Source organism: Pseudoxanthomonas daejeonensis (genome assembly GCF_010093205.1).
GTDB classification, from domain to species: domain Bacteria; phylum Pseudomonadota; class Gammaproteobacteria; order Xanthomonadales; family Xanthomonadaceae; genus Pseudoxanthomonas; species Pseudoxanthomonas daejeonensis.
In genome coordinates, this window is sequence record NZ_PDWN01000002.1 from 287,389 (window position 1) to 370,084 (window position 82,696).

The following is an 82,696-nucleotide window of genomic DNA, read 5'->3' on the forward strand; positions in this document are numbered from 1 at the left end:
GCCAAGCCGTGGCAGGACGCCAAGCTGCTGGGCACGGTCAACAACCTGCTGGAACTGGCCGACGCACGCCGCGAACTGGACCAGCGCCGCGACGGCGAACGCCGGCGCCGCGACGACCTGGCCCGTCGCTACGACCTGTGCGGCGCGGTGTTCGCCGACCCGGCCAGCGAGCGCGTCGTCGCCCTGGCCTGCCAGGTCGCGCGTTCGGACCTGCCGGTACTGGTCACCGGTCCCAACGGCAGCGGCAAGGAGAAGATCGCCGAGATCATCCAGGCCAATTCGCCGGCCAAGGGCGGTCCGTTCGTCACCCTCAACTGCGGCGCACTGCCGGCCGACCTGATCGAGGCCGAACTGTTCGGCGCCGAGGCCGGTGCCTACACCGGCGCCAACAAGGCGCGCGAAGGCAAGTTCGAGGCCGCCGACGGCGGCACCCTGTTCCTGGACGAAATCGGCAACCTGCCGCCGGCCGGGCAGATGAAGCTGCTGCGCGTGCTCGAAACCGGGCGCTTCGCGCGGCTCGGCTCCAACCGCGAGCGCCAAGTCAAGGTGCGCGTGGTCAGCGCGACCAACGCCGACCTGCCGACGATGATCCGCGAAGGCACGTTCCGCGAAGACCTCTACTACCGGCTCAACACCATCGAGCTGGCGATGCCGCCGCTGGCCGAGCGCCCCGGCGACATCCTGCCACTGGCCGAGCGCTTCCTCGATGGCGGCAAGCCGCTGTCGGCTGCCGCCGTCACCGCGCTGCAGCGCCATCCATGGCCGGGCAACGTGCGCGAGCTGCGCAACGTGATCCAGCGCGCGCAGCTGCTCGCCACCGGGGCGCGGATCGAGGTCGCCGACCTGGGCCTGCCGCGCGCGCCCGCGCTGCGTGGCGGGCCGGCGCAGGAGCCCGAGCGCGAGCAGCTCGAGGCGGCGCTGCAACGCGCCGGCGGCGTGATCGCCCAGGCGGCCGCCGAACTGGGCATGAGCCGGCAGGCGCTGTACCGGCGCATGGAGCGCCACGGGCTCAAGCCCGCATGACCCCCACCCACGCCAGCGCCCCCGCGTGAGCCGCCCCGGATGATCCGTCGCACCCTCACCCTTCGCCTGTTCCTGCGCCTGCTGCCGGTGCTGGCCCTGGCCGCGGCGCTGCCCTGGGCATTCGGCTACTGGATCGACCGGGGCTGGCTGCTGGCCGTGCTTTCGGTGCTGATCCTGCTCGGGTTGATGTGGTGGAGCCTTTACCGGGCGCTGGCACCGCTGCGCGCCCTGTTCCGCGCGCTGGCCGGCAGCGTCAACACCTACCGCGACGGCGAATTCAACTTCGGCGTGCACTGGCGCAGCGACGACGAGCTGGGCGAGCTGGTCCGCGCGCACGGCGAACTCGGCGAGGTGCTGCGCGAGCAGCGCCTGGAACTGGTCCAGCGCGAGCTGCTGCTGGACACCATGGTCCAGAACACCCCGGTGGCGATGCTGCTGTCGGCCGACGGTGGCGACGGCGTGCGCCGCGTGGTCTACGCCAACGTGGCTTCGCGCAAGCTGCTCAACGACGGGCGCAAGCTCGAGGGCCAGCGCATCGGCGAACTGGTCGACGGCCTGCCGGTGGAGCTGCGCGAGGCGCTCGCCCGCGGCGCCGACAGCCTGTTCGCCGTGCCGGCCGAGGAAGGCGACGAGGAAGAGGTCTACCACCTGTCGCGCCGCAATTTCAGCCTCAACGGCCGCCGCCACGAGCTGATGCTGATCCGCCTGATGACCCCGGAGCTGCGCCGCCAGGAAGTGCAGACCTGGAAGAAGGTGATCCGGGTGATCAGCCATGAACTGAACAACTCGCTGGCCCCGATCGCCTCGCTGGCGCACTCCGGCGCCGAACTGGTCCGGCGCGAGCGTTACGAGCGGCTCGGCGAGGTGTTCTCCACGGTCGAGGACCGCGCGCGCCACCTGGAAGGCTTCATCCGCGGTTACGCGCGCTTCGCCAAGCTGCCGCAACCGCAGCTGCAGCCGGTGGTCTGGCGCGACTTCCTCGGTCGCCTGCAGCGGCAGATCGGCTTCGAGCTGGAAGGCGCGAGCGCGGAACTGCAGGCGCGGGTCGATCCGGCGCAGATGGAACAGGCCTTGCTGAACCTGCTCAAGAACGCGCACGAGGCCGGTGGCGACGCTTCGCCGCCCAGCGACGAGGTGCGCGTGCGCCTGCTGCGCCTGCCCGGGTGGACCCGGATCGAAGTGCTGGACCGCGGCGCCGGCATGAACGACGCGGTGCTGCAGAACGCGCTGCTGCCGTTCTATTCGACCAAGCGCAATGGCACCGGCCTGGGGCTGGCGCTGACCCGCGAGATCATCGAAGCGCACGGCGGGCGCCTGTCGCTGCAGAACCGCAGCGATGGCGGCCTGTGCGTGGCGGTGATGCTGCCGGAGAGCTGAGCCGTTCGCGGGCCGGTATGTGGCCCGGGCCGTGCTGCAGCAGCATGCCCGCTCCTACAAAAAACACAAGCCAGCGCGTGGAGCTCAGTCCTTCGGCTTCTTCTGCGGCCGCTTCCAGCCTTCCAGCGTGCCCTGACGCGCGCGCGCGACCGTCAGCTCGCCAGCGGGCGCGTTGCGGGTGATCACCGAACCGGCGCCGATGGTCGCGCCGGCGCCGATCTCCACCGGCGCCACCAGCGCCGAGTTCGAGCCGATGAAGGCGCCGTCGCCGATGGTCGTGGTCGACTTGTTCACGCCGTCGTAGTTGCAGGTGATGGTACCGGCACCGATGTTCACGCCCGCGCCGATATTCGCGTCGCCCAGGTAGGTGAGGTGGTTGGCCTTGCTGCCCACGCCAAGCACCACCTTCTTGGTCTCGACGAAGTTGCCGACGTGCACGCCGTCGGCCAGCACCGTGCCCGGTCGCAACCGCGCGTAGGGACCGATCTGCGCCGCCCCCTCGCTGACCACGCCATCGAGGTCGCAGTGCGCGCGCACCACGGTCCCCGCTCCCAGCCGCACGTCCTTGAGCCGGGTGAACGGGCCGATGCGCACGCCATCACCCAGTTCGACTTCGCCTTCGAGCACCACGTTGGCATCGATCTCGACGTCGCGGCCGACGCGCACGCTGCCGCGCTGGTCCAGGCGTGCCGGGTCGAGCAGGCGTGCGCCTTGCGCGCACAAGGCCTTCGCGCGGCGCAGCTGGAATGCGCGCTCGAGCTGGGCCAGCTGCCACGGATCGTTGGCGCCCTCGGCCTCCAGCGGGTCGGCGACCAGGACAAGTTCGGCCGGGTTGTATTCCTCGGCGGCCATCGCGAACACGTCGGTCAGGTAGTACTCGCCCTGGCTGTTGCCGTTGGAAAGCCGCGCCAGCCAGCGCTTCAGCGGATCGGCCTCGGCGGCGATGATGCCGGTGTTGATGGTGCGGATCCGGCGCTGCTCCTCGTCGGCATCGCGATGTTCGACGATCGCCGCCACCCGCCCCTGCGGATCGCGCACGATGCGTCCGTAGCCGCTCGGATCCTGCGGCTCGGCCACCAGCACGCGCAGCAGGCCGGGGGCATCGAGCAGCCGGCGCAAGGTGTCGGGCGCGGTCAGCGGCACGTCGCCGTACAGCACCAGCACGTCCACCGCCTCGGGAATGGCCGGCATCGCCTGCTGCACCGCATGGCCGGTGCCCAGCTGCTGCGCCTGCACCGCCCAGTGCAGGTCGTCCTGGCCGGCGAAGGCCGTGCGCACCGCATCGCCGCCATGGCCGTAGACCACGTGGATGCCGGCCGGCTGCAACGCGCGCGCGGTGTCGATCACGTGCGCCAGCATCGGGCGTCCGCCGATGGGCTGCAGCACCTTGGGCAGGGCCGACTTCATCCGCTTGCCCTCGCCGGCGGCGAGGATGACCACGTGCAATGGCTGGCTCATCTGGAACCCGATCCTGGAAGTGGCTCGATTCTACGCCGGGCCTTGTCTTTCATTGCAGGCCAGGACCCTACAATGCGCTTTCGCGATGCCCGTCGTCGCCAGGAAACCACACGATGCCGCTCCTTCGCCAAGGCAGCCATTACCTCGCATTCGGCATCCTGCAACTGGTGCTGGACTGGTCGCTGTTCGTGGCGTTCACCACGTTCGGCATGGCCGCCGCACCGGCCAACCTGGCCAGCCGCACCGCGTCCGCCGTGCTGGGTTTCTGGCTCAACGGGCGCTACACCTTCGCCGACAGCCAAGGCAGCCGCCTGGGGTGGCGCCGCTTCGTTCGCTTCTGGGCGCTGTGGATCGTGATGACCGTGCTCAGCACGGTGCTGGTGGCTTCGGTCGAAGCCCACCTCGGCCTGCGTTGGGCATGGCTTGCCAAGCCGGTAGTCGAGGTCGGCCTGGCGGCGGCCAATTTCTTCCTGCTGCGCCGGCTGGTGTACCGCTGAGGCGCCCCGGGCATCGATCGCCCACGGCATGACCTGGATCAGGGCGCGGGTGCGCCGCTGGCCGCAGGCTGGCGTTCCCGACCAGGAAGCCGCCATGACCGCCCAGGCCGAAAGCCCCGACTACACCGCCCATCCCTTCGACGCGCGCGGCATCGCCCGGCGTTTCCGCCATTCGGCCATCTTCGGTGCCCTGGCCGCGCTGGAGCCGGGCGAAGCGATGCGCTTCGTCAACGACCACGACCCGCTCCCGTTGCTGGACCAGATCGGCACCCGCTTCGGCGATCGCGTCGAGATCGCCTACCGCCAGCAGCAACCCGGCGCGGTGGTGATCGATTTCATCGTGCGGGCCTGAAAGCGGCGCACGCGGACGCAGCGCACCACCTCAGCGTTCGAGGAAGTTCTTCAGCAGCGCGTGGCCGTGCTCGGTCAGGATCGACTCGGGGTGGAACTGCACGCCCTCGACCGGATGCTCGCGATGGCGCAGGCCCATGATCTCCTCGAACGACCCGTCGGCGTTCTCGGTCCAGGCGGTGATCTCCAGCGCCTCCGGCAGCGAAGCGCGCTCCACCACCAGCGAGTGGTAGCGCGTGGCTTCGTACGCGTCCGGCAGCCCGGCGAAAACGCCGCGTCCCTCATGCCGGATGCGCGAGGTCTTGCCGTGCATGATGTTGCCCGCGCGCACCACCTTGCCGCCGTACGCCTGGCCGATACCCTGGTGGCCGAGGCACACGCCCAGGATCGGGGTGTTCGCGCCCAGCCGGCGGATCACCTCCAGCGACACCCCCGCCTCGTTCGGCGTGCACGGCCCGGGCGAGATCACGATGCGCTCCGGCGCCAGCCCCGCGATCTCCTCGACGGTCATCGCATCGTTGCGCACCACCTTCACCTCGGCCCCCAGCGACTGCAGGTACTGGACGAGGTTGAAGGTGAAGCTGTCGTAGTTGTCGATCATCAGCAGCATGGTTTTCCCCTTACAGCCCCTTCGCCGCCTGCGCCACCGCGCGGAACAACGCGCGACCCTTGTTCATCGTCTCGTCCCATTCCTTCTGCGGGTCGGAGTCGTAGACGATGCCGGCCCCGGCCTGCACGTGCAGGCGGCCGTCCTTGATCACCGCGGTGCGGATGGCGATCGCAGTGTCGGCGTCGCCGTGCCAGCCGATGTAACCGATGCTGCCGGCATAGACATTGCGCTTGATCGGCTCAAGTTCGCGGATCACTTCCAGCGCGCGGATCTTCGGCGCGCCGCTGACCGTGCCGGCCGGGAACGTCGCGCGCAGCACGTCGGCATAGCTCAGGCCCGGCAGCAGTTTTCCGGTGACTTCGCTGACGATGTGCATGACATGGCTGTAGCGTTCGATCACGAAGCGCTCGCCGACCTCGACGCTGCCGGCCTCCGAGACGCGACCGACGTCGTTGCGGCCCAGGTCGATCAGCATCAGGTGCTCGGCGCGCTCCTTCGGATCGGCGAGCAGGTCCTGCTCCAGCGCCAGGTCCTCGGCCGGGGTGGCGCCGCGCGGGCGGGTGCCGGCGATCGGGCGCACGGTCACTTCCTCGCCCTGCTGGCGGACCAGGATCTCCGGCGAGGAGCCCACCACCTGCACCTCGCCGGTATCGAGGAAGTACATGTAGGGCGACGGGTTCAGCGCGCGCAGCGCGCGGTACACGTCCACCGGCCGGGCGTTGAACGGCACGCTCAGGCGCTGGCTCAGCACCACCTGGAACACGTCGCCGGAACGGATGTATTCCTTCGACTTCTCCACCGCCTCGATGAAGCCTTCGCGGGTGAAGCCGGAGACGAAGTGGCTCTCGTCGAGCACGTCGCGGCTGAGCGGCACCGGATAGCTGCCCGGCTGGCGCAGCTTGTCGACCAGACCGTCCAGTCGCGCCTGCGCGCCATCCCAGGACCCTTCCTCGCGCGGGTCGGCATGCACCACCAGGTACAGCCGGCCCTTGAGGTTGTCGAACACGGCCAGCTCTTCGGACAGCATCAGGTAGATGTCCGGCGTGCCCAGTTCGTCGCGCTTGTCGCCGCCGGCCAGGCGCGGCTCGATGTAGCCGATGCACTCGAAGCCGAACCAGCCCACCAGGCCGCCGGTGAAACCGGGCAGGCCTTCCAGCTTCGGAACCGAGTACGACGCACGCAGCGCCTCGACCTCGGCGAACGGATCGGCGACTTCGCGCGATTCCACGACCTGGCCGTGCTCGCGCACCTCCATCGTGTGTCCGCGAAAAGCGATCGTGCGTTTCGCCGGCAGTCCGATGATCGAATAGCGGCCGAAGCGCTCGCCACCTTCCACCGATTCGAGCAGGTAGGTATGCGGGGCGTCGGCGAGCTTCAGGTAGACCGACAGCGGCGTGTCCAGGTCGGACAGCACCTCGCGGGTGACGGGGATGCGCACGTTGGCGCCGGGCGAATCGATGCCGGGCGCGTGGCCGTCAGCGGCGTACTGCTTGAAGTGTTCGGGCGTGACCAAGGCGGGCTTCCTTCCGGCGGATCGGGGCATGGCTATCGACGGCAACAGGCCGCCATCGCCAGCACCCGGGCGCGGAGGAAAGGTGGAGCCTGATCGTCTGGCCGAACATGCCGCCAACTTTAACCGCATCGGCCTGCGCATGCAGCCGTTGCAGCGGGAACCTGTGCGCGCGCGGCGACGCCGCGCCGGTCAGGCCGGCGGCGAAAGCAGCGGGCAGTCGGCCGGCAGGTGCATGCGCACGCGCGCCGGCATGCACTCGACGCGGAAGCGGCGGGCTTCCACCGGTTCCCCATCCAGGTTCAGGGTCATCGTCCCCTGCAGCGATTCCACCTCCACCCATGGCAGGCGCGCGCGCTCGGCACTGCGTTCCAGCGCGGCGTTCTGGCCATCCTTGACCAGGGTGCCCAGCGTGGCCAGCAGTTCTCCCGACAGCTCCGGGATCACGGTCACGTCGAGCAGGCCGTCGTCCGCCAGCGCTTCCGGGCACAGGGGCTGGCCACCGCCGGCCTGGCGCCCGTTGCCCAGGCCCAGTGCGATCAGCCCGCCCTCCCATGCGAAGCCCGGCCCGCGCAGCCGCACCGGCAGCGGCTCGATGCGGCCCACTTTCGAGATCCCGGTGAGCACGTAGGCCAGGCCGCCGAGCAGCTTCTTCAGGCCTTCGTCGGTCTCGACGGTGACCTGCGTGCCGAAGCCGCCACTGGCCAGGTTGGCGCACCAGTGTTCTTCGCCGTCCGCCTCGATCCGGAGCAGGTCGAGCGCCTGCGCCGGTTCGGCCGCCACCAGTTCCAGCGCCTCCAGCGGCGCGGAAGGCAGGCCGGCGGCGGTCGCGAAATCGTTGGCCGTTCCCAGCGGCAGCAGGCCCAGGGTCGGCAGCGTGTTGGCGGGCTGGCCGCGCCGGGCCAGGGCCGCTGCGACCTCGCTGAGGGTGCCATCGCCACCGGCGGCCACCAAGGTCGCGGCACCGGCGGCGAGCGCGTCATCGACCCAGCGCGCGGCGTCGCCGTTTTCCCAGGTCACCCGCACCTGCAGGGGCAGGCCGCGCATGCGCTGCGTTGCAACCGCCTCACGCACCGCGTCATCGCCAGCGGACTTGCCGTTGAGGATCAGCCATGTGGAAGCTGCGGCATCAGGAGTCGGCGGCATGCGGGCGGGCTCGTGGGAGGGGAGATGCATCGGCGGCTCACGCTAGCAATCGCCACGGCGGTCCCGCGTGAACCGCATCGGAGCCGATCCGGCAACCGATCGGACTCCCCCTCGCGGACCGCTCCGTGCCACGGATGCGGTCACCACCCTGTCATCGTGTCCCACCAGCATCGAAGGCCATGGCAGGGACGACGGGCGGAGGCGGGATTGCCTCCAGGGCGGCAGGGGCCGGTCGCGCGTGGAGGCGCTCCGGCCAGCGGCCAGCAAGGCCGAACCGCCGGATCAGCCGCGCGTGGCGGCCACCGCCGCCTTCATCCGGCCGACCATCCCGGCGTAGTTCTCGCGGGTGCGCGGCGCGGTGAAGATCGCCGAGCCGGCGACGAAGGTGTCGGCACCCGCGGCCGCGATCTCGGCGATGTTGTCGGCCTTGACCCCGCCGTCGATCTCCAGCCGGATCGGCTTGCCGGTCTTGTCGATCATCGCCCGCACCGCGCGCAGCTTGTCCAGCGTCGACGGGATGAACGCCTGCCCGCCGAAGCCCGGGTTGACCGACATCAGCAGGACCAGGTCCAGGTCGTCCAGCACCCAGTCCAGCACTTCGACCGGCGTGGCCGGGTTGAGCACGAGCCCGGCCTGGCAGCCGTGCGACTTGATCAGCTGGACGGTGCGATGCACGTGCCGGCTGGCCTCGGGGTGGAAGCTGATGATCGTCGCCCCGGCTTCGGCAAAGTCGGGGACGATCCGGTCCACCGGCTCGACCATCAGGTGCACGTCGATCGGCGCGGTGACGCCATGCTTGCGCAACGCCTGGCAGACCATCGGGCCGATCGTCAGGTTCGGCACGTAGTGGTTGTCCATCACGTCGAAGTGGACCCAGTCGGCGCCGGCCGCCAGCACATTGTCCACTTCCTCGCCCAGGCGGGCGAAGTCGGCCGAGAGGATCGAGGGGGCGATGACGGTGGGCTGCATGGTCGGCTCGCGGAGTTGCGGAATCTGGCGACGGGAACTCTGACGACGGGAACTAAGGGTCCGCCTCAGCGACGGCGCAACACGCGGATCCGGTCGTAGGCGGCGTTGATCGCACGCGCGCGCTTCTCGGCCTGCTCGCGCAGCTCCGGCGCCGCGCCGGCGACCTTGTCGGGGTGGTACTGCGACATCAGGCGGCGGTAGGCCTGGTCGATCTCCGCGTCGCTGGCGTCGGAGGTGAGGTCCAGTTCGGCGTAGGGATTCTCGCGCGCACGCAGGCGGAACCAGTCGCGGTCGAAGGCATGGCCGATCAGCAGTCCGACCACCGCGCCGAACAGCGGATTGGGGCGGAACAGCAGCGCGCCGGCGATCAGGCCCAGCAGTTTTCCGTACCAGCGGTTCATCCGGTGGGTGTGCCCAGGGCCAATACATGCGGAGCGGCAATTCTACGGCACAGCGAACCCCGCTCGCCGTACACTGTGCGGCCGGTTGTCGCCCGGCGCGGCCGGGACGCCCCAAGCCACTGTGCCCGCCCCGGAGACCGCGTTGTCCACGACCCTGCTCCAGTCCGACCTGCCCGGCCTGCCGCTGCGCCATCGCGGCAAGGTGCGCGACGTCTTCGACCTGCCCCGCGAAGCCATTCCCGAAGCGGCGCTGGCCGCTGCCGGCCAGGATGGCAGCTCGCCCGACGGCTACCTGCTGATGGTCGCCACCGACCGGCTGTCCGCGTTCGACGTGGTCCTGCCCGACCCGATCCCCGGCAAGGGCGAGATGCTGTGCCAGATCTCCAACTTCTGGTTCGGCAAGACCGCGCACCTGATGCCCAACCACCTGACCGGCATCGACGTGGCTTCGGTCCTGCCCGCCGGCGTGGACGCCGGGCTGTACGCCAGGCGCGCAGTGGTCTCGAAGAAGCTCAAGCCCGTGCCGGTGGAGGCGATCGCCCGCGGCTACCTCATCGGCAGCGGCTGGAAGGATTACCAGCGCACCGGCCAGGTCAGCGGTATTGCCCTGCCCGACGGCCTGCGCCAGGCCGAGCAGCTGCCCGAGCCGATCTTCACACCCTCGACCAAGGCCGCCGTCGGCGACCACGACGAGAACATCGACTTCGACGCGATGGTGCGCGTGGTCGGTGGCGAACTGGCCGAGCGCGTGCGCGACGCGACCCTGCGCCTGTACCGCTACGCCGCCGCCTACGCGGCCGAGCGCGGCATCCTGCTGGCCGACACCAAGTTCGAGTTCGGCACCGACGTCGATGGCCGCCTGTACATCATGGACGAGATGCTGACCCCGGATTCCTCGCGCTACTGGCCGGCCGACGAGTACCGGGTCGGCACCAGCCCGCCCAGCTACGACAAGCAGATCGTCCGCGACCACCTGGAGACGCTGGACTGGGACAAGACCCCACCGGGCCCGAAGCTGCCGGCCGAGGTGATCGAGCGCACCCGCGCGCGCTACGCCGAGGCTTTGCAGAAGCTGGCGGGCATCAGCGTCGACTGAGTCCAGGCCCGGGGCCCACCGGGTCCGTTCCCCGCGGCGCCGCGTCCGTGCCGGAAAAGGCGACCGCGCGCCGGCGCCGTGGCATGGATGTCCTCGCGGGGGGCCGGGGGTTATCCTCACCCGAATCCTGGGAGGGAACCGATGAACGCGACAATGCCGATGCGGCCGATCGACCGCTATTTCGCCAGTTACTCCGACGACCATCGCAATGTGCTCAACCAGCGCATCCATGTGGTCGCCGTGCCGGCGATCCTGTGGTCGGTCGTGGCGCTGATCTGGTGCATCCCGACCTTCGGCACGTGGATGAAGACCGGGATCTGGGCCGCGCTGGCGATGTTCTTCGCCTGGATGTTCTATTACCGGATGTCGCGCCCGCTCGGGCTGGGCATGTTGGCGGTGTTCTTCTTCTGCGGCTGCCTGTGCCGCCTGGTCGAGATGCGCTTCGGCCTGGCCGCGCTGCTGTGGTCGGCGGTGACCGTGTTCGTCGTCGCCTGGATCGCCCAGTTCATCGGCCACAAGTTCGAAGGCCGCAAGCCGAGCTTCCTGACCGACCTGGTCTACCTGCTGGTCGGACCGGCCTGGGTGCTGGCCAAGCTGTACCGCGTCCTCGGCTGGAAGTACTGAGGGCGCGCGCCCTTCCGCCGGTGCAGGAGCCGGATCCAGCCGGCGACACGGGTATCGGAATGGCGGGCGTCGCCAGTGCGAAGGCGTCAGGCCGCCGGCTGAAATCGGCCCCTACGAAGGCGGGGCGAACATGTCCGCGGTGGGGTTGAAGCCCCGCGGGGTGTAATCCAGCTCGCGCCGCGCCAGCGCCGCGTCGAATACGAGATCTTCCCGCAGCCGGGCCAATACCGCCGGGCCCGCGTCGTGCACGCCCAGCCGGCGCGCCAGGCGCGCCGCCAAGGCGAACATCGGCCCCGGCAGCAGCAGCAAGCGTGCCCGAGGCTGCGAGGTCGCCAGCACCCGCGCGACCATGTCGCGATAGGCCAGCGTCTCGCCACCTGGCAGGTCGTAGGCGCGCATGCCGTCGTCGATCCGCGCCAGCGCCGCCACGGCCGCGGCCGCCAGGTCGTCGACGTGCACCGGCTGGCGCAGGCCCCGGGCATCCCGGGGCAGCGCGAAGAAGCCGCGGCGACGCGCCAGCGACGCGATGCGGCTCAGGTTGCGATCGCTGCCGGCACCGTAGACCAGCGTCGGGCGCAGCAGCGTGGCGGCCGCGCCACGTGCGATGGCGTTGTCGGCCACCCGCTGTTCGCCCTCGCGCAGGCGCGCGGCGAGGTCGCGTTCGGCCGCATCCGGCGAATCCCCCTTGACGTGCACGCTGGTCGAGCCGAATGCGACCACCCGGGCCTGCCCGGTCGACGCACGCGCGTACCAGTGCGAGAACAGGTCCAGTGGCCCGCAGCTGAGGATCGCGTCGAAGCCCGCGCCGCTGCCGGCTTCGTTCGGCAAGGTGCCGTGCCGCCATTCCACGCCGTGCTGCGAGGGCCTGGTGTCGCGCGACAGCGCCACCACCTGCCAGCCCCGCGCCACCAGCAGCGCCACGACACGCCGGCCGATCTGCCCGCTGGCACCGAACAGCAGCGCGCGCGGCGGCGCGGCGCCGGGTTCGGGAGGGTTGGCTGCGGAGATCATGGGCTACAGGATAGCCACCCGCGTCCTCGCTGGAGGATGGGACGCCAGTCATGGCTCCATCGATCACGGTCCCCGCACGCGCGATATGCCGGCATGCGTGAGCCTCGCGCGCATGCCGCATCGCACGCCGATGCATCTTTTGGATGACGCAACTTCACATTTCCGCGGTTCCGGCGGCGTGGAACCGGCTGTTACACTCCAACCTGTTCCACGCAGATCGATCCTGTTCGGATGATCCCCTTCCTGGAAATCCTGCTCGCCCTGCCGTTCGTGGCGGCCGTGGCGATGGTCTTCATGCGCTCCCGCTCGCGCGGGCAGGTGGCATGGGTGGCCGCGGCCGCGCCATTGCTGGGGCTGCTGGTGCTGGCCTGGGCGACGCCTTCGGTGCTGCAGGGCTGGATCCTGCGCGCCGACCACGACTGGATCCCCCAGATCGGCCTGGATTTCCAGCTGCGCCTGGACGGCCTTGCGTGGATGTTCGCCGGCCTGGTGCTGGCGATCGGCGCGCTGGTGGTGATGTACGCGCACTACTACCTGGCCGAGGAGGACAGTGCGCCGCGCTTCTTCGGCTGCCTGCTGTTCTTCATGGGCTCGATGCTGGGCGTGGTGATCGCCGGCAACCTGCTCCTGCTGCTGGTGTTCTGGGAACTGACCAGCCTCAGCTCGTTCCTGCTGATCGGATTCTGGTACCGGCGCCAGGATGCGCGCGAAGGCGCGCGCATGGCGCTGGCGATCACCGGCGGCGGCGGCCTGGCGCTGCTGGGCGGCGTGCTGCTGATCGGGCGCATCGTCGGCAGCTACGACCTGGACACGGTGCTCGCTTCCGGCGACCTGATCCGCGGCAGCGAACTGTATCCGTGGGTGCTGGGCCTGGTCCTGGCCGGGATATTCACCAAGAGCGCGCAGTTCCCGCTGCATTTCTGGCTGCCGCATGCGATGGCCGCGCCAACCCCGGTCTCGGCCTACCTGCATTCGGCGACGATGGTGAAGGCCGGCGTGTTCCTGCTGGCGCGGCTGCATCCGGCGCTGGCCGGCACCGACCTGTTCTTCTACGTGGTCAGCGGCATCGGCGCGATCACCCTGCTGCTGGGCGCGTGGTACGCGATCTTCCAGCACGACCTCAAGGGCCTGCTCGCGTATTCGACGATCTCGCACCTGGGCCTGATCACCCTGCTGTTCGGCCTGTCCACGCCGATGGCGGTGGTCGCCGGCGTGTTCCACATCATCAACCACGCCACGTTCAAGGCCTCGCTGTTCATGGCCGCGGGCATCATCGACCACGAGACCGGCACCCGCGACATGCGCCGGCTGGGCAACCTGCGCCGCTACATGCCGTGGACCAGCGCGCTGGCGATCACCGCGACGCTGGCGATGGCCGGCATCCCGCTGCTCAACGGCTTCCTGTCCAAGGAGATGTTCTTCACCGAGGCGCTGGACATCGATGGCGACCGCAGCATGGCCATTGCGATCAGCGGGGCCGCGCTGCTGTACGCGGTGTTCGGCGTGGCCTACAGCCTGCGCTTCGTCCACGAGACCTTCTTCGGCGACGGCCCCCACGACCTGGACCGGGTGCCGCACGAGCCTCCGCGCTGGATGAAGATCCCGGTCGAGGTGCTGGTGCTGCTGTGCGTGGCAGTGGGCGTGTTCCCGGCCTGGACCGTGGCGCCGGTGCTGCATGCGGGTGCCTCGGCGATCCTGGGCAACGACATGCCGTCCTACAGCCTGGCCATCTGGCATGGCTTCAATGCCCCGTTGATGATGAGCATGGCCGGCACCGCGGGCGGCATCGCGTTGTACCTGGGGTTGCGCCGGCTGCTGGACCTGCACGCGATCGCGCGCCTGTCGTTCGGCCGCCGCCTGTTCCGCTGGAACATGGACGTGCTGCATGCGCTGGCCGAGCGCTTCACCTCGCGCATCGCCAACGGCAGCCTGCAGCGCAGCCTGGTGTGGCTGGTGCTGGCGGCGCTGGCCGCGGGCGCGGCGCCATTCCTGTCCGGTACGCATGCACCGCTGACGCTGCGCGCACCGCAGCCGATGCCTTTGCTGGGCTGGCTGTTGTGGCTGGTGCTGGTCGCCTGCGCGCTGTACACGGTCCGCACGTACCGGCAAAGGCTGCTGGCGCTGATCGTGCTCGGTGGCGCGGGACTGATGGTCAGCCTGGTGTTCGTGTTCCTGTCCGCACCCGACCTGGCCCTGACCCAGCTGCTGGTGGAAATGGTCAGCCTGGCCCTGCTGCTGCTCGGCCTGCACTACCTGCCACCGCGCTCGCCACCCGAACGCGCGCCACGCCGGCGCGCGCGCGACGTCGCCGTCGCCTTGGCCGCCGGACTGGGTATCGGCCTGCTGTCCTACGCGGTGATGACCCGTCCCCTCGGCGAGCCGGCAAGCCTGGAGATGCTGGCCCGCGCGCTGCCCGAAGCGTACGGCCGCAACGTGGTCAACGTGATCCTGGTCGACTTCCGCGGCTTCGATACCTTCGGCGAGATCACCGTGTTCGGCATCGCCGCGCTGATCGTGCACGCGCTGCTGCGGCGCGCGCGGCTGGCGCCGGAAAAGGTGATGTCGGGCCCGCCGATCAAGCTTCCCGTACCGGCCGACCTGGCCCAGCTGATGTTCCCGCTGACCCTGACCGTGTCGGTGTTCCTGTTCCTGCGCGGGCACAACGCGCCCGGCGGCGGCTTCATCGCCGGCCTGGTCCTGGCGGTGCCGCTGCTGATCCAGTACGTGATCCAGGGCGCGGCGTCGGTCGAATCGCGCTTCGGCTTCGACTACATCCGCTGCATTGGCGTCGGCCTGGTGGTGGCCGGGATCAGCGGCGCGGCCTCGATCCTGTTCGAAGTGGAGTTCCTCACCAGCGGCCACGTGGACCTTGACGTTCCCCTGGTCGGCGAGGTGCCGCTGGCCAGCGCGATCGGTTTTGACACCGGCGTGTACCTGGTGGTGTTCGGCGGGGCGATGCTGATCCTGTCGATGCTGGGCACGATCAAGCCTTCGCGCACGCTCGTGGCGCACCTGGGCGTGATGGAGACGGGCGACCGCTCCACCCGCACCGGGGAGTTGCGCCAATGAGCAAGCCCATGGAGGTGCCCTGATGGAACTGGCGATGGCGAGTGCGATCGGCATCCTCACCGCCGCGGGCGTGTACCTGCTGCTGCGGGCGCGCAGCTTCGACGTGATCCTGGGCCTGACCCTGCTCTCGTACGCGACCAACCTGCTGATCTTCGCCGGCGGCCGGCTGGTGGCCGGCAAGCCACCGGTGCTGCGCGATGGCGTCGCCCCGGATCTGGCCCACTACACCGACCCGTTGCCCCAGGCGCTGGTGCTGACCGCGATCGTGATCGCCTTCGCGATGACCGCGGTGAGTATTGTCATCGCCATCCGCAGCCGCGCCGACAACGACAGCGACCACGTCGACGGCAGCCGCGCCCAGCGCGAGTTCCAGCGCAACGAGTTGCGCAGGCACCAGCAGGCGCGTGGCCAGGCGCCCGATTCCCGCCATGGCGAGGGCGCCGGCACCCGCGACGCCGACGCACAGGACGACGACGCATGAGCCACCTGCCCGTCCTCGCGATCCTGGTCCCGCTGTTCGCCGCGGCCAGCGTGCTGTTCTTCGAGAACCGCCGCTTCGGCGTGCCCGTGCAGCGCATCGTGGCCTGGGCGTCGCTGGCGGCGATGCTCGTCGTGTCGGTGCTGCTGTTGATCGAGGCGTCCAGCGGACGCATCCCGGTGTACCTGGTCGGCGACTGGCCCGCACGGCTGGGCATCGCGCTGATGGTCGACCGGCTGTCGGCACTGATGTTGCTGGTGGGCCAGCTGCTCGCCGCGGCCTGCCTGCTGCACGCCTGCGCCGGATGGGACCGGCGCGCGCCCCACTTCCATGCGTTCTTCCAGTTCCAGCTGATGGGACTCAATGGTGCGTTCCTGACCGGCGACGCCTTCAACCTGTTCGTGTTCTTCGAAGTCCTGCTGATCGCCTCCTACGGGCTGATGCTCAGCGGCGGCCGCGGCGAACGCATGCGCGCGGGCCTGCACTACGTGGCCTTCAACGTCGCCGCCTCGACCCTGTTCCTGATGGCCCTGGGCCTGCTGTACGGCTTGCTGGGTACGCTCAACATGGCCGAAATGGCGGTGCGCGTGGCCCAGGCCCCGCCGGAGGACCTGGTCCTCATCCAGTCCGCGGCAGGATTGCTGCTGGTCGTGTTCTGCGCCAAGGCTGCCCTGCTGCCGCTCTATTTCTGGTTGCCACAGACCTATACCCACGCGCCCGCCGCGGTCGCCGCACTGTTCGCGGTGATGACCAAGGTCGGCCTCTACGCGGTGCTGCGCTTCGGCACGCTGAGTTTCGGTGCGGCCGGTCCACTGGCCGGGTTCGCATGGCCTGCGTTGCTCGTGCTGGGCGGCGCCACGCTGGCGCTGGCCGCGCTGGGCGTGCTGGCGTCGCGTCGGCTGCGCTCGCTGGCCGCCTACCTGGTGCTGGGCTCGGCAGCCACGCTGTTCATCGCGTTCGCGCTGGCCACCTCCGGCACGATCGCCGCCGGCCTCTACTACCTGGTGCACAGCACCTTCGCCGGGGCCGCCCTGTTCCTGCTCGCCGACCTGATCCGCCGGCGTCGCGGCAGCGCCGGTGATCGCAAGGACCTGGTCTCGGCCCTGCCGGGACGCATGGTGCCCGGCGTGCTGTTCCTGTTCGCCGCGGTGTCGCTGGCCGGGCTGCCGCCGCTGTCGGGCTTCCTCGGCAAACTGATGCTGCTCGAAGCGGTGCCCGCCGGCGCCACCACCGCCTGGGTCTGGGCGCTCGTGCTGGGCAGCAGCTTCCTGATGCTGGTGGGCCTGGCGCGCGCGGGCACCCGCCTGTTCTGGCGCGTGGAGCCGTGGCCGGATGCGCCCCCGGAACGGATGGCCGCCTACACACCGCTCGACGCGATGCCCGCGGTGCCGAGCCGGCCACTGGAGACGGCGGCGACGATCCTGCTGCTGGGCTACGGCATCGCCCTGGTGGTGGCGGCCGCGCCGTTGCTGGACTACACCCGCGCCACCGCCGCGCAGCTGCAGTCGCCTGGCGACTACGTGCAGCAGGTGCGCGCGGCCAAGCCGGCGATGAGGCAGCCATGATCACGTCACCCCGCTTCCGCCGATGGCGCCGGCGCTGGCTGCCCTCGTTGCCGCTGGCCACGATGGTGTTCTGCTTCTGGCTGCTGCTGAACGACCAGGTCACCACCGGCCACGTCCTCATGGCGCTGGTGCTGGCGCTGCTGATCCCGCCGTTCGCCGCGCGCCTGGACCGCGAGTTCGCCCGCATCGGCAGCCTGCGTGGCGTGCCGCGGATGTTCGGGATCCTGCTGCTGGACATCGTCCGTTCCAACATCACCGTGGCCCTGCAGGTGCTTGGCCCGGAAGAGAGGATCACCCCGGGTTTCATCTGGGTGCCGCTGGACATCGCCAACATCCACGGGATCGCGGCGCTCACCAGCATCATCACCCTCACCCCCGGCACGGTGTCCGCGGCGCTGTCGGACGATCGCCGTTACCTGCTGGTGCACGTGCTCCACCTGGAGGATGCGGACGAGGTGGTGCGCCAGATCAAGAGCCGCTACGAGGGACCGCTGATGGAGATCTTCCCGTGACCCCGCAGTCGCTGGTGGCCTTCGCCATCGTCGGTTCGATGCACGTGGTCGGCCTGGCCATGCTGCTGGCGCTGTACCGGCTGCTGAAGGGACCCAGCGTGCCGGACCGGATCCTGGCCCTGGACACGTTGTTCGTGGCCGCGATCGCGCAACTGGTGCTGTTCGGCATGCACCTGGGCACGGCGGTCTACTTCGAGGCGGCGCTGGTCATCGCCATGCTCGGCTTCGTCGGCACCGTGGTGATGAGCAAGTACGTGCTGCGCCGGGACATCGTCGAATGAGCTGGCTGTTCGCCATCGTGCTGGTGATGCTTCTGGCGGCCAGCTGCTTCTTCATCCTGGTCGGCTCGCTGAGCCTGGTGAGGCTGTCGGAGTTCTTCAAGCGCCTGCATGGCCCGACCAAGGCCAGCACGCTGGGCGTGGGCTGCGTGCTGCTGGCGTCGGTCGGCTACCACGCGCTCAGCGGCACCGACCCGCAGCCGCGCGAGCTGCTGATCACCGCGTTCCTGTTCATCACCGCGCCGATCAGCGCGCACCTGATGGCCAAGGCCGCGTTGTCCTTGCACATGGCCGAACGGCCGCCGCAGCCGGGTACCGACGAGACGGACGGCGACACCCCGCCGCGTGACGCGTAGGGAGCCGGCCCCCCGGCTCTCCTACAGGAACAGCAGCAGCTCCAGCGCGATCCAGGCCAAGAACACCAGGCACAGGATGCCGCCTTCCTGCTGCGTGATCCGGCGTCCGCTGCGCAGCAGCGGATACACCAGCAGGGTAAGCACCAGCACGGCGGGCAGCTCGAATTTCACGAACGAGGCCGGCAACGCCAGCGGACGGAACACCGCCATGCCACCGACGATCGCCAGCAGGTTGAACAGGCTCGAGCCGATCACGTGGCCGGCGACCATGTCGCCCTGCCCGCGCCGCGCCGCCGCGATCGCCGCGGCGATCTCGGGCAGCGCGGTGCCGATGGCGACCGGCAGCAGGCCGACCATCAGCGGCGACAGGCTCCAGGCTTCGCCCAGGCCCAGGCCACCGGCAACGACCCAGCGCGCGCCGAAATACAGCAGCCCGATGGCGATCGCCAGGCGGACCAGGTTCAGGCCCAGCCCGGGCCGGGTGGTGGCGAAGCCGGTGATCTCCGCGCGCACCTCGTCGGCTTCGCGCTGTCCCCGGCGCAGGAGGAACGCGGTGGTGGCGAAGAAGCCCAGCAGCAGCACCGCGCCTTCGATCCGGCCGACGTAGCCATCGAGGCCGAACACCATCAGCGCGAAGGTGGCTACCGCCAGCAGTACCAGCAGCGGCACCAGCATCCGCGCCCGCAGCAACAGCGGGGCGGCAAGCGCGGCCAGGCCCAGGGTCAGGCCGAGGTTGGTCACGTTGCTGCCTACCGCATTACCCAGCGCCAGGTGCGTCTGGCCCTCCCATACCGCGCGGAGGTTGACCGCGAGCTCGGGAATCGAAGTGCCGAAGGCGACCAGCAGCAGGCCGGCCACGAACGGTCGCAGCCCCAGGTGCTGGGCCAGGCCCGACACGCCCTTGATCACCGAGTCCCCGCCCAGGGCCAGCAGCAGCAGACCCAGCGCGAACAGTCCCAACGCTTCCGCCATCGCCGCATCCTCCCAGGGCCAGCCGTGATTCTATGCCGCGTTCCGTGCCCGCAGTCGTCCTGATACGTCCGACCCGGCTCGGGGCAGGCGCCCGGGCGATCACACGTCAGCCGCAGCGCTCTACGTAGTCCACCTGCGGCGGCAGGCCGATGCGCCACTCCTGCACCCGGCCCTGCGCATCGGCCTCGAACAGCAGCACGGCGTCGCTGCCATCGCGGGTCACGCGCAGGGACTGCGCTCCTTCCACGTACTTGTGCGGGCTGGCGCTGAGGCCGGGGTACAGTGCAGCGACCTCGTCCACGGACATGCCGATGCGGCCGCCACCGGGGGCCGTGGTAGCCGGATCATCGGTATCCACGCGCACGAAGCGGCGACCCTCGATCATGAAAGTGGTGCCCTGGCCCTGCTCCGGTCGCGGCTGCGGGAACAGGTAGTGGCAGGCATCGGGCGACTCCGTCGCGCCTTCCTCCAGGGATCCGCCCAGGGCCCGCTTGAGTGCCTGCGCTTCGGCACCGAAAGGCACCGGTCCGAAACCCGTGAAGTCCGGCGTCGTTGCGGCGGGCGCGATGGCCGGCGGCACCTCCTCGGAGGGCTCGTCCAGGGCGGGATCGGAAGCGGTGGCGCCCTCGGCCGCGGCGTCGCCACTTCCGGTTGCGTTGTCACCGGGCGCCTGTGTGCAGGACGCAAGGACCAGCGCCAGGCTCAACAGGCAGGCATCAAGCATCCTGGACGACATTGCATTCCCCTGTGCATTCGATGCGCGAAGGCTGACAAAGCCCCTGTCAACGGCAGGCGAAGGGACACGCCTCCGGTCCCGCGGGCCGCATGCGCCTACCGGGCCCCTACCCGATCAGCGGATCGGCTTCCGGAACCGGCACGCGTACGGCCCGCCGGAGCGTGCCGGCCCGGTCAGGCCGGCGCGACGAAATTGCGCTTCAGCCCCGCCCAGCAGCGCTGGTAGTCGCGCTGCCGGTGCGACGCCTCATGGGCCTGCGCCGTCGGCCGCAGCACTGCGCGGGTCTCGAACATGAAGGCCATGGTGTCGGCGATCACGTCCGGCCCGGAAAGGTCGGCGTGCGAGGCTTTCTCGAAAGTCGCCGCATCCGGGCCGTGCCCGCTCATGCAGTTGTGCAGGGAGGCACCGCCGGGCATGAAGCCCTCGGCCTTGGCGTCGTAGGCACCCTGCACCAGGCCCATGAACTCGCTGGCCACGTTGCGGTGGAACCACGGTGGACGGAACGTGTGCTGCGCCACCAGCCAGCGCGGCGGGAAGATCGCGAAGTCCACGTTGGCCGTCCCCGGCGTGTCGCTGGGCGCGGTGAGCACGGTGAAGATCGACGGATCGGGATGGTCGAAGCTGATCGAGCCGATGGTGTTGAAGCGGCGCAGGTCGTAGCGGTAAGGCGCGCAGTTGCCGTGCCAGCCGACCACGTCCAGGGGGCTGTGGCCGATGTCCGCGCGCCACAGGTGGCCCTGGAACTTGGCGACCAGTTCGAAGTCGCCTTCGACGTCTTCGTACGCGGCCACCGGGGTCTCGAAGTCGCGCGGGTTGGCCAGGCCGTTGGAACCGATCGGACCCAGGTCGGGCAAGCGCAGCGGCGCGCCGAAATTCTCCAGCACGTACCCGCGCGACGGGCCATCGGGCAGCTCGACCCGGAAACGCACGCCGCGCGGCACCACCGCGACCTGTTGCGGCTCCACGTCCAGCACGCCCAGTTCGGTGGCGATGCGCAGGCGGCCCAGTTGCGGCACCAGCATCAGCTCGCCGTCGGCGTCGTAGAAGAAACGACCGTCCATGTCGCGGTCGGCGGCGTACAGGTGGATCGCCACGCCCTGCTGGGCAGCCGGCGATCCGTTGCCGGCCATCGTGTACAGGCCTTCAAGGAAGTCGTTCGGCGTCGACGGCAGTGGCAGCGGATCCCAGCGCAACTGGTCGGGCGTGACCGGACCATCGCCGAAGTCGTTGTGGAAACGCGGTACGCCGGCGTGCGCGCTGAACGGCGCGAACGTGCCATGCATCGCCGCCGGCCGGATCCGGTACAGCCAGCTGCGCCGGTTCTGCCCGCGCGGCGCGGTGAATGCGCTGGCCGACAGCTGCTCTGCATACAGCCCGTGCGCGACGCGCTGCGGCGAGTTCTGTCCGACCGGCAACGTGCCGGGCACCGCTTCGGTCGCGAACTCGTTGCCGAAGCCGGTCATGTACGCGGAGCGGGGGTTGGCCATGTCTGCCTCGTTGCGGGTCGACGTGTCGCGATCAGAGCACGCCGCGGCGCATCTGGTCGCGTTCGATGCTCTCGAACAGGGCCTGGAAGTTGCCCTCGCCGAAACCCTCGTTGCCCTTGCGCTGGATGATCTCGAAGAAGATCGGACCCACCGCGTTCTGGGTGAAGATCTGCAGAAGCTTGCGCTGCTTGGTCTCGACGTCGGCGTCGATCAGGATCTTGTTCCGGCGCAGGCGTTCCACGTCCTCGCCATTGTCGGGGATGCGCTGGTCGATCACGTCGAAGTAGGTATCGGGCGTATCGAGGAACTCCACGCCGACTTCGCGCATCTTCTCCACCGTCGCGTAGATGTCGTCGGTGAAGCAGGCGATGTGCTGGATGCCCTCGCCCTGGTAAGCGTCCAGGTATTCGTTGATCTGCGACTTGGGGTCGGACGACTCGTTGAGCGGGATGCGGACCATGCCGTCGGGCGCGGTCATCGCCTTGGAAAGCAGGCCGGTCTTGGCGCCCTTGATGTCGAAGTAGCGGATCTCGCGGAAGTTGAACAGCCGCTCGTAGTAGTCGGCCCACTTGGCCATGTTGCCGTGGTACAGGTTGTGGGTCAGGTGGTCGATGAAGGTCAGGCCGAAGCCCGCGGGCATCAGGTCGACGCCCGGCAGGTATTCGTAGTCCGGGTCGTGGATGGTGCCCTTCTCGTCGTAGCGGTCGACGATGTAGAGCATGCAATCGCCGATGCCCTTGATCACCGGCGCGGCGACCGCCTTGCTCAGTTCGTCGCGCGCGTCGAGCGCCTCGGCGCCGTTCCTCAGCGCCTGGGTACGCGCCCAGTCGGCCAGTTTCTTCACCCGGATCGCGAAGCCGCAGGCGCTGGGGCCGTGCTGGGCGGCGAAGCGGCCGGCGAAGGAGTCCGGATCCTCGTTGATCAGGAAGGTACAGTCGCCCTGGCGGTAGGTGCTGATCGGGCGGGTCTTGTGGCGCGCGACCTGGACGAAGCCGAGCCTGCGGAAGTAGTCGTGCAGTTGCTGCGCCTGCCCGGCCGGGGCGGCGAACTCGACGAATTCGAAGCCGTCGATCCCCATCGGGTTGTCGAACTGGCTCGCGGCGACGCCGGCGTTTGGGGTCGATGTGGCGGAGAGGACTTGCGAATGCGCGCTCATGATGGCTTCCTGAACACCCCGTCGGGGAGCGGTCTGATCGAATCCCCTTTTATAGTTACTTCTGCAACCACTAGCAAGGTGCCCTGCCGCAATGTCAGTTCCGAACGCTCCTGAAGCCTCCGGCACCGCGCCTTCCGCGGATGCCGCCCGCCACGCCCAGCTCGAGCTGGAAAACTTCCTGCCCTATCGCCTCAGCGTGCTCTCCAACCGGGTCAGCCAGACCATCGCCGACATCTACCAGAAGCGGTTCGGGCTGGCGATCACCGAATGGCGGGTGATGGCGGTCCTGGGCCGCTTCCCCGACCTGTCCGCCAACGAGGTCGCCGACCGCACCGCGATGGACAAGGTCGCCGTCAGCCGCGCCGTCGCGCGCCTGCTCGAGCGCAGCCTGATCAAACGCGAGATCCACAGCGACGATCGCCGCCGTTCCGTGCTGGCGCTGTCGGAGGTCGGTTACACCGTGTACGACGAGATCGCGCCGATGGCACTGGGCTGCGAGCAGCGGCTGATCGCCACGCTCGACGAGGAGGAACGGGCCATGCTCGACCGGTTGCTGGTCAAGCTCGCCGGCCCGGGCCTGATCGCGTTGCGCGACGGCGGCTGAGCCGCGTAGCCCTCACCCACCGGGCCGCCGAAGGCGGGCGCATTGCCATGCGCCCGCTTCCTCGATGCCACCGGGTTGTCCTTGCCCTCGGTCCGGCGTGACCGGCGGGGAATTTCAGGGCGCTGCCGGCGGCGGCGCCCACTGCTCCCGGAACTCGCGGCTCCGGCGACGATCCGGCTTGCCCTTGCGCAACAGCTCGTGCCCCGACTGCGCGTGCAGCACCTGCGCATCGGCATCGAGCACCAGCAGGTGCGGCGCCGGTGCTTCCGTGCTGCCCGGATAAGCGGCCAGGAACGGCGCGTTCCCCGGCGCGCTGCGGTCGATCTTCACCCAGACGAAGCCCGCGTCGCGCAGGTGCCGCAAGGGCGTCTCGCCTTCGATGCGCTGGTCCAGCGCCGCGCATTCGCCGCAGGCCGCATCGCCCAGTTCCAGCACGATGCGCTTGCTGCCGCGCTTGGCTTCGACCTTGGCCGTTTCCAGGTCGTTGGCGGCGCTGCGGTTGGGATCGAACGACGCGCCGAGTGCCGCGATCGCGGCGATGTCGGCCGCCGCGGGCGTGTTGCCCGAAGCGACCCGCTCGCTGGTGTCGGCCACGACCGGCTTCTGTGGCGTGGTGTCCACCGGCAGCGGCGGTCCCGACGGCGGCGGCGCCTCCTGCCCGCCACAGGCGGACAGGAGCATTGCGACCAGGAGCAGGGGCAGCACCATGACCGGCGGACGACCGCGATCGGCCATCCTCACTTGACCCCGTGCATCAGCTTCTGGATGAGCGGCGCGATCAGGAACAGCAGCAGGCCGCTGCCCATCAGGATCCAGAACCCGATGGTGTAGCCGGCGAAGGCCGATTCCACCGTCATGCCGGTCTCGCCGCTCACATGGCTGGCGAAGATGCCCGACAGGTTGTTGCCGATCGCCGTGGACAGGAACCAGCCGCCCATGCCGAAACCGACCAGGCGCACCGGCGCGAGCTTGGTCACCATCGACAGGCCGATCGGCGACAGGCACAGCTCGCCCACCGACTGGATGACGTAGACCATGAACAGCGTCCAGAACGGGATCTTCAGCGTCTGCGGATCGACCATGCTCGACAGGGCGACCATCAACAGCAGGAACGCGACGCCGTTGAAGATGATGCCGAAGCCGAACTTGCGCGGGATCGACGGATTGAGCGACCCGGCCGTGTTGCCCAGGTCGATCCGGGTCGCCCACAGGCCCAGCACGACGATCAGCGCGGCGATCACGAAGAACGCCCAGCCCGGCATGACGCCCAGCCCGCTCAGGCGGTACATCGCCAGCACCGAGAACACGGTGGCGACGACGCCCACCAGCACGCGCACCAGGCGCATCGCCCCGAGGTTGGGCTCGACCTTGCTCAGCCTGACCCACAGCCAGGCCAGCACCGGCGCCAGCGTGATGATCGCCAGCGAGTTGACCGACTGGAACCAGCCGACCGGGAAGATCCAGCCGCTGAAATCACGGTTGACGATGTTCTGCGCGAGGAAGTTGAACGAGCTGCCGGCCTGCTCGAAGAAACACCAGAACAGGACGTTGAACACGAAGATGATCAGCATGGCGATGGCCATGTCGCGCCTGACCGGGCCGTCGCGGAACCCTTCGCGCAGGATCAGCACGCACAGCGCGACGAACAGCGCGGTCAGGATCCACTGCAGCGCGCCTGCGCCGATCGACAGCAGGAAGTAGATCAGCGGAATGGAGGCGAGCGCGCAGATCGCGGTGACCAGCACCCGGAAACCGCTTTCGGCGCCGGCGATCGGCTCGCCGATGCCCTTGAGCTGGCGGCGACCGAACCAGAACCAGACCAGGCTGATCAGCATGCCGATGCCCGACACCAGGAACACCACCTTGTAGGTGGGCATTTCCGATGTTCCGCCCATGACCCGTTCGGCAAGCAGGCCGGTCAGCCACGGCGCGATCATCGCGCCCAGGTTGATGCCCATGTAGAACAGGGTGAAGCCCGAATCCCGCCGCTCGTCGCCGGTCGAGTAGAGCTTGCCGACCATCGTGGAGATGTTCGGCTTGAACAGGCCGTTGCCGACGATGACGGTGGCCAGGCCCAGCTTGAAGACCTGTTCGTTGGGCAACATGATCATGAACAGGCCGGCGGCCATGATCGCCGCGCCGAGCAGGATCGAGCGCTGGTAGCCAATGATCCGGTCGGCGACATATCCGCCGAACAGCGCGGCCGCGTACACCAGGGCCAGGTACGCGCCGTACAGCTTGCTGGCCGGCGCCTCGCCGGTGCTGTCGCCGCCGTAGAACTGGGCGACGATGTACAGGGCCAGGGCCCAGCGCATGCCGTAGAAGGCGAAGCGCTCCCAGAATTCGGTCATGAACAGCATCCACAGCGGCTTGGGATGGCCGAGGATCTGGCTGAAATCCGGGGGAACGGGCGGCTGCGGCGGCGGGGCTGCGACCTTGGGCTCGACGACGTCGGCGCTCATGGAATTCCTTGCTTACTGAATGGGATACACAGGGGCGTCGCCCCGCGGAGTGGGCCGAGAATCACCGAGGACGGCGCCGGGCGTCAATGCGAACGCACCGGGCCGCATCCCCGCAAAAGTGCACTTTCCCCTTGGCCGGCGGCCACTTGCAGGCGCAACGAACTTTCCCGGCATGCTCCGGGAGGCCCCCGCAGGGACGCCGGCGCAGCGGCTTGCGGGCCCCGGGGGCGGCCCTCCCGCCCGGCTCAGCCCGGACCGATGCTGGTCCGGACCTCGAACAGCTCCGGGAAGAACGTCAGCTCCAGCGCCTCGCGCAGGAAGCCTACGCCGCTGGAGCCGCCGGTCCCGCGCTTGAAACCGATGATCCGCATCACCGTGCGCATGTGCCGGAAGCGCCAGAGCTGGAACTGGGTCTCCAGGTCGACCATGTCCTCGCACAGCGAGTACTCGCGCCAGTAGCGGTCGGTGTCCTCGTAGATGCGCTCGAACACCGGCAGCAGCGCCGGGTCGGTGACGTGGGCGGCGGACCAGTCGCGGCCCGCATCGAGATAGGCCGCCGGTACCGCGTGGCCGAAGCGGGTCAGGTAGCGCAGGAACTCCTCATACAGGCTCGGCAGCTGCAGCTCGGCGCCCAGGGCCGCCTGGCCCTCCGGGTCATGGGCGAAGACCCGGACCATGCCGGCGTTCTTGTTGCCCAGCAGGAACTCCACCGCCCGGTACTGCAGCGACTGGAAGCCCGAGGACGGGCCCAGCAGGTGGCGGAAGCCCATGTATTCGGACGGAGTCAGCGTCTCCAGTACCGACCACTGCTCGGTCAGCTGGCGCAGCACCTGCTTGCTGCGGGCCAGCACCTTGCGGCACTGCCAGACCTGGTCGTCCTTGAGGAACTCGCGGGCCGCCTGCAGTTCGTGCATGAGCAGCTTCAGCCACAGCTCCGAGACCTGGTGCTGGACGATGAACAGCATCTCGTCGTGGTGCGCCGGGTTGGACAACGGCTGCTGGGCCGAGAGAAGGCGGTCCAGGTGCAGGTAGCCGGCATAGGTCATCCGGCCCTGCAGGTCGGTGTGGATGCCCGGTTCGAGCGGACGCTGGTTCTTGTCGAGGGTCATCGGCGGCAGTGGCGCACAGGGGCGGAAAGGGTAACCCACGGCGTTGCAGGCCGGATCTGGCCACCGCTGTCATGCAAGCGGGCCAGCTGAACGGGCCGGTGCAAGTCCGTGGAATACAAGCGTTGTTGCGCTGCACGGCGGGTTTTCAGGGACGCTTCCGTACCATGTGCAACTTTCCCGTATCGCAATCCAGCCTCGCTGGCGCACGCCCATGACCCTCGCAGCAAGCTTCCAGATCGATTACCTGCAATACCTTGGCGCGGACGGCCAGCCGGTCCGCGAGTTCCCGCCTGCCCTGCGCGATCCGGCCGTGCTGCTGCCCCTGTTCAAGCAGATGCTGTACGTGCGCGCCTTCGATACCAAGGCCATCGCCCTGCAGCGCACCGGCAAGCTGGGCACCTACGCGCCGTGCCTGGGCCACGAGGCCACCCACGTGGGCATCGGCGCGGCCATGGCCGAGGGCGACGTGTACGCGCCCAGCTACCGCGAATACGGCGTGCTGTTCATGCGCGGCGTGCGTCCGCGCGAAGTGCTGCTGTACTGGGGCGGCGACGAGCGCGGCAACGACTTCCAGGAAGGCGCCGCCCGCCACGACTTCCCGTTCTGCGTGCCGATCTCCACCCAGTGCCTGCATGCGGCCGGCGCGGCGCTGGCGTTCAAGATGCGCGGCGAACCGCACCTGGCCGTGGCCACCTGCGGCGACGGCGGCACCTCCAAGACCGACTTCTATGCCGCGCTCAACTCCGCCGGCGCCTACGAGCTGCCGCTGATCCTGGGCGTGGTCAACAACGGCTGGGCGATCTCGGTCCCGCGCTCGGCCCAGACCGGTGCGCAGACCCTGGCACAGAAGGGCCTGGCCGGTGGCCTGTTCTGCCTGCAGGTGGACGGCAACGACCTGGTCGCCGTGCTCGAGGCGATGCGCATCGCCAGCGAGCGTGCGCGTTCGGGCCAGGGCGGCAGCGTGATCGAATTCATGACCTATCGCCTGTCCGACCACACAACCGCCGACGACGCGCGCCGCTACCGCGACGACGCCGAGGTCAAGGCCGCGTGGGAACGCGAGCCGATGACCCGCCTGCGTACCTGGCTGACCGCGCAGGGCGCCTGGAGCGAAGCAGAGGAAGCGTCGTGGAAGGAAGAATGCGAGCGCCTGGTCAACATCGAGGTGGACGCGTACCTGGCCACGCCGGTGCAGCCGGTGGAGGCGATGTTCGACTACCTCTATGCCGATCCACCGCCCGAGCTGCTGGCCCAGCGCGCGGCCGTCATCGCCATGGAACAGCGTCCGCAGGAGCATCGCCATGGATGACATCCGCAGCAATGCCGCCAATCCCGCCCGTTCGGCGGGCGATGCCGCCGCCCACCATGCCGCCATCAGCGGAGGACAGCCGATGACCGCGACCCCGATCACGCTCATCGAAGCCATCACCCAGGCCCTGGCCTGGGAGCTCGAACACGACCCGTCGGTGCTGGTGCTGGGCGAGGACGTGGGCATCAACGGCGGCGTGTTCCGCGCCACCGCCGGCCTGCAGCAGCGTTTCGGTGCGCAGCGCGTGCTCGACACCCCGCTGGACGAGACCACGATCGCGGGCCTGTCGGTCGGCCTGGCCGCGCAGGGCATGAGGCCGGTCGCCGAAGCGCAGTTCGACGGCTTCGTCTACCCGATGGTCGACCATCTCATCTGCCATGCCGCGCGCCTGCGCAACCGCACCCGCGGCCGCCTGCACTGCCCGATGGTGCTGCGCGTGCCGTGGGGCGGCGGGATCCGTGCGCCCGAGCACCACAGCGAGGCCAACGAGGCGATCTTCACCAACGTGCCGGGCCTGCGCGTGGTCATGCCGTCTTCGCCGCAGCGCGCCTACGGCCTGCTGCTGGCGGCGATCCGCGAAGAAGACCCGGTCATCTACATGGAGCCCAAGCGGCTCTATCGCCAGTACAAGGAAGTGGTCGCCAACGACGGCGAGGCGCTGCCCCTGGACGTGTGCTTCGTGCTGCGCGAAGGCACCGACGTGACCCTGGTCGCGTGGGGCGCGCAGGTGAAGGAAGCGCTGGAAGCGGCCGACGCGCTGGCGAAGGAAGGCATCAGCGCCGAGGTCATCGACGTGGCCACCCTGCGCCCGCTCGACTTCGACACGATCGCCGAGTCGGTATCGCGCACCGGTCGCTGCGTGATCGTGCAGGAAGCCCCGCGCACCGCGGGCTTCGGCGCCGAGATCGCCGCGCGCCTGGCCGAGCACTCGATGTACGACCTGCTCGCCCCGGTCGAGCGCGTTACCGGCTACGACACGCATATCCCGCTGTTCCGGCTGGAGATGAAGTACCTGCCGAGCGTGGAGCGTATCGTCAGCGCAGCCAGGCGCGCCGCCGCGCACGGCTGAGGCAAGGGCGCCGCGCCTAGACCGCGGCGCCGCCTTCCACCTATTCCCGGCACGACGCACGCCGTCGTGCCCGCCAAGACCTGCCAGGAACATCCGCATGAGCGAGAGCAAGACTTTCCACCTTCCCGACCTGGGCGAAGGCCTGCCGGACGCGACCATCGTCGAGTGGTTCGTGAAGGAAGGCGACACCATCCGTCTGGACGAACCACTGGTCTCGATGGAGACCGCCAAGGCGGTGGTCGAGGTGCCCTCGCCGGTATCGGGCAAGGTGCTGAAGCTGGCCGGCGCCGCGGGCGACGTCATCGTCACCGGCGCCATGCTGGCCATGTTCGAGCCCGACGCCTCGTTGCCGCAGCGCGCCGAAGGCCAGGACACCGGCCACCACCACGGTGGCGGCCACGCCGCACCGGCAAAGGTCGTGGCCAGCGATGACGGCGACGAACTGCCGGCGCAGCCTGCACCCTCGGAAGCTCGCGGCGGCGATGCAGGCACGGTGGTCGGCGCGATGCAGAGTTCCGATGCGGTGCATGCCGAACAGGCGATTTCCGTGGGCGGAGTGAAAGCGATGCCCGCCGTGCGTGCGCTGGCCAGGAAGCTCGGCGTGGACCTGGCCCGCGTGCGCGCCAGCGGTCCCGACGGCACCGTCAGCCTCGCCGACGTGAAGCAGGCCGCCGCCAGCGGGACGGCCGCCGTGGGCACGGCGCCGCGCCCAGCGGCCGCACCCTCCGCCGCCGCCGCGCCACAGCCGCCGGCACAACGCACGCCGATGTCGGCAGCGGGCAAGCCCATGCGGACCCGGCCGCCGGGCGCCGAATCCGCAACCGCCAGCGGCCAGCCCGAGCAGCTCAAGGGCGTGCGCCGCAACATGGCCCGGGTGATGGCCGACGCGCACAGCAAGGTCGTGCCGACCACGCTGGTCGACGACGCCGACCTGCACGGCTGGATCGGCAAGCAGGACATCACCGTGCGCCTGGTCCGCGCGATCACCGTCGCGTGCAGGACCGTACCGGCGCTCAACGCCTGGTTCGACGGCGACGCGCTCACCGTCACCCGCCATCCGCACGTGGACGTGGGCATTGCCGTGGATACGGACGACGGCCTGTTCGTGCCGGCGCTGCGCAATGCCGACATGCTCGACGCGCGCGGCGTGCGCGAAGGCATCAACCGCTTGCGCGCGCAGGTCGAGGAACGCAGCCTTCCGGCCAGCGAGCTGTCGGGCTACACCATCTCGCTGTCCAACTTCGGCATGTTCGCCGGCCGCTACGCCACCCCGGTGGTGGTGCCGCCGTGCGTGGCGATCATCGGTGCCGGCAAGCTCAGCCACGACGTGGTTGCGGTGATCGGCGGCATCGAGGTGCACCGCCGCCTGCCGATCTCGCTGACCTTCGACCATCGCGCCGCCACCGGCGGCGAGGCCGCGCGCTTCCTCAAGGCGCTGCTGGACGACATGGCGCTGCCGCAGTAGCGCCCCGCGCGCCGTCGTCGCGCACCCTGCGACGACGGCGCGTATCTTGGCGGCTCCCCTCGATGGAGCACGCCCATGCCGCACCGCAGCCGCCTGAGCAACCTGGTCCTGGACTGCAAGGTCGCCGACCTCGCGGAAGCCACCGAGTTCTGGAGCAAGGCCCTGGGCAAACCGGTGGCCAGCCTGGACCAGGACGGCGACGGCAGGTACGCCGAACTGGAAACCGCGGCCGGCGAGCCGCAGATCCTGCTGCAGAAGGTCGAGCACGATTCGCGCGTGCACCTGGACATCGAGACCGACGACGTCGACGCCGAGGCCGATCGCCTGGTCGCGCTGGGCGCGAAGAAGGTCGCCTTCGTCCACACCTGGTGGGTGATGGAAGCGCCCAGCGGCCATCGCTTCTGCGTGGTGCGCCAGCAGCGCAAGCCGTTCGGACCGCACGCCAACCGCTGGAACTGACGCGGCGCGCGCCGTGCCCCCCCACTTGTGCAGGAGCGGGCATGACCGCGGCACGGGCGCCGGAAGCATGCGGGGGTCGCCCGTGCCAATGGATGGGGTCGCGGTCGCCCGCGCCTACGACAGCCGCGCGCGCTCCAGCCAGACTTCCAGTCCCTGCGCGTTGAGTTCGATGTCCATGCCGAGCAGGCCCAGCACCGAGGCGTCATCCAGCGTGCAGCCGTGCGCCTGGGCCCGTTCAAGGTAGTACCCGGCCAGGGCCGCGACGAGGGCGCGATGGCGCTCGGGGCGTCCGTCGCAGGCCTGCGCCAGCGAGACCATCGCATCGATCTGCTCGTGCAGCTCGGCGGCCAGCCGCTCCACCTCCTCCACCCGCCCGAAGTGGGTCAGGTACATCGCGCGGGGCGATTCGGCGAGCATCCGCGCGATCGAGCCCTGCATCGCCTCCGGCTCGAACTGCACCGGGGAGGAGGTCGGCAGGATGAACGGACCGCGCGCGCTGTCGAGCTCACGGTAGGACAGGCCGAAGGTGTCGCCGGTGAACCAGCTGCGGCTGCGCGCGTCCCAGACGCACAGGTGGTGGCGCGCGTGGCCGGGGGTGTCGATGCAGCGCAGCGGCCGGCCGGCGAGCTCGACGACGTGTCCGTCCGCGGCCACGACGACGCGCTCAGCCGGCACCGGCACCAGTTCGCCGTAGTGGCGCGCGAACTCGGCCTCGCCGTAGACCGCGGTCGCGCCGGCGACCAGCCGGGCCGGATCGACCATGTGCGGCGCGGCGCGCGGATGCGCGACCAGGCGCGCATGGGGCAGGTGCCGCATCAGCGTGCCCGCGCCACCGGCATGGTCCAGGTGGGCGTGGGTCAGGATCAGCCAGTCGACGTCCGCCGCCGCCAGGCCCGCCTGCGCCAGCGCATCGAGCAGGACCGGAATGGTGTGGTTGGTGCCGCAGTCGATGAACGCCGCGCGTCCCTGCTCCACCACCAGGTAGGCCGCATCGAAGCGAGGCCGCACGTACCCTGTATCGATGGTGTGGATGCCATGTTCCGGCATGTGTCGCCCTTTCCTTTCCCGCATCTCCTGTCGCCCACCCATGTTAGTCAGGCGGGTGCGGCGCGGCGATCCGGCTTTGGTCGTAGGGGTGAAGGCCATTCGCGCGCGGCTTGTCGCGCACGATCCGCGGCTACGCGATCACGCGCTGCGTGCGCGCCAGCGAACCATCAGCCGCATGCGCAGCGGGATGGCCAGCGACAGCACCGCCAGGAACGCGCCGTAGGCATAGAGCACGGCCAGCACCTGGCGCCAGATCGGGCCGCTCCCGGTGTCGGCCACGCCTTCGGCATAGCCCCAGAGCATGCCGGCGATGCTCAGCGCCAGCGCAAGCACCAGCACCAGCGCATCGAACGCGCGGCGCGCGAAAGGCCGCGGTTGCCGCGGATAGAACCAGTAGAGCGCACCGAGCAGCGCGAACCAGGGCAGGAACAGCAGCAGCGACAACCAGGCCATCAGGTTCGCTCCTTCACGCTTCGGCCTCGACCAGCTGGCGCAGCGCCTGGAGGACCTCGTCCACGCCGGCCAGGTCCTCGCCAAGCGTACCGATCTTCTCGCCGAGCAGACCGACCGTGTGCTGTTCCATCTCGTGCAATGCGTCCAGGCCCTCGCGCTTGAGCCGCGCGATCACCTGCCCGGCCTCGCGCGGCGACTGGTGACCGTCGCCCTGCAGCAGCACGCGGCCATCGCCGTCGACCAGCTTGAAATGGAAACGCCCGTCGACTTCGCGGTACTGCTTGATCTGCGGCAGCTTCGCGGCGGCGACGCGGGTTCGATCAGTCGCGGCCTTGGCCACGGTGAACGTTCCCAGCCCGACCGCGCGCTGCAGCCCGTCCAGCAGCGGCACGGTGACGTCGCGCGCCTTGTGTGCGCCTTCCTGCAGGATCTCCTCCAGCTGCGCCGGCTTGGCGATCAGCTGCGCGTACTGCTCGCGCATCGGCGCCACCGCTTCGTCGACCTGCGCGAACAGGCGCTGCTTGGCGTCGCCCCAGCCGATCCCGTCGGCGAAGGCATGGCGCATTTCCTCGGCCTGGTGCGGGGTGGCGAAGGCCTGGTAGAGCTGGAACAGGGCCGAACCCTCGGTGTCCTTCGGCTCGCCCGGCGCACGCGAGTCGGTGACGATCGACATCACCAGCTTCTTCAGTTCGGCCGGCGGCGCGAACAGCGGGATGGTGTTGTCGTAGCTCTTGGACATCTTGCGCCCGTCCAGGCCGGGCAGCGTGGCCACGCTTTCGTCGATCTGGACCTCCGGCAGCACCAGCGGCTCGCCACTGGCGCCGGTCGCCGTGCGCCAGGCATCGCCGTAGAGGTGGTTGAAGCGCTGGCCGATGTCGCGCGCCATCTCGATGTGCTGGATCTGGTCGCGGCCCACCGGCACCTTGTGTGCGCCGAAGGCCAGGATGTCGGCGGCCATCAGTACCGGATACATGTACAGACCGGCGTTGATGCCGGCATCCGGGTCTTCGCCGGCGGCGGTGTTCTTGTCGACGGCCGCCTTGTAGGCGTGCGCACGGTTGAGCAGGCCCTTGGCCGCCACGCAGGTCAGCAGCCAGGTCAGCTGCGGGATCTCGACGATGTCCGACTGCCGGTAGAAGGTCACCTTCTGCGGGTCCAGGCCGCAGGCCAGCCAGGTCGCGGCGATCTCCAGCCTTGAGCGCGCCACGCGCTGCGGATCATCGGCCTTGATCAGCGCGTGGTAGTCGGCGAGGAAGAAGAAGCTTTCCACGCCCGGGGCGCGACTGGCGGCGATGGCCGGACGGATCGCGCCGGCGTAGTTGCCCAGGTGCGGGGTACCGGTGGTGGTGATGCCGGTGAGGACTCGGACGGTCATGTCGGACACAGCGGGAAAGACCGCCTGATTCTACCTTGTGCGGCATGGCGGTCCGGTGGGCGTGTTCCTTGCCGGGACCCGGCTTGCCCGCCCGGACCCCATGCCGCCTGGTCGGGCGTTCTCTACGCCACCCTCGCACAGGACTGCCGTGATGACCCCCTCCACGCCGACGAAAACACTCCAGCGCACCTCGATCCACCGGCGCGCGCCCATGCTCGCATTGCTGCTTTTGCTGCTGCTGGCTGGCCTTCCCCGTGCGGAAGCCGGCCAGTTGTGGCGCTCCAAGTCACCGGTCGAACTGGAGATCGTCGATCGCGATGGCGGGCAGGTGCTGCCGCGATACCCCCATCGCGGACAGTCATGGGTACCCGGCGAACCGGGCCAGGCCTATGCCGTCCGCCTGCGCAACCGCAGCAGCGCGCGCGTGCTCGCGGTGCTGTCGGTGGATGGCATCAATGCGGTGGACGGCCGCACCGCCGGCGTCCACCAGGCCGGCTACGTGCTCGGCCCCTGGCAGGACCTGGAAGTCGCAGGCTGGCGCAAGTCGCTGGATGCGGTCGCGCAGTTCGTCTTCGTCGACCCGGCCGCCAGTTACGCCGCGCGCACCGGGCGCCCGTCCAATCTCGGCGTGATCGGGATCGCCGTGTTTCGCGAGAGACTCTCCGACCCCGCCCCGTCGGCAGGCATCGCCCGCGAAGCGCAGGACACGGACGCCGCATCCGGCAAGGCCCGAGCCTCCACCTCCTCGGGCACTGCCCCGGCATCCGCGGGCGAAAATGCCCGCAGCGAAGGCAGTTCCCGGGCCATGCCAATTCCCTACCCGCAGGCCAGCCTAGGAACCGGGCACGGCGAGATCGAGGGCTCGCGGGCGTACTACGCGAGCTTCAGGCGCCATGCCGCTCCAGTGCAGGTCAGCGAATTGCGCTACGACACGCCGGGGGCATTGCTGGCGCGGGGCATCGATGTCCGGCCGCATTACCCACAGCACCCCTACGCAAGCGACCGGCCCCGGGCGTTTCCAGGCGACTTCGTACCCGACCCGCGATGACCGCATGCGCGGTTGCCCAGATGCGAACGGCGGCAGATCCTGTCCGCCGCCGTTCGTGCAACTGCCCCCTGTCGTGCATGTGAGGCACGGCAGGGACTACGCGCCCTTAATGGCGATAGCGATCATCCAGGGAGCTCTCGAACTCGCGCACTTCCTTCTCGGCGCGATCCTTCTCCCAACCGTAACGTTCCTGCAGCTTGCCACTGAGGTACTGGGCATTGCCCTCCGCAACGTCGAAAACGTCGTCGGTCAGGTCACCCCACTTGGCCTGGATCTGGCCCTTCAGCTGCTTCCAGTTGCCGCCGATGATGTCGCGATTCATATCCTGCTCCTGCGTTGGGAAAGAGCGCCTCGCTGATGGCGAAACGTGCAGCCAGTGTGGCGTCCACCGCGTTCGCCGCGGGTCCAGTGCACGTCAACACGAAGTTAGGCGGCTGAATCTCCGGTTCATGCGCCGTGACCGGTGCGCTGCGACTCATGGGTCCTGGCGCGCGCGCCGCGGGAGCACGCGTAGCGTTGTCCAGGAAAAACGAACAGGCGTAGCGATCACCCGAAAAAAAGAGGCCGGGAAACCCGGCCTCTTCCCTGCAGCACTGGCAGCAGGATCAGCACTTGCCATCCTTGCAGTCCTGCGCCTTGTCGTCGATCTTGTCGCCGGCCGCCTCGATGTCCTTGCCTGCGCCGGACACGGTGTTGCAGGCCGACAGCATGGAAACGGAGAACAGGCTAAGCAGGGTCAGTGCGATGATTCGCTTCATGTCGGGTCCTCGTGACGGTTGACCGCACTCCGGTGCGGGTTGGGCGTCAATCTGGCGACCCCGCCGTGGAACCGGCGTGAATGCGCCGGGACATGTTCAGTCACGCATCAGGGTCGATTTGCCGAACAGGCTTTCCACCAGGTCCACCGCAAGTTCTGCGGTGAGGTTGTGGTCGTCGAGCACGGGGTTGAGTTCGACGATATCCAGCGACCCCATCCGCCCGGTGTCGGCGATCATCTCCATCACCAGTTGCGCCTCGCGGTAGTTCGGCCCGCCGGGCACGGTGGTGCCCACGCCCGGGGCGATGCCCGGATCGAGGAAGTCCACGTCGAAGCTGACGTGCAGGTGGGTATCGGCGTCGATGCCGTCCAGCGCCTGCGCCATCACCCGCTTCATGCCGACTTCGTCGATGTAGCGCATGTCGTAGATATCCAGCCGGTGCTGCTTGACCAGGCGCTTCTCCTCCGGGTCCACGGACCGGATCCCGATCTGGCGGACCTGCTGCGGCTGCAGCACCGGTGCATCGCCGCCGAGCCGGGTCAACGCCTCCGGGCCGAGCCCGCACAGGCACGCGACCGGCATGCCATGCACGTTGCCCGACGGGGTCACCGCACTGGTGTTGAAGTCGGCATGGGCATCAAGCCACAGCACGCGAAGTTTCTTGCCGGTTTCGCGGCAATGCCTGGCCACGGCGGTGATTGAACCGATCGCCAGGCAATGGTCGCCGCCCAGCATCACCGGCATGCGCCCGGCCCGCAGTTCGCGCAGGCTGGCCTCCATCAGCGCGCCGTTCCATGCCACCACCTGCTCGAGATGGCGGTAACCCTCCTCCGGTGGCTGCCACGGATTGGCCGGGCCGGCCAGGTTGCCGCAGTCGCGCACCTCGACGCCGCGTCCGGCCAGTGCCTCGGCGATGCCGGCGATGCGCAGGGCTTCCGGCCCCAGCGAGGCGCCGCGATGGCCGGCGCCGATGTCGGTGGGAACGCCGATCAGTGAAACAGGGGGAAAGCTGCGAGCCATGGGCAGGCCTGTGCGGTTCGATGGACTGCAGTCTAGCCATGGATGCACGTGCAGACCCGCCGCAATGCAGCGATTCGCGTGGTGATGGGTCGGCCATGCGCCGCGAACAGGCGAGGAAGTGACGATGCGCGCTGTGCGGATGGTGCCGCCTATCCGAATCGAACGGATGACCTACCGCTTACAAGGCGGTTGCTCTACCAGCTGAGCTAAGGCGGCGATGCGCGGTGGATTCTAGCGCAGCCGGTGCTACGGCTGCGGCGCGCAGTCGCGCTCCTGCGCGGCCGGGAAGGTGGTACGCACCGCGACGACATCCGGACTGCTGCCATCGAGCCACCAGCGCGACGCGCCCGACGCACCCTGCGCCCGGAGCTCGGCGGGGAAACCGGCTGCGCGCAGCGCATCGGCGCGACGCTGCGCGGTTTCACGCCCGCGGTAGGCGCCCAGCGCGATGCCATTGGCTTCGGCACCCTGGTTGAGCACGAAGAAATCCTCGAAACCCGCAGCGGCAACACGCTCGGCCATCGCCTGCGCCTGGGCGCGGTCCGGCGCGGGCGGAAGCACGACCCGATAGCCGGCGGCGTCGCCTGGTTCCTCATGGATCGCCGAGTCGCGCAGCAGCACGCCCAGGCCCGCCTGCGCGACCTCGGCAGCACCCCGGTCATTGAACGGCCCCACGCGCAGGCAGTTTTCCGGCGACGCGACGGCAACCGGCTCGGCAGCGGCGACAGCGTTGGCAGGTACGTCCTGGGCCATGTCGGCCGGCGCGGGCAGCAAGCGCAGCTCCGCGCCTCCCTTGTCCGACACCAGCGGCGGTGGTGCCGGTGGCGCCGGCTGCAGCAGCCACCACGCCGCAACCCCGAGGTTGAGCGCGACGAGGACGACGATCAGGGCGCGTGCGAGCATGGGAGGCGATTCTAGCCGAGCCTGTTCAGCCACGAACGGGTGCATCGGCAGCGTGGCGCTCGCGCGCCCAGGCCGCCAGCCCTTCGAGCACCAGCGCCGGACGCAGGGCGGCCTGTGGCAGGAGGCGCAGCAGCGGCTCGGCACCACCGCCGTGCAACAGCAGGGCCGGGATCCTGCCCAGTAATCCGGCCGCCTGCTGCAGCGAGCGCTCGACCAGGGCCACGGCCGCCCCATCGCAGCCGGAGGCCAGTGCATCGTCGGTGTCGTCGGCGAACTCGCGGTAATGCCCGCCGGCGGCCGGCAGCTGCACGGCGCGCTGGTGCAGCGCCTGGCGCATGACCGTGGGCGAGGCCGCGATACGCCCGCCGTGATGGCGTCCATCGACATCGAGCAGGTCGATGGTCAGCGCGGTGCCCACGCCCGCCACCAGCACGTCACCTCCGCCGGCGTGTGCACCGAGCAGGGCCAGGAAGCGGTCCACGCCCAGCCGCGCCGGCTGCGCATAGGCGACCCGCACGCCGGCGCATTCGGCCAGGGTGTGGGCCACATGCACCTGCTCGAAGCGTTCGCGCAGCAGCGCCAGGACCTGCGTGGTCAGCGCCGGCGCGGCGACGCTGGCCAGCCAGGCACGGCGACCGCGAGGCAGCGGCCCATGGCTGGCATCGCCGGCCACGAGCGCATCGGCACCGTGCGGCCAGGCCAGCACTTCACCGATGCCACCATCGCTGCGCCACGACGCGGCCTTGAAACGCGAATTGCCCAGGTCGAACAGCCAGTCGCTCATTGCGGCCTCACGCTCACTTCGCCGGCATGGAAAATCCGTTCTTCACCCGTGGCGGCGCGCACGCGCAGGCCGCCATCCGCCGCCAGTCCGGCGGCAACGCCGTCGATCGCGCCAGGCCCTGCCAGCACCCTCACCTGCCGGCCGGCCAGGGCATCGAGTGCGGCGTAGCGTGGCAGGAACGGCGCGAGGCCGTCACGGTCGAACGCGTCCAGCGCCGGCAGCAGCGCGGCGAGCACCGCCGCGGCCAACGCGGTCCGTGAAGGAACGCCGGCGTCGCCGGCCAGTCGTGCGAGGTCGGTCCAGGGCTGGTCGATCGTCGCGCCTGCCGCCTCCGGCAGGCGCACGTTGATGCCGATGCCGATCACAGCCTGCACCGGCCCGGCATGTTCGCCGCCGCCCTCGACCAGCAGGCCGGCCAACTTGCGTTCGCCGACGACCAGGTCATTCGGCCACTTCAGCCCGACCTGGGGGAATCCCTGCGCACGCAGCGCCTCGGCCACCGCCACGCCGGCCACCAGGCTCAAGCCGCCCAGCCGCGCCAGTCCGCCCTCGAAGCCGCGCCGCACCGACAGGCATACCTGCGCACCCAGCGGTGAACTCCAGCGCCGTCCCAGGCGCCCGCGGCCGGCCGTCTGCCGCTCCGCCAGCAATACCGCGGTGGCGGCCGCCGGTGGCCGGCGCAACAGCTCGCTGTTGGTCGAATCCAGGCTCCAGGCCACCTCCAGCGATCCGACCGCGGCCGCCACCGTCGCCGGCAGGGCTGCGCGCAGGGCGGCCGCGTCCAGCAGGTCCGGGGCCTGGGCCAGGGCATAGCCGTGCCCGGGGCGCGCCTCGATGCCCACGCCGGCGGCCCGCAGCGCCTGGATCCGCTTCCAGATGGCGGCGCGGGTCACCCCGGCTTCGCGCGCCAGCGCATCGCCGGATATCCCGCCGGCACCCAGCCGGAGCAGCAGCTCGCGATCGTCCACGTGAACTCCCCGACCGACCGGCCAGTCAACCGCCCGGATTATCGCCTGCCGTGGCGGGCCGGGCACATGCCCACGGCCCGCCGGCGCGCTATAGTCGGGCCTTCCCGCCCCCGGTCGATGGGTCCGCCGATGCGCCGCCTGCTCCCGCTGCTGCTGCTCGCCGTCCCGGCGCTGTGCTGGGCGGCGGCCTCATCCGAGTCCGAAACCGCGCCCAAGAACGGGGCCTGCGTCTACGCGCGCCCGGCGGTAACGGCGACGGTGGCCGAGGCCGATGCACCGCAGGCGCGCCCAGCCATCCCACCCGCCGCGCGCAGCACGCCCAAGCCGGCCGCGACCGGTGGCGGTGGTGGCGATGGCGACGCCGTCGTGCCGCGCGGACGTGGCAATCGCTGGCACAGCTTCCTGCCGGGCATGTTCCGCTGATCAGAGCGCTGTCGCGCTGGCTGCGGCCACGCCCCCCGACACTCGACGACACGCACTGGCAGGACGCCTGCGCGCGCCTGCCATGGGTCGCGGCACTCGAACCGGAACGCCGCGAACGGCTGCGCGCGCTGGCAGCGCGATTCCTGCACGAGAAGACCATCACCCCGCTCGCCGGGCTGCAGCTGGACGAGTCCCAGCGCATGCTGCTGGCGGCACTGTGCTGCCTGCCCCTGCTCGAATTCGGCGAGGCCGGACTGCGCGGCTGGTCGCAGCTGCTGGTGTATCCGGACGCGTTCCGGGTGCGCCGCAGCCACGTCGACGCCGCCGGCGTGCTGCACGAGTGGGACGACGAACTCGTCGGCGAAGCCTGGGACCACGGCCCGCTGATCCTGTCCTGGGCCGACCTGCAGGCCGACATCGCCGAGCCCGATGCGGGCTTCTGCGTGGCCGTGCACGAAATGGCGCACAAGCTCGACGTGCTCGATGGCGAACTGGACGGCACGCCGCCGCTGCCACCGCGCTGGCAGCGCGAATGGGCGCGCGATTTCCAGCGCGCGTACGACGCGTTCTGCGCGCAGGTGGACGCCGGCCATGAAACCGCGATCGATCCCTACGCGGCCGAGGCACCGGAAGAGTTCTTCGCCGTGGTCACCGAGTACCACTTCTCGGCACCGCAGCTGCTGGTCGACGAGATGCCGGAGGTGGCCGCGCACCTGGGGCGTTTCTACGGGCCGCCGCCCCGGCTCCTGTAGCAACCTGCAACTGGCGAGGTCAGAGGCCCGGCGGCAGGATGACTTCGAAGCGCGCACCGCCCAGCTCGGGCGAGCGGGATACGTGCAGTTCGCCGCGATAGTCGCGGACCAGGTCCTGCACGATCGACAGGCCGATGCCATGCCCCTGCACGCGCTCGTCGCCACGCACGCCGCGCTGCAGGACCCTGGCCACGTCGTCGGGAGCGATACCCGGGCCATCGTCGTCGACCGACAGGTGCAGGCCGGCGCGCCTGTTTGGCGCCGAAGCACCCGGTCGCGCAGTCAGCAGCACCCGGTGCCGCGCCCACTTGAAGGCGTTCTCGAGGAGGTTGCCCAGCAGCTCCTGCAGGTCGCCGGCCTCGCCGTAGAACTGCACGCCGGGGGCGACGTCGAATTCGCAGAGCACGTTCTTGGTCGCGTAGACCTTCTCCAGCCCGCGCACGATCTCCTCGGCGCTGGATTCGATCGGTACCGGCGCGGAGAACAGCTTGTGGCCGCCGGACGCGGCCCGCGCCAGCTGGTAGGACACCAGGTCGCTCATGCGCTTGACCTGGGTGTCCACCTCGTGGCGCAGCACGGCCTCGCGCGGTCCCTGCGGGTCGCCGCCGGCATCGAGCTGGGTACGCAGTACCGCCAGAGGCGTCTTCAGGCTGTGGGCCAGGTCGGCCAGCGTGTTGCGCTGGCGGTCCAGGTGCTCGCGCTCGCTGTCGATCAGCGCATTGATGCTCTCGGTCAGCGGCTCGAGCTCGCGCGGGTGGCGCTCGCTCATGCGCTGCAGCTGGCCGCGCTGCACGCGGACCAGCTCGGCGATCACGCGCTTCAGCGGGCGCAGGCTCCAGTTGAGGATCACCACCTGCAGCAGCAGCAGGATCAGCCCGGCGCCACCCAGGTAGACCCACAGCGCGGCGCGGAACACGCGCACCTGCGCGGCCAGGGTCTGGGCGTCCTCCATCACGAAGATGGTGTACGGGAACTCGTTGTCGGGGCCGCGCTCGCCCCAGACCAGGCCGATGCCGTAGCGATAGACCTCGCCCTGGCTGCCATCGATCTGGGTCATCGCCAGCGGGCCGTCGAAACGCTCCTGGCGCGCCTCCAGCTGGCCGGCGACCTCGGGCAGCAGCGGTCCCTCGGCGGACAGCGAGGCCCAGTGCGCGTTCGGCATCACCACTTCGGCATAGAGGCCGCTGCCAGGCCGGTGGAAGCGCGGGTCGGGACCCAGCTCGGGCGTGTACAGCGACCCATCGCGGCCGAAGTCGATGTTGTCCGCGTACGCCATGGCGTAGCTCTTCAGCCGCTGGCGCAGGTTGTTCTCGGCCGTTTCGGCAAAGGCGCGGTCCAAGGCGAAGCCGGCCAGCATCAGGAACGCGACCAGGCTCAGGCTGGCGGCGGTGAGCTGGCGCGCCTTGAGCGAGCGCGGCCGCCAAGGCCGGAATCCGAACCGGTTTCGCTCCTCCACGGGCACCCCTGGTCCCTTGCCCGCCTGCCGCGGATCAGCCGTCGGTGCGGGCGATCGCGAAGCGATAGCCGCGACCGCGGACGGTCTCGATCGGCTTCAACTCGCCGTCCGGATCCAGCTTCTTGCGCAGGCGGCCGATGAAGACCTCCAGCACGTTGGAATCGCGGTCGAAGTCCTGCTGGTAGATGTGCTCGGTCAGGTCGGCCTTCGAGACCAGCTCGCCGGCGTGCATCATCAGGTACTCCAGCACTTTGTACTCGTAACTGGTCAGGTCGACGTTGCTGCCCGACACGCTGACCGTCTGCGCGGCCAGGTCCAGCGCGACCGGACCGCACTCGAGCACCGGTTTGCTCCAGCCGGCGGCGCGGCGGACCAGCGCGTTGAGCCGCGCCAGCAGCTCCTCCACGTGGAAGGGCTTGACCAGGTAATCGTCGGCGCCCTGCTTGAGGCCCTCGACCTTGTCCTGCCAGCTCGAGCGCGCGGTCAGGATCAGGACCGGGAAATTCTTGCCCTCGTCGCGCAGCGCCTTGACCAGCTCCATGCCCGACATCTTCGGCAGGCCCAGGTCGATGATGGCCACGTCGAACGGGACTTCACGCCCCATGTACAGGCCTTCCTCGCCGTCCTGCGCGGCGTCGACCGCAAAGCCCTCGCGCTTCAGGCGCGCGGCCAGCGTTTCCCGCAGCGGAGCTTCGTCTTCGACCAGAAGGATACGCATGCACTCTCCCTGAGTTGCGATTTCTTGCGATTTCGTGCGGATTCTTGGGGACTTCCCGACCGGCATCCAGGGCCGGCCGCTGCAGTGTCTATTGCTCGCCGTTATCGGCGCGTCGCGGCGGCTTGCGATCAGCCGCGCCCGGATCATCCATATAACGGACCCGGCCGCGATCGTCCATGTATTTGACCCGGGTAATGTTGCGACCCTCGAACGGTACCTGTTCGGCCCCCAGGATCTGGCCGCCGGTGGAGCGCTGGACGCGACGCACGGCATCGGACATCGAGTGGCCTTCGCGCGCCTGCGGTTCCGGTGCGGCCTGCCCACGCTGCATCGGCTCGCGACGGCGCTGCATCAGCGATTCGCGCGCCCGGACCTCGCGCGGACCGTTGTTGTCCGGGCCGGCGCTGTGACGCGGCGGCGGCGGCTCCTGCGCACCCACGGCCGCCGCGCCGAGCGCGAGCGGCAACATGACGATGGCGAGGCGGAACAGGCGAGGCATTACGACTTCCTAACGGACTTTGGCGGCGATGGCAATTCCGCTGCCACGGTGGCTGGGGAGGATGTTCGTTAGAAAGCGGTGAATCCGATCTGAACTTATCCACATCCCGCGCCCATGCCGTTCAGCCGGGGATCCCCTTTCCGAACACATCCGGCACGCAGGCGCCCCCGATCCGACGGTCATGCCGCCGCGCGCCGCGGCGCAACGGTCGCGGCCAGCGCCTGCTCGACCAGGGTCCAGTCGGCGCCTTCGCGGTGCGCGCCCTCGCTGAGGACCTGGCGGAACGCGCGTCCGCCCGGCTGCCCGTGGAACAGGCCGAGCACGTGGCGGGTGATGTGCTTGAGCGCCACGCCCTGCCCCATCTGCGCCTCCACGTACGGGCGCAGCGCGCGCAGCAGTGCGGCACGGTCGCGCGACTCGCCGCCGTACAGGTCCGCGTCGAGGCGGTGCAGCAGATACGGGTCGTGGTAGGCGGCCCGACCGAGCATGACGCCGTCGACATGCCCGAGCTGCGCCTGCACGTCCCCGGCCGCGGCCATGCCGCCGTTGAGCAGCACCTCCAGGTCCGGGCGCTCGCGCTTGAGCTGCCAGGCCCATTCGTAGCGCAACGGCGGGATCTCGCGGTTCTCCTTCGGCGACAGGCCCTTCAGCCACGCATTGCGCGCGTGGACGATGAAGGTCGCGCAGCCCGCCGCGGCCACGGTATCGACGAACGCACGGAACCGCTCGTAGTCCTGGTCGTCGTCCACGCCCAGGCGGCACTTCACCGTCACCGGAACGCGCACCGCCGCCGCCATCGCAGCGACGCTGTCGGCCACCAGCGCCGGCTCCTTCATCAGGCAGGCACCGAAGCGCCCGGCCTGGACCCGGTCCGAAGGGCAGCCGCAGTTGAGGTTGATCTCGTCGTAGCCCCAATCGGCGCCGATGCGCGCGGCCTGCGCCAGCAGGGCCGGCTCGCTGCCTCCCAGCTGCAGCGCCAGCGGCTGCTCGACCGGATCGAATCCAAGCAGGCGCGTACGATCGCCCAGGACCACGGCATTGGCGTGGACCATCTCGGTGTACAGCCGCGCATGCGGCGCCAGCAGGCGATGGAAGACCCTGCAGTGGCGATCGGTCCAGTCCATCATCGGGGCGACCGACAGCCGCGCGGAGGCCGCGTAGCGGGTGGATGGGGGGCGATCGGGGAAAGCGGGTGCATTCATGGCAGCGGAACCGGGTGGCCCGGCGTGGCGGGCTCGGTGGGCGCGCACATGCTACAGACTTGCCGCGCCCGCCGGACGGCATCGGCGCCGCGTGCCGGCGTGCGCGGCAGCGGGGGTACAGCCAGGCGGTACGCGTATCAGCCGCCCAGCGCGATGGTCAGGACCGCCAGCACCACGCCGAGGGCGGCCATGCCCAGGCCCACGCGCAGTGCCGGCCGACCGATGCTGCGTGCGTAGACCACGCCGGCCAGGAACAGCATGACCAGGGCGATCGCATTGGACAGGCGCATGGCCGGGCCGACGTGGTCCAGGAGCAGGAACGGCAACGCCAGCGGAAAGGTGGTGAACACCACCAGCAGGCCTACCGCGAGCGCCCCCAGCCAGTCGCGCCGGGTCAGGCGCCCATGGTCGGGCGGCTCGGGGACCGCGGCCAGCCGCTCGCGCAGCGCCTCCACTTCGTCCTCGCGGATGAGCCCGGCTAGCAGGGGCGGCATTGCGGCGGCGATGGCCGCGCGAGCCTGCCCCGGGTCGCGCGCATCGCGCACCGCCCGGAACGTCCGCAGCTCTTCGCTGCGTTCGGCCCGGCAGGCCATCAGGTAGATGATCCCGTCGATGAGGCCCCAGGCGATGTTGCAGCCGAGCGCGCCGATGAACATGACCCGCACGTCGTCGCGCCCGGCCTCGGCGACGCTCAGGGTGCCGGTGAACGTCATGGTCATGATCACGCCGAACAGGATCTCGGCCGCGCGCTCGGCCGGATCCAGGATGCGGCGCGACTCGGGCAGGATGGCGCGCAAGGGCTGCGGGTCGGGCGCCGCGCTCAGCCGCTGACGGGCTCGTGCGCGGCCGGCGGAGATGCGGCGGGTGTCGCGCCGGCATCGCCCGCGCCAGCCCCGGTCCGCTCCATGAAACGCACCAGGTCCACCAGCGAACGGATGCCCAGCTTGTGCAGGATGCGCGAACGATGGACCTTGATGGTCTTCTCGGCGATGCCCAGGTCCGCGGCGATCTGCTTGTTCAGGCGCCCGGTCATCAGCCTCGGCACCAGCTCGCGTTCGCGCGGGGTCAGCGTCGCGAGCAGCGCGCATGCGTCCTCGCGGTCGTGGTCGCGGTGGCGCGTGGCGTCATCCATCGACACGCCGCGCTTGACCGCTTCCAGCAGCGCTTCCACGTCGACGGGCTTGGTCAGGAAATCGATCGCCCCGGCCTTCATCGCGCGGACGCTGCTGGCGATGTCGCCGCAGCCGGTCAGGAAGATCACCGGCTGGCTGACGCCCTGCCGGGCCAGCATCGCCTGCAGTTCCAATCCGTCCGTGCCCGGCATCGACAGGTCCAGGACGATGCAGCCGGTCGTAGCCGGGTCGTAGGCCTCTAGGAATTCCCGGGTCGAACCACTCAATGCGACCTCGAAGCCGTCGCTGGCCAGCAACCGGGCCAGCGCCTTCAGGACATCGGGATCGTCGTCGACGATGTGGACCAAGGCGGACATGGTTACCCCTGTACCGGCAGATCGAAGGATACGCGCGCACCCTGCGGCCTCACGTTCTCGGCCCAGATGCGTCCTCCATGGGCACGCACAATCGTACGGCACACGGCCAGCCCCATGCCCATGCCGGTGGCCTTGGTGGTCTCGAACGGAGTGAAGATGCGTTCGAGCATGTCCTCCGGGATACCACTGCCGGTATCCACCACTTCGGCGCGGACCCCGGTCTCGGTGCGATGCGTGCGGATGCGGATGATGCGGTTCGCCGGGTCGTCGGGCAGCGCGTCGCAGGCGTTGCGCATCAGGTTCATCAGCACCTGCTGCAGCTGGATCGGATCGCCCGGGCAGTCCGGCAGGCCCGGCATCAGGTTCATCCGGCAGGACACGCGGCGATTGAGCAGGTCGTTGCGCATCAGGCGCACGCAGTCCTGGACCACCTCGTTGATTTCCAGCGGGGCGAACTCACGGGCCTCGCGGCGGAGCATGCTGCGCAGGCGGCTGATCACCTGCCCGGCACGGCGATCGGTTTCCACGATGTCGGCGAGGATCTCCTGCACCTGGTCGAGGTCGGAGGGATCGCGATTGAGGATGCGCTGCGCGGCCTGCGCGTTGCTGAGGATCGCCGCCAGCGGCTGGTTGAGTTCGTGCGCGAGCGAGCCGGACAGTTCCCCCAGCATGGTGACGCGGGCAAGGTGGGCCACGCTCTCGCGCTCCATCGCCATCTCGTACTCGACTTTCTTGCGCGCACTCAGGTCCGTCACCGCGACCATGATCCGGGTGCGATCCTCCAGCACCACGCGGCACAGGCGCACCTCGATCGGGAACGGTTCGCCGCCCCTGCGCTGGCCGTGCAGGTCGTGCGCACCACCCATCTCGTTGCGCGCGCTGTCCACGAACTGCCGCCACAGCAGCAGGTCCTGCGTGCGCGCCTCCTCGGCGATCAACGCGGCCACCTCCATCCCGGCCATCTCCTCCTGCGAGTACCCGAACGTGCTCGCGGCGGCGACGTTGGCGTAGCGCACCGAACCCGATTCGTCGAACATCAGCAACGCGCTCGGCGCGGCCTCGAGGAGGGTACGCAACAGGTCGGCCTCCTCCTTGCGCCGGGTCACGTCCAGGGTCACGCCGCGCACCACCAGCGGCGCGCCACGCACATCGTGCTCGACGTTGCCGCGCAAGAGGATCCAGCGCCGGACGCCATCGGGTCGCTGGATGCGGTACTCGAACTCGTACGCAGGCTGGCGGATGGCCTCGCGGAACGCACGCTCCTCCTCGCGCCCGAGTTCGGCATTGTCGAACAGGTCGCGCGTGGCCACGCCGCTGGTGGCGGCATGGCCGAGCAGGACGTGGTTGGTTTCGTTCTGGGCGAACCCGCCTTCGGCCACGTCCCACTGCCACAGGCCCAGGTTGGCCGCGTTGGCGGCGACCTCGAGGTCGCGCTGGGCCTTCAGGTTGCGCAGTTCGCTCGCCTGGAGCAGTTCGTCGGTGCGCCGCGCGCGCAGCAGGTCGCGCACCAGCAGCGCGCTGAGCATCACGATCATGACCACGAAACTGGGTGAAGTCCCCAGCGGCAGGCGCGGCTGGCCCTTCACCATCGACAGCGCCGAGGCGACCATGGTGCCGCTCAGCAGCAGCCACCCCCCGCAGAGCAGCAAGGCACTGTTCCAGGCCGGCGAACGACGCGGCACCCGGTAGAGGGTCTGCACGAGGTAGCCGACCAGCAGCACGTTGCTCGCCTGGCCCAGGATCATCCAGGGGTTGGTCTCGCCGACCGGGAACGCCACCTGCGCGCCGAGCCAGGTGGCGTGTCCGATGCGGTCCACGGACAGGAAATTCAGGTTGACCCCGGTCGCGAAGTTCAGCAGCAAGGCCAGCAGTCGCAGCACCACCGCGGACTTGCCCAGCAGGGGCGAGCCGAACCCGAACATCGAATGCACGACGTAGACGATCGAGCACACCAGCAGCGCGATCGGCACGTGCCAGCCACGGATGATGGAGGCCATCTGACCGGGGGTCTCGGCACGGAAGCTGGCCAGTTCGAACAGCGCGATGGACCCCACCGACATCGCCGCCACCGCCAGCGCGAGGTGGATGCGCTCGTCGAGCCGGTTTATCCAGAGCGCAGCATGGACCAGCCCGAGCACGAAGCTCGCGGCGGCCAGCATGGGCCATACCAGGTCGACCCAATCCATAGTCCGGTTCCCTGACGACGTCCGCTTGGAAAATGCGGGGCAGACACGATCGCCGCGGACTTCCTGCCGCTGCCCGATGGCGCATTCCTTGTCGATCTGCCCGCCGGGACCCCTGCACCCGGCTTGCCTGCATCCTCGCACAGGCATGTGACGGACATAAGGCCCCCGCATGGGGCCAACGGCCAATTGCCGCCCCCCGGTACCCGGGCGATGGTGCGGCCATGTCGGGAAAGGCCCCCATCATTGCCGTGGTCGACGACGAGGATGACGTGCGGCATTCGCTGCAACGCCTGCTTCGCGCCGCCGGATTCGAGGTCCTGGTCTACGGATCGGGCACCGAGTTCCTGCGCCACGTGACCGACAGCGCGCCCGATTGCGTAGTCCTGGACATGCACATGCCGCGCCTGACCGGGCTGGATGTCCAGGCGGCGCTCCGCGAGCGCGCCCTGGTCTTACCGGTGGTCATCCTGACCGGCAACGAGACCGACGAGATGCGCACCGCCGCCTTCGCGGCCGGGGTCGACGACTACCTGGCCAAGCCCGTCGACGACGACGTGCTGATCGGCGCGATCGTGGCCGCCATGCACCACCACGGCCGCCCGCGCGGTCCCGGCACCAGCGAACCGGATACCCGCAGGGGAACGCCATGACCATGCCACGCCGCGCCGCCCGCCCGCCCGCCGCCTGCGCGGCGATCCCGGTCCTCGCCACCCTCATGCCGGGACCGGCGCACGCCTCGCTGCTGAGCGGCGAAGCGCTGGACACCATGGCCGACGTGATCGCATGGATCGCCCTGATCATCGTGCCGATCGTGCTGATCAGCGTGTTCTGGATCGTGCACATCCTGCCGGAGAAGATCGCGCACAAGCGGCGCCACCCGCAGCTGGCGGCGATCAAGACCCTATGCCTGCTGTCGCTGTTCTTCGGCGGCCTGCTGTGGCCGCTGGCCTGGTTGTGGGCCTATACCAAGCCGGTGCTGCACAAGCTCGCCTATGGCACCGACCAGGACGACCACGACGACCATGATGCGGCGATAACGCCGTTCAAGGATGCCAAGGGCGAGGCCGACCCGCTGGTCGAGCAGACCCCCGTGCCTGCAATCGGCGCCAGTGCGGCCTCCGCTCCCGTCATTGCATCGACCGCACCCCACGCGGAGCTGGAGGAGCTGCGCCGGCGACTGCGCGCGCTGGAAATGGCGGTGGCGATGTCTCCCGGGCCTGGCCGCGCATCCCCGCCTACCGGCGGCGGTACGGGCGGTGCCGGCGGCGGCAAAGGGACCTGAGGCGAGGACACCATGGAAATCATCCTGCTGCTGATCTATTCGTTCTTCGTCTGGCTGATCTTCTTCAAGTTCAAGTGGCTGCCCTGGAACTTCATTTCCCAGATCATCGTCATCTCGCTGCCGATCTTCGCGATGACCGCGCTGATCCTGTTCCTCAACATCGTGGCGCCCTCCTCGGCCGACGTGCGCGTGATCAACTACGTGGTGCAGGTCGTGCCGCGCGTGGCGGGCCGGGTGATCGAGGTACCGGTGGAAGCCAACCGGCCGGTGAAGAAGGGCGACGTCCTGTTCCGCATCGACCCGGTGCCGTTCCAGCAGGAACTGCGCGCGCTGGAAGCGAAACTGCCGGAAATGGAAGCCAAGCTGGACACCGCGCAGGCGTACCAGCGTGAACTCGACGAACAACTGAAATCGGCCCGCGCCGGCCGCGTCGCCGTGGCCTCGCGCCTGGCCCTGGCCGAGCGGCGCCAGCGGCAGACCACCGAGCTGGCCGAGACCGGCGCCGGATCGGTGTACGACCGCGAGCAGGCCGAGACCGAAGCGGCCAGCCTGCGCGCGGAACTGGCCTCGACCAATGCCACCGTCTCCCAGGTCGAACAGAAACTCTCGGCACAGACCGACGAAGGCCAGCTGTCGGAAGTGGCGCAGGCCCACGCGGCGATCGAACAGCTGCGCGCGCAGATCGTCGAGGCCACCTGGCAGCTTGAACAGACCACGGTCTACGCACCCGCCAACGGCAGCGTCATCAACCTGCAGCTGCGCGTGGGCTCGTATGCCGCCAACCTGCCGATGGCGCCGGTGATGAGCTTCGTGGAAGAGGAGCAATGGGTGCTGGCGATGTACGCGCAGAACGAGCTGCGCTACGTGGCGCCGGGCAACGAGGCCGAGATCGCACTCAAGGTCATGCCCAACCGGATCATCAAGTGCGAGGTCGACTCGGTGGTGTGGGCGTCCAGTACCGGCCAGCTGCCGATCGGCGGCATGCTTCCGGGCCAGAACGTCACCCAGCCGGTGCCGCCGGGCAAGATCGCGGTGCGCCTGCGCCCGGTCGGCGACGACCAGACCACGTTCCTGGCGATGGGCGCGCAGGGCCAGGGCGCGATCTACACCGAGCATGGCGCGCTGATCCACATCATCCGCAAGGTGATCCTGCGGGTCGGCACCAAGCTCGACTGGCTCGTCCTCAAGCTGCACTGACCGCCATGCACACGCACATCGCCCCTTCCGTCTTCCCCGGCGCACTGCGCGTGGCGGCTGTGACGTTCGTGCTGAGCCTGGCGACGGGCTGCGCGGTGCTGCCCGAGCCCACCGCCAGCGAAGTGCAGGCGCAGGCGCTGGGCAAGGTCGTCGTCCCGCCGAACTGGTCGGCCGAGGCCAGCGCCGCCCAGGTCGACGAAGGCTGGCTCGCCAGCTTCAACGACCCCGAGCTCTCGCGCCTGGTCCACGAAGCGCTGGAGAACAACCCGGACCTGTGGGTGGCGTCGGCGCGACTGGAAATGGCCAACGCGCAGGTCGACATCGCCGAGGCCCAGCTCAAGCCCGCCATCGGCGTGCTCGGCCGCGCCGGCAACAAGCCGGTCGCCGACCTGGTCGCACTGCTGAGCGGCGTGATGCTGCGCATGTCATGGGAGATCGACCTCTGGGGCCGCATGCGCTACGCGCGCAACGCAGCCCGCGCCTCGCGCGATGCCACCAGCGCCGACTACCGCTACGCCCAGCAATCGCTGGCCGCGTCGGTCGCACGGGCCTGGTTCGTGGTCAGCGAAACGCGCCTGCAGCAGCAACTGGCCACGGAGATGGTGGATTCGGGCGGCAACCTGCTGCAGATGAGCGAACAGCGGCGCAAGGTCGGCGTGGGCACCGACGCGGAGATCATGGCCGCACGCGCCAACCTGGCCAGCTACGCCGATGCGCAGCAGCAGGTGGGCCTGGCCCATCGCCAGGCCCTGCGCGCGCTGGAACTCCTGCTCGGCCGCTACCCGGGCGCGACCCTGGCCGCACGCGAGGACCTCACCGCGTTCCCGGGCCCGGTCCCCGCCGGCATTCCGGCCGACGTGCTCAACCGCCGCCCGGACATGGTCGCCGCCGAACGGCGCGTGGCCAGCGCGTTCGACCGGATCGGCGGAGCCAAGGCCTCGATGCTGCCCAGCCTGTCGCTGTCGGCCGGCTACGGCCGGATCAGCAACGAGGCGGTGCAGATGCGCGACGACCTCGAGCAGACCACGGGCAGCACCGCGGCCACCGCGATGGTCCCGCTCTATACCGGCGGCGCCCTGACCGCACAGGTGGCGGTACGCACCGCCGAGCAGAAAGTCGCGGTGGCCGACTACGCCCGTCGCGCACTGGTCGCGCTGGGTGAAGTCGAGGATGCCCTGAACGCCGAAGCCGTCCTGGCCGAGCGCGAACGCATCCTCGGCGACGCTGCCGCCGCCGGTCGCCAAGCCACGCGCCTGGAACAGGACGCGTACCGCGTCGGCAAGTCCGACCTGCGTGCGGTGAACCAGCGCCAGCTGGCCCAGTGGGCCGCGGAAGTGGCGCTGCTCAACGTGCGTCGGGAACGCCTGGTCCGTCGCATCGACCTGCACCTGGCCCTGGGCGGCAGTTTCGGCGATGCGCCGCTGGCCGCCGATACCGGAATGCCCGCAGCCGATACCTCCTCCAACAACTGACGCGACCGCCAAGGGAGCCGCCATGAAGCCCCGCCTGATTGCCACCGCCACCGCCGCCCTCCTCGCCACCACGGCGCTCGATTGCCACGCACTCGAGCCGCTGGATACCTTCAGTGCCCGCGTCGGCGGCTACGTCACCGAGTTCGACACCAAGATGCGCGCCGACGGCCAGGCCGACGACGGCACCCGGATCGACCTGGAGCGTGACCTGGGCATCGACCAGAACAACGTTCTCGCCATCATCGGCGCGACCTGGCGTCCCTGGGAAAAGCACGAGTTCGGCCTGTCCTATTACCAGGATGATGGTGACGCCACCCGCCAGATCGACCGCGATATCGAATTCGACGGCGTCGTCTACCCGGTCTCGAGCACGCTGCGCGCGAACCTGAACCTGGATGCCTACGAGGCCTCCTACGTGTACTGGGCCATGGACCGCGACAGCTGGGTCCTGGGTCCGCGCCTGGGCCTGATCTGGTACAGCATCGGGCTGGGGCTGTCGCTGGAAGTCGACGCCAATGGCAACCCCGTCGGCAGTGGCGGCATCAGCAACAGCGTGAGCGCCGACCTGCCGGCGCCGTCCATCGGCGGCAGCTGGCGCTGGGTGCCGGGCAACAGCGACTGGCGCCTGTCCGCCGACGTGGGCTACTTCACCGCCAACATCGACAACGTCGATGCGGACGTCACCACCGGCCGCTTCGGCGTGGAGTGGTTCCCCTGGGAGAACTGGGGCGCCTCGCTTGACTACACGATGCGCAGGATCGAGGCCGATGCCCAGGGCAACAGCTTCGACGGGAACTTCCGCTTCATCGACAGCGGCTTGAGGCTGGGCGTGGTGTACCGGTTCTGACCGGCGCAGAGGCGGAAGCTCCGCTTCCGCCGGCCTGCTTCCCGCCCACGGCTCCACTTTCGGCTCCGCCATGACCGGCGGGGAGAACCTGCACGCCCGCCGGATAATGCGCAGTCATCCATCGTCCGGCATCGGAAGCGACCTGCACGCGCGCCGCGCCACGCTCGTTTCCCATGTCCTGGAACCCGCTGGATGGTTCATCTGCGCGTAGTGCCAAGAGCCAATACACGGCCTTCACATCCAGTCCTAGCTTAGGCGACTGGGCCACGCCGCACTCCCCCGGGACCGCTCGCGGTACCGGCGGCGGGGCCTTCTCACCCCTCCCTGGAGCACAGGCCATGAGTTCGGATCCCACCCTTTCCAACGTGCTGGTCGCCGCGTCGCTGCGCAGCGACCAGTGGCGCCAGCTCAATGCAGCCGCCCGTGCCTGGGCCGGCGCGGGCGAGTCGTCGCGGGGCGCCGCACGCGATGCCTGCGCGAAGCTGTTCGCCACGGCCATCCGGCTCGAGTACTGCTGGGCCTATCCGGGCGAGCGCCTGCTCGGGGCATTGCGCGAGGCGCTGGACGGCTCGGATGCAGGCCTGTTCGCGCGGCTGCTGCAGAAGGTGTCAGGTGCATTGCTGTCGGGCGACTACCGGCGCGACGAAGCGACCTGGAACACGGCCGACGCCGCCGACCGCTCGATCCTCGATGCGCTGCCGCCCGATGTCACCGGCGTCGCGGAAAAGCCCTACTTCGAAGTGCTGGTCGTGACGCCGAGCGACCCCTCGCAATGGGCGCGCGCCAAGGAAGAGATGCGCCGCATGCAGCGCGCGGACGATGCCTTCCAGTACTCCGCCGTGCACGTGGGCAGCCTGGAAGACGCCTTGCTGGCGGTGATGGTCAACTTCGACCTGCAGGCGGTAGTGCTGGTCGACGGTTTCGGCTACGCCTCGCGCCACGACGTGCCCGACCTCAAGGCCTTCCTCGCGCGTCACTTCGAGGCCCGCCAGGACAGCCTGGACCCCGGCGCGCTGGCCACCGCGCTGGCCGGCAAGATCAAGGAATACCGGCCGGAACTGGACCTGTACCTGCTCTCGGACCGCGCGCCCGAGCAGCTGGCCGGCAGCGAGGACGCCGCCCCGATCCGGCGCATGTTCCACCACGTCGAAGAGCCGATGGAGATCCACCTGGCCCTGCTCGACGGGGTCAAGGACCGCTACGAGACACCGTACTTCGACAACCTCAAGAAGTACGCGCTGCGCCCGATCGGCACCTTCCACGCGCTGCCGATCGCACGCGGCAAGTCGATCTTCGGATCCAACTGGATCCGCGACATGGGCGAGTTCTACGGGACCAACATCCTGTTCGCCGAATCCTCCGCCACCACCGGCGGCCTGGACAGCCTGCTGGAGCCCACCGGCACCATCAAGCGCGCGCAGGAAGCCATCGCCCGCGCGTTCGGCGCCAAGCGCGCCTACCTGGGCACCAACGGCACCTCGACCTCGAACAAGATCATCGTCCAGGCGGTGTGCAAGCCAGGCGACATCGTCATCGTCGACCGCAACTGCCACAAGTCGCACCACTACGGCTTCGTGCTCAGCGGCGCGCAGCCCTACTACGTCGAAGCGTTCCCGCTGACCGAGTATTCGATGTACGGCGCGGTGCCGCTGCGCACGATCAAGCAGGCCCTGCTGGACTGCGCGGCCGCCGGCACGCTGGCGCGGGTCAAGGCGATCGACATGACCAACTGCACCTTCGACGGGCACATGTACAACCCGCGCAAGGTCATGGAGGAATGCCTGGCGATCAAGCCGGACCTGGTGTTCCTGTGGGACGAGGCCTGGTTCGGCTTCGCCCGCTTCAACCCGCTGCACCGCCGCCGCACCGCGATGGGCGCGGCCGCCGCGCTGACCAAGCGCTATCGCAGCGCGGCCTACCGCGCCGAGTACGAGGCCTGGGCCAAGGATGCGCCGGCGCTGGACCCCAAGGACCCGGCGGCACTCGACGCCCACCGCCTGCCCGACCCGGACAAGGTGCGCATCCGCGTCTACCAGACCAACTCCACCCACAAGTCGATGTCCGCGTTCCGCCAGGGCTCGATGATGCTGGTGTGGGACGACGACTTCCACAAGGTGCAGGGACCTTTCCAGGAAGCCTTCCTGGCGCACACCTCGACCTCGCCGAACCTGCAGCTGATCGCCTCGCTGGACCTGGCGCGGCGGCAGATGGAGCTGGAAGGTTATGCGCTGACCCTGAAGATGACCGACCTGGCGCTGCGCATCCGCCAGTCGATCAACAACCACCCGCTGATCTCGAAGTACTTCCGCGTGGCCACGCCCGAGGAAATGATCCCCGCCGAGTTCCGTCCTTCGGGACTCAAGGACTACGGCCCGCCGAACGCGACCTGGGCGCAGACCGCCGAAGCCTGGGACGAGGACGAGTTCGCGCTGGATCCGACGCGCCTGACCGTGATCTGCGGCGCGGCCGGCTTCGACGGCACCCAGTTCAAGGGCATGCTCGCCGAGCGCTTCGACATCCAGATCAACAAGACCTCGCGCAACAGCATCCTGGTCCAGACCAACATCAACAACACGCACAGCGATGCGGCGCTGCTGATCAAGGCGCTGGCCGACCTGTCGCGCGAGATCGACACGCGGCTGTCGCAGGAAAGTCCGGCCGGCAAGCAGGTGTTCGCCGACCGCGTGAAGTCGCTGATGACCGACGTGCCGGACCTGCCCAACTTCAGCCGCTTCCACGACGCGTTCCGCGACGACCCTGCCGCGCCGAGCAACGAGGGCCACATGCGGCCGGCGTTCTTCATGGCCTATGACGAGGACACCTGCGAGTACGTCAAGCTGCACAGCGCCGACGTCGACGCGCGCCTGCGCGACGGACCGGAAATGGTCTCGGCCAATTTCGTCATTCCCTATCCGCCCGGCTTCCCGATCATGGTGCCCGGCCAGATCATCACCGCCGACACGATCACCTACATGCGCAAGCTCGATGTGAAGGAGATCCACGGCTACAACGCCGCGCAGGGCATCAAGTTGATCAAGCCGACCGCGCTCGCCGGCCGTCGCGCCAATTCCCAGCAGTAACCACGCCTGACTTCCGGAGACGCTGTCATGCAGGCTTTCTTCCAGTTCCTGGCCGACAACCCGTACATCCTGCTGTTCTTCACGGTGGGCATGGCGGTGGTCGTCGGCAAATTCGCGGTCAAGGGTTACGGGCTGGGCATGGTCGCCGCGGCGATCGTGGTCGGCGCGGGCCTGGCCACCTGGGCGTCGGTGTACGGCGTCAAGATGCAGCTCGACAACTTCGCCAAGTCGCTCTTCTATTACCTGTTCATGTACGGCGTCGGCCTGCGCGTGGGTCCGGCGTTCTTCAACGCACTGAAGAAAGACGGCATCACCTTCACCATCCTGGCGGTGATCTGCTCGTTCCTCGGCCTTGGCCTGGTGGTGCTGATGTCCGGCTGGCTGGACCTGCCCGCCGGCGCTGCCGGTGGCGTGCTGGCCGGTTCGCAGACCATGTCCGCGGCAATCGGCACGGCGGAGATGGCCGTCAGCCAGGGCGCCTACAAGCTGCCCGAGGGAACCACCGCCGAGCAGGTGTCGGGCATGATCGCGCTGGGTTACGGCGTGACCTACATCTGGGGCACGATCGGCATCATCCTCGTCTGCAAGTACCTGCCGCGCTGGTGGGGCGTGGATGCGCGCAAGGCGGCCAGGGAGTACGAGCTGGAACACGGCGTCAAGAACGTCGATGACGCCGCGCTGACCGGCTATCGCGGCGGTGGCCTGCGTGCCTACCGGCTCGAGAACACCGCGACCGCCGGGCAGAGCATCGCCCAGTTCCGCAGCAAGTATCCGCAGTACCGCATCGTCAACGTCCGTCGCGGCGAGGAATCGCTGGGCGCTGATCCGGGACTGCTGCTGCAGACCGGTGACGTGCTCGCACTGGGCGGCAAGCTGGGCGACCTGACCGAGAACCTGGGCCTGATCGGCACCGAGGTCGACGATCCCAAGGCCCTGTCGGTCCCGCTGGACCAGGCCGAGATCGTGGTGACCGAGAAGGACGCGGTCGGCAAGCCGCTGAGCGCGCTGGCCGCCGAAGACTTCGCCGGCCAGCTGCAGGTCACCCGCATGGAGCGTTCGGGCGAACCCTTCCCGGTCGGCCGTGACACCGAGCTCAAGCGGTTCGACGTGCTCCACGTGACCGGCCTCAAGGGTGCGGTGGACAAGGCCGCCGGCCTGCTCGGCAAGATCGCGCGGCCGAGCACGTCCACCGACCTGCTGACCCTGTCCGGGGGCATGGTGCTGGGCCTGCTGATCGGCAAGATCAACGTGCCGGTGGGCGACTTCAGCGTGGGCCTGGGCAACGCCGGTGGCCTGCTGCTGTCGGGCATCTTCGTGTCCTCGCTGGTGTCGCGGCTGCGCTTCTTCGGCAGCACGCCGAATGCGGCGCGCAACATCCTCGAGGACCTGGGCCTGGTGACCTTCATCGCCATCGTCGGCATCAACGCCGGCGCCACCCTGCTCGACCAGCTCACCGGCTCGATCGCGCTGAAGATCTTCCTGGCCGGCTTCGTCGCCAGCACGGTGCCGCCCTTCGTCACCTGGGCGGTCGGTTACCACATCTTCAAGATCAATCCTGCGGTGCTGATGGGCGGCGTGGCGGGTTCGCGTTCGCACTCCGGGCCGGCACGCGAGGCATCCAAGGAGATCGACAGCAGCGTGCCATGGGTCGGCTTCCCGGTCGGCTACGCCATCTCCGGCGTGCTGTACACGGTGTTCGGCTACTTCGCGATGGTGCTCTCGCAGTAGGCGCTGCGAGACGAGGAGAACGACATGGACATCAGGCTGAGCCCGAAACGGCGCCACAGGGGATCGGCGTTCCTCGTCACCACGGCCGGTTGCCTGCTTGCAGGCAGCCTGGCCGCACCGGGCCTGGCATTCGCCCAGGCTGCGCCGCAGGAACCGGTCCGCGAGGAACTCGAAGCGCTCGACGACATGGACCTGGCGCCGAGCTCGGTCGAGCAGGGCCAGACACCGCTGGACCAGAGCTTCGGCCCCTCGCGCCAGGAATGGATCCGCGAAACCCGGCGCAAGGCCTTCGAGGACACCAAGTTCGACGTGCAGGCGCGCACCTTCTACCTGGACCGCGACAAGTACGACAACAGCGAGATGGAAGCCTGGGCGCTGGGCGGATCGGCCGGCCTGAAGACCGGCTATTTCCGCGAGATCTTCGCGTTCGGCGCCACCGGCTACACCTCGCAGAGGCTGTACGGCCCCGACGACAAGGACGGCACCGGCCTGCTCGCCCCCGGGCAGGAGGGCTACACGGTGCTGGGCGAGGTCTACGGCGAGTTCCTGCTCAACCAGGACACGCGCCTGACCCTGGGCCGGCGCGCGTTCGACACGCCGTACATCAACAAGAACGACGCGCGGATGACGCCCAACACCTTCCAGGCTGCCGTTGTGCAGGGCCTGTACGGCGACAAGGACAGCGGGGAATGGCGGGTCGGCGGCGGCTACGTTGACAAGATCAAGGAACGCACCTCCGAGGACTTCGTGTCCATGGCCAAGGATGCCGGCGCGCCGGCCGGGGTCGAGCGCGGCGTCTATACGGCAGGTGCGAACTACGCGCTGGGTGACCTCTCTGTCGGTGCGATCGGCTACTACAGCGACGACATCATCGGCATCTTCTACACCGAGGCCAAGTACGCCTTCGCCCTGTCCGACGACTGGAAGCTGCGCACCGCCCTGCAGTACAGCGACCAGTCCAGCAACGGCGACCAGCTGCTCAAGGGAAGGAGCTTCGACTCCAACCAGTGGGGCGCCAAGGCCGAAGTGGTCAACGGCGGCGCGCTGTTCACCGTGGCCTACACCGATGCCGGCGGCAACGCCAACATGCAGAACCCCTGGAGCGGCTACCCCGGCTACACCAGCGTGCAGGTGGAGGATTTCAACCGCGATGGCGAGTCGGCATGGATGGTGCGCGCCGGCTACGACTTCGCCTCGGTCAAGGGGCTGGGCGTCTACGCCCTGTACGTGGACGGAAGCGACCCGGCTTCGCCGACCGACTACGCGCGCGAGGAAGCCGACTTCAACGTGCAGTGGAAAGCGTCGGAAGGCGTGCTGAAGGGGTTGATGGTCCGCCTGCGCTACGCCCAGGTTTCGCAGGCCGATCCGGCCAGCGACGACCTGAAGGACCTGCGCATCATGGTCTTCTACGACCCGCCATCGCTCTGACCACGCCGGGGAGGCGCACATGGAGTGGATGACCGCGCTGCTGTCGCGCAACCCGGAGCTGGGCGTGTACCTGGCGCTGGCGCTCGGCTACTGGGTCGGTGCGCGCAGGATCTTCGGCTTCACCCTCGGCGGCGTCACCGGCTCCTTGCTGGCCGGCATGGTGCTGGGCATCCTGTTCGAGGTGCCGGTCTCGTCCACCGCCAAGTCGGTGGTGTTCCTGCTGTTCCTGTTCGGAATCGGCTACGAGGTCGGTCCACGGTTCGTCTCGGCGATGAAAGGCGACGGCTGGCGTTTCGCCGCGCTGGGCGTGTTCATGCCTGTCGTCGGCCTGCTGGCCGCCTGGGCGGTCGCCAGCGCGCTGGGACTCAACCCGGGGCTGGCCGCGGGCATGCTCTCGGGTGCACTGACCGAATCGCCGGCGATGGGCACGGCGGCCGAGGCGATCCGCGCCCTGCCGCTGGACGAGGCCACCCGGCAGATGTACGAGGCGCACATCGGCGTAGCCGACGCGCTGTGCTACGTGACCGGGGCGCTCGGGGTGATCCTCACCTGCACCGTGATCGGTCCGGCGCTGTTGCGCGTGGACCTGGCCAAGGAAGCGCTGGAACTCGAGGCGCAGTACGGAATCGTGCGCGTGCGCAGCGGCGTCGCATCGGCCTGGCAACCGTTCGAGACCCGCGCCTACCGGGTGGGTACCAGCGCGGCGATCGTCGGTCGCAGCGTCGCCCAGGCCGAGGGCCTCGCTGAAGGCATGCGCCTGTTCATCCACCGGATCAGGCGCCAGGGCGAACTGGTCGAGCCGACGTCGGACACGCTGATCGAGGCCGATGACCTGCTCGCGATCAGTGGCCGCCGCGAGGTGCTGGTCGCCTATGTCGGCGAGCGCGCCGACGAGATCGACGACCAGCCGCTGCTCGACGTGGCGACGGCTGTGCACGAAGTGTTCGTCAGCCGATCCGACTGGATCGACCGCCCGCTGGAGGAGATCGCCGCCGACGACGATGCGCGCGCGGTGTTCCTGGGCCGGATCATGCGTCGCGGCCAGCAGATCCCGATCGGCACGCGCACCACGCTGGAACGGGGCGATGTCGTGCAGCTCACCGGGCCCGAGCCCGCGGTCCAGCGCGCCGCCGCGCGCCTGGGCGAGATCCTGCATCCCACCGACGCCACCGACTTCGTCACCGTCGGCTTCGCGATCTTCGCCGGCGCCCTGTTCGGCGTGCTCGCCGCGGTTCCGGTGGGCGACATCAAGGTCACCATCGGCACCAGCGTGGGCACGCTGCTGGCGGGCATCGTCACCGGCCACCTGCGCGCGCGGCGGCCGCTGTTCGGCCGCGTGCCCGACAGCGCGGTCAAGTTCATGCAGTCGTTTGGCCTCGCCGGATTCGTGGCGATGGTCGGGCTTGGAGCCGGACCGCACTTCGTCCCGGCGGTGAAGGAGTCGGGCATCGGCCTGCTGCTGGGCGGCGCGGTGGTGACGATGGCGCCTTTGCTGGCCGGGCTCTGGTTCGGCCGCAAGGTCCTGAAGATCCATCCGATCCTGCTGCTGGGCGCGATCTCCGGCGCGCAGACGTTCACCGCCGCACTGGCCGCCTTGCAGGAGAAGAGCGGCAGCTCGATCGCGGTGATCGGCTACTCCGGATCGGTCGCCATCGCGCACGTGTTCCTCACCACCTGGGGCACGGTGATCGTGCTGTTGATGGTCTAGCCGCACGCCGCGCGGGAGCCTCCCGCCGCTGGCTCGTCCTTCCCGCCCCATGACGCACGCGAAGCCGGCGCGCTCCTGTTGACGCCGCGACCACGGCCACGCGTGGCAGGCTGGGCAGCCAGACACTGCATCGCGAACGCCATGATCGATGCCATCGGATGGGCCGCCTCCATCATCCTGCTCGCCACCCTGGTGCGGCAGATCGTCAAGCAGGCCGGCAACAGCGACGGCGAAGGCGTCTCGACCTGGCTGTTCCTCGGACAGGCCACCGCTTCGGCGCTGTTCGTGGTCTACGCGGTGCTGCTGGGCAACTGGGTCTTCATCGTGACCAACAGCTGCCTGCTGCTGACTGCCCTGGCCGGGCAGTGGATCAGCTTCCGGCGTCGCAGGCAGGGCACGCATGCGCACGGATCCTCGCGGAGCACGACATGACACCTCTGGACAAACCCCTGCGGCGCGAGCTCGAGATCGGCGGCCAGCTGTACACGCTGGTCGTGGATCCCGAGCAACTCAGCCTGGTCAGGAAGGGTCATCGCAAGGGGCTGGTACTGCGATGGGCGGAGCTGGTGAGTGGCGATGCCGCGCTGGCGACCGCGCTGCAGGCCTCGCTGGACCACCCCTGACGCGACTGCCGACTCCGGGACGACGCTGCGATGCGCAAGGTGCTCGTGGGATGCGCGGGATGGTCGATTCCGGCCCCGTACCGCGACCGGTTCGCCGATGGGGAAAGCGTGCTGGCGCGCTACGCCTCCCGCTTTTCCGTGGTGGAGATCAACTCCTCGTTCTATCGTCCGCACCAGCCTTCGACCTATGCCCGCTGGGCGGCCAGCGTCCCGCGCGGCTTCCGCTTCTCGGTGAAGATGCCGAAGGAGATTTCGCACGAACTCGCGCTTCGTCGCTGCGGCCCGGCGCTCGATGCGTTCCTGGCGCAGTCGGGGGCGCTGGGTTCGAAGCTGGGGGGCTACCTGCTTCAGCTGCCCCCGGGGCAGGTGTTCGAGATGCGCACCGCATCGACCTTCTTCCGCATGTTCCGTCGTCGCACCGATGCCCCGCTGGCGTGCGAAGCCAGGAACCTGAGCTGGTTCTCGCCGGCCGCCAGCGAACTTTTCGCCCTGCATGCCGTCGGGCGGGTCGACGCGGACCCTCGGGTGGGCGACAACGACCATGAGATGGATACCCGCTCCGCATGGCCGTACTGGCGATGGCACGGGGCGCCGCGGATCTACTACAGCGCGTATTCCGACGAACAGCTGCAGGCCCTGGCCGCATCCCTGCGCGCCCTCCCCGATGCACGCAGGCCAGCCTGGGTGATCTTCGACAACACCGCCCATGGTTTCGCGACGGCCAACGCCCTCAGGCTGCAGGCGCTGCTCGAGGGACCGTGAGCGGGCGGGCCGTAAGCGGGACGAGCCGTGAGCGGGACGACAGCCGCGTCCCGCACGGGGAACCCCGACTGCGACCTACCCGCCCGTGGCCGCCCGCAAGGCTTCCGCCTGTTTCAGGTGGTTGGCGACGTGCTCGCGGGCAACTACGAGGTGCGCCTTCACTTCCGGCCGCGTGGCCGACGGGATCAGCCTGGAATCGAGCACGTCGAGCGCTTCGGCATGCCCTTTCACCATGGCGTCGACGTAGGCCTTCGCATAGCCGTCGCCGGCCACGCGGTCGAGCGCCGCCAGCTCCTGCTCGCCCTTGCTCCGCTGCGCCACGGCTTCCGGCGCGTTCTCGTCCGGACCCAGCGCAGTCGTCTTGCTCCTGTTCTCGCCGTGCTGGTCGATCATCATCTGCGCGTAGGCGGCGACGTCCCCCTTCACGCCCTTGGCGAGCGCCTGCTGGCCGGCGGCGATCTCGTGGCTGTTGATGGCGTTGAGCACCGCCAACGCCGCGCCTTCGTCGGACGTGGCGGCACCTGGTCCCGCGGCGTCGCCCGCGGAGTCCGCAGGAGCCGGTTCCGGCTGGGTCGAGGCGGCTCTTTCGGCCCCGGTCAGGCGGTCGTCATCCCGCTGGCAGCCGACAAGGCCTGATGTCCCCAGTGCGATGACGGCCAGAGCAAGCAGATTCGATTTCATGGCGCTCTCCTCGAAAAGGCCGGAGCACCCATGCCATGGCAGCCATCGGGACACAAAGGCCAGATCTTCTGTATGCCCACGGAACGGGGCACGCGCCACGCTAGGCCCTTCGCTGTTGGCAGCGTGTCCAACCGCGATGAAATCGGTGTTCAGGCCCTCGGCGCTGCAACGGTGCGCATCATTGCAGGGACAAGGACATGTGACGCCCTGCAAGGCGCGTCCGGCAACACGCCGCTTCGAACTGATCGGCTAACGTCCGGCCTTGGTTTCGGCCTCGGCCCGCTTGCGCAGCGCGCGGGTCAACGCCGGGTCCGGTTGCAGTGGGCGCGACCAGCGCCGGTAACTGTCGGCGAGCGACAAACGCAGCTGGCCATAAGCGGGCGAACCCGGGCGTGCATCGAACTCCGCGGCCACCGCCTCCCACGTCGTCTCCGCGCCGGCGCGGGTTCGCGCCCGCACGACACTGCGGCAGGTCGCTTCGGTGGCGTGGGCCAGGAAACAGGCGAACCAGGCGTCGCCGCCGTGCCATCCCGGCTGCGCGAGCAGGCCGGACACGTAGGCGCGCGGCACCCCGGCATAGCGCTCGAGTTCGGCGGCGAAGGCGTCCGGGTAGCGCTCGGCGTAAAGATCGATGTCGGCCAGGCGGCCATCGAGCCAGGCATCACCGGTGGCGTGGACGCGCTGCGCACCGGCCGCACCCGCATCGGGTGCGGGTGCGGTCGGCCCGGCAACTGCGTCGGCTGCCAGCACGACGACGAGGATGCACAAACAACGGCCTAGCAGGGCGCACGCGCGGTTCATGCGACGATTCTGCCGCAGCGAACCGCGGATGTCAGGTCGGCTCTGCTGCTGCCATCTTCTTCCCCGGCGGGTCGGGCGAGGCCCCCAGGCTTCCAGATACGACGAAGCCGGCCCTTCACCGGGACCGGCCCGTCGATTCTTCCAGTGCGAAGCGGCCAAGCCGGGCGATCAGTCGTCCCAGCCGCGCCCGCGATGCTTGTCGTGGCCATGGCCCTTCTTGCCCTTGCCACGGTTGTCGTAGTGGCGGCGGTCGTAGTCGCGGCGGTCATATCCGCGGCGATCGTCGTAGCTGACGCGGTACTGCGGCGGCGGCGCGTGGTGGTGGTGGCGCGGGGGCGCGTAGTAGCGCGGCGGCGCGGGGCGATAGACCACGACCGGACGCGGCGGCGGGCCGTAGCGGTAGTAGACCGGCCGGCGCCAGCGGTCGTACTCGACCACGACCGGCTGGTAATAGCCCTCGTCGTAGTAGTACGGGCGACCACTGCGGAAGATGAGGTCGGCGACGTCTACCAGCACGCGCACCTGCACGTCGGCGGCCTGCGCCTGGCGCGCGGGCAGCAGGGTGGCCGCACCGGCGAGGGCGGCGGCCAGCAAAGCGCCGCGCATCCAGGCGGAGCGGTTGGAGCGGGCGGTGGAGATAACGGCATTCATGGCAGCGCTCCTGTGTGGGTGACGTTGCGATGACGTTGCGATTTTCGTGGTGAACCGCGATTTAACCCGGACGCATGAAAACGTTACCGGCGGATCACGGCACGGCCGACATTCAGGTGCCGTTTCGCACAGCCGTCACGATTTCGCGGACGGCCTGCGGCAAATGCGCCGCCGATTCGACCGATCGGACGCGTGGATGCGCCTCGGCCAGGCCATGTTCGGCCTCGTGCGCCCAGGTCAGCGCGTAGGGCACATGCACGCCCCAGCCTCCCAGCCTGACCACCGGCTCGATATCCGAGCGCAACGAGTTGCCGACCATGATGAACTGCGAGGCGTCGATGCCGAACTCGCCCAGCACGCGCGCGTAGGTCGGCGGATCCTTCTCCGAGACGATCTCGATGCGCGGGAACAGGTCGGCCAGGCCGGAGCTGGCGATCTTGGATTCCTGGTGGAACAGGTCGCCCTTGGTGACCAGCACCACCGGCAGTTCGGCGGCGATCGCCGTCACCGCCTCGCGGATGCCTTCGATCAGTTCGACCGGATGCTGGAGCGTGGCGCGCCCGATCTCCACGACCTGCTGCAGGTCGCGCGCGGCGATGCGGCCATCGGTCAGCTCGATCGCCGCCTCGATCATCGACAGGGTCATGCCCTTCACCCCGTAGCCGAAAATCCTCAGGTTGCGGCGTTCGACTTCGAGAAGGTGGCGCAGCGTGCGCGCGTCGTGCAGGTCGATGTAGCGGCCAATGATCTCTTCGTACTGCTTCTCGGCGGTGCGGTAGTAGTCCTCGCTGCGCCAGAGGGTGTCGTCGCCGTCGAAGCCGACCAGGCGGATGTCGTGCATGTGGGAGGCCTTGTGGGCAAGCGGAGCGGCAGGATAGCAGCGCTGCGCTGGCGTGCCGCACAAGGCGGGAGCGGACCCGAAGGCCCGCTCCCGGTGCAACCGCCAGGCAGGCGTCGCGGCGGTTCGGCAGCGCCGTAGTTACTCCTTGGCCGCTTCGCTCTGCTGCTTCTGGACGAAGCCTCGATACTCGTCGGCCGTGAGTTCGCCATTGCCGTCGACGTCGGCCTGGGCGAAGACGTTGCTCAGGCCGGCGTGACGCTGCGATTCCGATTTGCTGAGGTTGCCGTTGCCATCGGCATCCAGGTCGGCCCAGCTCAGGCCCTGCCCCGCGGCGGAGGATCGTGCCGGCTGCTGTTCGGCAGCGCCGGTGGCTGGCGGCGCGCTGGTCGGCTCCTGCGATGTGGGCGGTGCCCGCTCAGTGGTGGGCGTGGCCTGCGCGAAGGCCAGCGGCGTGGCCGCCATGCCCAGGACGAGGAGGCCGGTAACGAGGTGGCGTGCGTTCTTCATGGTGTGCTCCTGCGGGGTGGAGTGTCGGTGAGTTGCACGCTGCATTCCGCCGCGGCAGTTCACGACACCGACCCTGCATCCCTGCGCATGAACCATCGATGCGCCTCGCACGGAGCTTGCACAGGCTCTTAACCACATCGCCGACGAATGCAGTTACCGCAACAGTTATCGATGCGTCAGCACGGAGTTATCCGCCGGTTCAAACGGAACCTGTATCCGGTTCCAGTGGCACTCAGTTCCCGCGGTCGGCGTGATGCGTGGCAAGACGCCCGCTGAACAACCACCAGCCCAGCACCGTTCCGGTCAGCGCGCCGATGATCTGCAACAGCACGCGGACGCCCAGGAAGTCCGGATCGTGGATACCGGCCAGCGCCAGCCGCGCATACAGCGGGGACTCGAGCCTGGAGATGCCCAGGTAGAACAGGTGCCAGCTGTCGATGCCTGCTGCGACAGCCACCGAGATCGCCGCACCCCAACCCACCGCATGGGCGATCGTGAGTCCGGCGCGGCGACACACCCAGGCCCACAGCGCGTACACCAGCACGCCGATCGCCAGGGCGATCAGTCCCGCTTCAAGGGCGCCGAGCAGGCCGGTATGCAATGACAGGTTCATCGGTCTGCGCCAGGAATCGAAGGCGACAGTCTAAACGGACAGCGGATGCGAACCCCCGCGACCCGGCCCAGGCTCAGGCTTCGTCCTCGCGCCGGGCCACCACGCGCGGCTCGTCCTCCGGACCGTCCACGCTGACGCTGATCGCGATCGGCCGGCAGCAGACCTGGCAGTCCTCGATGTAGTCCTGGTCGCCGGCGCTGTCGTCGACCGCCACGTCGATGCGCTCGCCGCAGTAGGGACACCGCAGCTCCCGCCAGCGCGTCATCAGCGCACCGGGAAGTCGTAGGCGGTGCCCGGATCGGGCTCCGGCTGCAGGGTGTAATGCCACCATTCCATCGGATGGTTGCGAAAGCCCTCCGCCGTCATCGCGTCGCGCAGGCGATGGCGGTCGGCGCGCTGCGCGCTGGTCGTGCCTGCCGCATCCGTATGCGCGGCCGGATCGAAGAAGTCGTAAGGCGTGCCCATGTCCAGTGGGGTGCAGCCCGCGGCGTCGCAGCGTTCCAGGGTCAGGTCCACCGTGGCCCCGCGGCTGTGCCCGGAGGTCTTGCCGATATAGCCCTGGGTCAACGCGGACTTGTCCACGTTCGGATACCAGCGCGCCTTCAGTGCGGGATCGTCGGGGGCGTCGATCCAGCGCATGAAGCTGGTCACCGAATGCGCGGGGCGGTAGCAGTCATAGATACGCAGGCCCAGTCCCTCGGCGTGCAGCGTCGCCTGCACGCGGGCCAGGGCTTCGGCGACCGGCTGCAGCAGGTAGCAGTGGCCGGCTTCGTAACCCGGAACCACCGCGCCAGTGAAATTGTCGGTCCCGGCGTAGCGCATCTCCACGCTGATGCCGGGGGCCGCTTCGCGTATTTCGACCATGCCGGCCTGCGCGGCATCGGCGGCAGGCGACAGCACCGGAACCGCAGCCAGCGCGGGAATGGAGGTGAAGGCCAGTGCCAGCAGGCAACCGGCGCGCAGCCCGCGTCGACGGGGATCCGGCGCCGGGCGCCGCAACTCAGGGACAGTCACGCTGGCGGGTGAAGGCGAGATCGGCATAGTCGTAGCTGAAGTCCGCATCCGGATCGACGTGGGACAGGGTCAGGGTAGCGCCCTTGCCGGCGTCGCGGGAAGGCGGCTGCAGCCAGGCCTCCGCATCGACGCCGTCGTCGTCCCAGTCCACCAGCCAGCGCGCGCCGACCCGCATCAACCGGCCGCGCATCAACGGCGAACGCGCCGACGCAAAAGCGATTCCATCCGCACGCGGGCAGATCTCCACCTCGCCGAACCACGGGTCGCGCCAGACGCCGGCCAGCGCGGCAGCTTCTTCCGCGGTTGCGGGACGGCGCGCGGAGGTATCGGGCAGCGGCTGCGCTGCCGCGCGACCGGCACGCTCCTGGTCGAGCAGCGTGGCGTAGTGGGCCACGTCGTGGCCTGCATTCGCGCCGATGGCCTGCTCCACCAGCACCTGGCCCAGCGCGGTGCGCGCGGCTTCGCCTTCGCCGTTGATCAGCATCACGATGCCGGTGCGCCGATCAGGCAGCAGGATCACCGACGAGTACATGCCCGACAGCGTGCCGGTGTGCGCGACCTTCCATTCGCCCTGCACGTCGGACAGTCGCCAGCCGTAGCCATAGGCGGAGAAGTGGCTGTTGTCCCACTGGCGCATGCGCTCGCTCACCGGCATCGGCATGTGCGCGGTCCACACCGCGCGGCGTTGCGCCGGCGACAGCCAGGGGTGCTTGGGATCGAGCCACATGCCGACCCACTTGAGCATGTCGTCCACGCCGCAGCGGATACCGCCTGCGGCCATCGAGGTGATGTCGGGTACGACCTCGCCGTCCTCGCGCACGGGGACATTGCGCCCGTCCACGCGGCGATGTGGCTGGGCGACGCTGCCGGCCTCGTCCAGGCGCCATTGGCCGACGCGGCAACCGTCCATGTCGAGCGGCTCGAACAGTTCGCGCCGGACCACCTCGTCGAACGGCATGCCCGCGGCCGCCGCGGCGACTTCGCCTGCGACCACGTACAGCAGGTTGTCGTACGCATAGCCGGAACGGAAACTGGTTACCGGCTTGAGATGCTGCAGGCCGGTGATGATATCGGCGCGGGTGAAGCTGTTGGGTTCCGGCCACAGCATCAGGTCGCCCGCGCCCAGGCCCAGGCCGCTGTTGTGGACCAGCAGGTCGCGCACCTGCATGTTCGCGGTGACCCACGGGTCGTGCATCCGGAACTGCGGCAGGTGCTTCGTCACCGGGTCGTCCCAGCGCAGCTTGCCCTGGTCGACCAGCCGCGCCAGCACGCCGGCGGTCATCGCCTTGGTGTTGGACGCGATCTTGAAAAGCGTGTCGGGAGCGACGGCCTGCCCGCTGCCGGCGGCCAGTTCGCCGCGTGTCTCGATGGCGACGATCCGGCCATCCTCGATCACGCCCACCGCGATCCCCGGCAGTCCATAGCGCTGCACGGCGTCGTCGACGGCGCGGGCGACCCGGGTGCGGTCGTCTGGCCCAGCGGCGTCCGCGTTCACGGGCGCCAAAAGAAATGCGGCCGACAGGGCGGCCGCCAATGGGAGGGTACAACGCATGGTCAGGCTCCCCCGGCCGGAACCGTGCGCCGCGCGCCGGGCCGAGGCCCGTGCGCGCGACGCACGATGCGGCGTCAGGTCAGAAGTTCCAGGTCAACACCAGCTGCGCATAGCGCGGCGACTGCCAGCGCGTGCCGGTGCCGAACAATCCGCGGGTGACGCCCGGACCCTTTTCGTAACGAGCCCGCTGATTGATCACTTCCTGCTCGTTGAGCAGGTTGTAGACCGAGAAGCGGATCCTCAAGTCGGTTTCCGGTGCCGGCAGGGTCCAGGTCACGCTGGCACCCCAGTCGTAGGTCCAGGGCATGCGGCCGAAGTCACCGCGGCCGGAGTACTCGAACACCCGCTGGCTCCAGTTGCCCGAGCAGTTCTGCACGCAATGCCAGAACGAGCCGCCGCCGGAGCCCTCGGTCACGAAGCTCGCCGCACCCAGGCTGTCGTTGGGCCACGCCACGCCCAGCGCGGTGATCGGGCCGCCGGACTGGGCGGTCAGGGTCGATCCGAACGACCACATCTCGTTGAGCTTGTAGGCGCCGCGCAACTTGATCTGGTGGCGGCGATCGTTGAACAGCGGGCCGTAATCCTCGTTGTTGGCCGGGTGGTCCCAGTGCTGGACCATGCCGGTGTCTCCGTAGTTGGTGTCCGAGTTCACCGGGCCCTCGTGATTGCCCTCCGACTTGGACCACAGATACGACGCGTTGAACGCCCACTTGTCGTCCCACGCCCGATCGATCTGGAACTCGACCGCGGTATAGGTGCGCTTGGGATCGGAATAGCCGATTACCTCACCACTGCCGCCCTTGATGTAGCCATCGCTTGAGGTATCGATGGTGATCCATCCGTCCTGGGCGCAGCCCATGGCGGTGGTACCCCAGATGGTCAGCGGATCACCCGGGTTTCCGATCGGCCAAAGCGTGGAGGTCGGCCCGCACGGCGTGTGGTTGATGCGGATGTCGTCCATCGCATTGGGCATCCGCCGGTAGGTGGCGTTGACGCCCCACGACCATGCCTGGTTGATCATCTGCTGGAAGCCAAGGATCAGCTCGTCCTGGTACACCGCATCCATGTCGCGATCCACGCTCTGCCTCAGGTCGTCCACCGGCAGGTTGAAGGAATCGTCCACCGGGCCGATCTGCGCGCCCAGCACCGGCTGCATGTAGCTGGCACCGGTGATCGGGTTGGTGGAAGGATTCCAGCCACTGAGCGCATAGAAGGTGCGCTCGTCGATCAGGCCGCCGGCGAAGTTGTAGTTGATGATGTTGGTGACCGGCAGGTAGTAGCGGCCCAGATTGCCGAATACCTTGGTGGTGCCATCATCCTTCATGTCCCAAGAGAAGCCGACGCGCGGCGACACCAGGTTGTCCATCTTGATGAAGCTTTCGCCCGAGGCCGTCTTGTTGTCGAAGTTGTCCACGCGCAGCCCCAGGTTCAGCACCAGGCTGGGCGTCACGTTCCAGATGTCCTCGAGGTAGTACGCATTCGCGGTGGTCTCGAACACGCCGCCGTCGATGCGCCGGCGACCCATCACGATGGCGTCGACGCCGGCCGGGACGGTGGCACCGTTGTCCAGGATCGCCCCGGGCGTGGCACCGAACACCGTGTAGCGCATCATGGGCTCGCCCGGATAGCGCGTGGTGCGGTCGGTGGTCATCTCCTCGCTGTCGACGCCGAAGCGCAAGAGGTGGTCGCCGAGCGCCCACTCGAAGTCCAGTCGCCCGACCTTACGCTCGTCGTGGTGGTCCACCACCGAACTCGAAGTGCTCGGGTGGCAGCTGACCGCCGGCCGGCCCATCGCGACCCAGCGCGCGTTGTAGGTGCTGTCGACCAGAACCTGCGAGCACAGCTCGTCGGCCGGGGAGAACGCCAGGCCGCGGGTGCGGTTGATGCCGTACATGGCCTTGGCGGTGAAGTTCTCGCCGAAACGGCCAATGTAGGTCGCCGAACCGTTGGTGCCGCCGGACTGCGAGGTGGTCTCGCCGGTGAGGACGCCCTTCTGGCGAGTGGCGAAGTCGTAGGTCTGGACGGCGGTGTTGGTTTCGGCCTCGTCGGAGAAGGCGAGCAGCTCAAGACGGTGGTCGTCGTTGATGTTCCAGTCCAGCTTCGCGCCCCAGAAGCCGTCGCTGGATTCGCCATCGGACCAGCTGCTGCCGGCGGAGTTGGTGAAGCCGGCGTCGTTCTGCCGCTGCTCGTACATCGCGAACAGGAACAGGCGGTCCTTGATCAGAGGACCGGACGCCCAGGCGTTGGCCTTGATGAAGCTCGCGCGGTCGTGGCTGCCGCGGTAGGTGGCTGAGACGGGCACGCCGTCGCCATCGACCGCGTTGAAATAGTGGTCTTCCTTGGTGGATGCCAAGGCCGAGGGTTCGAACGTGAACTCCAGGCCACCCCGCAGCTCGTTGCTGCCCGAGCGCGTCACCGCGTTGATGACGCCGCCGGTGCTGCGGCCGAACTCGACCGAGTAGCCACCGGTCTTGACCTGGAACTCCTCGAAGAAGGCGAACGGCGCGGTCGAGAAGGACTGGCGGCGGTAGAAGTCGGTGACGTTCAGGCCGTTAATGAACACCGAGTTCTCGGCGACCGAGGAGCCGCCAAAGGACATGCCACCGAACGACGAGTTGCCTCCCACCACGCCGGGGGCCAGCATCGCCACTGCCGACAGGCTCTGTTCGACCGGCAGGCGCGCCAGCTCCTCGCGGTTGATGTTGGTCGCGACCTCGGTGGAGAACACGTCCACGCGATTGATCACGCGCGAACCGACGACCTCGATCGTGTCGAGGTTGACCAGGCCGCCCTCGGCACCCAGGTTGACGCCGGTGGTGCCGCCCAGGGCGACGTTGACCGTGACTCCCTCGCCCACCGGCTGGCCATCACGAACCACCTGCAGGCGGTAGTCGCCCACCGGAAGCTGGGCCAGTCGATAGCTTCCGTTCGTCCCTACCGTGACCGTGCGGGTCGCGCCCGTGGCCGTGTTGGTGAGGGTGATCTGGTCACCGGCGCTCGCGCGACCGGCGACCGCACCGGTGGCGCTCTGTGCCATGGCCAACGGCGCCATCGCGCCGATACATGCACCCAGCGCCACGCAGAGCGCTGCCTTCCTGAAAGTCCTGCTGTTCATCCCCGTGTCTCTCCCACAGTGGTGTTGTTGTCGTTATCGCCCGCGCTGGTGGCGTCATTGCCTGTTGGCAGCATCTGCCATTCGAACCGGTAGTCCCATTGGTCGAAATAGAGGTTCCCGCCACGCCATTCCGCTTCGCCGCGCTGTGAATCCACGGTCTCCGAGCGGAAGTGCTGCTTGGCCGGAACGAAGTCCCGCGAATAATCGTCGTTGAAGGCGATCCGGTACGCGTCCAGGCCGCCCAGGTAGAACCAGCGCAGCGCCGGGTCGTCGCTGGCGAGCTGGCCGGTGGTCACGTCCATCGGCACCCAGCCGTAGGGGGCCAGGTACAGCCAGCCCCAGTCGTGCATGTTGTCGTAGCCGACGGCGTCGTCCGAGTAGACCCAGCCGGACTGCCAGCGCGCCGGGATGCCGTTGAGCCGCAGCAAGGCCATCAGCAGCAGGGTCTGCTGGCCGCAGTCGGCGTGGCCGGCGTGCAGCGCGTAGTCGCTGATGTTGGTGATCGTCGAGTACTCGCGCGCGCCGGCCCACGGGATCCGGTCCACCGCTTCGAACAGCTTGCGCGAGACCCGGTACGGGTTGGTCTCCTCGCCGACGACCTTGGCCGAGAACGCGCGCAGTTCAGGGCTGAACACGATGTGCGGCGCCTGCTCGCGCAGGTACGGCGCCAGCGCCGGGTCATCGGGCGTGGCCCGCACGCGCTGCGGGTCGATGGCGAAATGGCGGCCGTACACGGTCAGCTCGTAGCTGACCGAGAATTCGGTGGGCTGGCCGGCGACGGCGCTGCGCTCCATGTAGGCGGTGCGCTGCAGCGTGTCGGCCGGCGCGACCTGGCCACCGGCCGGCACGGTACCGAGCAGGCCGATGTCCTGTTGCTGTCCTTCGATCGCGCGCGGATACGGGATCCAGGCGCGCACGGTCTCGCCGGCCGGTACCGCATCGGCGTCGACCACCAGCGACTGGGTCACCCGCAGGCGGCGCGGCGCCACGCTGGTGGCGCCGTCCCTGGCCGCAGCGACGACCTCGGCGTGATGCGCGTTGAGCTGTTCGTTCGGGCCTTCGCTGAAAGGCTTCACCGGCGGCGCGCGGCGCGCGGCGGCGTCAGGACTCAGCCGGTACAGGTTGGAGACCGCGCGCTTGAAATAGCGCGGCTGGCCGTCGATATCCATGCGCTCGACCAGGCCGGCGCGATCCCAGGCATCGAATTCGGCGTCGCGCAGGTCGGGGATGGATTTGCGCACCTGTGCCAGGGCCGCGGCGCGATCCAGGGTGAAATCCAGGTGGATGCGACGCATGCGCTCGCGCTCGAACCGCAAGGCCTGCTGCTGTTCGACGGTCAGGTCAGCGGCGGCCAGCGCGGTGGCGATCGCGGATTCCGCACCACCGAAGTCGCCCCGGTCGACCTTCGAGGTCACCGCGTCCACGGCGTCAGCCGCCTTCGTGCCCGCGTGCGCGGTGGCCGCCATGCCCATCGCGAACAGGCAGAGCGCCGACCACGCGACACGCCGGCCCGGACATGCAAGGCGCGGCGGCAGGCGAAGTACTGGAGGCTGGCAACTGCGGACATCCACAACGACACTTCCCGGGTGCGGTGGTAACGCTGATGTAACACGCGCCCGGCAGCGGGTCAATAATTTATTCTTGACGCCGCGAATATTCGGAATAACTATTCTTCGCCATGCCTGCTGGGGAGGACCGGCGACCATGAACGCCGTGAACGCACTACCGATCGCTCCATCCCGTACGGCCCACCGCCGCCGGGCAGCCGCCTGGTGGGCGGCATCGCTGCTTGCGCTGGCGATGCCGGCGCTGCCGGCGTTCGCGTCCGATGGCGATGCGCCGACCTCGGTCATCGAGGTGCGCCAGGCCGACCTGCTGCCGGAGCACTGGCTCGCACAGTTGCCTGCCCCTGACCGGGTGATCCTGGACCGTGCCGGCATCGCCGCGCAGAACGCGCGCATGCGCGCCGAAGACAAGTCGATCCACGACATCGCCGCCCTGCCCGACCCGCTGCCGCGTGCCCTCGTGCGCAGCCAGGTCGAGGCGCTCTCCGCGCCGCCGACCCGCGCGCTGTTCGACGTGCACGGCAAGCCGGTCGCGAAGAAGGAACTTGATGCACTGCAGCGCGCGCTTGCGCTGGAGGCGATCCCGGCCACGCAGCCGCTGCGCTACGGCCTGGTCGTGCACCGCGCCGCGCTGCGCGCCTTCCCCACCCGCCTGCGTGCGTTCAGCAGCGCCGGCGACACCGACATCGACCGCTTCCAGGAGTCGGCACTGTTCCCCGGCGATGCGGTCGCGGTGCTGCACCGCAGCCGCGACGGCCAGTGGCTGTTCGTCGCCAGCGAGCGCTACGCCGCCTGGATCGAAGCGGCGCACGTGGCGGTGGGCGACCGCGGCACCGTCCTGGGCTATGCGCAGCGCGCGCCCTATGTGGTCGTCACCGGCGCCACCGTACGCACCACCTACACGCCCGAGGAGCCGCGCGTGTCGGCGCTGCAGCTGGACATGGGCGTGCGCCTGCCGCTGCGCGCGGACTGGCCGCCGATGCAGGCGGTCAACGGCCAGCATCCCTATGCCTCGCATGTCGTCGACCTGCCGGTCCGCGAAGCCGACGGCCGCCTGGCGCTGGTGCCTGCGCTGATCCCGCGCTCGGCCGACGTATCCGACGACTACCTGCCGCTGACGGCCGCCAACCTGGTCCGCCAGTCGTTCAAGTTCCTCGGCGAGCGCTACGGCTGGGGCCACAGCTACGACGCCCGCGACTGCAGCGGCTTCGTCTCGGAGGTCTACCGCAGCTTCGGCGTCCTGGTCCCGCGCAATACCCGCGACCAGGCGACCAGCCCGGCGCTGGACCGGGTCGCCTTCGACGCCGGCGACAGCCGCGACCAGCGCATGGCCGCCGTCCGCGACCTCCAGATCGGCGACCTGGTCTACATCCCGGGCCACGTGATGATGGCCCTGGGCCACCAGCGCGGACTGGCCTTCATGATCCACGACACCAACGGCGGCAGCTGGCGCGGTGCCGATGGCACCCGCGTGCGCGCCGGGCTCAATGGCGTATCGGTCACCCCGCTCGAGCCGATGCTGTTCGGCGAGACCGAAACCTACGTCGACCGCATCACCAGCATCCAGAGGATCCGGCCGCGAGCCACCCCATGAAGATCACGGACATCGAACTCGGCATGCTGCGCGTGCCGCTGAAGACCCCGTTCAAGACCGCGCTGCGTACCGTCGACACGGTCGAGGACATCGTGGTGCTGGTGCGCACCGACACCGGCCATACCGGCCATGGCGAGGCGCCGGCCACCGCGGTGATCACCGGCGACACCCACGGCTCGATCATCGAAGCGATCGAGCGCTTCATCAAGCCGCGCCTGATCGGCCAGGAAATCGCCAACCTCAACCACATCTGCGGGCTGATCCAGGGTTCGATGGAGCGCAACACCAGCGCCAAGGCGGCCGTGGAGATCGCCGTCTACGACCTGTGGGCCCAGCTCTACGGCGCACCGCTTTACAAGATGCTCGGCGGCGGCGACCCGGTGATCACCACCGACATCACGATTAGCGTCGACCACATCGACAAGATGGTGGCCGATTCGATCGCCGCGGTCGAACGCGGCTTCGACTCGCTCAAGATCAAGGTCGGCAAGGACATCGGCCTGGACATCGAGCGGGTCAAGGCGATCCATGCCGCGGTCGAAGGGCGCGCCCTGCTGCGCCTGGATGCCAACCAGGGCTGGACGCCGAAGCAGGCCGTCTTCGCCATGCATGCGCTGGAACAGGCGGGCGTGCTGCTCGAACTGCTCGAACAGCCGGTCAAGGCCGCCGACATCGAGGGACTCAAGTACGTCACCGAGCGCGTGCATACGCCGGTCATGGCCGACGAGAGCGTGTTCGGCCCGGCCCAGGTGTTCGACCTGATCGAGCGCCGCGCCGCGGACATCATCAACATCAAGCTGATGAAGACCGGCGGCCTGTCCAACGCGATCCGGATCGCCGACATCGCCTCGCTGTACGGCGTGCAGTGCATGATCGGCTGCATGATCGAGTCGGCCATCTCGGTGGCCGCCGCCGTGCACCTGGCCGTGGCCAAGGCCGACACCATCACCAAGGTCGACCTGGACGGCCCGTCGCTGGGCCAGTTCAACCCGGTCGAGGGCGGGGTGATCTTCAACGAGTCGGAAATCACCATCACCGACGCGCCCGGGCTGGGGATCCGCGAGATCCGTGGCCTGGAGATGCTGGCGCGCTGACCCGCGCCGGTTGCCAGGTGCGCCCCGCCCGGATGAAGATCGCACCCATGCCGCCGCTGGTGAAAATCCGCTCCGAGCGTGACCACATGTCGGCGATCGAACGCCGCATCGCCGATTTCATACTCGAAAACGCCCACCTGCTGCGCGACTACTCCTCGCAGCAGCTGGCCAGCGCGCTGGGGATCAGCCAGTCCAGCGTGGTCAAGTTCAGCCAGAAGTTCGGCTTCCGCGGCTACCCCGACCTGAAGTTCAGCATCGTCCAGGCGGTGGCGCGCAACGGCGCCGACGCACCGGCGCTGGCGACCCCGGCCAGCGATGGCGACGAGTACACCCGGCTGGAAGAGGCCCTGCGCCGCAGCAAGGCCGCCGCCGAGGAAGAGACGCGCCTGCTCAATCCGCGCGAAGGCATCGAGCGGATCGTCGGACTGGTCGATGGCGCCGGCAAGGTGTTCGTCTGCGGCCTGGGCGACGACGGCCTGTTCGCACGCGAGTTCGGCATGCGCCTGTCCCTGCTGGGCGTGCTCACCGTGCACCACAACGATCCGATCCTGATGATGGCCAACCTGTCGGCGGCCGGCCCGGGCGACGTGCTGCTGCTGTTCTCCGAGTACGGCCAGCTGCCGCCGCTGTCGCAGATCAGCCGCCAGTTCCAGGCCTGCGAGGGCAAGGTGATCTCGATCACCCGGCACACCGCCAACCCGCTGCGCGCCCACGCCGATGCCGCGCTGGTCGTCTCGGCGCACGATCCCTCGCCGCACGTGGAAGCCTTGCTGTACCGTTCCTCGCTGCAGTACCTGCTCGACTTCCTGTTCGTGCTGCTGTGCCAGGCCAACCCGGACCGGCACCGCCAGCTCGGCATCAACCTCGAGCGCATCCGGCACCTGCTCGATACCTGACCCGAACGCTCCCGCGAGACCCGAATGCCCGCGACGCACGACGCGCCACCCCGCATTTCCCGCTTCGCCTGGCCCTTGCTGGCCACGCTCGGGCTGGCCTGCGCCATCGCCGCCCTGGCCGGGGAGTCCACCGGTGCGGCGACGCCGGACCCGCTGCGCGGCGCGCAGCAGCTGGTCCTGGTCACCACCGGCGACTGGGACGACAACGAAGGAACGCTGCGCCGCTTCGAACGCTCCAGCGACCAGGCGGCCTGGCAAGAAGTGGCGTCCTTCGACGTAAGCATCGGCCGCGCCGGCAGCGCCTGGGGTACCGGCCTGCATGCCGGGGCCGACGAGGACGACGGTCCGCGCAAGCGCGAAGGTGACGGACGCAGCCCGGCCGGCGTGTTCACCCTGGGCACCGCCTTCGGCTACGCGGGCGACGTCGCCACCGGACTGCCCTACCAGGCGATGGAAGGCAGCAGCTGGTGCATGGACGTCCCCGCCTCACCCCACTACAACCGGATCGTCGATGCACGCCAGGTCGGCGAGGCGGCCGTGCAGGGGTCCACCGAACCGATGCGGCTGGACCTGCACAAGAGCGGCGATCCGCGTTACCGCCTGGGCTTCGTGATCGGGCACAACCCCGACAACGTGCCGCAGGGCGGCAGCTGCATCTTCGCCCACCTGTGGCGCACACCCGGCGAGCCCACCGCCGGCTGCACCGCGATGGCCGACGCCGACATGGAAGCGATGCTGGAGTGGCTGGACGCCGACAAGGCGCCCCGTTTCGTCCTGCTGCCCGATGCGCAGTACGAGCGCCTGGCCGAACGCTGGCACTGGCCGGCATTGCCAGCCACGTCGAACGGCGCGGAGCCGGTCCGATGAGGTGGCCCGGCGCGACCGCGCGCGTACTGCTGGCCCTGGTCGCCGGCGCGATCGTCGGCCTGGCGCTGGCGCACTGGAATCCCGATGCGGCGGCCACCACCGCCGGCATCGCCCAGCCGATCGGCAAGCTGTGGCTGAGCGCCTTGCAGATGACCGTGGTCCCGCTGGTGCTGGCGCTGGTGATCCTCGGCGTGGCGACCGCATCCGACGCCGCCGCGTCCGGGCGCGTGGCACGGCGGGCGATGGTCGTGTTCATCGCGATGCTTTCGTTCTTCGCCGGCTACGCGGCGCTGGTCGCGCCGGCGCTGCTGTCGCTGGTACCGCGCAGCGACGCGCTCACCGCCACGCTGCAGGCTTCGGCCACCGTGGCCGAGACCGGTGCCGCGCCGACGCTGGCGCAGTGGATCGGCAATGTCATCCCGTCGAACGCGATCATGGCCGCCGCGCAAGGCGCGATGCTGCCGCTGGTGGTGTTCGCGCTGTTCTTCGGATTCGCCCTCACCCGCGTCGACGGCGAGCGCCGCGCGCAGGTGATCGGCCTGTGCCAGGGCATCGCCGACACGATGATCGTGATCGTGCACTGGGTCCTCCTGGCCGCGCCGGTGGGCGTGTTCGCGCTGATGCTGGCGGTATGCGCGCAGGCGGGGCTGGGCGTGGTCGGCGCGCTCGCCGGCTACATCATCCTGCAGTGCGCGATGTACCTCGGCGCGATCGCGATCTGCTACGCCCTGATCGCGGTGTTCGCGCGCCGTTCGCCGGCCGCGTTCGCCAGCGGCATCCTGCCGGCGCAGGTGGTGGCCGCCAGTACCCAGTCCTCGCTCGCCTCGCTGCCGGCGATGCTGGAGAGCGCGCGCGAGCGCCTGGGCCTGCCGCGCGCGGTCGCCGCGCTGGTCCTGCCGATGGCAGTGACCCTGTTCCGCATCACCAGCCCGATCCAGTACATGGTCGCCGCCTCGTTCGTGGCCTGGGCCTACGGCATCGAACTGAGCGCGGTGCAGCTGGCCGCCGGCGCCGCGCTGTCGGTGGTGATCAGCCTGGGTTCGGTCGGCCTTCCCGGGCAGGTCAGCTTCATGGCGACGGTCATGCCGGTGACCCAGTCGATGGGCCTGCCGGTGGAACCGCTGGGCCTGCTGCTGGCGGTGGACACCATCCCCGACGTGTTCGCCACCACCGGCAACGTCACCGGCGACCTCACCGCGACCGCGATCGTGGCCCGGCGCAGCCCGGAAGCGACCGATCCGCCGACCGCCGCCTGATCCTCCGCAGCTGGGCAACCCGGTGTCCGCCCGCGCCTGAATCCCCCCGCGCTGCGCTCACGTCCGGATCACCGCGCGCGCAGGACAGTGGCCGCCCCACAGTGACGGCCGCAGGCCGCTGGAGCGCGCGATGAAGACCCGACGCATCTACGCCACGCCCAACCTGGCGGCCGCGCACGCCGCGCTCGCGGCGGCGCGCGACACCGGCATCGAGCCCGACTCGCTTTCGCTGATCGCCCGCTCGGACATCGAGATGGACGCGGTCCCCGACGAGCTGCGCGAAGCACACACCGATATCGTGCCGGCTGCGTTGCGGGGCGCCGCGGGCGGCGGCGCCGTGGGACTGGTCGCGGGCCTGGTCGCGGTCGCGGTTCCGCCGCTGGGAATCACCCTGGCCGGCGCCGGAGTGATGGCTGCGGTGGGCGCACTGGTCGGCAGCTGGTCGTCCGCACTGGTCGGCGCCAGCGTGCCCGATCCGGTCCGTCGCCAGTTCGAGGAAACGATCGAGACCGGGCAGATCCTGCTGGTCATCGATGCCGAGGACGACGCCCTGCATCGCGCCGAGGCAGCCGTCCTGCGGGCAGGCGCCTCGCCACTTCCCTACGAAGCGGCCACGGCGGTCAGCTGACAGCCTGGCGCACGGACCGTGAACGCACGCGCGCGCATAACTTCGGGCTCACGCGTTCGCCCGATGGGGTTAACCGCGCCATCGCTACGGTGATTTCTCCACTGACACAGGAGAACCACCATGAGCTCACAGCCCGGATACCAGATCCCCGGACGCGCCCCGGTCGAGCCGTTCCCGGATTCCGGCTACTGGAACCAGCAGTTCACCCGCGAGCCGTATTTCCTCGAGGGCGACAGCTACGACGACTACGACCCCGCCTATCGCCTCGGCTATGGTGCGCGCCACCAGCATCCCGGGCGCGACTTCAGCAGCCTGGAAGCCGACATGCAACGCGAATGGGAGACCAGCAAGGGCCTGTCGCGACTGGACTGGAATCGCGCGCGGCAGGCGGCGTTGCGGGCCTGGCAGCGGAGCGAGCCGCGCGGAACCTGAGGCGGTTGGGCGCGCAAGCGCGGCTCCGTGGCCTGCGACAGACATGACTTACGGAAGCAGGCTTCCGCCGGCGACGTGATCACCGAGGAGCATTCCCTGTGGATCTCATCGATATCCGCTTCGCCGGCCGAAGCCCGCGGCGGTTCAGCGCGGCAGCAGTTCGAACCTGGCCGGGACACCGGCCATCGCCGACGGCGCGATCCAGACGTCGAACCCACCCGGCTCCGACCCGTGCGTGCCATCGGCGCGGGTGAACGCGAGCTGCGCGGGTGCCAGCCGGAAGACCACTTCCTGGCTTTCGCCGGGTTGCAGCATCAGCTTGCGGAAGCCCTTCAGTTCGCGCACCGGCCGCACCCGGCTGGCAACCCGGTCGTGCACGTACAGCTGTACGACTTCTTCGACCGCGCGCGTGCCGTGGTTGCGCAGCGTCGCCCGCACCGTGAGCACGTCGGATACCGGCAGCTTCGCCATGTCCACCGTGGTGGCGCCGTATTCGATACGCCCGTAGCCCAGGCCATGGCCGAAGGGATACAGCGCGGTGTTCGGATGTTCGCGCCAGCGCGCCTTGAACTCCGACATCTCCGGCGTTTCCGGACGACCGGTACGCGGGTGGTTGTAGAAGAACGGCTGCTGCCCGGAATCGTGCGGGAAGCTCACCGGCAGGCGTCCTGAAGGGCTGTAGTCGCCGAACACCACGTCGGCCACGGCATGCCCGGTCTGGCTGCCGAGGAACCAGGTCACCACGATCGCCCGGGCATCGCGCACCGCACCTTCCAGCGCGAGCGCGCGGCCGTTGCGCAGCAGGACCACCACCGGCGTACCGGTCGCGGACACCGCTTCGGCCAGCACCTGTTGCGCGGCCGGCAGCACGATCCGGGTGCGCGACTGCGCTTCGCCGCTGTAACGCTGCGGCTCGCCCAGGGCCAGCACCACGACCTCGGCGCGCCGGGCCGCGGCTACCGCAGCCTCGATGCCGCCTTCGAGTGGCGATTCCAGACCGCAGCCGTCGACGATCTCGAGCGATCCCGCGTGCGGCAGGGCAGCGCGGAATCCCTCTTCCAGGCTGATGTAGCGCGATTTGTCGCCGAACAGGGTCCAGCAGCCTTCGATGTTGTCGCGGTCGCGGGCGAAGGGCCCGACCAGGGCGATGCGCGCATCGCGTCGCAACGGCAGGACGTCGGACTCGTTCTTCAGCAGCACGATCGAACGCCTTCCGGCATCGCGGGCCAGTGTTTCATGCGCCTCGAGCCGCGAGATGTCGTCCTCGCGGGAGGGATCCAGCGAGCGGTAGGGATCATCGAGCAGGCCGATCGCCGCTTTCAGCGACAACACCCGCCGCACCGATGCGTCCAGCAGTGCCATCGGCACCTCGCCCGACTCGACCAGCCCCGGCAGGTGCGCGGCGTAGAAGCCGCTCTGCATGCTCATGTCCATGCCGGCGGTGAACGCCCGGCGCGTGGCGTCGCGCTCGTCCTCGGCATAGCCGTGCGCGATCAGTTCCATGTCGGCGGTGTAGTCCGACACCACCAGGCCCGGGAAGTCCCAGTGCCCGCGCAGCAGGCCGGTCAGCAACGCATGGTTGGCGCTGGCCGGCACGCCGTTGATGTCGTTGAAGGCGGTCATCACCGTCAGCGCGCCGGCATCGAAGGCGGCCTTGAACGGAGGCAGGTGCACGTCCTGCAGCGTGCCCTCGGAAATTTCGACGTAGTTGTAGTCCATGCCCGCCGCCACTGCGCCGTAGGCGGCGAAGTGCTTGGGCGTGGCCAGCAGCGAATCGGCCGCGCGCAGGTCAGGACCCTGGAAACCGCGCACGCGCGCTTCGGCGAAGGCGCACCCCAGGACGGTGTCCTCGCCCGCGCCTTCCGCGCCGCGGCCCCAGCGCTGGTCGCGAGCGATGTCCACGGCCGGGGCGAAGGTCCAGTGCAGCCCGGCCGCGGTCGCCTCCACCGCGGTGGCGCGTGCAGTGCGTTCGGCCAGCGCCGGCTCGAAGCTGGCCGCTTCGCCCAGCGGAATCGGGAACACCGTGCGCATGCCGTGGATCACGTCGGCGGCCAGCAGCACCGGGATGCCCAGCCGGCTCTCTTCCACTGCCACGCGCTGGATCTCGCGGCCCTGCGCCGCGCCCACGCCGTTGAACAGCGCCCCCACCTGTCTCTTAACCACATCTGACGCTGCCGACGAAGAGACAAGAATAGGTCTCGGAGGGTCATATGACAGTCAAA

The 82,696-nt window shown here is 69.3% G+C and carries 79 protein-coding genes, 1 tRNA gene and 3 pseudogenes (1 of these 83 cut by a window edge); 39 read left to right on the forward strand and 44 right to left on the reverse strand.

The window, feature by feature from the left end:
• Window positions 1–1,023, forward strand: partial view of a sigma-54-dependent transcriptional regulator gene (locus tag CSC65_RS02805; protein WP_162408453.1) — the 3' portion only. It extends 315 nt beyond the left edge of the window; 1,023 of the gene's 1,338 nt are visible here — the last part of the coding sequence; its start codon lies off the left edge, out of view; the stop codon is at window positions 1,021–1,023.
• A 39-nt stretch (window positions 1,024–1,062) separates the two neighbouring features.
• On the forward strand, window positions 1,063–2,400 hold the full coding sequence (locus tag CSC65_RS02810; protein WP_162408454.1) for a sensor histidine kinase: 1,338 nt from the start codon (window positions 1,063–1,065) through the stop codon (window positions 2,398–2,400).
• Between the two features lie 84 nt (window positions 2,401–2,484).
• Here the strand turns inward: CSC65_RS02810 and glmU are convergent, their stop codons facing one another.
• On the reverse strand, window positions 2,485–3,858 hold the full coding sequence (gene glmU, locus CSC65_RS02815) for a bifunctional UDP-N-acetylglucosamine diphosphorylase/glucosamine-1-phosphate N-acetyltransferase GlmU (RefSeq protein WP_162408455.1): 1,374 nt from the start codon (window positions 3,856–3,858) through the stop codon (window positions 2,485–2,487).
• A 113-nt stretch (window positions 3,859–3,971) separates the two neighbouring features.
• Here glmU and CSC65_RS02820 point away from each other — a divergent pair, with 113 nt between their 5' ends.
• Both CSC65_RS02820 and CSC65_RS02825 read left to right on the forward strand, forming a co-directional pair.
• Window positions 3,972–4,355 (forward strand): GtrA family protein, encoded by a 384-nt coding sequence (locus CSC65_RS02820; protein ID WP_162408456.1) that lies wholly within the window; start codon window positions 3,972–3,974, stop codon window positions 4,353–4,355.
• 28 nt (window positions 4,356–4,383) lie between these two features.
• Window positions 4,384–4,707 (forward strand): DUF2249 domain-containing protein, encoded by a 324-nt coding sequence (locus tag CSC65_RS02825; RefSeq protein WP_238390249.1) that lies wholly within the window; start codon window positions 4,384–4,386, stop codon window positions 4,705–4,707.
• A gap of 30 nt (window positions 4,708–4,737) precedes the next feature.
• On the opposite strand, the gene CSC65_RS02830 is transcribed toward CSC65_RS02825, so the two are convergent.
• The 5 genes from CSC65_RS02830 to CSC65_RS02850 form a co-directional block, all read right to left on the reverse strand.
• Window positions 4,738–5,316, reverse strand: a complete 579-nt coding sequence (locus CSC65_RS02830) for an anthranilate synthase component II (RefSeq protein WP_162408457.1) — start codon at window positions 5,314–5,316, stop codon at window positions 4,738–4,740.
• Window positions 5,317–5,326: 10 nt separating this feature from the next.
• Complete coding sequence (trpE, locus tag CSC65_RS02835) at window positions 5,327–6,829, reverse strand: anthranilate synthase component I (RefSeq protein ID WP_162408458.1); 1,503 nt, start codon at window positions 6,827–6,829, stop codon at window positions 5,327–5,329.
• 189 nt (window positions 6,830–7,018) lie between these two features.
• Window positions 7,019–7,972: a lipid kinase YegS gene (gene yegS, locus CSC65_RS02840; protein ID WP_162408459.1), complete on the reverse strand. Its 954-nt coding sequence runs from the start codon at window positions 7,970–7,972 to the stop codon at window positions 7,019–7,021.
• A gap of 282 nt (window positions 7,973–8,254) precedes the next feature.
• The gene (rpe, locus tag CSC65_RS02845) at window positions 8,255–8,941 is read right to left on the reverse strand and encodes a ribulose-phosphate 3-epimerase (protein ID WP_162408460.1); all 687 of its coding nucleotides are present in this window, start codon (window positions 8,939–8,941) and stop codon (window positions 8,255–8,257) included.
• Window positions 8,942–9,006: 65 nt separating this feature from the next.
• Entirely contained in the window at window positions 9,007–9,342 is a 336-nt protein-coding gene (locus CSC65_RS02850; RefSeq protein ID WP_162408461.1) for a J domain-containing protein, read from the reverse strand.
• A gap of 142 nt (window positions 9,343–9,484) precedes the next feature.
• Between CSC65_RS02850 and CSC65_RS02855 the strand changes: the two genes are divergently transcribed.
• Both CSC65_RS02855 and CSC65_RS02860 read left to right on the forward strand, forming a co-directional pair.
• Window positions 9,485–10,438, forward strand: coding sequence for a phosphoribosylaminoimidazolesuccinocarboxamide synthase (locus CSC65_RS02855; protein WP_162408462.1), 954 nt, complete (start codon window positions 9,485–9,487; stop codon window positions 10,436–10,438).
• 141 nt (window positions 10,439–10,579) lie between these two features.
• Window positions 10,580–11,062 carry an Mpo1 family 2-hydroxy fatty acid dioxygenase gene (locus CSC65_RS02860; RefSeq protein ID WP_162408463.1) on the forward strand — a complete coding sequence of 161 codons (483 nt, stop codon included), beginning with the start codon at window positions 10,580–10,582 and terminating at the stop codon, window positions 11,060–11,062.
• Between the two features lie 111 nt (window positions 11,063–11,173).
• Here CSC65_RS02860 and CSC65_RS02865 read toward each other — a convergent pair whose 3' ends face one another.
• The gene (locus CSC65_RS02865) at window positions 11,174–12,070 is read right to left on the reverse strand and encodes an SDR family oxidoreductase (RefSeq protein WP_162408545.1); all 897 of its coding nucleotides are present in this window, start codon (window positions 12,068–12,070) and stop codon (window positions 11,174–11,176) included.
• Window positions 12,071–12,304: 234 nt separating this feature from the next.
• Between CSC65_RS02865 and CSC65_RS02870 the strand changes: the two genes are divergently transcribed.
• Genes CSC65_RS02870 through CSC65_RS02895 form a run of 6 tightly spaced genes read left to right on the forward strand, consistent with a single transcriptional unit; the run spans window position 12,305 to window position 18,331 of the window.
• Window positions 12,305–15,142 carry a monovalent cation/H+ antiporter subunit A gene (locus tag CSC65_RS02870; protein WP_162408464.1) on the forward strand — a complete coding sequence of 946 codons (2,838 nt, stop codon included), beginning with the start codon at window positions 12,305–12,307 and terminating at the stop codon, window positions 15,140–15,142.
• 22 nt (window positions 15,143–15,164) lie between these two features.
• The gene (locus CSC65_RS02875) at window positions 15,165–15,623 is read left to right on the forward strand and encodes a Na+/H+ antiporter subunit C (RefSeq protein WP_162408465.1); all 459 of its coding nucleotides are present in this window, start codon (window positions 15,165–15,167) and stop codon (window positions 15,621–15,623) included.
• Window positions 15,620–17,185, forward strand: coding sequence for a monovalent cation/H+ antiporter subunit D (locus CSC65_RS02880; RefSeq protein WP_162408466.1), 1,566 nt, complete (start codon window positions 15,620–15,622; stop codon window positions 17,183–17,185). The genes CSC65_RS02875 and CSC65_RS02880 overlap by 4 nt, the downstream gene beginning before the upstream one ends.
• Window positions 17,182–17,697: a Na+/H+ antiporter subunit E gene (locus CSC65_RS02885; RefSeq protein ID WP_162408467.1), complete on the forward strand. Its 516-nt coding sequence runs from the start codon at window positions 17,182–17,184 to the stop codon at window positions 17,695–17,697. The genes CSC65_RS02880 and CSC65_RS02885 overlap by 4 nt, the downstream gene beginning before the upstream one ends.
• Before the next feature lie 38 nt (window positions 17,698–17,735).
• Entirely contained in the window at window positions 17,736–17,978 is a 243-nt protein-coding gene (locus CSC65_RS02890; RefSeq protein ID WP_238390259.1) for a K+/H+ antiporter subunit F, read from the forward strand.
• A complete protein-coding gene (locus CSC65_RS02895) occupies window positions 17,975–18,331 on the forward strand; it encodes a Na+/H+ antiporter subunit G (protein ID WP_162408469.1) in 357 nt (118 codons plus the stop codon). The genes CSC65_RS02890 and CSC65_RS02895 overlap by 4 nt, the downstream gene beginning before the upstream one ends.
• A gap of 21 nt (window positions 18,332–18,352) precedes the next feature.
• Here CSC65_RS02895 and CSC65_RS02900 read toward each other — a convergent pair whose 3' ends face one another.
• The 4 genes from CSC65_RS02900 to hppD all read right to left on the reverse strand — a co-directional run bounded on the left by CSC65_RS02900 (window position 18,353) and on the right by hppD (window position 22,604).
• The gene (locus tag CSC65_RS02900; protein WP_162408470.1) at window positions 18,353–19,303 is read right to left on the reverse strand and encodes a calcium/sodium antiporter; all 951 of its coding nucleotides are present in this window, start codon (window positions 19,301–19,303) and stop codon (window positions 18,353–18,355) included.
• A gap of 106 nt (window positions 19,304–19,409) precedes the next feature.
• Window positions 19,410–20,039 (reverse strand): hypothetical protein, encoded by a 630-nt coding sequence (locus CSC65_RS02905; RefSeq protein ID WP_162408471.1) that lies wholly within the window; start codon window positions 20,037–20,039, stop codon window positions 19,410–19,412.
• A 173-nt stretch (window positions 20,040–20,212) separates the two neighbouring features.
• Window positions 20,213–21,526, reverse strand: coding sequence for a homogentisate 1,2-dioxygenase (hmgA, locus tag CSC65_RS02910; protein ID WP_238390250.1), 1,314 nt, complete (start codon window positions 21,524–21,526; stop codon window positions 20,213–20,215).
• Between the two features lie 31 nt (window positions 21,527–21,557).
• Entirely contained in the window at window positions 21,558–22,604 is a 1,047-nt protein-coding gene (gene hppD / locus CSC65_RS02915) for a 4-hydroxyphenylpyruvate dioxygenase (RefSeq protein WP_425501300.1), read from the reverse strand.
• 169 nt (window positions 22,605–22,773) lie between these two features.
• On the opposite strand from hppD, the gene CSC65_RS02920 reads away from it, so the two are divergent.
• Entirely contained in the window at window positions 22,774–23,286 is a 513-nt protein-coding gene (locus CSC65_RS02920; protein ID WP_162408473.1) for a MarR family winged helix-turn-helix transcriptional regulator, read from the forward strand.
• Between the two features lie 114 nt (window positions 23,287–23,400).
• Here the strand turns inward: CSC65_RS02920 and CSC65_RS02925 are convergent, their stop codons facing one another.
• The 4 genes and pseudogenes from CSC65_RS02925 to CSC65_RS02935 form a co-directional block, all read right to left on the reverse strand.
• On the reverse strand, window positions 23,401–24,021 hold the full coding sequence (locus CSC65_RS02925; protein WP_238390251.1) for a thioredoxin family protein: 621 nt from the start codon (window positions 24,019–24,021) through the stop codon (window positions 23,401–23,403).
• A gap of 2 nt (window positions 24,022–24,023) precedes the next feature.
• Window positions 24,024–24,464, reverse strand: a pseudogene (locus CSC65_RS16335) (POT-type proton-dependent oligopeptide transporter); the annotation flags it as partial.
• A gap of 45 nt (window positions 24,465–24,509) precedes the next feature.
• A pseudogene (locus CSC65_RS02930) lies at window positions 24,510–25,748 on the reverse strand (peptide MFS transporter); the annotation flags it as partial.
• A gap of 245 nt (window positions 25,749–25,993) precedes the next feature.
• A complete protein-coding gene (locus CSC65_RS02935; protein ID WP_162408475.1) occupies window positions 25,994–26,857 on the reverse strand; it encodes a tryptophan 2,3-dioxygenase in 864 nt (287 codons plus the stop codon).
• Between the two features lie 211 nt (window positions 26,858–27,068).
• On the opposite strand from CSC65_RS02935, the gene pdhA reads away from it, so the two are divergent.
• The 4 genes from pdhA (at window position 27,069) to CSC65_RS02955 (ending at window position 31,159) form a co-directional block, all read left to right on the forward strand.
• Window positions 27,069–28,166, forward strand: a complete 1,098-nt coding sequence (pdhA, locus tag CSC65_RS02940) for a pyruvate dehydrogenase (acetyl-transferring) E1 component subunit alpha (RefSeq protein ID WP_162408476.1) — start codon at window positions 27,069–27,071, stop codon at window positions 28,164–28,166.
• Between the two features lie 82 nt (window positions 28,167–28,248).
• Window positions 28,249–29,235, forward strand: a complete 987-nt coding sequence (locus CSC65_RS02945) for an alpha-ketoacid dehydrogenase subunit beta (RefSeq protein ID WP_425501301.1) — start codon at window positions 28,249–28,251, stop codon at window positions 29,233–29,235.
• A gap of 97 nt (window positions 29,236–29,332) precedes the next feature.
• Window positions 29,333–30,700, forward strand: coding sequence for a dihydrolipoamide acetyltransferase family protein (locus CSC65_RS02950; RefSeq protein ID WP_162408478.1), 1,368 nt, complete (start codon window positions 29,333–29,335; stop codon window positions 30,698–30,700).
• A gap of 75 nt (window positions 30,701–30,775) precedes the next feature.
• Complete coding sequence (locus CSC65_RS02955; RefSeq protein WP_162408479.1) at window positions 30,776–31,159, forward strand: VOC family protein; 384 nt, start codon at window positions 30,776–30,778, stop codon at window positions 31,157–31,159.
• A 114-nt stretch (window positions 31,160–31,273) separates the two neighbouring features.
• Here CSC65_RS02955 and CSC65_RS02960 read toward each other — a convergent pair whose 3' ends face one another.
• From CSC65_RS02960 to CSC65_RS02970, 3 genes are all read right to left on the reverse strand, one after another.
• Window positions 31,274–32,206: an MBL fold metallo-hydrolase gene (locus tag CSC65_RS02960; protein ID WP_162408480.1), complete on the reverse strand. Its 933-nt coding sequence runs from the start codon at window positions 32,204–32,206 to the stop codon at window positions 31,274–31,276.
• Window positions 32,207–32,344: 138 nt separating this feature from the next.
• Window positions 32,345–32,659, reverse strand: coding sequence for a hypothetical protein (locus CSC65_RS02965; protein WP_162408481.1), 315 nt, complete (start codon window positions 32,657–32,659; stop codon window positions 32,345–32,347).
• A gap of 13 nt (window positions 32,660–32,672) precedes the next feature.
• Window positions 32,673–34,034 (reverse strand): tryptophan--tRNA ligase, encoded by a 1,362-nt coding sequence (locus CSC65_RS02970; RefSeq protein WP_162408482.1) that lies wholly within the window; start codon window positions 34,032–34,034, stop codon window positions 32,673–32,675.
• A gap of 151 nt (window positions 34,035–34,185) precedes the next feature.
• Here CSC65_RS02970 and CSC65_RS02975 point away from each other — a divergent pair, with 151 nt between their 5' ends.
• Window positions 34,186–35,082 carry a hypothetical protein gene (locus tag CSC65_RS02975; RefSeq protein ID WP_238390252.1) on the forward strand — a complete coding sequence of 299 codons (897 nt, stop codon included), beginning with the start codon at window positions 34,186–34,188 and terminating at the stop codon, window positions 35,080–35,082.
• Window positions 35,083–35,188: 106 nt separating this feature from the next.
• On the opposite strand, the gene CSC65_RS02980 is transcribed toward CSC65_RS02975, so the two are convergent.
• The 7 genes from CSC65_RS02980 to birA form a co-directional block, all read right to left on the reverse strand.
• On the reverse strand, window positions 35,189–35,404 hold the full coding sequence (locus CSC65_RS02980; protein WP_162408483.1) for a CsbD family protein: 216 nt from the start codon (window positions 35,402–35,404) through the stop codon (window positions 35,189–35,191).
• Window positions 35,405–35,687: 283 nt separating this feature from the next.
• The gene (locus tag CSC65_RS02985; RefSeq protein WP_162408484.1) at window positions 35,688–35,840 is read right to left on the reverse strand and encodes an entericidin A/B family lipoprotein; all 153 of its coding nucleotides are present in this window, start codon (window positions 35,838–35,840) and stop codon (window positions 35,688–35,690) included.
• 96 nt (window positions 35,841–35,936) lie between these two features.
• Window positions 35,937–36,860, reverse strand: a complete 924-nt coding sequence (gene rocF, locus CSC65_RS02990; protein ID WP_162408485.1) for an arginase — start codon at window positions 36,858–36,860, stop codon at window positions 35,937–35,939.
• A gap of 140 nt (window positions 36,861–37,000) precedes the next feature.
• Window positions 37,001–37,076: transfer RNA gene (locus CSC65_RS02995), tRNA-Thr, on the reverse strand.
• Window positions 37,077–37,106: 30 nt separating this feature from the next.
• Entirely contained in the window at window positions 37,107–37,763 is a 657-nt protein-coding gene (locus tag CSC65_RS03000; RefSeq protein ID WP_238390253.1) for an SPOR domain-containing protein, read from the reverse strand.
• A gap of 25 nt (window positions 37,764–37,788) precedes the next feature.
• On the reverse strand, window positions 37,789–38,547 hold the full coding sequence (locus CSC65_RS03005) for a type III pantothenate kinase (RefSeq protein WP_162408486.1): 759 nt from the start codon (window positions 38,545–38,547) through the stop codon (window positions 37,789–37,791).
• Window positions 38,544–39,515: a bifunctional biotin--[acetyl-CoA-carboxylase] ligase/biotin operon repressor BirA gene (gene birA / locus CSC65_RS03010; protein ID WP_162408487.1), complete on the reverse strand. Its 972-nt coding sequence runs from the start codon at window positions 39,513–39,515 to the stop codon at window positions 38,544–38,546. Before birA ends, CSC65_RS03005 begins: the two co-directional genes overlap by 4 nt.
• 129 nt (window positions 39,516–39,644) lie before the next feature.
• On the opposite strand from birA, the gene CSC65_RS03015 reads away from it, so the two are divergent.
• Window positions 39,645–39,938 carry a hypothetical protein gene (locus CSC65_RS03015; protein WP_162408488.1) on the forward strand — a complete coding sequence of 98 codons (294 nt, stop codon included), beginning with the start codon at window positions 39,645–39,647 and terminating at the stop codon, window positions 39,936–39,938.
• Window positions 39,905–40,690 (forward strand): M90 family metallopeptidase, encoded by a 786-nt coding sequence (locus tag CSC65_RS03020; protein ID WP_162408549.1) that lies wholly within the window; start codon window positions 39,905–39,907, stop codon window positions 40,688–40,690. The genes CSC65_RS03015 and CSC65_RS03020 overlap by 34 nt, the downstream gene beginning before the upstream one ends.
• A gap of 19 nt (window positions 40,691–40,709) precedes the next feature.
• On the opposite strand, the gene CSC65_RS03025 is transcribed toward CSC65_RS03020, so the two are convergent.
• From CSC65_RS03025 to CSC65_RS03055, 7 genes are all read right to left on the reverse strand, one after another.
• Window positions 40,710–42,146, reverse strand: a complete 1,437-nt coding sequence (locus CSC65_RS03025) for an ATP-binding protein (protein ID WP_162408489.1) — start codon at window positions 42,144–42,146, stop codon at window positions 40,710–40,712.
• A 34-nt stretch (window positions 42,147–42,180) separates the two neighbouring features.
• Window positions 42,181–42,864 (reverse strand): response regulator transcription factor, encoded by a 684-nt coding sequence (locus tag CSC65_RS03030; RefSeq protein ID WP_162408490.1) that lies wholly within the window; start codon window positions 42,862–42,864, stop codon window positions 42,181–42,183.
• 88 nt (window positions 42,865–42,952) lie between these two features.
• Window positions 42,953–43,363, reverse strand: coding sequence for a hypothetical protein (locus CSC65_RS16340; RefSeq protein ID WP_425501296.1), 411 nt, complete (start codon window positions 43,361–43,363; stop codon window positions 42,953–42,955).
• 179 nt (window positions 43,364–43,542) lie between these two features.
• Complete coding sequence (gene dusA, locus CSC65_RS03040; protein WP_162408491.1) at window positions 43,543–44,565, reverse strand: tRNA dihydrouridine(20/20a) synthase DusA; 1,023 nt, start codon at window positions 44,563–44,565, stop codon at window positions 43,543–43,545.
• A gap of 137 nt (window positions 44,566–44,702) precedes the next feature.
• Window positions 44,703–45,362, reverse strand: a complete 660-nt coding sequence (locus CSC65_RS03045; RefSeq protein WP_162408492.1) for a VIT1/CCC1 transporter family protein — start codon at window positions 45,360–45,362, stop codon at window positions 44,703–44,705.
• 23 nt (window positions 45,363–45,385) lie between these two features.
• Entirely contained in the window at window positions 45,386–46,054 is a 669-nt protein-coding gene (locus tag CSC65_RS03050; protein ID WP_162408493.1) for a response regulator transcription factor, read from the reverse strand.
• Window positions 46,055–46,056: 2 nt separating this feature from the next.
• Window positions 46,057–48,240, reverse strand: a complete 2,184-nt coding sequence (locus CSC65_RS03055) for a two-component system sensor histidine kinase NtrB (protein WP_162408494.1) — start codon at window positions 48,238–48,240, stop codon at window positions 46,057–46,059.
• Window positions 48,241–48,461: 221 nt separating this feature from the next.
• Between CSC65_RS03055 and CSC65_RS03060 the strand changes: the two genes are divergently transcribed.
• The 12 genes from CSC65_RS03060 to CSC65_RS03115 all read left to right on the forward strand — a co-directional run bounded on the left by CSC65_RS03060 (window position 48,462) and on the right by CSC65_RS03115 (window position 62,367).
• Complete coding sequence (locus tag CSC65_RS03060) at window positions 48,462–48,890, forward strand: response regulator transcription factor (protein WP_162408495.1); 429 nt, start codon at window positions 48,462–48,464, stop codon at window positions 48,888–48,890.
• Window positions 48,887–49,522, forward strand: coding sequence for a DUF3302 domain-containing protein (locus CSC65_RS03065; RefSeq protein ID WP_202922817.1), 636 nt, complete (start codon window positions 48,887–48,889; stop codon window positions 49,520–49,522). Before CSC65_RS03060 ends, CSC65_RS03065 begins: the two co-directional genes overlap by 4 nt.
• A 12-nt stretch (window positions 49,523–49,534) precedes the next feature.
• On the forward strand, window positions 49,535–50,719 hold the full coding sequence (locus CSC65_RS03070) for an HlyD family secretion protein (protein WP_162408496.1): 1,185 nt from the start codon (window positions 49,535–49,537) through the stop codon (window positions 50,717–50,719).
• 5 nt (window positions 50,720–50,724) lie between these two features.
• Window positions 50,725–52,191, forward strand: coding sequence for an efflux transporter outer membrane subunit (locus CSC65_RS03075; protein WP_162408497.1), 1,467 nt, complete (start codon window positions 50,725–50,727; stop codon window positions 52,189–52,191).
• Window positions 52,192–52,213: 22 nt separating this feature from the next.
• A complete protein-coding gene (locus CSC65_RS03080; RefSeq protein WP_162408498.1) occupies window positions 52,214–53,038 on the forward strand; it encodes a porin family protein in 825 nt (274 codons plus the stop codon).
• Between the two features lie 338 nt (window positions 53,039–53,376).
• Window positions 53,377–56,118 carry an aminotransferase class I/II-fold pyridoxal phosphate-dependent enzyme gene (locus CSC65_RS03085; RefSeq protein ID WP_162408499.1) on the forward strand — a complete coding sequence of 914 codons (2,742 nt, stop codon included), beginning with the start codon at window positions 53,377–53,379 and terminating at the stop codon, window positions 56,116–56,118.
• A gap of 27 nt (window positions 56,119–56,145) precedes the next feature.
• On the forward strand, window positions 56,146–57,846 hold the full coding sequence (locus tag CSC65_RS03090) for an aspartate:alanine exchanger family transporter (RefSeq protein WP_162408500.1): 1,701 nt from the start codon (window positions 56,146–56,148) through the stop codon (window positions 57,844–57,846).
• 24 nt (window positions 57,847–57,870) lie between these two features.
• Complete coding sequence (locus CSC65_RS03095; protein ID WP_162408501.1) at window positions 57,871–59,274, forward strand: OprD family outer membrane porin; 1,404 nt, start codon at window positions 57,871–57,873, stop codon at window positions 59,272–59,274.
• A 19-nt stretch (window positions 59,275–59,293) separates the two neighbouring features.
• Entirely contained in the window at window positions 59,294–60,982 is a 1,689-nt protein-coding gene (locus tag CSC65_RS03100; RefSeq protein ID WP_162408502.1) for an aspartate-alanine antiporter-like transporter, read from the forward strand.
• A 141-nt stretch (window positions 60,983–61,123) separates the two neighbouring features.
• The gene (locus CSC65_RS03105; RefSeq protein WP_162408503.1) at window positions 61,124–61,414 is read left to right on the forward strand and encodes a hypothetical protein; all 291 of its coding nucleotides are present in this window, start codon (window positions 61,124–61,126) and stop codon (window positions 61,412–61,414) included.
• Window positions 61,411–61,605 carry a hypothetical protein gene (locus CSC65_RS03110; protein WP_162408504.1) on the forward strand — a complete coding sequence of 65 codons (195 nt, stop codon included), beginning with the start codon at window positions 61,411–61,413 and terminating at the stop codon, window positions 61,603–61,605. Before CSC65_RS03105 ends, CSC65_RS03110 begins: the two co-directional genes overlap by 4 nt.
• Before the next feature lie 30 nt (window positions 61,606–61,635).
• Complete coding sequence (locus tag CSC65_RS03115; RefSeq protein WP_162408505.1) at window positions 61,636–62,367, forward strand: DUF72 domain-containing protein; 732 nt, start codon at window positions 61,636–61,638, stop codon at window positions 62,365–62,367.
• A gap of 75 nt (window positions 62,368–62,442) precedes the next feature.
• On the opposite strand, the gene CSC65_RS03120 is transcribed toward CSC65_RS03115, so the two are convergent.
• From CSC65_RS03120 to CSC65_RS03170, 11 genes are all read right to left on the reverse strand, one after another.
• A complete protein-coding gene (locus tag CSC65_RS03120) occupies window positions 62,443–63,048 on the reverse strand; it encodes a DUF4142 domain-containing protein (RefSeq protein WP_162408506.1) in 606 nt (201 codons plus the stop codon).
• Between the two features lie 249 nt (window positions 63,049–63,297).
• A complete protein-coding gene (locus tag CSC65_RS03125; RefSeq protein ID WP_162408507.1) occupies window positions 63,298–63,849 on the reverse strand; it encodes a hypothetical protein in 552 nt (183 codons plus the stop codon).
• Between the two features lie 168 nt (window positions 63,850–64,017).
• Complete coding sequence (locus CSC65_RS03130; protein ID WP_162408508.1) at window positions 64,018–64,500, reverse strand: hypothetical protein; 483 nt, start codon at window positions 64,498–64,500, stop codon at window positions 64,018–64,020.
• Window positions 64,501–64,612: 112 nt separating this feature from the next.
• Window positions 64,613–65,341 carry an HAD family hydrolase gene (locus tag CSC65_RS03135; RefSeq protein WP_162408509.1) on the reverse strand — a complete coding sequence of 243 codons (729 nt, stop codon included), beginning with the start codon at window positions 65,339–65,341 and terminating at the stop codon, window positions 64,613–64,615.
• 138 nt (window positions 65,342–65,479) lie between these two features.
• Window positions 65,480–65,848: an EF-hand domain-containing protein gene (locus CSC65_RS03140; RefSeq protein WP_162408510.1), complete on the reverse strand. Its 369-nt coding sequence runs from the start codon at window positions 65,846–65,848 to the stop codon at window positions 65,480–65,482.
• Between the two features lie 232 nt (window positions 65,849–66,080).
• Window positions 66,081–66,461, reverse strand: coding sequence for a hypothetical protein (locus tag CSC65_RS03145; protein ID WP_162408511.1), 381 nt, complete (start codon window positions 66,459–66,461; stop codon window positions 66,081–66,083).
• Between the two features lie 73 nt (window positions 66,462–66,534).
• The gene (locus tag CSC65_RS03150; RefSeq protein ID WP_162408512.1) at window positions 66,535–66,726 is read right to left on the reverse strand and encodes a CPXCG motif-containing cysteine-rich protein; all 192 of its coding nucleotides are present in this window, start codon (window positions 66,724–66,726) and stop codon (window positions 66,535–66,537) included.
• Window positions 66,726–67,475 (reverse strand): M15 family metallopeptidase, encoded by a 750-nt coding sequence (locus CSC65_RS03155; protein WP_425501297.1) that lies wholly within the window; start codon window positions 67,473–67,475, stop codon window positions 66,726–66,728. The genes CSC65_RS03150 and CSC65_RS03155 overlap by 1 nt, the downstream gene beginning before the upstream one ends.
• Complete coding sequence (locus CSC65_RS03160; RefSeq protein WP_162408514.1) at window positions 67,462–69,027, reverse strand: serine hydrolase domain-containing protein; 1,566 nt, start codon at window positions 69,025–69,027, stop codon at window positions 67,462–67,464. Before CSC65_RS03160 ends, CSC65_RS03155 begins: the two co-directional genes overlap by 14 nt.
• A 79-nt stretch (window positions 69,028–69,106) precedes the next feature.
• Complete coding sequence (locus CSC65_RS03165) at window positions 69,107–72,142, reverse strand: TonB-dependent receptor (RefSeq protein ID WP_162408515.1); 3,036 nt, start codon at window positions 72,140–72,142, stop codon at window positions 69,107–69,109.
• Window positions 72,139–73,608, reverse strand: coding sequence for a transglutaminase-like domain-containing protein (locus tag CSC65_RS03170; RefSeq protein ID WP_238390254.1), 1,470 nt, complete (start codon window positions 73,606–73,608; stop codon window positions 72,139–72,141). The genes CSC65_RS03165 and CSC65_RS03170 overlap by 4 nt, the downstream gene beginning before the upstream one ends.
• Before the next feature lie 238 nt (window positions 73,609–73,846).
• Here CSC65_RS03170 and CSC65_RS03175 point away from each other — a divergent pair, with 238 nt between their 5' ends.
• The 7 genes from CSC65_RS03175 (at window position 73,847) to CSC65_RS03205 (ending at window position 80,474) form a co-directional block, all read left to right on the forward strand.
• Entirely contained in the window at window positions 73,847–75,301 is a 1,455-nt protein-coding gene (locus CSC65_RS03175) for a C40 family peptidase (protein WP_425501298.1), read from the forward strand.
• Window positions 75,298–76,395, forward strand: a complete 1,098-nt coding sequence (locus CSC65_RS03180) for a dipeptide epimerase (RefSeq protein WP_162408517.1) — start codon at window positions 75,298–75,300, stop codon at window positions 76,393–76,395. The genes CSC65_RS03175 and CSC65_RS03180 overlap by 4 nt, the downstream gene beginning before the upstream one ends.
• A 47-nt stretch (window positions 76,396–76,442) precedes the next feature.
• Window positions 76,443–77,291 carry a MurR/RpiR family transcriptional regulator gene (locus CSC65_RS03185; RefSeq protein ID WP_162408553.1) on the forward strand — a complete coding sequence of 283 codons (849 nt, stop codon included), beginning with the start codon at window positions 76,443–76,445 and terminating at the stop codon, window positions 77,289–77,291.
• Between the two features lie 24 nt (window positions 77,292–77,315).
• On the forward strand, window positions 77,316–78,158 hold the full coding sequence (locus CSC65_RS03190) for a L,D-transpeptidase family protein (protein WP_162408518.1): 843 nt from the start codon (window positions 77,316–77,318) through the stop codon (window positions 78,156–78,158).
• Complete coding sequence (locus CSC65_RS03195) at window positions 78,155–79,414, forward strand: dicarboxylate/amino acid:cation symporter (RefSeq protein ID WP_162408519.1); 1,260 nt, start codon at window positions 78,155–78,157, stop codon at window positions 79,412–79,414. Before CSC65_RS03190 ends, CSC65_RS03195 begins: the two co-directional genes overlap by 4 nt.
• A gap of 130 nt (window positions 79,415–79,544) precedes the next feature.
• The gene (locus CSC65_RS03200; protein ID WP_162408520.1) at window positions 79,545–80,042 is read left to right on the forward strand and encodes a hypothetical protein; all 498 of its coding nucleotides are present in this window, start codon (window positions 79,545–79,547) and stop codon (window positions 80,040–80,042) included.
• Between the two features lie 120 nt (window positions 80,043–80,162).
• Window positions 80,163–80,474, forward strand: a complete 312-nt coding sequence (locus tag CSC65_RS03205) for a hypothetical protein (RefSeq protein ID WP_162408521.1) — start codon at window positions 80,163–80,165, stop codon at window positions 80,472–80,474.
• A 144-nt stretch (window positions 80,475–80,618) separates the two neighbouring features.
• On the opposite strand, the pseudogene CSC65_RS03210 reads toward CSC65_RS03205, so the two are convergent.
• Window positions 80,619–82,622: pseudogene (locus CSC65_RS03210) on the reverse strand (glycoside hydrolase family 3 N-terminal domain-containing protein); the annotation flags it as partial.
• Between the last annotated feature and the right edge of the window lie 74 nt (window positions 82,623–82,696).

What these genes read in the sequence shown, in the direction of transcription:
- CSC65_RS02810 (WP_162408454.1), top strand. Translation starts at nt 1,063, where the DNA reads ATGATCCGTCGCACCCTCACCCTTCGCCTGTTCCTGCGCCTGCTGCCG.
- glmU (WP_162408455.1), bottom strand. Translation starts at nt 3,858, where the DNA reads ATGAGCCAGCCATTGCACGTGGTCATCCTCGCCGCCGGCGAGGGCAAG.
- CSC65_RS02820 (WP_162408456.1), top strand. Translation starts at nt 3,972, where the DNA reads ATGCCGCTCCTTCGCCAAGGCAGCCATTACCTCGCATTCGGCATCCTG.
- CSC65_RS02825 (WP_238390249.1), top strand. Translation starts at nt 4,384, where the DNA reads ATGACCTGGATCAGGGCGCGGGTGCGCCGCTGGCCGCAGGCTGGCGTT.
- CSC65_RS02830 (WP_162408457.1), bottom strand. Translation starts at nt 5,316, where the DNA reads ATGCTGCTGATGATCGACAACTACGACAGCTTCACCTTCAACCTCGTC.
- yegS (WP_162408459.1), bottom strand. Translation starts at nt 7,972, where the DNA reads ATGCCGCCGACTCCTGATGCCGCAGCTTCCACATGGCTGATCCTCAAC.
- rpe (WP_162408460.1), bottom strand. Translation starts at nt 8,941, where the DNA reads ATGCAGCCCACCGTCATCGCCCCCTCGATCCTCTCGGCCGACTTCGCC.
- CSC65_RS02850 (WP_162408461.1), bottom strand. Translation starts at nt 9,342, where the DNA reads ATGAACCGCTGGTACGGAAAACTGCTGGGCCTGATCGCCGGCGCGCTG.
- CSC65_RS02860 (WP_162408463.1), top strand. Translation starts at nt 10,580, where the DNA reads ATGAACGCGACAATGCCGATGCGGCCGATCGACCGCTATTTCGCCAGT.
- CSC65_RS02870 (WP_162408464.1), top strand. Translation starts at nt 12,305, where the DNA reads ATGATCCCCTTCCTGGAAATCCTGCTCGCCCTGCCGTTCGTGGCGGCC.
- CSC65_RS02875 (WP_162408465.1), top strand. Translation starts at nt 15,165, where the DNA reads ATGGAACTGGCGATGGCGAGTGCGATCGGCATCCTCACCGCCGCGGGC.
- CSC65_RS02880 (WP_162408466.1), top strand. Translation starts at nt 15,620, where the DNA reads ATGAGCCACCTGCCCGTCCTCGCGATCCTGGTCCCGCTGTTCGCCGCG.
- CSC65_RS02885 (WP_162408467.1), top strand. Translation starts at nt 17,182, where the DNA reads ATGATCACGTCACCCCGCTTCCGCCGATGGCGCCGGCGCTGGCTGCCC.
- CSC65_RS02890 (WP_238390259.1), top strand. Translation starts at nt 17,736, where the DNA reads ATGCACGTGGTCGGCCTGGCCATGCTGCTGGCGCTGTACCGGCTGCTG.
- CSC65_RS02895 (WP_162408469.1), top strand. Translation starts at nt 17,975, where the DNA reads ATGAGCTGGCTGTTCGCCATCGTGCTGGTGATGCTTCTGGCGGCCAGC.
- CSC65_RS02900 (WP_162408470.1), bottom strand. Translation starts at nt 19,303, where the DNA reads ATGGCGGAAGCGTTGGGACTGTTCGCGCTGGGTCTGCTGCTGCTGGCC.
- CSC65_RS02905 (WP_162408471.1), bottom strand. Translation starts at nt 20,039, where the DNA reads ATGTCGTCCAGGATGCTTGATGCCTGCCTGTTGAGCCTGGCGCTGGTC.
- hmgA (WP_238390250.1), bottom strand. Translation starts at nt 21,526, where the DNA reads ATGGCCAACCCCCGCTCCGCGTACATGACCGGCTTCGGCAACGAGTTC.
- hppD (WP_425501300.1), bottom strand. Translation starts at nt 22,604, where the DNA reads ATGGGGATCGACGGCTTCGAATTCGTCGAGTTCGCCGCCCCGGCCGGG.
- CSC65_RS02920 (WP_162408473.1), top strand. Translation starts at nt 22,774, where the DNA reads ATGTCAGTTCCGAACGCTCCTGAAGCCTCCGGCACCGCGCCTTCCGCG.
- CSC65_RS02925 (WP_238390251.1), bottom strand. Translation starts at nt 24,021, where the DNA reads ATGGCCGATCGCGGTCGTCCGCCGGTCATGGTGCTGCCCCTGCTCCTG.
- CSC65_RS02935 (WP_162408475.1), bottom strand. Translation starts at nt 26,857, where the DNA reads ATGACCCTCGACAAGAACCAGCGTCCGCTCGAACCGGGCATCCACACC.
- pdhA (WP_162408476.1), top strand. Translation starts at nt 27,069, where the DNA reads ATGACCCTCGCAGCAAGCTTCCAGATCGATTACCTGCAATACCTTGGC.
- CSC65_RS02945 (WP_425501301.1), top strand. Translation starts at nt 28,249, where the DNA reads ATGACCGCGACCCCGATCACGCTCATCGAAGCCATCACCCAGGCCCTG.
- CSC65_RS02950 (WP_162408478.1), top strand. Translation starts at nt 29,333, where the DNA reads ATGAGCGAGAGCAAGACTTTCCACCTTCCCGACCTGGGCGAAGGCCTG.
- CSC65_RS02955 (WP_162408479.1), top strand. Translation starts at nt 30,776, where the DNA reads ATGCCGCACCGCAGCCGCCTGAGCAACCTGGTCCTGGACTGCAAGGTC.
- CSC65_RS02960 (WP_162408480.1), bottom strand. Translation starts at nt 32,206, where the DNA reads ATGCCGGAACATGGCATCCACACCATCGATACAGGGTACGTGCGGCCT.
- CSC65_RS02965 (WP_162408481.1), bottom strand. Translation starts at nt 32,659, where the DNA reads ATGGCCTGGTTGTCGCTGCTGCTGTTCCTGCCCTGGTTCGCGCTGCTC.
- CSC65_RS02970 (WP_162408482.1), bottom strand. Translation starts at nt 34,034, where the DNA reads ATGACCGTCCGAGTCCTCACCGGCATCACCACCACCGGTACCCCGCAC.
- CSC65_RS02975 (WP_238390252.1), top strand. Translation starts at nt 34,186, where the DNA reads ATGACCCCCTCCACGCCGACGAAAACACTCCAGCGCACCTCGATCCAC.
- CSC65_RS02980 (WP_162408483.1), bottom strand. Translation starts at nt 35,404, where the DNA reads ATGAATCGCGACATCATCGGCGGCAACTGGAAGCAGCTGAAGGGCCAG.
- CSC65_RS02985 (WP_162408484.1), bottom strand. Translation starts at nt 35,840, where the DNA reads ATGAAGCGAATCATCGCACTGACCCTGCTTAGCCTGTTCTCCGTTTCC.
- rocF (WP_162408485.1), bottom strand. Translation starts at nt 36,860, where the DNA reads ATGGCTCGCAGCTTTCCCCCTGTTTCACTGATCGGCGTTCCCACCGAC.
- CSC65_RS03000 (WP_238390253.1), bottom strand. Translation starts at nt 37,763, where the DNA reads ATGCTCGCACGCGCCCTGATCGTCGTCCTCGTCGCGCTCAACCTCGGG.
- CSC65_RS03005 (WP_162408486.1), bottom strand. Translation starts at nt 38,547, where the DNA reads ATGAGCGACTGGCTGTTCGACCTGGGCAATTCGCGTTTCAAGGCCGCG.
- CSC65_RS03015 (WP_162408488.1), top strand. Translation starts at nt 39,645, where the DNA reads ATGCGCCGCCTGCTCCCGCTGCTGCTGCTCGCCGTCCCGGCGCTGTGC.
- CSC65_RS03030 (WP_162408490.1), bottom strand. Translation starts at nt 42,864, where the DNA reads ATGCGTATCCTTCTGGTCGAAGACGAAGCTCCGCTGCGGGAAACGCTG.
- CSC65_RS16340 (WP_425501296.1), bottom strand. Translation starts at nt 43,363, where the DNA reads ATGCCTCGCCTGTTCCGCCTCGCCATCGTCATGTTGCCGCTCGCGCTC.
- dusA (WP_162408491.1), bottom strand. Translation starts at nt 44,565, where the DNA reads ATGAATGCACCCGCTTTCCCCGATCGCCCCCCATCCACCCGCTACGCG.
- CSC65_RS03050 (WP_162408493.1), bottom strand. Translation starts at nt 46,054, where the DNA reads ATGTCCGCCTTGGTCCACATCGTCGACGACGATCCCGATGTCCTGAAG.
- CSC65_RS03055 (WP_162408494.1), bottom strand. Translation starts at nt 48,240, where the DNA reads ATGGATTGGGTCGACCTGGTATGGCCCATGCTGGCCGCCGCGAGCTTC.
- CSC65_RS03060 (WP_162408495.1), top strand. Translation starts at nt 48,462, where the DNA reads ATGTCGGGAAAGGCCCCCATCATTGCCGTGGTCGACGACGAGGATGAC.
- CSC65_RS03065 (WP_202922817.1), top strand. Translation starts at nt 48,887, where the DNA reads ATGACCATGCCACGCCGCGCCGCCCGCCCGCCCGCCGCCTGCGCGGCG.
- CSC65_RS03070 (WP_162408496.1), top strand. Translation starts at nt 49,535, where the DNA reads ATGGAAATCATCCTGCTGCTGATCTATTCGTTCTTCGTCTGGCTGATC.
- CSC65_RS03075 (WP_162408497.1), top strand. Translation starts at nt 50,725, where the DNA reads ATGCACACGCACATCGCCCCTTCCGTCTTCCCCGGCGCACTGCGCGTG.
- CSC65_RS03080 (WP_162408498.1), top strand. Translation starts at nt 52,214, where the DNA reads ATGAAGCCCCGCCTGATTGCCACCGCCACCGCCGCCCTCCTCGCCACC.
- CSC65_RS03085 (WP_162408499.1), top strand. Translation starts at nt 53,377, where the DNA reads ATGAGTTCGGATCCCACCCTTTCCAACGTGCTGGTCGCCGCGTCGCTG.
- CSC65_RS03090 (WP_162408500.1), top strand. Translation starts at nt 56,146, where the DNA reads ATGCAGGCTTTCTTCCAGTTCCTGGCCGACAACCCGTACATCCTGCTG.
- CSC65_RS03095 (WP_162408501.1), top strand. Translation starts at nt 57,871, where the DNA reads ATGGACATCAGGCTGAGCCCGAAACGGCGCCACAGGGGATCGGCGTTC.
- CSC65_RS03100 (WP_162408502.1), top strand. Translation starts at nt 59,294, where the DNA reads ATGGAGTGGATGACCGCGCTGCTGTCGCGCAACCCGGAGCTGGGCGTG.
- CSC65_RS03105 (WP_162408503.1), top strand. Translation starts at nt 61,124, where the DNA reads ATGATCGATGCCATCGGATGGGCCGCCTCCATCATCCTGCTCGCCACC.
- CSC65_RS03110 (WP_162408504.1), top strand. Translation starts at nt 61,411, where the DNA reads ATGACACCTCTGGACAAACCCCTGCGGCGCGAGCTCGAGATCGGCGGC.
- CSC65_RS03115 (WP_162408505.1), top strand. Translation starts at nt 61,636, where the DNA reads ATGCGCAAGGTGCTCGTGGGATGCGCGGGATGGTCGATTCCGGCCCCG.
- CSC65_RS03120 (WP_162408506.1), bottom strand. Translation starts at nt 63,048, where the DNA reads ATGAAATCGAATCTGCTTGCTCTGGCCGTCATCGCACTGGGGACATCA.
- CSC65_RS03125 (WP_162408507.1), bottom strand. Translation starts at nt 63,849, where the DNA reads ATGAACCGCGCGTGCGCCCTGCTAGGCCGTTGTTTGTGCATCCTCGTC.
- CSC65_RS03130 (WP_162408508.1), bottom strand. Translation starts at nt 64,500, where the DNA reads ATGAATGCCGTTATCTCCACCGCCCGCTCCAACCGCTCCGCCTGGATG.
- CSC65_RS03135 (WP_162408509.1), bottom strand. Translation starts at nt 65,341, where the DNA reads ATGCACGACATCCGCCTGGTCGGCTTCGACGGCGACGACACCCTCTGG.
- CSC65_RS03140 (WP_162408510.1), bottom strand. Translation starts at nt 65,848, where the DNA reads ATGAAGAACGCACGCCACCTCGTTACCGGCCTCCTCGTCCTGGGCATG.
- CSC65_RS03145 (WP_162408511.1), bottom strand. Translation starts at nt 66,461, where the DNA reads ATGAACCTGTCATTGCATACCGGCCTGCTCGGCGCCCTTGAAGCGGGA.
- CSC65_RS03150 (WP_162408512.1), bottom strand. Translation starts at nt 66,726, where the DNA reads ATGACGCGCTGGCGGGAGCTGCGGTGTCCCTACTGCGGCGAGCGCATC.
- CSC65_RS03160 (WP_162408514.1), bottom strand. Translation starts at nt 69,027, where the DNA reads ATGCGTTGTACCCTCCCATTGGCGGCCGCCCTGTCGGCCGCATTTCTT.
- CSC65_RS03165 (WP_162408515.1), bottom strand. Translation starts at nt 72,142, where the DNA reads ATGAACAGCAGGACTTTCAGGAAGGCAGCGCTCTGCGTGGCGCTGGGT.
- CSC65_RS03170 (WP_238390254.1), bottom strand. Translation starts at nt 73,608, where the DNA reads ATGGCGGCCACCGCGCACGCGGGCACGAAGGCGGCTGACGCCGTGGAC.
- CSC65_RS03175 (WP_425501298.1), top strand. Translation starts at nt 73,847, where the DNA reads ATGAACGCCGTGAACGCACTACCGATCGCTCCATCCCGTACGGCCCAC.
- CSC65_RS03180 (WP_162408517.1), top strand. Translation starts at nt 75,298, where the DNA reads ATGAAGATCACGGACATCGAACTCGGCATGCTGCGCGTGCCGCTGAAG.
- CSC65_RS03185 (WP_162408553.1), top strand. Translation starts at nt 76,443, where the DNA reads ATGCCGCCGCTGGTGAAAATCCGCTCCGAGCGTGACCACATGTCGGCG.
- CSC65_RS03190 (WP_162408518.1), top strand. Translation starts at nt 77,316, where the DNA reads ATGCCCGCGACGCACGACGCGCCACCCCGCATTTCCCGCTTCGCCTGG.
- CSC65_RS03195 (WP_162408519.1), top strand. Translation starts at nt 78,155, where the DNA reads ATGAGGTGGCCCGGCGCGACCGCGCGCGTACTGCTGGCCCTGGTCGCC.
- CSC65_RS03200 (WP_162408520.1), top strand. Translation starts at nt 79,545, where the DNA reads ATGAAGACCCGACGCATCTACGCCACGCCCAACCTGGCGGCCGCGCAC.
- CSC65_RS03205 (WP_162408521.1), top strand. Translation starts at nt 80,163, where the DNA reads ATGAGCTCACAGCCCGGATACCAGATCCCCGGACGCGCCCCGGTCGAG.